At 50.2% G+C, this 115,343-nt stretch carries 95 protein-coding genes and 2 pseudogenes (2 of these 97 only partly in view); 45 read left to right on the forward strand and 52 right to left on the reverse strand.

The window, feature by feature from the left end:
* The 3 genes from AC286M_RS18555 to AC286M_RS18565 form a co-directional block, all read right to left on the reverse strand.
* On the reverse strand, positions 1-156 hold the beginning of the coding sequence (locus AC286M_RS18555) for a CPBP family glutamic-type intramembrane protease (protein WP_488205800.1). The gene continues 2,343 nt to the left of window position 1, outside the view; the window shows 156 of its 2,499 coding nt (coding positions 1-156); the start codon lies at positions 154-156; its stop codon lies beyond the left edge, outside the window.
* A gap of 209 nt (positions 157-365) precedes the next feature.
* On the reverse strand, positions 366-1,922 hold the full coding sequence (locus AC286M_RS18560; RefSeq protein ID WP_488205801.1) for a BamA/TamA family outer membrane protein: 1,557 nt from the start codon (positions 1,920-1,922) through the stop codon (positions 366-368).
* Positions 1,923-2,275: 353 nt separating this feature from the next.
* The gene (locus AC286M_RS18565; protein WP_488205802.1) at positions 2,276-3,568 is read right to left on the reverse strand and encodes a Glu/Leu/Phe/Val family dehydrogenase; all 1,293 of its coding nucleotides are present in this window, start codon (positions 3,566-3,568) and stop codon (positions 2,276-2,278) included.
* Positions 3,569-4,697: 1,129 nt separating this feature from the next.
* Between AC286M_RS18565 and AC286M_RS18570 the strand changes: the two genes are divergently transcribed.
* From AC286M_RS18570 to AC286M_RS18585, 4 genes are all read left to right on the forward strand, one after another.
* Positions 4,698-6,890: an AMP-dependent synthetase/ligase gene (locus AC286M_RS18570; protein ID WP_488205803.1), complete on the forward strand. Its 2,193-nt coding sequence runs from the start codon at positions 4,698-4,700 to the stop codon at positions 6,888-6,890.
* Positions 6,891-7,216: 326 nt separating this feature from the next.
* Positions 7,217-9,580: a 3-hydroxyacyl-CoA dehydrogenase/enoyl-CoA hydratase family protein gene (locus AC286M_RS18575; RefSeq protein ID WP_488205804.1), complete on the forward strand. Its 2,364-nt coding sequence runs from the start codon at positions 7,217-7,219 to the stop codon at positions 9,578-9,580.
* A gap of 14 nt (positions 9,581-9,594) precedes the next feature.
* A complete protein-coding gene (locus AC286M_RS18580) occupies positions 9,595-10,782 on the forward strand; it encodes a thiolase family protein (RefSeq protein ID WP_488205805.1) in 1,188 nt (395 codons plus the stop codon).
* Between the two features lie 151 nt (positions 10,783-10,933).
* Complete coding sequence (locus AC286M_RS18585) at positions 10,934-13,288, forward strand: acyl-CoA dehydrogenase (protein ID WP_488205806.1); 2,355 nt, start codon at positions 10,934-10,936, stop codon at positions 13,286-13,288.
* A gap of 139 nt (positions 13,289-13,427) precedes the next feature.
* Here the strand turns inward: AC286M_RS18585 and AC286M_RS18590 are convergent, their stop codons facing one another.
* On the reverse strand, positions 13,428-13,838 hold the full coding sequence (locus tag AC286M_RS18590; RefSeq protein ID WP_488205807.1) for a hypothetical protein: 411 nt from the start codon (positions 13,836-13,838) through the stop codon (positions 13,428-13,430).
* A gap of 174 nt (positions 13,839-14,012) precedes the next feature.
* Here AC286M_RS18590 and tnpA point away from each other — a divergent pair, with 174 nt between their 5' ends.
* Positions 14,013-14,456 (forward strand): IS200/IS605 family transposase, encoded by a 444-nt coding sequence (gene tnpA, locus AC286M_RS18595; protein ID WP_488202591.1) that lies wholly within the window; start codon positions 14,013-14,015, stop codon positions 14,454-14,456.
* 304 nt (positions 14,457-14,760) lie between these two features.
* Here the strand turns inward: tnpA and AC286M_RS18600 are convergent, their stop codons facing one another.
* From AC286M_RS18600 to AC286M_RS18610, 3 genes are all read right to left on the reverse strand, one after another.
* Positions 14,761-15,018 (reverse strand): hypothetical protein, encoded by a 258-nt coding sequence (locus tag AC286M_RS18600; RefSeq protein WP_488205808.1) that lies wholly within the window; start codon positions 15,016-15,018, stop codon positions 14,761-14,763.
* Positions 14,981-15,340: a DUF6972 family protein gene (locus AC286M_RS18605; RefSeq protein ID WP_488205809.1), complete on the reverse strand. Its 360-nt coding sequence runs from the start codon at positions 15,338-15,340 to the stop codon at positions 14,981-14,983. Before AC286M_RS18605 ends, AC286M_RS18600 begins: the two co-directional genes overlap by 38 nt.
* Before the next feature lie 222 nt (positions 15,341-15,562).
* Positions 15,563-16,933 carry an IS4 family transposase gene (locus AC286M_RS18610; RefSeq protein WP_488205810.1) on the reverse strand — a complete coding sequence of 457 codons (1,371 nt, stop codon included), beginning with the start codon at positions 16,931-16,933 and terminating at the stop codon, positions 15,563-15,565.
* Between the two features lie 12 nt (positions 16,934-16,945).
* On the opposite strand from AC286M_RS18610, the gene AC286M_RS18615 reads away from it, so the two are divergent.
* From AC286M_RS18615 to AC286M_RS18640, 6 genes and pseudogenes are all read left to right on the forward strand, one after another.
* Positions 16,946-17,437, forward strand: a complete 492-nt coding sequence (locus AC286M_RS18615) for a transposase family protein (RefSeq protein ID WP_488205811.1) — start codon at positions 16,946-16,948, stop codon at positions 17,435-17,437.
* A 4-nt stretch (positions 17,438-17,441) separates the two neighbouring features.
* Complete coding sequence (locus AC286M_RS18620; protein WP_488208851.1) at positions 17,442-17,969, forward strand: transposase; 528 nt, start codon at positions 17,442-17,444, stop codon at positions 17,967-17,969.
* 69 nt (positions 17,970-18,038) lie between these two features.
* A complete protein-coding gene (locus AC286M_RS18625) occupies positions 18,039-19,409 on the forward strand; it encodes an IS4 family transposase (protein WP_488202900.1) in 1,371 nt (456 codons plus the stop codon).
* Between the two features lie 38 nt (positions 19,410-19,447).
* Positions 19,448-19,621 (forward strand): annotated as a pseudogene (locus AC286M_RS18630) (transposase); the annotation flags it as partial.
* 504 nt (positions 19,622-20,125) lie between these two features.
* Positions 20,126-20,605 (forward strand): hypothetical protein, encoded by a 480-nt coding sequence (locus tag AC286M_RS18635; protein WP_488205812.1) that lies wholly within the window; start codon positions 20,126-20,128, stop codon positions 20,603-20,605.
* A 166-nt stretch (positions 20,606-20,771) separates the two neighbouring features.
* Positions 20,772-21,545, forward strand: a complete 774-nt coding sequence (locus tag AC286M_RS18640; RefSeq protein WP_488205813.1) for a hypothetical protein — start codon at positions 20,772-20,774, stop codon at positions 21,543-21,545.
* Here the strand turns inward: AC286M_RS18640 and AC286M_RS18645 are convergent.
* The 6 genes from AC286M_RS18645 to AC286M_RS18670 form a co-directional block, all read right to left on the reverse strand.
* The gene (locus AC286M_RS18645) at positions 21,487-21,861 is read right to left on the reverse strand and encodes a hypothetical protein (RefSeq protein ID WP_488205814.1); all 375 of its coding nucleotides are present in this window, start codon (positions 21,859-21,861) and stop codon (positions 21,487-21,489) included. The two genes, AC286M_RS18640 and AC286M_RS18645, sit on opposite strands and share 59 nt — an antisense overlap.
* Before the next feature lie 361 nt (positions 21,862-22,222).
* Positions 22,223-23,125 (reverse strand): alpha/beta hydrolase, encoded by a 903-nt coding sequence (locus AC286M_RS18650; protein ID WP_488205815.1) that lies wholly within the window; start codon positions 23,123-23,125, stop codon positions 22,223-22,225.
* 70 nt (positions 23,126-23,195) lie between these two features.
* A complete protein-coding gene (locus tag AC286M_RS18655) occupies positions 23,196-24,980 on the reverse strand; it encodes an alpha/beta hydrolase (RefSeq protein WP_488205816.1) in 1,785 nt (594 codons plus the stop codon).
* 193 nt (positions 24,981-25,173) lie between these two features.
* Entirely contained in the window at positions 25,174-25,605 is a 432-nt protein-coding gene (locus tag AC286M_RS18660) for an HNH endonuclease (protein ID WP_488205817.1), read from the reverse strand.
* A gap of 5 nt (positions 25,606-25,610) precedes the next feature.
* On the reverse strand, positions 25,611-26,045 hold the full coding sequence (locus AC286M_RS18665; protein ID WP_488205818.1) for a hypothetical protein: 435 nt from the start codon (positions 26,043-26,045) through the stop codon (positions 25,611-25,613).
* Positions 26,046-26,052: 7 nt separating this feature from the next.
* On the reverse strand, positions 26,053-26,292 hold the full coding sequence (locus AC286M_RS18670; RefSeq protein WP_488205819.1) for a ribbon-helix-helix domain-containing protein: 240 nt from the start codon (positions 26,290-26,292) through the stop codon (positions 26,053-26,055).
* A gap of 182 nt (positions 26,293-26,474) precedes the next feature.
* Between AC286M_RS18670 and AC286M_RS18675 the strand changes: the two genes are divergently transcribed.
* Complete coding sequence (locus AC286M_RS18675; RefSeq protein WP_488205820.1) at positions 26,475-27,077, forward strand: DUF2087 domain-containing protein; 603 nt, start codon at positions 26,475-26,477, stop codon at positions 27,075-27,077.
* A 50-nt stretch (positions 27,078-27,127) separates the two neighbouring features.
* On the opposite strand, the gene AC286M_RS18680 is transcribed toward AC286M_RS18675, so the two are convergent.
* From AC286M_RS18680 to AC286M_RS18695, 4 genes are all read right to left on the reverse strand, one after another.
* Entirely contained in the window at positions 27,128-27,775 is a 648-nt protein-coding gene (locus AC286M_RS18680; RefSeq protein WP_488205821.1) for a hypothetical protein, read from the reverse strand.
* A gap of 14 nt (positions 27,776-27,789) precedes the next feature.
* Entirely contained in the window at positions 27,790-28,260 is a 471-nt protein-coding gene (locus AC286M_RS18685) for an ExbD/TolR family protein (RefSeq protein WP_488205822.1), read from the reverse strand.
* Positions 28,247-28,894, reverse strand: coding sequence for a MotA/TolQ/ExbB proton channel family protein (locus AC286M_RS18690; RefSeq protein WP_488205823.1), 648 nt, complete (start codon positions 28,892-28,894; stop codon positions 28,247-28,249). The genes AC286M_RS18685 and AC286M_RS18690 overlap by 14 nt, the downstream gene beginning before the upstream one ends.
* A gap of 118 nt (positions 28,895-29,012) precedes the next feature.
* Positions 29,013-31,292 carry an AAA family ATPase gene (locus AC286M_RS18695; RefSeq protein WP_488205824.1) on the reverse strand — a complete coding sequence of 760 codons (2,280 nt, stop codon included), beginning with the start codon at positions 31,290-31,292 and terminating at the stop codon, positions 29,013-29,015.
* A gap of 115 nt (positions 31,293-31,407) precedes the next feature.
* On the opposite strand from AC286M_RS18695, the gene AC286M_RS18700 reads away from it, so the two are divergent.
* A complete protein-coding gene (locus AC286M_RS18700) occupies positions 31,408-31,539 on the forward strand; it encodes a hypothetical protein (protein WP_488205825.1) in 132 nt (43 codons plus the stop codon).
* Positions 31,540-31,545: 6 nt separating this feature from the next.
* On the opposite strand, the gene AC286M_RS18705 is transcribed toward AC286M_RS18700, so the two are convergent.
* On the reverse strand, positions 31,546-32,961 hold the full coding sequence (locus tag AC286M_RS18705; protein WP_488203605.1) for an IS4 family transposase: 1,416 nt from the start codon (positions 32,959-32,961) through the stop codon (positions 31,546-31,548).
* 26 nt (positions 32,962-32,987) lie between these two features.
* Between AC286M_RS18705 and AC286M_RS18710 the strand changes: the two genes are divergently transcribed.
* Complete coding sequence (locus tag AC286M_RS18710) at positions 32,988-35,201, forward strand: EAL domain-containing protein (protein ID WP_488205826.1); 2,214 nt, start codon at positions 32,988-32,990, stop codon at positions 35,199-35,201.
* A 140-nt stretch (positions 35,202-35,341) separates the two neighbouring features.
* On the opposite strand, the gene AC286M_RS18715 is transcribed toward AC286M_RS18710, so the two are convergent.
* From AC286M_RS18715 to AC286M_RS18760, 10 genes are all read right to left on the reverse strand, one after another.
* Entirely contained in the window at positions 35,342-38,740 is a 3,399-nt protein-coding gene (locus AC286M_RS18715; RefSeq protein WP_488205827.1) for an Ig-like domain-containing protein, read from the reverse strand.
* 637 nt (positions 38,741-39,377) lie between these two features.
* Positions 39,378-40,334, reverse strand: coding sequence for an alpha/beta hydrolase (locus AC286M_RS18720; protein ID WP_488205828.1), 957 nt, complete (start codon positions 40,332-40,334; stop codon positions 39,378-39,380).
* Between the two features lie 252 nt (positions 40,335-40,586).
* Complete coding sequence (locus AC286M_RS18725) at positions 40,587-41,588, reverse strand: lysylphosphatidylglycerol synthase transmembrane domain-containing protein (protein ID WP_488205829.1); 1,002 nt, start codon at positions 41,586-41,588, stop codon at positions 40,587-40,589.
* A gap of 109 nt (positions 41,589-41,697) precedes the next feature.
* Complete coding sequence (locus tag AC286M_RS18730) at positions 41,698-42,462, reverse strand: acyltransferase (protein ID WP_488205830.1); 765 nt, start codon at positions 42,460-42,462, stop codon at positions 41,698-41,700.
* Between the two features lie 179 nt (positions 42,463-42,641).
* Positions 42,642-43,628 carry an NAD-dependent epimerase/dehydratase family protein gene (locus AC286M_RS18735; RefSeq protein WP_488205831.1) on the reverse strand — a complete coding sequence of 329 codons (987 nt, stop codon included), beginning with the start codon at positions 43,626-43,628 and terminating at the stop codon, positions 42,642-42,644.
* 58 nt (positions 43,629-43,686) lie between these two features.
* Entirely contained in the window at positions 43,687-45,228 is a 1,542-nt protein-coding gene (locus tag AC286M_RS18740) for an FAD-dependent oxidoreductase (protein WP_488205832.1), read from the reverse strand.
* Positions 45,229-45,293: 65 nt separating this feature from the next.
* Positions 45,294-47,174, reverse strand: coding sequence for an asparagine synthase (glutamine-hydrolyzing) (gene asnB, locus AC286M_RS18745; RefSeq protein WP_488205833.1), 1,881 nt, complete (start codon positions 47,172-47,174; stop codon positions 45,294-45,296).
* A gap of 320 nt (positions 47,175-47,494) precedes the next feature.
* Entirely contained in the window at positions 47,495-48,154 is a 660-nt protein-coding gene (locus AC286M_RS18750; protein WP_488205834.1) for a glycosyltransferase, read from the reverse strand.
* Positions 48,155-48,245: 91 nt separating this feature from the next.
* Complete coding sequence (locus AC286M_RS18755; protein WP_488205835.1) at positions 48,246-48,842, reverse strand: glycosyltransferase; 597 nt, start codon at positions 48,840-48,842, stop codon at positions 48,246-48,248.
* Complete coding sequence (locus AC286M_RS18760) at positions 48,839-49,675, reverse strand: hypothetical protein (protein WP_488205836.1); 837 nt, start codon at positions 49,673-49,675, stop codon at positions 48,839-48,841. The genes AC286M_RS18755 and AC286M_RS18760 overlap by 4 nt, the downstream gene beginning before the upstream one ends.
* A gap of 477 nt (positions 49,676-50,152) precedes the next feature.
* Here AC286M_RS18760 and AC286M_RS18765 point away from each other — a divergent pair, with 477 nt between their 5' ends.
* A complete protein-coding gene (locus tag AC286M_RS18765) occupies positions 50,153-51,271 on the forward strand; it encodes a RuBisCO accumulation factor 1 (protein ID WP_488205837.1) in 1,119 nt (372 codons plus the stop codon).
* Positions 51,272-51,403: 132 nt separating this feature from the next.
* Here AC286M_RS18765 and AC286M_RS18770 read toward each other — a convergent pair whose 3' ends face one another.
* A complete protein-coding gene (locus AC286M_RS18770) occupies positions 51,404-52,441 on the reverse strand; it encodes a PRC and DUF2382 domain-containing protein (RefSeq protein WP_488205838.1) in 1,038 nt (345 codons plus the stop codon).
* 365 nt (positions 52,442-52,806) lie between these two features.
* Between AC286M_RS18770 and AC286M_RS18775 the strand changes: the two genes are divergently transcribed.
* Positions 52,807-53,481, forward strand: a complete 675-nt coding sequence (locus AC286M_RS18775) for a hypothetical protein (RefSeq protein ID WP_488205839.1) — start codon at positions 52,807-52,809, stop codon at positions 53,479-53,481.
* A gap of 442 nt (positions 53,482-53,923) precedes the next feature.
* Positions 53,924-54,874: a DUF2382 domain-containing protein gene (locus AC286M_RS18780; RefSeq protein WP_488205840.1), complete on the forward strand. Its 951-nt coding sequence runs from the start codon at positions 53,924-53,926 to the stop codon at positions 54,872-54,874.
* Positions 54,875-55,002: 128 nt separating this feature from the next.
* Here the strand turns inward: AC286M_RS18780 and AC286M_RS18785 are convergent, their stop codons facing one another.
* The gene (locus tag AC286M_RS18785; RefSeq protein WP_488205841.1) at positions 55,003-55,545 is read right to left on the reverse strand and encodes a GNAT family N-acetyltransferase; all 543 of its coding nucleotides are present in this window, start codon (positions 55,543-55,545) and stop codon (positions 55,003-55,005) included.
* A gap of 64 nt (positions 55,546-55,609) precedes the next feature.
* On the opposite strand from AC286M_RS18785, the gene obgE reads away from it, so the two are divergent.
* Positions 55,610-56,662, forward strand: coding sequence for a GTPase ObgE (gene obgE, locus AC286M_RS18790; RefSeq protein ID WP_488205842.1), 1,053 nt, complete (start codon positions 55,610-55,612; stop codon positions 56,660-56,662).
* A gap of 52 nt (positions 56,663-56,714) precedes the next feature.
* Here the strand turns inward: obgE and AC286M_RS18795 are convergent, their stop codons facing one another.
* Positions 56,715-58,427: a serine hydrolase gene (locus AC286M_RS18795; RefSeq protein ID WP_488205843.1), complete on the reverse strand. Its 1,713-nt coding sequence runs from the start codon at positions 58,425-58,427 to the stop codon at positions 56,715-56,717.
* A 730-nt stretch (positions 58,428-59,157) separates the two neighbouring features.
* On the opposite strand from AC286M_RS18795, the gene AC286M_RS18800 reads away from it, so the two are divergent.
* Positions 59,158-60,906 carry a ShlB/FhaC/HecB family hemolysin secretion/activation protein gene (locus AC286M_RS18800; protein WP_488205844.1) on the forward strand — a complete coding sequence of 583 codons (1,749 nt, stop codon included), beginning with the start codon at positions 59,158-59,160 and terminating at the stop codon, positions 60,904-60,906.
* Between the two features lie 524 nt (positions 60,907-61,430).
* On the opposite strand, the gene AC286M_RS18805 is transcribed toward AC286M_RS18800, so the two are convergent.
* Positions 61,431-62,012 (reverse strand): DUF421 domain-containing protein, encoded by a 582-nt coding sequence (locus AC286M_RS18805; RefSeq protein ID WP_488205845.1) that lies wholly within the window; start codon positions 62,010-62,012, stop codon positions 61,431-61,433.
* Between the two features lie 528 nt (positions 62,013-62,540).
* Between AC286M_RS18805 and AC286M_RS18810 the strand changes: the two genes are divergently transcribed.
* Positions 62,541-64,190 carry an alpha-amylase family glycosyl hydrolase gene (locus AC286M_RS18810; protein ID WP_488205846.1) on the forward strand — a complete coding sequence of 550 codons (1,650 nt, stop codon included), beginning with the start codon at positions 62,541-62,543 and terminating at the stop codon, positions 64,188-64,190.
* Between the two features lie 181 nt (positions 64,191-64,371).
* Here AC286M_RS18810 and AC286M_RS18815 read toward each other — a convergent pair whose 3' ends face one another.
* From AC286M_RS18815 to AC286M_RS18825, 3 genes are all read right to left on the reverse strand, one after another.
* Positions 64,372-64,572, reverse strand: a complete 201-nt coding sequence (locus AC286M_RS18815) for a hypothetical protein (protein ID WP_488205847.1) — start codon at positions 64,570-64,572, stop codon at positions 64,372-64,374.
* A gap of 33 nt (positions 64,573-64,605) precedes the next feature.
* Positions 64,606-65,889: a cation:proton antiporter domain-containing protein gene (locus tag AC286M_RS18820; protein WP_488205848.1), complete on the reverse strand. Its 1,284-nt coding sequence runs from the start codon at positions 65,887-65,889 to the stop codon at positions 64,606-64,608.
* A gap of 303 nt (positions 65,890-66,192) precedes the next feature.
* Positions 66,193-67,833: a DUF445 domain-containing protein gene (locus AC286M_RS18825; protein WP_488205849.1), complete on the reverse strand. Its 1,641-nt coding sequence runs from the start codon at positions 67,831-67,833 to the stop codon at positions 66,193-66,195.
* A gap of 634 nt (positions 67,834-68,467) precedes the next feature.
* On the opposite strand from AC286M_RS18825, the gene AC286M_RS18830 reads away from it, so the two are divergent.
* Positions 68,468-69,217: a sterol desaturase family protein gene (locus AC286M_RS18830; RefSeq protein WP_488205850.1), complete on the forward strand. Its 750-nt coding sequence runs from the start codon at positions 68,468-68,470 to the stop codon at positions 69,215-69,217.
* A 6-nt stretch (positions 69,218-69,223) separates the two neighbouring features.
* On the opposite strand, the gene uppS is transcribed toward AC286M_RS18830, so the two are convergent.
* Together uppS and AC286M_RS18840 are read right to left on the reverse strand one after the other, a co-directional pair.
* Complete coding sequence (gene uppS, locus AC286M_RS18835; RefSeq protein WP_488205851.1) at positions 69,224-69,970, reverse strand: undecaprenyl pyrophosphate synthase; 747 nt, start codon at positions 69,968-69,970, stop codon at positions 69,224-69,226.
* 304 nt (positions 69,971-70,274) lie between these two features.
* Positions 70,275-71,252, reverse strand: coding sequence for a ferritin-like domain-containing protein (locus tag AC286M_RS18840; protein ID WP_488205852.1), 978 nt, complete (start codon positions 71,250-71,252; stop codon positions 70,275-70,277).
* A gap of 294 nt (positions 71,253-71,546) precedes the next feature.
* Here AC286M_RS18840 and AC286M_RS18845 point away from each other — a divergent pair, with 294 nt between their 5' ends.
* Positions 71,547-74,075 carry a tetratricopeptide repeat protein gene (locus tag AC286M_RS18845; RefSeq protein ID WP_488205853.1) on the forward strand — a complete coding sequence of 843 codons (2,529 nt, stop codon included), beginning with the start codon at positions 71,547-71,549 and terminating at the stop codon, positions 74,073-74,075.
* Here AC286M_RS18845 and AC286M_RS18850 read toward each other — a convergent pair whose 3' ends face one another.
* Positions 74,076-74,945, reverse strand: a complete 870-nt coding sequence (locus tag AC286M_RS18850) for a hypothetical protein (protein ID WP_488205854.1) — start codon at positions 74,943-74,945, stop codon at positions 74,076-74,078.
* Between AC286M_RS18850 and AC286M_RS18855 the strand changes: the two genes are divergently transcribed.
* The 4 genes from AC286M_RS18855 to AC286M_RS18870 all read left to right on the forward strand — a co-directional run bounded on the left by AC286M_RS18855 (position 74,936) and on the right by AC286M_RS18870 (position 78,573).
* Complete coding sequence (locus AC286M_RS18855; RefSeq protein WP_488205855.1) at positions 74,936-75,400, forward strand: VOC family protein; 465 nt, start codon at positions 74,936-74,938, stop codon at positions 75,398-75,400. The two genes, AC286M_RS18850 and AC286M_RS18855, sit on opposite strands and share 10 nt — an antisense overlap.
* 84 nt (positions 75,401-75,484) lie before the next feature.
* On the forward strand, positions 75,485-76,306 hold the full coding sequence (gene egtC / locus AC286M_RS18860) for an ergothioneine biosynthesis protein EgtC (protein WP_488205856.1): 822 nt from the start codon (positions 75,485-75,487) through the stop codon (positions 76,304-76,306).
* A gap of 127 nt (positions 76,307-76,433) precedes the next feature.
* The gene (locus AC286M_RS18865; protein ID WP_488205857.1) at positions 76,434-77,669 is read left to right on the forward strand and encodes an SUMF1/EgtB/PvdO family nonheme iron enzyme; all 1,236 of its coding nucleotides are present in this window, start codon (positions 76,434-76,436) and stop codon (positions 77,667-77,669) included.
* Positions 77,670-77,799: 130 nt separating this feature from the next.
* Positions 77,800-78,573 carry a L,D-transpeptidase gene (locus tag AC286M_RS18870; protein WP_488205858.1) on the forward strand — a complete coding sequence of 258 codons (774 nt, stop codon included), beginning with the start codon at positions 77,800-77,802 and terminating at the stop codon, positions 78,571-78,573.
* 159 nt (positions 78,574-78,732) lie between these two features.
* On the opposite strand, the gene AC286M_RS18875 is transcribed toward AC286M_RS18870, so the two are convergent.
* Together AC286M_RS18875 and AC286M_RS18880 are read right to left on the reverse strand one after the other, a co-directional pair.
* A complete protein-coding gene (locus AC286M_RS18875; protein ID WP_488205859.1) occupies positions 78,733-79,707 on the reverse strand; it encodes a YihY/virulence factor BrkB family protein in 975 nt (324 codons plus the stop codon).
* Positions 79,708-79,813: 106 nt separating this feature from the next.
* Complete coding sequence (locus tag AC286M_RS18880) at positions 79,814-80,629, reverse strand: DUF1206 domain-containing protein (protein WP_488205860.1); 816 nt, start codon at positions 80,627-80,629, stop codon at positions 79,814-79,816.
* Between the two features lie 402 nt (positions 80,630-81,031).
* Here AC286M_RS18880 and cobA point away from each other — a divergent pair, with 402 nt between their 5' ends.
* Positions 81,032-82,627 (forward strand): uroporphyrinogen-III C-methyltransferase, encoded by a 1,596-nt coding sequence (cobA, locus tag AC286M_RS18885; protein ID WP_488205861.1) that lies wholly within the window; start codon positions 81,032-81,034, stop codon positions 82,625-82,627.
* A 109-nt stretch (positions 82,628-82,736) separates the two neighbouring features.
* Here cobA and AC286M_RS18890 read toward each other — a convergent pair whose 3' ends face one another.
* Both AC286M_RS18890 and AC286M_RS18895 read right to left on the reverse strand, forming a co-directional pair.
* Positions 82,737-85,268, reverse strand: coding sequence for a putative bifunctional diguanylate cyclase/phosphodiesterase (locus AC286M_RS18890; protein WP_488205862.1), 2,532 nt, complete (start codon positions 85,266-85,268; stop codon positions 82,737-82,739).
* 970 nt (positions 85,269-86,238) lie between these two features.
* On the reverse strand, positions 86,239-86,361 hold the full coding sequence (locus tag AC286M_RS18895; RefSeq protein WP_488205863.1) for a hypothetical protein: 123 nt from the start codon (positions 86,359-86,361) through the stop codon (positions 86,239-86,241).
* A 608-nt stretch (positions 86,362-86,969) separates the two neighbouring features.
* Here AC286M_RS18895 and AC286M_RS18900 point away from each other — a divergent pair.
* The 3 genes from AC286M_RS18900 to AC286M_RS18910 all read left to right on the forward strand — a co-directional run bounded on the left by AC286M_RS18900 (position 86,970) and on the right by AC286M_RS18910 (position 89,656).
* On the forward strand, positions 86,970-87,662 hold the full coding sequence (locus AC286M_RS18900) for a potassium channel family protein (protein ID WP_488205864.1): 693 nt from the start codon (positions 86,970-86,972) through the stop codon (positions 87,660-87,662).
* Between the two features lie 102 nt (positions 87,663-87,764).
* The gene (locus AC286M_RS18905; protein ID WP_488205865.1) at positions 87,765-88,991 is read left to right on the forward strand and encodes an anhydro-N-acetylmuramic acid kinase; all 1,227 of its coding nucleotides are present in this window, start codon (positions 87,765-87,767) and stop codon (positions 88,989-88,991) included.
* Positions 88,992-89,227: 236 nt separating this feature from the next.
* Positions 89,228-89,656, forward strand: a complete 429-nt coding sequence (locus AC286M_RS18910; RefSeq protein ID WP_488205866.1) for a hypothetical protein — start codon at positions 89,228-89,230, stop codon at positions 89,654-89,656.
* 240 nt (positions 89,657-89,896) lie between these two features.
* Here the strand turns inward: AC286M_RS18910 and AC286M_RS18915 are convergent, their stop codons facing one another.
* The gene (locus AC286M_RS18915; RefSeq protein ID WP_488205867.1) at positions 89,897-91,828 is read right to left on the reverse strand and encodes a S9 family peptidase; all 1,932 of its coding nucleotides are present in this window, start codon (positions 91,826-91,828) and stop codon (positions 89,897-89,899) included.
* 425 nt (positions 91,829-92,253) lie between these two features.
* Between AC286M_RS18915 and AC286M_RS18920 the strand changes: the two genes are divergently transcribed.
* The 9 genes and pseudogenes from AC286M_RS18920 to ileS all read left to right on the forward strand — a co-directional run bounded on the left by AC286M_RS18920 (position 92,254) and on the right by ileS (position 100,605).
* Positions 92,254-92,583 carry a hypothetical protein gene (locus AC286M_RS18920; RefSeq protein ID WP_488205868.1) on the forward strand — a complete coding sequence of 110 codons (330 nt, stop codon included), beginning with the start codon at positions 92,254-92,256 and terminating at the stop codon, positions 92,581-92,583.
* 424 nt (positions 92,584-93,007) lie between these two features.
* Positions 93,008-93,529: a hypothetical protein gene (locus tag AC286M_RS18925; RefSeq protein ID WP_488205869.1), complete on the forward strand. Its 522-nt coding sequence runs from the start codon at positions 93,008-93,010 to the stop codon at positions 93,527-93,529.
* Positions 93,530-93,562: 33 nt separating this feature from the next.
* A complete protein-coding gene (locus AC286M_RS18930; RefSeq protein ID WP_488202633.1) occupies positions 93,563-94,036 on the forward strand; it encodes a hypothetical protein in 474 nt (157 codons plus the stop codon).
* Positions 94,037-94,086: 50 nt separating this feature from the next.
* Positions 94,087-94,830 (forward strand): hypothetical protein, encoded by a 744-nt coding sequence (locus AC286M_RS18935; RefSeq protein WP_488202632.1) that lies wholly within the window; start codon positions 94,087-94,089, stop codon positions 94,828-94,830.
* Between the two features lie 405 nt (positions 94,831-95,235).
* Positions 95,236-96,338: pseudogene (locus tag AC286M_RS18940) on the forward strand (ISAs1 family transposase).
* Positions 96,339-96,380: 42 nt separating this feature from the next.
* Positions 96,381-96,911, forward strand: a complete 531-nt coding sequence (locus tag AC286M_RS18945; protein WP_488205870.1) for a DUF6036 family nucleotidyltransferase — start codon at positions 96,381-96,383, stop codon at positions 96,909-96,911.
* A gap of 18 nt (positions 96,912-96,929) precedes the next feature.
* On the forward strand, positions 96,930-97,208 hold the full coding sequence (locus AC286M_RS18950) for a hypothetical protein (RefSeq protein WP_488205871.1): 279 nt from the start codon (positions 96,930-96,932) through the stop codon (positions 97,206-97,208).
* A gap of 15 nt (positions 97,209-97,223) precedes the next feature.
* Complete coding sequence (locus tag AC286M_RS18955) at positions 97,224-97,580, forward strand: acyl-CoA thioesterase (protein ID WP_488205872.1); 357 nt, start codon at positions 97,224-97,226, stop codon at positions 97,578-97,580.
* Positions 97,581-97,731: 151 nt separating this feature from the next.
* The gene (gene ileS / locus AC286M_RS18960) at positions 97,732-100,605 is read left to right on the forward strand and encodes an isoleucine--tRNA ligase (protein ID WP_488205873.1); all 2,874 of its coding nucleotides are present in this window, start codon (positions 97,732-97,734) and stop codon (positions 100,603-100,605) included.
* Between the two features lie 64 nt (positions 100,606-100,669).
* Here the strand turns inward: ileS and AC286M_RS18965 are convergent, their stop codons facing one another.
* Positions 100,670-101,209 carry a Dps family protein gene (locus tag AC286M_RS18965; RefSeq protein ID WP_488205874.1) on the reverse strand — a complete coding sequence of 180 codons (540 nt, stop codon included), beginning with the start codon at positions 101,207-101,209 and terminating at the stop codon, positions 100,670-100,672.
* A gap of 315 nt (positions 101,210-101,524) precedes the next feature.
* Here AC286M_RS18965 and AC286M_RS18970 point away from each other — a divergent pair, with 315 nt between their 5' ends.
* Positions 101,525-103,018: a GTP-binding protein gene (locus AC286M_RS18970; RefSeq protein WP_488205875.1), complete on the forward strand. Its 1,494-nt coding sequence runs from the start codon at positions 101,525-101,527 to the stop codon at positions 103,016-103,018.
* Here AC286M_RS18970 and AC286M_RS18975 read toward each other — a convergent pair.
* On the reverse strand, positions 103,015-103,569 hold the full coding sequence (locus AC286M_RS18975) for a Uma2 family endonuclease (RefSeq protein ID WP_488205876.1): 555 nt from the start codon (positions 103,567-103,569) through the stop codon (positions 103,015-103,017). The two genes, AC286M_RS18970 and AC286M_RS18975, sit on opposite strands and share 4 nt — an antisense overlap.
* Before the next feature lie 131 nt (positions 103,570-103,700).
* Here AC286M_RS18975 and AC286M_RS18980 point away from each other — a divergent pair, with 131 nt between their 5' ends.
* Positions 103,701-104,330 (forward strand): SMI1/KNR4 family protein, encoded by a 630-nt coding sequence (locus AC286M_RS18980; protein WP_488205877.1) that lies wholly within the window; start codon positions 103,701-103,703, stop codon positions 104,328-104,330.
* 130 nt (positions 104,331-104,460) lie between these two features.
* On the opposite strand, the gene AC286M_RS18985 is transcribed toward AC286M_RS18980, so the two are convergent.
* Positions 104,461-105,012 (reverse strand): Uma2 family endonuclease, encoded by a 552-nt coding sequence (locus tag AC286M_RS18985; RefSeq protein ID WP_488205878.1) that lies wholly within the window; start codon positions 105,010-105,012, stop codon positions 104,461-104,463.
* Between the two features lie 274 nt (positions 105,013-105,286).
* Here AC286M_RS18985 and AC286M_RS18990 point away from each other — a divergent pair, with 274 nt between their 5' ends.
* Complete coding sequence (locus tag AC286M_RS18990; protein ID WP_488205879.1) at positions 105,287-106,258, forward strand: DUF6544 family protein; 972 nt, start codon at positions 105,287-105,289, stop codon at positions 106,256-106,258.
* Here AC286M_RS18990 and AC286M_RS18995 read toward each other — a convergent pair.
* Together AC286M_RS18995 and AC286M_RS19000 are read right to left on the reverse strand one after the other, a co-directional pair.
* Positions 106,170-107,606 (reverse strand): glycoside hydrolase 100 family protein, encoded by a 1,437-nt coding sequence (locus AC286M_RS18995; RefSeq protein WP_488205880.1) that lies wholly within the window; start codon positions 107,604-107,606, stop codon positions 106,170-106,172. The genes AC286M_RS18990 and AC286M_RS18995 overlap by 89 nt on opposite strands.
* A 690-nt stretch (positions 107,607-108,296) precedes the next feature.
* On the reverse strand, positions 108,297-108,725 hold the full coding sequence (locus tag AC286M_RS19000) for a DUF8632 family protein (protein ID WP_488205881.1): 429 nt from the start codon (positions 108,723-108,725) through the stop codon (positions 108,297-108,299).
* Positions 108,726-108,785: 60 nt separating this feature from the next.
* On the opposite strand from AC286M_RS19000, the gene AC286M_RS19005 reads away from it, so the two are divergent.
* Positions 108,786-109,133, forward strand: coding sequence for a DUF4870 domain-containing protein (locus AC286M_RS19005; protein ID WP_488205882.1), 348 nt, complete (start codon positions 108,786-108,788; stop codon positions 109,131-109,133).
* Positions 109,134-109,234: 101 nt separating this feature from the next.
* Here AC286M_RS19005 and AC286M_RS19010 read toward each other — a convergent pair whose 3' ends face one another.
* The 3 genes from AC286M_RS19010 to AC286M_RS19020 all read right to left on the reverse strand — a co-directional run bounded on the left by AC286M_RS19010 (position 109,235) and on the right by AC286M_RS19020 (position 111,834).
* Positions 109,235-109,906: a response regulator transcription factor gene (locus tag AC286M_RS19010; RefSeq protein ID WP_488205883.1), complete on the reverse strand. Its 672-nt coding sequence runs from the start codon at positions 109,904-109,906 to the stop codon at positions 109,235-109,237.
* Between the two features lie 342 nt (positions 109,907-110,248).
* The gene (locus AC286M_RS19015) at positions 110,249-111,472 is read right to left on the reverse strand and encodes a glucose-6-phosphate isomerase (protein WP_488208852.1); all 1,224 of its coding nucleotides are present in this window, start codon (positions 111,470-111,472) and stop codon (positions 110,249-110,251) included.
* The gene (locus tag AC286M_RS19020; RefSeq protein ID WP_488205884.1) at positions 111,355-111,834 is read right to left on the reverse strand and encodes a glucose-6-phosphate isomerase; all 480 of its coding nucleotides are present in this window, start codon (positions 111,832-111,834) and stop codon (positions 111,355-111,357) included. Before AC286M_RS19020 ends, AC286M_RS19015 begins: the two co-directional genes overlap by 118 nt.
* Before the next feature lie 435 nt (positions 111,835-112,269).
* On the opposite strand from AC286M_RS19020, the gene AC286M_RS19025 reads away from it, so the two are divergent.
* Both AC286M_RS19025 and AC286M_RS19030 read left to right on the forward strand, forming a co-directional pair.
* Positions 112,270-113,592, forward strand: coding sequence for a branched-chain amino acid ABC transporter permease (locus AC286M_RS19025; RefSeq protein ID WP_488205885.1), 1,323 nt, complete (start codon positions 112,270-112,272; stop codon positions 113,590-113,592).
* A gap of 236 nt (positions 113,593-113,828) precedes the next feature.
* Complete coding sequence (locus AC286M_RS19030; protein ID WP_488205886.1) at positions 113,829-114,638, forward strand: ABC transporter ATP-binding protein; 810 nt, start codon at positions 113,829-113,831, stop codon at positions 114,636-114,638.
* Between the two features lie 11 nt (positions 114,639-114,649).
* Here the strand turns inward: AC286M_RS19030 and AC286M_RS19035 are convergent, their stop codons facing one another.
* Positions 114,650-115,343, reverse strand: partial view of a questin oxidase family protein gene (locus tag AC286M_RS19035; protein ID WP_488205887.1) — the 3' portion only. 290 nt of this gene lie beyond the right edge of the window; 694 of the gene's 984 nt are visible here — the last part of the coding sequence; its start codon lies off the right edge, out of view — the gene reads right to left on this strand; the stop codon is at positions 114,650-114,652.

Genomic DNA, 115,343 nt, shown 5'->3' on the forward strand with positions numbered 1-115,343 from the left:
CTCCAGCGCGATCTCATATTTTGACACCTGTGCAGTCGGTGGATCAGACGGACGCGGCCAAAAGACAAGAATGAGGATTAGAGATGCGATCGCAACCAGCGCCAACACCCATTTGCGCCGCCACCTACGCCCCGCCCCATCGATCCTTTTACCCATCGATCCTCCTACCCATCGATCCTCCTACCCATCGATCCTCCTACCCTATCTACCCATCGACTACCTTATCTATTTACCCCTTACTCATACGAAGTCTGGTTAAAACCCAATTTAGTTGTTGTGAAAGCTTGGCCTAGCCAAGCTTTCACAACAACTAAATTGGGTTCTTATACACAGATTTGATGTCACTCCTCTCGCCCCACTTGCCTCTAAAACCTCTCCCCCAGCACAAAGTACACATTGGCATCCCCATCATCGCTGATCCCAAACTCTAGCCTGCCCACAATCTCAGCGAAACGCGCGCGCAGGCCGCCGCCAAAACCGAAACCATCACCGGGTTTGCCGCGCACAATTCCGGGTTGTCCAAATACATTATCCTGTGAATCCAGCGTCGTGCCGTAGTCCACAAACAGCAAGCCGCCTAGGTCAATATCTTTGTCAAAGATCAGTAGATCCGAAATCGGAAAGCGATACTCTGCCGTTGCCTGGAGATAGCTGCGTCCCGTGCCAACTTCGCCGCGACTGTAGCCTCGGACTGAGTTCGCTCCACCCAGGCTGAAGGATTCGTAAAACGGCGCATCGCCAAAGATATGACCACCCTGCACATTCAGCACCAGCACATCCGGATCATCTGTTAAGCTCAGCCCGTTCAGCGGCAGAAACTGGGTGGCGCTGCCGCTTAAACGAGTCATGGCGATCTCGGCATCGCCAATTGGAATCGACTGATCCACCCCGAAGCGGAGGCGGCTGCCTGTGGTTGGCTGATTGATATCGTTGCGGGTGTCGTACTGGCTGGCAAAGTTGACCGTCAGCAAATCGTCTTCGCCGCTGTCGCTGAGGGTGAGCGGATTACCCCGTTCGTCTACAGGTTCCAGTCCCGACGCAAAAATATCGTCCCGCACCGAAACATTTTGATAGTTCACCCCAATCGACGCATCGACCTGATTCACGGGGAAATAGCCCTGGATGCCGCCACCCGCGCGATGCACCCACGGCTCATTGTCACCCGGCAAATCAACCTCCGGATCGCCGCCTTCCAATGCAATCGACTGCGATCGCTGATTAAATCCATTGAAGCCCCAGCCCGTACGAGACGTTTCATCCAGTTGCAAATAACCAAAGTACAGCCCTAGCACCGTAGGGCCACCCCGGATTTCGGTTGCGATCCGTTCCCGATCGTTAAACACATACTGAGCGCCTACGGTAACATTCGTTTCGGCTCGCATATCGGAACTGGAACGGGTGACAGGAATGCGCGTTGGCCCCTGGGCTGCCGTGGGGTTGGGCACGCGCGTGCCGATATAAAACGATAAACCTTTGGGCTTGTAGCGAGGACTGGGCTGAGCGCTAGCAGGCTGCTGAGCAACAGGTGCGGGCGCGGCTTCAGTCCGTTCGGGGGGAAGAAAGTCGATGGCGCGGATGGTTTGGGGAGAAGTTGATGGTGAAGAAGTCGATGGTGCGGTTGGTGCGGCAGTGCTAGGTAAAGGGACAGGAGGAGGTGCGCCCCAGTTGGTATCCCAGGGGACAGTGTTGGTTGGAGGCAATGGGCTATCGGTAACGGTGGGAGGTGAGGGAAGCTCGATGGTTGCGTCTGGAGCTGTTTGCCCCCAGCTTGGTGGGGTGATGCTGAGGGTACTGGCGAAAAGTGCGATCGCAGTTGCAGTTGTAGTCGCAGTTGCAGTTGCGATCGCAGTTGCGATCGCAGTTGCAGTCGCAGTTGCAGTCGCAGTTGAACGTTGCCTATCTTGCCAGCCCAGTTGTTTCATCGCCTTTGCACCCTTCAACTCGTCATAATTCGCGTTTATGATACTGCCAAATGGAATAATTGCGATGACGCGGCGTTAAGAATTTCTGTTGCGTTGGTGGTAATCGAATCTGCCCTTAAAAATCTCTTGGGCTATAACAGTGGACAGAGCCATTTCTACCATCGGGACTCCCCCAACTTTGCATTGCAGATCCAGCCATTGAGTGCCGTATCTGCGATCGCTGATCGACACGTATCAAGAGTGATGAAAATATTACATGTGTCATTACAGCTAACGATTAGAAACAAGAGGATGATTGCCGACGTACTACATCGGCAATCATCCTCTTTAGAGTCTGAGAAGCAGATTAAAACCTAACTGATGCCGTTCATAAAGTAATCGCGGGTGCCTTTAGCATCTAGCGCTTCACCCAGCCGCCGCAGAGCCAGAATATAAGCAGCGGTTCGCATAGAGGTATTTAACTCTTGGGCAATATTCCAAATATTATTTGCCTCCGCCACCATCTTTTTCTCTAGGTGCTGATGCACTTCTTCGGCAGACCAGTAGAGGCCCGTCCGGTTCTGTACCCATTCCAGATAGCTGACCGTGACGCCGCCAGCATTGACCAGGATATCGGGAAACACCTGAATTCCCTTGGCCTGTAGCACATCATCTGCAGCGGAAACGGTAGGGCCGTTGGCAACCTCAAAGACGTACTTGGCCCGGATCTTGTCCATATTTTCAGTGGTGATCTGGTTCTCCAGTGCCGCCGGAATCAGGATGTCTACGTCCAGCTCCAGTAGCTCCTCGTTAGTGATCACCTGATGCTCCACGATGTTGCAGACGGTGCCTTTACAGTAAACGGCTTTGACACTGCGGCTGGACTGCTTGAACTGCCAAATGCTGGGAATGTCGAGTCCCTGCGGTCGGTAGATGCCGCCCTGGGAATCGCTCACCGCCACAATCTGATAGCCCGCCTCAAACAGTAGCCGAGCCAAATAGCCACCTGCATTGCCGAAGCCCTGAATCGCTACGGTCGTATCAGCAGGCCGACGGTTTAGTTTTTCCATCATGGTGCGAATGACAAAGAATGCACCCATTGCCGTCGCCGTTTCGCGGCCTTCGCTGCCGCCCATTGATAACGGTTTACCGGTAATCACCGCTGGCACTAGTTGCCGCTGGATAATGCTGTACTGATCCATCATCCAGCCCATAATCATCGGATTCGTGTAAACATCCGGTGCGGGGATATCGCGATCGGGACCAATGAAATCTGCGATCGCATCAATATATCCTCGGCTCAGCCGCTCTAGCTCAAACTGGGATAGCTCCTTGGGATTGACCGTGACGCCGCCCTTGCCGCCGCCGAAGGGAATATTGAGCACGGCACACTTGAACGTCATCCAAAAGGCGAGAGACTGCACCTCATCCATACTGACATCAGGATGGAAACGGATGCCACCTTTGGCTGGCCCACGGGTATCATCGTAGCGAACCCGATAGCCTTGAAACGTGCGTAGCGACCCATCATCCATCCGCACTGGAATCGAAACTCGCAAACTCGCCTTGGGATGCTTTAAGCGCTCAATCGTATCTTCAGAAATGCGGACATATTTTAAAGCGCGTTCTAGGCGTTGACTGGCATCAGATAAAAGCGAACTGCTCATAGGAATTTCCATCCTTTTTGATCACAGTTGATCAAATAGTTTGAATGTTTTTAGTTACTGAATTGAAGTTGAATTAGGCTTACATTAGGTTCAAATACTTAGTCAGTTGTCCGTTCTTATCAAGCCTCGAGTATAACGAATCAAACATCGAGAATTCCTGGACAAAATACTGATTCTCTACTGAGAATCGCTCAATTTTGGACTCATGCTGTGAACTGATGGGCAGAGAGTTGCGATCTCAAATGGGGATCACGAACCGGGGATCACTTACTATGGGGCAGTTAATTGGGGATCACTACCTTATTATCAAATGTTCACTGTGAACATTTTGGCGAAATGATTAACTTGTTGATGAATGTTTATATTTTGTAATCTGTGGCTGTTTTGTCGGGCTTATCGGTATCTCGAGGTGAAAGAATGCCGTTTTAGGATGTCACGAGTTCTGCTGATAACGATCAATAAATCTACCTAAAGTCAGAATTAACAATAGATGAATTACTGCTGATTTACAAAACTTATTTGCGGTACGTATCATTTGTGGGCAGTCAAAAAGTAGCGGGCTATACTGAAGATAAGCTAAACGCGCTGCAAGCTGTCTTTTTGCATTCTCTAAACAAATTTAGGCGTCGTAATTTTGCCCCCAGACTGGCTTTGATCGTCTAAATAATGTTTCACAGAAGCTTGATTTAAACTAAACGAAATCCTTATGGATTTTGTAATGGTTGTCCATTTATCTATTATTTATTCTCTGCATTACGTTTAGTGCATAGCTATTCGTTCGTCTATTAGTGCTTTGCAGTATAGAACGCTTGCAAAGCATTTTCGTTACTGCATGAATGCATATTGATAACTCATCTGAATCATCAGTATTTCGCTTCAGTCGGTAGCGTCAAAAGGATGCATCGCAACCAATACAGGTACTCAACAACTTCATACAAACTTATCTATCAATCCGCTCTTCTCCTTCTTGGCTGATTGAATCATATTCTCTATTTTCAAATCAAACTAACGGTATCTGTGTTCAAGTTTGTCAATTCAATCAAACATCGTTTAAACATGCTGCAAAGCATAGTTGGACATTTTTAGCCATCCATGAACATGAAAACGTCATTAGCGCTTCTTAACTGTAATGATTAGGGCATCTTCTCATCAAACATTACCCGATCCAGGTCAGCTCATTTCGGGCCGAACCCTGCCATCGCTACTGGATGAAGCTTGCGATCGCAATCCTAATTCGCAGGCACTGAATCAGTGGCAAAAACGCCGCTGGCAAGTGCTTTCGACCGAAGATTTTCGACAGATGGCTGAAACGGTGGCTGTGGGATTGCTGGATTTGGGGCTAGAGAAAGGCGATCGCGTGGCGCTAGTGATGCACAGTGATGTGTCCTTCTGCACGGTGGATATGGGCTGTTTGCTAGCGGGGCTAGTGGACGTGCCCATTGACCTGACGCAGACGATTGAAAACATTATCTACGTGCTGCAACATGCAGCCGTGAAGGCGCTGGTCATTTCCAATTTAGACTTGCTGCATCAGCTCTTGCCCTATCTGGGGCAGGCGGCAACGGTGCAGTGGGTGATTGTGGCGGAAACGGGGGAGAACTGGCGGCAGGTGAAGCGGGGGCTGCTCCAGGATGTCTCTCCCGTTGTTGAACTGGTTGAGCAGGCTGGTTCAGCCGCCCAATCACCCGATTTCACTTCAGTTCAGGGGGTAAGCACTCTGGCTGATGACTCGGCTAAAGCGGTGTCCTTGCCGCCGCCGGAAAGCTGCCTCCGGATTCCCCATCCGCTGATTCCAGGCCAAGGGTGTGAGGAGATTGAGTCCCAATCTGGCACTGACTGCTGGTTGTGGTCGCTGCCGCAGTGTGTGCAGTTGATGTCGCTGGCTGAAGTTCAGCAGCGGGGGCAGGCTCGCGGGTCAGCGGCGCGAATTGCGGAGTTAAAATCTGCGATCGCACCGTCTGACCTAGCGAGCATTATCTATATCGCCAGTGAAACCAAGCGTCCGAAGGGGGTGATGCTAACTCACGAAAATATTTCGGCTAATGTATTAGCGGCGTTTTCCAGCTTCCCCGACTTAGGGCGAGGCGATGCAGAAACCACGCTGCTGTTCCTGCCGCTAACCCACATTTTTGCGCGGGTCTTCTTCTACGGTCACGTAACCTACGGTCACAGCATTTATCTGTCTGACCCCAACCATTTGGTGAAGCACCTGCGTACCGTCTCGCCCACGGTGATGATTACGGTGCCGCGACTGATCGAGAAAATTCATGAGCGGCTGATTGACCGGGGACAAAAGCTGAAGCGTTCCGATCGCGCCATTTTCAACTGGGCCTTGGGCTTGGCGCAGCGGTTCGATGTCAGTCAGCCGCAACGGGGTTTGTATAAACTTCAGCTCCAGCTTGCCGACCGCCTCGTCTACGGCAAATGGCGGGAAGCGTTTGGGGGCAAACTGCGATCGCTAATTTGTGGCGGCGCAGCCATCCAAGCCGATCTGGTGAACCAGTTCACGGCTGCTGGCATTCCTGTTCTACAGGGCTACGGCCTAACTGAAACCAGCGGCGTGCTGTTCTACAACCGCGCTACGCATAACCGAGCAGGCACCGTTGGCGCACCGATTGCTGGAGTTGAAACTGCGATCGCAGATGATGGCGAAGTTCTAATTCGCTCGCCGTTTGTCATGCAGGGCTACTACCAGGATGAGGTCGGTACCCAGTCGGTACTGACTGACGAGGGCTGGTTCCACACGGGCGATCTGGGTGAGCTTAATCAGGATGGATTCTTGACAATTACGGGCGTGAAGAAGCCCTTATTCAAACTCTCAACGGGTAAGTATGTCTCACCGCTGCCGCTGGAACAGGAACTCATCCAGTCGCCGCTAATCCACCATGCCGTCACCGTGGGAGCTAACCAAAAAATCTGCGGTATGCTGATCTTCCCAAACCTTGACGCGCTCAGGGCTGGAGCAGATGAATGGGGCATTGACTGCACGCAGGTTAATTGGCTCAACCATCCGCGTTTGCTGGCAATCTATCAAGCCCTGATTGATCAGGCCAATTGTCACCTGCCCTACTGGTCAACTGTGCGCCGCTTCACGCTTGTCGAGGCGGAGCTATCCGTTGAAAACGGTGGATTACAGGCAGACGGCACGATCACTCGATCTTGGGTGACAGAGCAGTTTGCCGCTGTGATTCAGTCGCTCTATACTCCCAATCCGCTAGTCACCGATGCAGGGGATGCCGATGATGACTATGTATCAGCTACACCTTTTGCGACGCCTGCTGTTGCCTGCCCAACCTACGCTAAATCGCTTCTGCATCATTAGCGTTTGCCCTCACCCCAACCCCTCTCCCTCAGGGAGAGGGGAGCCGGAATTAGTTTGTCTATTCGACCAAACCTGTAGGTTGAGTTGAGCAGAGCGAAACCCAACAATACCCATTTCGCAATCTTGAACCAACTCCAAACTGCGATCGCACCTTTTATCCATCCACGAGGTTAACTTCAAGACCAATACTAATCCTTCACCCTAGCCCTCTCCCAGAGAAGAAAACAAGAAAAGAATGGTTCGACTCCCCTCTCCTGTGGGAGAGGGGCCGGGGGTGAGGGTTCCACCATCTATTCAGCATTCACTGCACTTCAGAGGAAACCGCTATGTATAAACCATTTCGCACCGCTGCTGTTTTAGGCGCTGGCGTAATGGGCGCACAGATTGCAGCTCATCTCGCAAACGCGGGACTGACCGTTCATCTGCTCGATCTGGCGTCTCTCACAGGCGACAAAAACGATCTGGTTGAAACCGCCTTCAAGAAAGCGACAAAACTCTCTCCACCGATTTTTTATACCGCAAAAGCAGCGCAGCGGGTCATTCTCGGTAACTACGATGAACACTTCGACCGCCTAGCCAATGTGGACTGGGTGATTGAAGCCGTGGTCGAGAATCTTTCCGTGAAGCAGCAGTTGATGGAGCGGATTGAGCGCACCGTCGGCAAAGAAACCGTCATTTCAACCAATACCAGCGGGCTATCGGTAAATGCGATCGCAGAAGGACGATCTAAATCCTTCCGCCAGCACTTCCTGGGAACGCACTTCTTTAACCCACCACGCTACCTGAAGCTGCTGGAGCTAATTCCCACGGTTGACACCAGTCCCAGCGTTCTCGGTCGCATGGAGTGGTTTGGCCGCCTGCATCTGGGTAAGGGCATTGTGTTCGCCAAGGATACGCCCAATTTCATTGCCAACCGGATCGGCGTCTTTGTCTCCATGCTGGGTATTAAAGCCTTTACCGACCAGGGCTACACGATTGAAGAAATTGACGAGATGACCGGGACGCTGGTGGGCCGACCGAAATCCGGCACGTTCCGCACGGCTGACTTAGTAGGACTCGACACGCTGATGTACGTCGCTGATAACCTCTATCCGGCCATTCCCGACGATGAGCAGCGGGAAACGTTCAAAGTGCCCGACCTGCTCCGCAAGCTGGTGGAAACAGGCACGCTGGGAGCCAAGACGCGCCAGGGCTTCTACAAAAAGGTTGACGGCGAAATTAAGTCCGTTAATCCCAAAACCTTTGAGTACGAATCCGCAAAGCCTCTGAAGCTGGGCGATATCGACAGCATCAAGAAGGTTAGTGATCTGAAAGAACGGCTACGGAAGCTATATCGAGATCGCAACCGGGGCGGCAACTTCTTCCGCGAGATGATCCTGGCCACGCTGGCCTACAGCGCCAACCGGATTCCCGAAATTGCCGATAGTCCCGCCGATGTTGACCGAGCCATCCGCTGGGGCTTTGGCTGGGAGCTTGGCCCGTTTGAGGTCTGGGACGCGATTGGCTTCGAAACAGTGCTGGTGGATTTAATCAAGCACGGCTACACCATCCCCGACTGGGTGAAGACGCTGGAACAGGCGAAAGCGGTTGGTTTCTACGCAGACGATCGGGTGTATGTGCCCAGCCGCGATCGCTATTTAGACTTGCCGCATCCCGCTGATGAAATTCATCTGGATGTGATCAAGCAGAAGTCCGAAAACGTGCTCTGGCAAAACGCTGAAGCCGTGTTGCTCGATCTCGGCGATGGTGTCGTTCTGTATGAGTTTCGTTCCAAAGCGAACACCCTCAGCAGCAAGGTAATTGAAGGTCTAGAGGAGGTGATGAATTGGCTAGAGGAACATGATGCCAAAGGCATGGTGCTGGGTAATGAAGGCAACAACTTCTGTGTGGGCATCAACCTGGCGGAAGTCGGCAAGATGGCCCAGATGGAAAACCTCAATCCCTTCAACCGCAATCACAGCGGCATCGCCAAGCTGCTCGACAAGATGCAGCAGCTCGTGCAGCGGATGTATTACTTCCACAAGCCGATCGTAGCGGCGGTTCACGGTCGGGCGCTGGGTGGCGGTTGCGAGATTGCGATGGCCTGCCCTCATGTGGTGGCTGATCCGGAAACCTACATTGGTCTAGTTGAACTGGGCGTTGGACTGATCCCGGCAGGCGGTGGCCTAATGCGGCTGGCTCGCTGGGCAGCAAATCAGGCATTGACTGACGAAGCCAGCGATATTCTGCCCTACCTAAAGCATGTATTCACCACTGTCGGCATGGCCAAAGTCGCCAACAGCGCCTATGAAGCAATGGAGCTAGGCTTCTTGCCCGCCGATACTAAGGTGATTATGAACAGCGATCGCAGACTTTACGCTGCGAAACAGGAAGTGCTCTGCCTCCACAACCTGGGTTATCAAGCACCCGTCGTAGAGCCGATTCCGGTACTGGGCAAACCCGCACAGGCAATCCTGAAGCACATGGCCTATGTGATGCGCGAAGGCCACTACATTAGCGAGTTTGATCAATCCTTGGCTGAACGGCTGGCCTATGTCTTGACGGGTGGCGACTTGACTGCACCCGCTAAGGTTGATGATGCCTATCTGCTGGGCCTAGAGCGCGATAACTTCCTGCCGCTAATTGACGAACCCAAGACCAAAGAGCGCATTCTCCACATGCTCAAAACCAAGAAACCGCTGAGGAACTGATGAGGAACCGAACCATGAGAGATGCATACATTATCAGCAGTGTCCGCACAGCGGTTGGCAAAGCCCCTCGTGGCATGCTCCGCCATATGCAGCCCGATGATATGGGCGCAGTTGCCGTCAAAGGTGCTCTTGCTGCTGTGTCCGACACAGGCTTTGTCTCTGACCAAATTGACGACGTGATTATGGGCTGCGCCATGCCCGAAGCCGAGCAGGGCTTTAACCTAGGCCGATTAGTGAGCTTACGGGCTGGTTTACCGGATTCCGTGGCAGGCTGCACCGTCAACCGCCTCTGCTCCTCAGGCTTGCAAACGATTGCGATGGCAACCCAAGCCATCGCCTGGGGCCAGTCCGATGTGATCATCGCAGGCGGTACCGAGTCCATGAGCCTGATCCCAATGGGTGGACACCAGTTTTCTCCCAGTCCCGGCTTGCTAGCTGATGCCCCGGAAGCCTACATCACAATGGGTTTGACCGCCGAAAACGTGGCAACTAAGTTCAACGTTTCCCGCGCCGATCAGGATGCCTTTGCATTGCGATCGCACCAGCGGGCATTGGCCACCATCCAAGCGGGACGCTTCAAAGACGAGATTGTCCCAATCACTATCCGGGAAACGCAGCGGGTCAACGGCAAGCTGGAAACGATCGAAACCAGCTTTGATACCGACGAAGGGCCACGTGCTGATACTAACCTGGAAGCCTTGGCCAAGCTGAAGCCTGTCTTCCGGGCTGACGGCACGGTAACGGCAGGTAACTCTTCTCAAATGTCCGACGGAGCTGCCGCCACGCTCATCGTCAGCGAAGACGTAATGAAGCAGTACGACCTCAAACCGATGGCGCGCCTGATTGGCTTTGCCGTCTCCGGCGTGGCTCCAGAAATCATGGGCATTGGCCCCGTAGCTGCTATTCCTAAAGTCCTGAAGCAAGTCGATCTCAGCCTCAGTGATATCGGCCTAATCGAACTGAATGAAGCCTTTGCCGCACAGTCCCTCGCCGTCATTCGTGAACTGGGTCTCAATGAAGAGATTCTGAACGTGAACGGAGGTGCGATCGCACTTGGCCATCCCCTCGGCTGCTCTGGTGCCAAGCTCACGGCTACGCTGCTACACGAGATGAAGCGACGCGGCACCCGCTACGGCATGGTCACGATGTGCGTCGGCGGCGGCATCGGCGCGGCTGGCATATTTGAAAACTTGATGATTTAACTGCCCTCACCCTAGCCCTCTCCCACAGGAGAGGGAACAAGAATTAGCAACCTCTCCGAACCTATCCAGTAGCCCTAGCTCGGCTCCCCTCTCCCACGGGGAGAGGGGTTGGGGGTGAGGGCAACCCCGCAGATAACCTGTAGGTACAACCATGTTCGCCTTACTCATTACCCTCCTCATCACCATCAGCGCGCTCACCAGCATCCTGCTCATCCCCTGGCTGCGCCGTAACCTGATCACCCGCTGGCTGGTCAAAGCTATCACCGCTATGCGCCTGCTGCCCAAGATTTCAGACACCGAGCGGGCAGCCATTGAAGCCGGAAATGCTTGGGTCGAGCAGGAATTTTTTACAGGTAGACCTGACTTCGACCGATTGCGATCGCAGTCTTACCCGACCGTCCCACCTGACGTGCAGGCATTCCTCGACAACCAGGTGGAAAAGGTTTGTCAGATGGCAACCGACTGGGAAATCTACCAGCGCAAAGACCTGCCGCCGGAGGTCTGGGACTACCTGAGACAAGAGCGCTTCTTTGGCATGATGATTCCCCAGGAGTATGGTGGACTGGGCTTTTCCAACCTGGCCTACAGCGCCGTGATGGTAAAGCTAGCCTCCCGCTCGTTTACCCACGTGGCCACCGTCGGCGTCACCAACTCCCTTGGTCCCGCTAAGCTGCTGCTGCGCTACGGCACCGAGGAACAGAAGCGCCATTACTTACCGAGACTGGCCAGTGGCGAAGATATCCCCTGCTTTGCGCTGACTGAGCCGAATGCGGGCTCGGATGCCGCCAGTCTCACCTCCCACGGTGAAGTCTTCAAAGGCGATGACGGCCAGCTCTATATGCGGCTGAACTGGAAGAAGCGCTATATTACACTGGGTGCGATCGCAACTCTCCTGGGCCTTGCCTTTCGACTGCGTGATCCCGAAAACCTGCTGGGCAAGGGAACGGATATCGGCATTACCTGCGCCTTAATTCCCACCCACACCCCAGGCGTGATCATCAATCAGCGTCACGACCCGATGGGTGTACCGTTCTACAATTCACCCACTGAAGGCCACGATGTGGTGCTACCAATTGACCACATTATCGGTGGCGTGGAGCAAGCAGGCGAAGGCTGGAAGATGCTGATGCAGTCCCTCGCTGCCGGACGCGGGATTAGCTTCCCGGCCAGCGGTACAGGCGTTGCCAAGTTGGTTGCCAGAGTCACAGGTGCTCACAGCGTCATCCGGCAACAGTTCGGCCTCTCCATCGGTCGCTTTGGTGGCGTCGAGGAACCCCTGGCCCGGATTGCTGGCCTCACCTATATGATTGATGCCACCCGTCTCTATACCTGCGGTGCCGTTGATCAGGGCGAACAACCCGCCGTCGTATCTGCGATCGCAAAATATAACTCAACAGAACTTGCGCGGCAGGTGGTCATCGATGGAATGGACGTGATGGGCGGTTCCGGCATCTGTCGGGGGCCACGTAACCTGCTGGCTAACATCTACACGGCGATGCCAATTGCGATCACGGTGGAAGGGGCGAATATCCTCACCCGCACGCTGATGATCTTTGGTCAGGGTGCCATCCGCTGCCATCCCTATGTGTATCAAGAAATTCAAGCACTCAGCAGTAACGACATCGCAGCGTTCGATAAAGCCTTCTGGGCACATCTCGGCTCATTCTTCAGCAACGGCTTCCGGGCCAAGTTCTTAACCCTAACCCACGCCCGCTTTGCCAAATCTCCAGTCTCCGGTGAAACGGCGATTTACTACCGCAAGCTGGCCTGGTTATCGGCGCTATTTGCCTTCCTGACTGACCTGACGCTATTTAGCTACGGCGGCAATCTGAAGCGCGAAGAAAAACTCACGGGTCGCTTTGCCGATGTGCTGTCCTGGATGTACTTAGCAACCGCCACCCTACGCCGCTTTGAGGCCGAAGGCTCGCACAAATCAGACTTGCCGCTGGTTCACTGGAGTCTCCAGTATGCTTTTGCTCAAATTCAAGATGCCATTGAAGGTATTCTTGATAATCTGCATGTTCCCGCTCTAACTCCGCTACTGCGCGGTATTGCCTTGCCCTGGTTGCGTCTGAATCCAATTGGCAAACCTCCCAGTGATGAGCTAGGACATCAGGTTGCTCAGCTACTTCAACGGCAATCGGACAGCCGCGATCGCATTACCTCCGGCATCCACGTCCCCACCGATCCAACTCAAGCTCTGGGCCGCATCGAACAGGCATTTGCCGCCGCCCACGAAGCGGATCAAATCCTCCAAAGGATCAAAGCCGCCAGTCGCACTGGCCAGTTACCCAAAGGTCGTCCCGATCAACTGCTGGATCTGGCTCTTGATAAAGAGTTGATCAGCGAAGCAGAGGCGGAACTGGTACGCGAAGCTGAGCAACTGCGGAACGAGGCCATCCAAGTAGACGCCTTTAGTTTCGAGGAGTATCAACGAGGCGGGTATGTCGTGAATGGCAAGGTAAAAGTATCACAGCCCAATCTCACCCAGACCGTTAAACCCTAAATTCTCCAACCTGCGATTCTCTTCGAGACAGCAAAGCTGAACGCACTTCTTACCGTCTAGTAGCAGTACTTGATGGGAGAAGTGCGATCGCGCTAATTAAGTGAATCTTCTGAATTGTTTGACTGTGATCAACGATAATTCAAAAGCTGAAGTTCATACCAACGAAATAACCCAATCCTAAACTCAAACCGACAGCAGTATACAGTAGTAATCCTAGTTGAAACCTATTTAAAACACTTGATAGTTCAAGCATAGTTCCACTTAAAACTGTCCATAAACAAATAACTGTAAGCCACCCTACAAAGAAGTTAAATCCAACGAAACTTGCTGCAAGTGTTGAAAATAAGGTTAGCCCACTACCGATCCAAAACAAACTTGTCCTCAACCGACTCAACCAAGTTACTTGGTCTTGAAGTGGCAAAACAAGACAGCCAATTAAGATCGCAATTCCAATTACCTCTACAACTCCAAACCATGAAGGGGCCAGCCAGTAGCCTGATACTGTTCCACAAAGCAGGACGAACAGCAAATTCCGAATGCTGAAATTCATAATAATTGTCTCAATCCTTATTTTGAGAATGTTGGTGATCAAATGTTCTTTTCAGGAATCTTGTACCAATCAAGATTGACGAAGCTATGGCAAAGATCTCAATAAGATGGGTAAGAACCATTGTTGAATCTCTTGGGGTCCATTCCCCGCCGCTCTGCGGCGTAAGATCTAAGAATGAGTGAGTACATCCACAAGAGTCATAACGTAACAGTTTTGCTATACCACTTAGTGTTTCCAGCAAAGTATCGACGGGTTGTGTTTGATGAGCAAGTAGATGCGGTTCTGCGAGAGGTCTGCCTCGAAATCGAGAAACGCTACGAGGTGAAGTTTGTCGAAATTGGAGTGGACAAAGACCATGTCCATTTTCTAGTGCAGTCCGTGCCGACCTATAGTGTGACCAAACTGGTAACGATGCTGAAAAGTTTAACTGCACGAGAAGTCTTCAAACGATGCCCTCAAGTGAAGCAGAAACTTTGGGGAGGCGAGTTTTGGAGTGATGGATATTTTGCGAGTACAGTAGGCCGCCACGGGGATGAAGGAATGATCGCCAAATATGTTCAAGCCCAAGGCAAAGATTACCTCAAATTGCATCGGGATAATCAACTTGCTCTTTTTTGATTCTGATACCCCGTCCGCTTGCGGCGGGGTATTTCATTTGCACGAATCATATACAAAATCGCTATGAGCTTGCAAAAATGCCCCTACACGGCACGTCAATTCATCATTCATACATAATCGCCTTGATCGATTACCTATAGCATTCCCACCAAACAGCTAAAGCAGTCAGCATGAACTTAGATCGCTGTTCCAAGGCATTGCCTTCATTGAGAAGGAGAGTAGTTATTTAATCAATGTCGTTTTCTCAACAGAGAAAAAGCGAATGCGCGATCGTAGCCATCAGAAAACGCGATCTACCAGCAAATCAAAAAACTTCTTCTGCTAAAAGCTGGCCTTGAACGCGCTCGTATTCATCCTCAAGCAACCATTCTCTTGCGGCTTCATAGTCTGAGTGGGCAATCACCAATTTGTAGTTGGCACCAGGATTAAAGATGCGACAAGATCCATCCTGATCGCCAACCAGCATCAAGATTTTGGGCGGAAAGAGAACTGGATCAACCCAGAGTTCCAAGAACTTCCATGTTTTAGCTTGTTCGGCGAGGGCCAGTTCGTGGGATAGCATGATATTCACCTGTGGCTTTTATAATTTTGATCTCACCGTAAAAAAGAGGTGTTCGGCTACCATCTATTCTAATGATGTAACCGATCGCTTCGGGGAAGTAGAGCCCATATCGCTCATAATCGTCGTCTTCGTCATCTACTCCCGTCTGCTCCCCCATCTCGATGATGGCTCTTGTTACTCGTTCTAAAGTTTCAACATCATTAAACACATGTGCTCTGCCTTCTTTTCGCAACAGCCGTTGAACTTGAGAAGTACCAGATAAATGGCGGTAAATGAGACTGAGGCGAGGATCTGGAATGATGTCTCGATTAATTCCGCTCATGAATTACGTGATGTACATGACGTTCGAACTGTTACTTTATTCGAGGTCGCTAACATGCTGCTAATAAAACAGCGTGAATAAAAAATGGTTCTTCCGGGTTTAAGGTGAATTTCGTATACTAGGCGACAACCAGTAGACTGTTGCTGCAATGGACTTCCACCTAGATAAGCTCTTAAATTTACCAAACTTGACTGTAGAGGAATGGCACTGACATAAGCTGTATCAAGCTAGCAACCTGGCTTTCAAGACGGAGCGAGGTTCCTGCATTCTTGGGAACGGTTTGGGACGGCGCTTTACAACTCGGGGTTCTGAACGGTTGGGTCGAAACGGAATCACCAACTCTCGCACCACGTTTAACAAGGCCTGGTAGCCTCGCCGTCGTTCGGATGGAGCTAGATGCAGCAACTCAGGCCGGAAGTGATTGAACTGTTGCCGAGCACCTTGTAGAGAGACTCGCAACACCCCGACCTCGCCGTCGGCTGTCGCCTCCCACATCAGGGTGCGAAGCAGATTGTAGGCCAACAGATGCACCCAAATACTTTTGCTCACCATGATGGGTGTTTTGGCAGCAATCATCTCCATGGCTAAGGTGGTTTTGAGATGCCGGAGATTAACTTCGGCGGCCTGCCAGCGGAGCTGATAGAGTTCGGCAAGTTTAGCTTTGGGATAGCGGTTGGGATCGAGTAGCGTCGTTACCACCACAAAGTTGGTCGGGCGAAACCCAGGAACCTGAATGAAGAGATACACTTCCCGCACCTCAATGGATGCCGCCAGAGCCTCGAACTCCTGCGGCTTGAGGGCTTGAGGGCATTGCTTCGGGCGCTGCCAGCGGACGATGTGATCGCCAATGCCCAGTTTTTTGCCCCGTCTGAAATCGCAGCGGCGCTGATGATGCTTGCGAAAGACAGCATCGGCTCCCATCCGGGCGACCCAGGCCAAATCTACATAGGTGCCATAGGCTGAATCGGCCACCACCACATCCTCGGGGCGCAGTTTCTGATAGAGTTGGCGGGCTAGACGCCATTCACTCACCCGCAACGGAGCCATCGCCACGGCCATAACCGCTCCCGTGGTGACACAAAACCACACTTGGAGTTTGAGAATCGGAAAGCCGCAGCCCTCTTTCTGATTGCTGTGTTGAGGATACTCGGCTTGGTTGGCCTGCGTGTCACTCATCAAGACCGTCGTCGCATCAAAGGCTTTAACCGGACGGCCACACCAGCGTTGCTCTGGGGAGACTTGGCGCTGCAACGCCCTCACCACCCGCTCGAACAGGGGCGGAAATATCGACTCGGGAAGGCGTTTTCGTGCTTTACTATAGCCCCCGGTATCGGCTGAGGGCACCTCCAATCCCGACACGCTCATCCAGGTCACCACTCGCTTGACTGCATGGCTGAGACTGCTGTCGGCATCCAGCACTTGGGAGAGCCAACTCCACAGGACGACCATGGGAGTGTAGAGGACTTGTCGATATCGGATTCCCTGCTCGCTCAGCACAGTTTCAATCTCTGCTTCCGGCAGCATCTCAGCAAAGGGTAGACCGATGCTGCTCTGATAGTTGGCCTTGAGAACGTCCGCACGATTCGGCATCATAGAGGCAAGGTTATGGGCTTCAACGGTTTGATTCTGACAAATCAGGCGCTTGAAGCCTTTTTTGCTCTCTTATGTCAGTGCCATTCGACTGTAGAGAGTTGCGTTCAAGAAGGCAGAGAAGCCTTTCTAAAGCTACGTTGTTTGAATGAATTTGCCGCGTGTCCTCACTGCCAAGCTAGCAGCGATGAACTCAATCAAAATCGCTCCGTTTTGATACGTGATTTACCCATTTCGGGTCAAGCGGTTTACTTGCGGGTTCCGCGTCGCCAATTTTACTGTCGGGCATGCCAAAGATATTTTACCGAACGATTAGACTGTGTTGATTGGCAACGGCGTTATACACAACGCTATGAAACCATGATTTATGACCGAGTAAACGCCATGAGCATTGAACAAGTGAGTCGAGAAGAAGAATTAAGTTGGGACCAAGTACAGGGAATTTTTCAGCATAAGTTTACCCAAGAGAAAAAAAGACTGGGGAGCCGTAAAGCGAGTCAGCATTGATGAGATTAGTAAGCGAAAAGGGCATCGAGATTTTGCTACTGTTGTTTGCGATATTGATCGCAGGAAGTTGCTCGAAGTCATTGACAGTCATCAGCAGGACACGATCATTGACGTGCTTCAGCAGCAACCGATTGAGGTACGAGAACAAGTCACAGAAGTAAGCGTCGATATGTGGGGTGGGTTTCCCAAAGTTGTCCAGGCTGTCTTTCCAAATGCGATATTAGTTTTTGACCGTTTTCACGTCATACAATTGGTCAATCAAGAATTGAATAAAATTCGCAGACAGACCCGAATGACAGTAAAAGGTAGTCAGTTTCTTTTGCTTAAGAACAATGAAGATTTAAGCGGTGAAGAGCACGTTAAGCTAGCGCACATTTTGAAGCATTCAAGCCGATTGAGAAAAGCCTACCAACTCAAGGAAGATTTAAGGACTATTTTTGAAACAAACCATACTCCTGAAGAAGGCAAACGGAACATTTTAATTTGGCTCAAGAAGGCCAGGGCAGTCTATGGTGGAATGGCACTGACATAAGAGAGCAAAAAAGGCTTCAAGCGCCTGATTTGTCAGAATCAAACCGTTGAAGCCCATAACCTTGCCTCTATGATGCCGAATCGTGCGGACGTTCTCAAGGCCAACTATCAGAGCAGCATCGGTCTACCCTTTGCTGAGATGCTGCCGGAAGCAGAGATTGAAACTGTGCTGAGCGAGCAGGGAATCCGATATCGACAAGTCCTCTACACTCCCATGGTCGTCCTGTGGAGTTGGCTCTCCCAAGTGCTGGATGCCGACAGCAGTCTCAGCCATGCAGTCAAGCGAGTGGTGACCTGGATGAGCGTGTCGGGATTGGAGGTGCCCTCAGCCGATACCGGGGGCTATAGTAAAGCACGAAAACGCCTTCCCGAGTCGATATTTCCGCCCCTGTTCGAGCGGGTGGTGAGGGCGTTGCAGCGCCAAGTCTCCCCAGAGCAACGCTGGTGTGGCCGTCCGGTTAAAGCCTTTGATGCGACGACGGTCTTGATGAGTGACACGCAGGCCAACCAAGCCGAGTATCCTCAACACAGCAATCAGAAAGAGGGCTGCGGCTTTCCGATTCTCAAACTCCAAGTGTGGTTTTGTGTCACCACGGGAGCGGTTATGGCCGTGGCGATGGCTCCGTTGCGGGTGAGTGAATGGCGTCTAGCCCGCCAACTCTATCAGAAACTGCGCCCCGAGGATGTGGTGGTGGCCGATTCAGCCTATGGCACCTATGTAGATTTGGCCTGGGTCGCCCGGATGGGAGCCGATGCTGTCTTTCGCAAGCATCATCAGCGCCGCTGCGATTTCAGACGGGGCAAAAAACTGGGCATTGGCGATCACATCGTCCGCTGGCAGCGCCCGAAGCAATGCCCTCAAGCCCTCAAGCCGCAGGAGTTCGAGGCTCTGGCGGCATCCATTGAGGTGCGGGAAGTGTATCTCTTCATTCAGGTTCCTGGGTTTCGCCCGACCAACTTTGTGGTGGTAACGACGCTACTCGATCCCAACCGCTATCCCAAAGCTAAACTTGCCGAACTCTATCAGCTCCGCTGGCAGGCCGCCGAAGTTAATCTCCGGCATCTCAAAACCACCTTAGCCATGGAGATGATTGCTGCCAAAACACCCACCATGGTGAGCAAAAGTATTTGGGTGCATCTGTTGGCCTACAATCTGCTTCGCACCCTGATGTGGGAGGCGACAGCCGACGGCGAGGTCGGGGTGTTGCGAGTCTCTCTACAAGGTGCTCGGCAACAGTTCAATCACTTCCGGCCTGAGTTGCTGCATCTAGCTCCATCCGAACGACGGCGAGGCTACCAGGCCTTGTTAAACGTGGTGCGAGAGTTGGTGATTCCGTTTCGACCCAACCGTTCAGAACCCCGAGTTGTAAAGCGCCGTCCCAAACCGTTCCCAAGAATGCAGGAACCTCGCTCCGTCTTGAAAGCCAGGTTGCTAGCTTGATACAGCTTATGTCAGTGCCATTCGTCTATGGTGATGTCATACAAACGATACAGAATCATCTAGATGGTATTTGCAATTACTTTAAGACCCGGACAACGAGTGGCGTTATGGAAGGTATCAACAACAAGCTCAAACTCATAAAGCGAAGAGCTTATGGCTTCACAAACTTTGAGAACTTTCGCGCTCGTCTATTAGCTTGCTTTCCTGATTAGAAAAACTTATCACTATAATGTCAGAAGAGCCTAAAAAATAGATTTTTTACTCACGCTGCAATCAAGGCTGGGTTTTACAAAAGTCAGGATAAGTTTCTCGCTACCTTTGAAACAGCACGGACAAGTTTTGCATTAGGGAAAACAGCTTCTGCGACCATGAGTGCAACTGGAGCATGTTTGCAAGCAGCTTTGTAGGCTTTCTTTACGTGCTTAGTTTTTAGTTTAACTCCCATATTTTGATCTCCATAGTGTTACTAGATACAAAAATCCTTTTCTATGTTGCGCATCTATCAGTACTGGTATCAACTAATATCTAATAAAGAATACTAACACTTCATCAATGCATCCCTATTTGTAAATAAATAAAAAGAAGATCGCAGTTCCTATCCTATCTACAACTCTAATGCTGAAAACCTTCCTTCAATAGAGTTCCACATATAATTTACTGATGACAATTTGTATATCAGATCGGTTGCTGTTCGCCCGTTGAAGGATCAAACCAGGATGACTGAGTATTTTACCTGCCCAGTTTGTGGGACAGATGTGCCGCTCAAGGCCCGTGCCTGTCCGGAGTGTGGCTCTGATAAAGAAACGGGCTGGTCTGAAGCAGCACAGTATGCCCATCTTTTGCCCGATCGCCGTGAAGAAGGCTATGCCGAACAACCAGCGTGGCGGACTTACATAATTCCGATCGCAGCTCTGGTTTGTCTGAGCGGCTTTTTGATGGCTGCTGGGTTGTTCTGGGCTGCAATCCTAGTGCCACTCGCCGTCGCGGCAGTTCGCCTCGTTATGTGGTTTATGAGTCGATTGGGCAATACCAACCGTGGGTTAGAACGCCAAGCCTATCAACAGCTCGTGCGTCGAGCAGCGGGTGATCACTCAATGGCTGATCGGTTAATTGAATTCGAACGAAAACGCACCCCTGAAGCAACGCGCCTGCAGCTTATTCAAAGCGCAATTTTTCGCTGGGATCGCGATCGCTAACTTGAGTCTGAGTTAATGGAGATGCGATCGCACGTCTTGGAACCCGACTCTACTATTTTTATTTTTCTCTAGTTTTGTGGCTGCAGATTCAACTTTGGGCACTCTCTAGGCAGCAAGAGCGTTAGGTGGATGATGTACTTGCCTGTTTCGCTTGAGGTCTTGACCGATGCCCCAACGACTTGGTTTCTCCCAATGGTTCACCGCAGCGTTGGTGGGTAGTGCCCTGAGCTTGAATGGCTGTGGTAGCACTCCGCCAGCCGCTGATACGGCTCCCTCGGAACTGACCACATCTGGAGTCTCTGCGGTTGAACCTAACAGCTCAGCATCTGCCCCTCCAACAGATAAGAATAGCCCTGAACCCGATGCTACTCAACCTGTTTTAGATCCCTCTAGTGCTCCTGCAGAAGCATCATCTGTAAATGATGAACTCACTCTTGGTGCTGGGGAATCTCGGTTACTGACTCCGGCAGAATTGGGTTGGGTTGAGCGCAATCTGCCTGTACAAGGGCGATCTATCAACATCGATCAGAGTTTTTGGGTGAATTTGCGCGATTTCGGAGAAGTCGCATTCGTTGTTACCTCTGCTGTGGATGATCCTAGCAGTAGCGTCAACGACTTAGCCATTTACCTCATGTCACCTGAGGGAGAGCTGATTGAGCAGCTACCCGCCAATCCTGATGCTACCTGGATTTTGTGGGAAACTCAGGCCGTGTCGTTCCATCTGCTTAACGGTTTTGACTATGTCATTGTCATTGCGGATTACATTACCGGGGCAGGCCCAACCGGAAGCATGCCCTTTCCAGTGACGACGGTCTATAACAATGAGGGCGGCTACTTCACCGTCGATGCTGCCGCGAGCCGTAGCTTGACCGATCGCGGCGTTAGCACCGTTGCTGATGCCAATACCATTTTGCAAAATGAGCTGGGGTATATTCCTTAATCTGCTCCTCAGTCAGTTTTGCCTTAAAGAAATTCACCCCACCAATAGCTGGATCAGCGACTCGAATGACATCACCCGCGTTAACTGAAAGGAAAGGAGGGAAGGTTTCTTGGATTTCTTCTGGTGTGGAAGAACCATGCCGGAGCAAAACACCCCACGGGTCTGCGGCTGAAGGAATACTCAAGTCTGTTCTACCCGCCAAGAAAATTGCATCGCTGCCGTCAATCGTCAAGTTAAAGACAGCAGCTTTTGCAGAACTCGCTAGTAGCAAAGGAACAGTGAATGCAGTCGCAAAAAATAACGTTCTCCTAAACATAAATCAAAACCTCTTAAGCCTGAATGGGCAAAGCTATAACGGATAGCACCCTGAATTCGTGAATCCTGGACTAGCAACAGTGACTAACCGAAAGACCTTAACAATATAGGTGTCTGAGGCTTCTATATCATTACCCTTGGAGGTACTAACCGATGGTGATGTGGCAATACAATTAGAGTTAAGTTGGAGCTGTTTAGAGGCCCCCTTTTTGCCGTTATAGTCTACATCTACGGGGAAATACGTAATCGTTGAAAAACGCAATATAGCATTTGCCGAATTGTCTCTAGGTTTAGTACAAGTTGCGATCGCGCTTTCTCCGACTCATCAAAAACTGCGATCGCACTCTATTAATCAACCACCGTCAAGCCTCGACCTGTGAATGCTCCGGTAGCTTACACACCATGCGCTTGCCCTCCACATGCTGACTTAGCCAAGTGGCAATATCCCCTGCTACCTCTGCCGCACAGAGATCATTGTGTAAATCGTGGTATCCCCCCTCATAGAGGCGATACTGCTTATCATCCATCTGCAACTGGTCAAACAAATAGCGGCTGCCTGGTGCCAGCGTCACCGCATCTGCGCTGCCCTGTAGCACCAACGTCGGCAGTTGAAGCTCCGACAGATGCGCCCGAATCCACTCCGTCGTCCGAATAAACTCCGTGGCCAGTCGCGCCGTTCCCTTCGTGTGGCGCAACTTATCCGCCGCATAGGCTTCCAAAATTGCCGGATCGCGGGAGGCAGATTCCCGGCAAATACCCGTATTGAGCGTAAACCGAGGATAAATTCTGGAAAAGAACCGCCCAATCAGCAGCTTTAGCGATCGCACACACACTGGCCCAATCGCTGGAGCCATCAAAATCATTCCTGCTGGCGGCAGCACCCCATCCGCACAGTTGGTTTTACGGTGCATCACATAGTCCAGCACAATTACCCCACCCAGGCTGTGCCCCATGATAAAGCAAGGTCGATTAGGCAGTTGCTTACGCATCAATAGCCAGCACTGGTGCAAATCCTGGCGATGCTGCTGCCACGACTGAATATGACCTCGCTGTCCTGATGAACGACCATGTCCCCGCAGGTCATACTCATAGACCATAATCCCCTGCGGCAACAGTGCCTGAATCACATTTTCAAACCAACCGCAGCGAGCCCCTAATCCATGTACAATTAGGAGTCCAGCCCTCACTTCGCCATCTGGATGCCACTGTTGGTAATACAGTTCGAGTCCGTCAGCGGTTTTGAATCGTCCTTCGGTGCGTCTCATGCTGGGTTCTCCGTGGATGAGTCGAGGTTGGATGGATAGTAGGGTGGATGGGTGGAGGAGGGGGGAGTGGTTAATAGTGAAGCACGTGAATCAGTTGATGGTGAGGGGGAGGGGGAGAGGATGCCGTTGAGGTTGTGGGGGGTGTAATGGAATTTGTATTAGAGTCAATCAGTTCAGAGACGAGGTTGAGATCCAACTGCTCTAGCTGGTGATCGAGCTGGGGTTTGGAGGCTTGGCTGAGCAGCCAGAAGTCGTAGGGGGACTGGCTGAGGTAGTTGGCGTAGCTGGAGCTGAGGTAGGGTGCGATCGCGCTTTCTTGTTTAATATGTACGCCAAAGAACGCAATGCTGAGCGCCTTCACATAGGACTCAAAGGGCAGGGGAACATCGGCTGCACCACGATTTTGATTGGGGCTAGGCGAAACATTGATCTGCAGATCCAATAGGCGAACTAGACGTTGGGCATCACGCAGATGAGATTTGCCCTGCATTAATGCTAAATAAGCATCTGAGTTTTGCAACCAGTGGAACATACGAATTTGCTCAAACGCGAGAGGAGCAGCCGGATCATGGCTTCCTGCTACCAGCATGGCCGGAATTTGCACGTTTGACATCCCCATTGGGCCAAAAACTTCACTGCCCACCGAATCAAGCGAAAGAATCGCCCGAATGCGTGGATCGAGCAAGTGGTATCGCTGGCGCGGCAAACCAAGGGCTTGGCACTGGAGCAATAGCGAAATATTTGGGTCGCAAATCGTTGCGCCACAGGCACTTTCCAGCGTTTCAAAATGAATCTCGGCTCCCGCTAGGGCAAATGCGGTATACGCACCAAACGAGTAGCCCATAATCCCCACGGCATCAAGCTGTAGGCGGTTGTCATAAATTTCTGCATTGCGGTGCTCTAGTTCATCCAGCGTATCCTGGATATCCAGCGGTCGATTAATAAACTCTGTCCACTTGAACAGTTCAGCCGTTTCACCCTGAAGCATCTGCCGCACATAGCTAATATCACTGCCGGGGTGCTGCGGTGCGACTACAACGTAACCGTGAGAGGCCATGTGTCGGCCATACAGCTCCATATCATCGGGACTAGAGGCTAGACCGTGGGACTGCACAATTACGTACATTTTCTCCGGCCAGGGCTGCGGTTCGTAGCAGGTAACGGAGAGCGATCGCAACTCTTCGCTATCATCCACCTGATGCCGCTGTGTCCCATCGAGCATAAACCGAAATCGCTTGACGGTAAAATCCCCCCGCTGCTGCAAATCGGGCAGCTCAGCAAAGTTAACGGCAGAGGCGACCTGCTGCTCTTGAGCCGCTAGTTCACGAACCGTTGCAATGGTGCGATCGGTTTCTTGCAGCATCAGCTCCACCCGTTTCGCGGTGAACAAGAGCTGGTCGGTGTTGAACTGAATCGTGTCTGGGAAACGCCGCAAAAAGCTGAGCAGTGACAAACCTTCTGGATCAGCCGCCATTTGAATCAGCATTTCCTTCAGCGCATGGCGTTTGTCAGGATGATTGTCGTGATGATCCGGTAAATGGAAGAAGTGCTCAAACCAGCCCACTAGCATGTCTCCCACGGAGGTCTGGAAAAAATGCTGGAGCTGCGTGGGATTGAGTTCAAGGCGCGATCGCAAAATTCGCCGACACTTCACCTGATGAGATTTATGGCTGTCACCCAAGTACACTTCACAGGTTTTATTGGCGACGTAGGGCAGCGCTTGGGCATCGAAAAAATTCTTGACCCGCCGAAAGAACTGAATCAGAAACGCTCTAAAGTTGCGTTCGGCAGATGAGCTGGATGGTGTAGCGGGCGGCTCCGGCACAGCAGGAGACGAAGATTCAGGAGGGATCATATAGACAGTCCAAAAAACGAACAACATGGCTGCTGTCCGCTCTTCTCCTGTTTCTATGATGGTCGATCGACGCTAGAACTGGGGGATTTAGTAACGATTAGCAATCTCTAATGAGGGCTAACTGGGGATGAAACGCTAAATGAGAACGAAATGTCGATGAAAGTGTGATGGTTGATGGAAGTAGGCCAACTTATCATTGCGAGATACTAGGAAGGTTTGGATAAAGTCCCTGTAAAGCCAAAGCTTGACGGAGTTGCGACCGATTGGCATCATTCATCTTGAGCAAAAACACGGTGGTTCTTCCAGCCGGAGTCACACCTATGATGAATCCGCAATCATGCTTGAAATGCTCTGACCAAATTTCAATACGAGGATTGAAAAGAGGCGTAATATCACCAGTTATCGGATCGATGCTAGCTATGTCAGAGCCTTTGTGGCGGTTACAAGGTAGACAAGCTAAGACGAGGTTTTCGGCAGTGGTTTGGCCGCCATGCTTAAGTGCGATCGCATGATCAATTTCATGACTGTAAATTGAAAACGTCTGATGGATTAGACAGTATTCACAAGTTCCTGATGCTCGCTGAAAAACCAGTTGGCGAAGTGATGCCGGAATGTAATCAGTCACAGTAATCAGCTTTGAGAATTTGTGTTGAAGGCAGTATATGCTCGGATTTTAAGAAAACCCATCAACGTGTCCAACTGCTCATAAAGATCGAGTTCTGCCCGTTCTGCGGTAGTCAAGACCGCCTCACGGCTTTTCTTCAATAAGATTTGCAGGCGCTCCTGTGAAGCTTGAGAGACTTTGAAATTAATGATTTGCTCGGAGGTCGGACGGCTAACGAGAAAATCTAAAATTTCTTGATAGGTGCCTGAAGAATTGATCAAACTTGGAGAGTTAGTTTGAGTGGAATCGGGTTGTGCAAGTAAGGCTGTAGCAATCAATCGGGTAAACAGGTCAGAAAACTGGCTTTGAAAAGGAGCCAGTTGCTGGGCCAGATCATCAGGAATATCGATGGTGATTTGTGCCATAGCTAAAGAAATACCTTTATGCGTTTGGTCATACATCCGACGATTAGACCTGCTCAACTAGCTGAGCGCGTTTTTGCTCCCACCAATCATCTGTTGCTTCAACCGCATCTCCACTGTCTAGTCCGTCTAGCAGCAGTGATTCGATGCGTTCCTGCTGAGCAATTCGCGCCTGCTCTTGCAAAATAAGCTGATAGACATACTCATTGGCTGAGTGAAATCCTGCTGCTTTTGCTTGCTCTTCAACAAATGCTTGAATCGGCTCTGGCAAAGAAATGTTCAGCATTGGTTCGATCTCGTCGGATGGCATTATCTCTTAGGATAGCTAGAAACGTAGGAATAGAAGTAGCCGGGTAAAACTTGGTCTTAGCACTGCGGGTTGTCCACTCTGTTTTTTCGTGACTCGACATTGCTGGTTAATTTAGATTAGCATCTAATTAGATGAATATCTATATAGGATGAACAGCTATGTTAGCCGTGACACAGCCGCAGGTTGAAACTTTACTTTCATTTTTCAAGGCTTTAGCGAATGAGAGCCGCTTGAAGCTCATTGGTTTACTCGCGCAGCGAGAGCATAGCGTTGAAGAGCTTGCTGCTTTACTGAATCTCAAGGAGCCAACCGTCTCCCATCATCTCGCAAAGCTGAAACAGCTTGAGCTGGTGCAGATGCGGCAAGACAAAAACATCCACTTCTACAAGTTGGATCAACAGGCGCTGGAAACCATGACGAAAGCCTTGTTTACGCCTGAGCAGATTGTGGAATTGACAACCGATATTGACACTGACGCTTGGGAGGCAAAGATTTTACGCAGCTATTTTGTTGATGGTCGTCTGCAAGAGCTGCCAGCCAGCCGTAAGAAGCGTTGGGTGGTGCTGAAGTGGTTAGTGAATCAGTTTGATGAAGACAGGCAGTATGCAGAAAAGGAAGTCAATGCTGTGCTGAAGCCGTTTCATGCTGATGTTGCAACGCTGCGGCGGGAGTTCATTGGCTACAACATGATGCAGAGAGCCCAGGGCAACTATTGGCGAATTCCTGCGGCAGAATGGCGCACCGAGGCGGATCAAAATTAATAACGCTCATATTTAGCAAAGTGGTGTTTGCGATCGCACATCACATCGCTTCATGATCGTTCTAAACCCAAACGCGCCAGTTTGATCAGTTTGTATGTTACCTGTGCCCAAAGACCTGCGATCGCAGGAACAACGGTGTACAAGAATAGGGGTTGATTGGGAAAAAGAAAGCCAATAAAGAAGGCTCGACCCAATAGCCATTCGCAGTAGATGAGGCTGTTTTGAAATAGAAAGCCAAGGAAACTCATTACCGATAAAAGGTAGATCAAGGGTGGCCATTGATTGCGTAACGAGGTGAACACCCACCAGTTGAGTTGATAGATCCACTCACCGATTTTTGAGAATGCCAACGGCAGCAGCAGTATGTAGATGATTGTCCCCACAACTTGACTGATCAAGGTGCTCAGTTCAGCGCAGCCAGCGGCTTGATCGGCATCGGATGAAGCATTCTGGCGTTCTGCACTGATCCGTGTATTGCGTTGAGCAATGGCTCGATTGATCCACCACTGTAATCCGCCTGCAATAAGGATTGCGCTCATCGCGCCGATCACCGCCAGCTTTGAGGGATCAGCAACAGATGCGGCAACGCTGAAATCAGCAACGCCTAGGATCAGAAAAGAAAAGACCAGGAGGGCGAGATAAATTAGAACCTGAATTAAAACAAATGTCTTGAAAAAGACACCGACAAGTTCATTCACGGTTTATCTATTGTTTACTCTACTGCGTCAGTCTCGGCTTCATTGGTTGTATCTGTATTGGGTTCTGACAGTGCGGGTTCAGGAGCGGGTCGCTGGGTGGCAATGCCCATTTGGACACCTTCAATTTGGCGAATCTGATCCATGATGGCGACGACGCGCCCGTGGGGGACGGCTTCGTCGGCGTTGATCACAACCAGCTTATTGCTTTGATCGGTTAGCAAGGCCACAATACTGGGCTGAAGAGCTTCGAATTCGACCGGATTACGGTTAAGTGCGATCGCACCATTGGCGGCAATGGTCACGGTCACGGGGGTATTCTGCTGCATCTCAGCAGTGGCGGCCTGTGGCAGGTTAACAGGTAAGCCTTCTGAGCGGGTGAGGAACAGCGTAGACACGATAAAAAACGTCAAAATCGCGAAGATGACATCAATCATCGGCACGATATTGAGCTGGGGGGGAATGTCTGGTTCTTCAGGAAGACGCATAGGGATGACCTCGACGAGCAGTTTCATACCAGCGGCGATACATCAACTCTAGCTGACCGCCATATTCTTGAATCAGGGCAATTTGGCGCTTGTAGAGACTACGAAAGGCATTAGCAAAGAGGAGGGTGAAGATGGCGACGACTAGCCCTGCCGCCGTAGAAATCAGCGCTTCGCTGATGCCGCCCGTCACCTCCGCCGTATTGCTGCCGCCAACATCGCCAATATTAATGGACGCAAATGAGGTAATCAAACCCAGAATTGTCCCCAGCAGGCCGAGCAGGGGAGCCACACTGATAATCGTTTCAAACCCGACTGTAAATCGTTTCAGCCGGGGCAGCTCGGCCTGGGTCGCGCTTTCCAGTGCTAAGCGAAAATCATCGGGTGTGGCCTGCTTGAGGCTGAGCGCATCTAAGAAAATCCGGGCAATGGGCAAATCAATATTTTGCTTCAGCAGGGCTTTAACTGCGCCTGGATCGCGGCGATAGGCCATCAGCACGTTGTGGACAACTTTCTGCTGACGACGGGTAATTCGCTGCCAGAACAGCAAGCGTTCTACAACTAGCAAAATGGCAATGATAAACAGGATGAGCAGCGGAATCATCACGACTCCGCCTGCAATAAAGAACTCAATCATGGGCTGATCATAGCTTGAAGGACGTGAGGAGTGAGGAGTGAAAGGGCTGTAAAGGCTGTAAAAGGCTGTAAAGGAAGCTGGTGATTAGTCTTCCGTCTCAGCGCTCAGCACTCAGTCCTCATTTTTCACTCTCAAAACTATGACTCCTCGCTTGGACGATCGCGATCGCGCTGTCCCAGGATAAAACCTGTTGGCTTAAATGACGCATAAAAATGGTTTTAGTCTCCTGTATTTCGTCCGATGTTAGCTGCTGGGAGAGGTGATCGGCATAGGAAGCGGTGGCGGCATCCGGGGAGTTAGATTTAGGGGAAATGCGGAACCAGCGGTCGATCAGAGCGGGTGTAATGCGTAAGTCGGCCTGGATTTGCTCGACTTCAATGGTGGGCTGTAAACCTGCGGTTGTGAAGGCTTGACTCAGTTGTTCCACGTCCCAGCTTAGACTCGGTTGTGACGTGGACTGTTTGGCGTCATAAATACTGTCTTCGGCGGCAACTAAACGCTGATACAGGTTTGCCGGGAACCAGTCTGGTTGCAGCCAACGGTAGAGACGCTGCGATCGCAACGGGATGGTTTCGGCCAGGATGATTTGACCATTATCGGTTAGCAAATCTGCGATCGCACTTAGCAGTTTCGACCAATGTTCAGGATTACCGCCATTAGTCGCCAGCGCGTTGCGCCCGATAACGCAGTCAAACCGGACTTCTGCAATCGGGGAGTTGGGCTGTGTGATCTGATCCAGATCCGGACAGCTAAACGTGATGGGTCGCTGGAGTGACGGTAAGTTTTCGGCCAGTTCCCTGAGCGTTTTCGCTTCTGCGTCAGTTATCGTACGCGCGTAAACCCCGCCTTCGGGGACTTGGCGCAGGGCTTCCCAGGTGAGCAATCCGGTTCCGGCATTGAGATCGAGGACGATATGGTGACGTTGAAGATGGGCGAGGGTAAATATGCGATCGCGGACTTGGCCGAGCCGCTGACCGAGTTGACCAATCGTGCGCTGTAGCCAGCGGTCTTGGCTCTTATTCGGGGGCGAAAAGGTGAGATTTTCAACGGGGGAGGTGCCAATGTCGTCGAGTAGCGCCGCTAGCTGCTCCTCGCGGCGACGGGCGACTTGGCGACGGATTTGGTCTTCGGCTCCCTGATTGGAGGGCTGATAAAACACCTGTCCCTGGAGATTGCCCGGTAGATACTGCTGCGCCACCCAGTGATCGCGGTAGGCATGGGGATAGCGATAGCCTGCACCGTGACCCAGCGTGTTGCGATCGCGGGTGGCATCCTTTAAATGATTGGGCACATCGTCGGCCTGCTCCTGCTCCACTAGCTTCAGCGCATCGAAAAAGCCCAGGACGCTGTTGGATTTCGGCGCATTGGCGAGATACAGTGCCGCGTGAGCCAGGGCATAGTGACCTTCCGGCAGTCCCACTCGGTCAAACGTGGCGGCACAGGACTGAACAACGACGATGGCTTGAGAATCCGCGAGGCCGATATCCTCACTGGCCATCACTAACATGCGCCGGAATAAATAATGGGGATTTTCGCCGCTGTAGATCATCCGGGCCAGCCAGTACAGCGCCGCATCAGGGTCGGAACCGCGCAGGCTCTTGATAAAAGCGCTGATTGTATCGAAATGAGCATCGCCTTCTTTGTCATAGAGTACGGCCCGCTGCTGGATCGATTCTTCGGCCACCAAGAGGGAAATTTGGATGATGCCGTTGGAATCGGGCGGAGTCGTCTCGACTGCAAGTTCCAGCGCATTCAGTAACGCCCGCGCGTCACCGTTGGCGACGTTAATCAAATGCTTCAAGGCGGTGGGGTCAATCTCAACTGACTGCTGACCGTAGCCGCGTTCCTGATCCTGGAGCGTTTGCTGCACAATCTGGCGCAAGTCTTCTGCCGACAGCGGCTTGAGCTGAAACACTCGTGAGCGGCTGACTAGGGCTTTGTTCACTTCGAAATAGGGATTTTCCGTCGTCGCCCCAATCAGAATCACCGTGCCGTTTTCCACCCAGGGCAACAGCGCATCCTGCTGCGCTTTGTTGAACCGATGCACTTCGTCGATAAACAGCAACGTTCGCTGGCCAAACTGACCGCGCCGATCCTGCGCCCGTGCGATCGCATCTCGAATTGCCTGTACTCCAGCCAAAACCGCATTGATGGCAATAAAGTCCGCTTGGGTGCGATTGGCAATTACCCGCGCCAGTGTGGTTTTACCCGTGCCCGGTGGGCCATAGAAAATCAGCGACGAGAGCTGATCGGCCTCAATTGCCCGTCGCAGCAGTCGCCCCGGTGCCAAAATGTGGCCCTGCCCAACATATTCTTGCAGCGTCCGTGGACGCATCCGCGCCGCCAGTGGCGCTTCGGCTTCGATTTGTTGCTGACGGTGATGATCAAATAGGTTCATGTCGCTTCAAGCAGACTGCACAAACGGCATTCTGCATCACTGTGAGAAATCTGCCCGATATGGGCTTTCTAAATAGTAAGACTGTCTCCCTAAGTCCGAATAGTTTGAGCAAGGTATGAACGCACCAAAGTTGAATGTCGCCACTCTCAACGCCGCTCTCACCGAGCTGGAAACCTTGCTTCAGCAAGACCTGTCCATGCCCCAGTTTATGGAACAGGTTGTCTATAGTAGAATGGCACTGACATAAGCTGTATCAAGCTAGCAACCTGGCTTTCAAGACGGAGCGAGGTTCCTGCATTCTTGGGAACGGTTTGGGACGGCGCTTTACAACTCGGGGTTCTGAACGGTTGGGTCGAAACGGAATCACCAACTCTCGCACCACGTTTAACAAGGCCTGGTAGCCTCGCCGTCGTTCGGATGGAGCTAGATGCAGCAACTCAGGCCGGAAGTGATTGAACTGTTGCCGAGCACCTTGTAGAGAGACTCGCAACACCCCGACCTCGCCGTCGGCTGTCGCCTCCCACATCAGGGTGCGAAGCAGATTGTAGGCCAACAGATGCACCCAAATACTTTTGCTCACCATGGTGGGTGTTTTGGCAGCAATCATCTCCATGGCTAAGGTGGTTTTGAGATGCCGGAGATTAACTTCGGCGGCCTGCCAGCGGAGCTGATAGAGTTCGGCAAGTTTAGCTTTGGGATAGCGGTTGGGATCGAGTAGCGTCGTTACCACCACAAAGTTGGTCGGGCGAAACCCAGGAACCTGAATGAAGAGATACACTTCCCGCACCTCAATGGATGCCGCCAGAGCCTCGAACTCCTGCGGCTTGAGGGCTTGAGGGCATTGCTTCGGGCGCTGCCAGCGGACGATGTGATCGCCAATGCCCAGTTTTTTGCCCCGTCTGAAATCGCAGCGGCGCTGATGATGCTTGCGAAAGACAGCATCGGCTCCCATCCGGGCGACCCAGGCCAAATCTACATAGGTGCCATAGGCTGAATCGGCCACCACCACATCCTCGGGGCGCAGTTTCTGATAGAGTTGGCGGGCTAGACGCCATTCACTCACCCGCAACGGAGCCATCGCCACGGCCATAACCGCTCCCGTGGTGACACAAAACCACACTTGGAGTTTGAGAATCGGAAAGCCGCAGCCCTCTTTCTGATTGCTGTGTTGAGGATACTCGGCTTGGTTGGCCTGCGTGTCACTCATCAAGACCGTCGTCGCATCAAAGGCTTTAACCGGACGGCCACACCAGCGTTGCTCTGGGGAGACTTGGCGCTGCAACGCCCTCACCACCCGCTCGAACAGGGGCGGAAATATCGACTCGGGAAGGCGTTTTCGTGCTTTACTATAGCCCCCGGTATCGGCTGAGGGCACCTCCAATCCCGACACGCTCATCCAGGTCACCACTCGCTTGACTGCATGGCTGAGACTGCTGTCGGCATCCAGCACTTGGGAGAGCCAACTCCACAGGACGACCATGGGAGTGTAGAGGACTTGTCGATATCGGATTCCCTGCTCGCTCAGCACAGTTTCAATCTCTGCTTCCGGCAGCATCTCAGCAAAGGGTAGACCGATGCTGCTCTGATAGTTGGCCTTGAGAACGTCCGCACGATTCGGCATCATAGAGGCAAGGTTATGGGCTTCAACGGTTTGATTCTGACAAATCAGGCGCTTGAAGCCTTTTTTGCTCTCTTATGTCAGTGCCATTCGTCTATAGTATTTCAAATGCGATCGCAGTTCAGCGGGTTGGCATTTGGCAATATTTGCCGCATCAACAGTCGCTCCACCTACAAGCCGGAGTCGGCTGGTCGCAGTTATCAACACTGCCTCAAATAGAGGTTGCCCCCGGTTCCTACGGTGACTATTTGTTGCGGATGACCCAGCCTCTCATGATTGAGGACTGGGGCCAGGAGACCCGTTTTTCACTGCCGGAAAGCTTTGAATCAGCCAATTCGACTCACTCGTTTAGCAGCATTAGCATTCCACTGCGGCGGCAGTCTTCCCTTTACGGCATCCTGGAAATTCAAACTCTGCGATCGCACCGACCTCTCAACTTTGGTGAAGGTCTCATTTTTCTGCGGGCTATCGGTCAAATCATTGTCCTTGCCCTAGAACGGCAGCAGGTGCGGGAGATGACGCAGCAGGTCGCTCAGGCCGAGGTTGTTCAGGCAAAACTGCGGCAGCAGGTGAATGAACTACAGGCGATTGAGTCCGTCCTGCGGGAAAGTGAAGAACGCTACGCTCTCGCCGTTAATGGCTCCCATGATGGCGTCTGGGACTGGAACTTACGCACCAATGCAGTTTATTTTTCAGCCGCGTGGAAATCCACGCTCGGTTACGCTGATCATGAGTTAGACAACAAGCTTTCCGAGTGGATGAGCCGCGTGCATCCTGAGGACATCAAAAAGCTGTATCAGGCGGTTGATCACCATGCTCAAGGTTTGACGCCACAGTTCCGCAGCGAGTATCGGCTACTGCATCGAGATGGTTCCTATCGCTGGATGCAAAGTCGAGGATTAGCCCTCCGGGATCCCCACGGAGAAGCGCGCCGAATTGCTGGTTTCCAAACCGATATTACGATTAGCAAAACCACCAACGATCAGCTCCGCTATCTTGCTCTGCACGATCAGCTAACTGGATTAGCCAATCGCTCCCTGTTTATGGATCGGCTTGAACATGCGATGCGAATGGTGCAGCGCTATGAAGATATGGCGTTTGCGGTCATTTTCCTCGATCTAGACCGCTTCAAGCTGATCAACGACAGTATGGGGCATTTGGTGGGCGACCAGCTACTGATTACGGTGGCAGAACGCCTAAAAAAAGGTTTGCGCAATAGCGATACTTGTGCGCGGCTCGGGGGAGATGAATTTGTGGCGCTGCTCGAATTCGTCCAGTCTGACCAGAGCGCCATCACCATTGTGCAGCGAATTCAAGACGAACTCAGCCGCCCAATTCATTTAGAAAACCGCGAAGTCTATGTCAACGCCAGTATTGGGATTGTCATGAGTTCGGTGGACTACACGCAGCCCGAGGAATTTTTGCGAGATGCCGATACAGCCATGTATCATGCCAAAGCATCTGGTAAAGGGCAGTATGCGTTTTTTACTCAGGCTATGCGAGAATCTGCGATCGCAGCGCTTAGCATGGAGTCCGATTTGCGTCAGGCGCTGAATCGCCAAGAATTTAAGCTATATTATCAGCCCATTGTGTCCCTACGCAGCCGTCGCATCATTGGGTTTGAGGCACTGATTCGCTGGCAGCACCCCGAAAAAGGCATTGTCATGCCCGCCGAATTTATCAAGATCGCTGAAGAAACGGGGCTGATTGTCCCCATTAGTTGGTGGTCACTGGAACAAGCCTGTCAACAAATTCGCCAGTGGCAGCAGCAATACTACAGTGATTCCCCACTGTCTATCAGCATTAATATTTCGCGTCGCCAGTTTGCCCAAGATAATCTGATTAACCAAATTCAAGCCATTCTGGCAGAAACAGGATTGGAGCCAAGCTGTCTGACTTTAGAAATTACTGAGAGCGCCATCATGGAAAATGTTGAACATGCTTCAGCACAAATGGGTCAGCTCAAAGCATTAGGTGTTCAACTATGTATGGATGATTTTGGCACGGGCTATTCATCCTTGAGCCACCTGCATTTGTTTCCAATTGATATCCTCAAAATTGATTCATCCTTTATTCAACAGGCCGACAGCGACTTTTCTAAACTTGAAATCATCCGGACTGTCGCTTCCCTCGCATGGAATCTTGGTATTGAAGTTGTAGCCGAAGGCGTTGAAAATAATAAGCAGGTCACTCAGCTTAAGCTCCTCAAGTGTGAACTTGCCCAGGGATATCTATTTTCTAGACCAATGGATGCCGAGTCTGCTGCCCAGTTTTTAGACGACCTTTTGTAAAGGTATTATCTAGCCACTGGATGCGGCGACCCGATAATACCTTTACAAACACTTGCAACCACCAACTCCTCAGGCTTCTCGCCTCACCGCGTTAAAAGGCTGAGAATAATCTGTAGCCGCAAAGCCGCAATGGTCTGAGACTACACGATTTGAAACTGATTGACCGATAGAGAAGCAGGTCGATTGCTCAGATAAGCAAGCCCAACAGCGCTTTGCCCACCAACACCATCGACATCAAAACTCAATAGGCCATTGCTGGTGTTGTACAGGAAATTAGCGTTGTTCCCCACCGCAGTCGGGTTTGAACCAACGACCAATGCACCCGTACTGGAGGCTGTGTTGCTGGCCAAACTCATCCCAGTCGTTAGACCACCACCGAAAGCAGAGGCCAAAATTTGGAAGAAATCGTTTGCGCCAAAGTCGGTGATCGCATCTATACCTTGATTCGGATTGGTATAAGCAAACGTATCGCTGCCGCCGCCCCCGGTCAAGATGTCATCGCCACCATTTCCTTGCAGGATATTGTTGCCACCATTGCCAATTAGGGTATCGCTATACCGACTACCGACGAGGTTTGTCACATTGGTTGCGATCGCATCTTTGCCAATCAATGAGTCATACCAAGTATTGCCCATCTTGTCATAGCCTGCCGCCGTTGGGTGCAGGGCATCGTTGGCCAGCATGTCATCCCAGGTTAAGCTGCCGCCTGCTTCAACTAGCTTAATTCTCTTGCCTTCTGCAATCTTTTTCGGAACTAGCTCCCGAATCAGTCGGTTATATTCTTCAACGGTTTGCGAAGATGCAACCGATCCGCGATCGCGATCCGATGGAATCGGCGTAATGGTTGAAACTAAGAGATACGTCTCCGGCGATTGAGCGGTAATTTTGTTGATCAGAGATTCTAAACTCTTGATCATGCCCGATGGATTATGGCCACCCGCATCATTCGTCCCAATCATCAACAGAACCGCATCCGGCTGATACGCACTCATCAACCCGCCATCAACCAGACTGCTAATGTAGCTAATCTTTTCCCCAGGATGTCCCTCATGATCGACATCTAAAAGGCTGGCTGGGGCATTGGTGTTTTTCTGCGAACCTACGAAGTTCACAGTTTGTGCATTGCCAACTAAGCCATCCTCCTCAAATCGTTCCCACATCTGGACTCGATAAGCTCCAGGATAGGGACTGTTGCGATGGACACCCGCTGTAATGGAGTCTCCTAGCGCCATGATCTTAGGCGTCGCTAAATTGCCATACACAGGCTTCAACACCGTCCGAGTGTTGAGATTCGCGATAATGCCTTGAACAGCATTCGCATAGTTGGCGGTTCCTGGATTAGTCGGCAACGGTGCGACCGTCACGGTTACGGTTGCCGTGTCCTGTCCACCCTGACTATCCTGAATCGTATAGGTGAATGTATCCGTACCGCTAAAATCTCCAGCGGGCGTATAGTTCACCGTACCGTTGGCATTAACTACAACGCTGCCACCCTGTGCAGACGTAGATTGCACCCCAGTTATACTCAGTGGATTGCCATCGGGGTCAGTGTCATTGCCTAAGACGTTAATGGACACTGCCGTATTGGCATCGGTATTCGCTGTGTCATTGACCGCATCGGGTGGACGATTGGTTGGTGTCGAAATAGGGTCAAACTGGACATAGTCAATCCGAGCAACTTCACCACTGTTGAGCGTACCGATGATCTGAACTTGCGCTCCTTCATTGATGGTGATGTTGGGAATCTCGATGAAACGTCGGTTCTGCGCTGTGGCGCGAGTGCCGCCTGCACTCTTGTCCATTGCTACGACAGCAACCTGCTGTCCATTTACCAGCAGTTTCAGGGTTGAGATGCCATCACTCTCATCGTGAACAACCAGTGTCACTTTATAAACGCCAGAACCGTTGTCGAATGAGGTGATCGTCGCACTTCCTTCAGTGGCATTGTTATTCAGCCGAATCATCTTGCCGCCAGAGGCAAAGGTTTGGCTTTCCACCTCATAGCCGTTGGCCAGCACCATGTTCTCGGCTTCGACTTTGAGTGAAGTTGCAGGTTTACCGCTACTGGGAGGAGGCGCAACATTCACAGTAATCGTTGCCGTGTCCTGTCCACCCTGACCATCTTGAATGGTGTAGGTAAATGTATCTGTTCCACTGAAATTAGCTGCAGGCGTGTACTGTAGGGTTCCGTTTGAATTCACAACAACGCTGCCGCCCTGGGCAGACGTAGATTGCACCCCAGTGATACTGAGAGGATTGCCATCCGGATCAGTGTCATTGCCCAGCACATTAATGAACACTGCCGTGTTGGCATCGGTATTAGCCGTGTCATTGACCGCATCCGGTGGACGATTGGTTGGTGTCGAAATAGGGTCAAACTGGACGTAGTCAATCCGAGCAACTTCACCACTGTTGAGCGTGCCGATGATCTGAACTTGCGCTCCTTCGTTGAGGGTGATGTTGGGAATCTCGATGAAGCGTCGGTTTTGCGCTGTGGCGCGAGTGCCGCCTGCACTCTGATCCATTGCCACCACAGCAACCTGCTGTCCATCTACTACCAGCTTCAGGGTTGAGATCCCATCACTCTCATCGTGAACAACCAGTGTCACTTTATAAACGCCAGAACCATTGTCAAATGAGGCGATCGTCGCGCTTCCTTCAGTGGCATTGTTATTCAGCCGAATCATCTTGCCACCGGATGCAAAGCTCTGGCTTTCTACTTCATAGCCGTTGGCCAGCACCATGTTCTCGGCTTCGACTTTGAGGGAAGTTACAGGTCTACCTCCACTGGGAGGAGGTGTTACAGGCGGTGCAACATTGACAGTAACCGTTGCTGTATCCTGTCCACCTTGACCATCCTGGATGGTGTAAGTAAACGTATCCGTCCCACTGAAGTTAGCCGCAGGCGTGTACTGTAAGGTTCCGTTTGAATTCACAACAACGCTGCCGCCTTGAGCAGAAGTTGGCTGCACAGAGGTAATGCTTAGCGGATTGCCATCGGGGTCAATATCGTTGCCCAAGACGTCAATAGATACGGCAGTATTCGCAGTTGTGCTGGCCGTGTCGTTGACCGCATCGGGGGATTGGTTGGCGGGCGGAGTCGTTCCACCTCCACCAGTCGCTTGCACGAGCGAAAATTCTAGGTAATCAACGCGAGCCTGTTCCCCTGCATCCAGTGTTCCTACAAGTTGAATTTGAGAAGTTGGCGTTAAGTTAACACCTTGAAACGTAATTTGTCTTAAGTTGCGGGCCTCAGCGCGGGTTCCACCAGCGCTTTGGTTGAGGATTGTTGTACCAACTAGCTGCCCATCAACATAGAGAGATAACTGCGAGGCACCATCCGACTCATCATAAGCACCGATGGTGATGTTATACGTTCCGGCAGGGGCATCACCCAGTGCAGCAAACGTAGTGGTGGCAGTTCCTGAGCCTGCACTATTTAGCTCAATATAGGCACCACCCGAAGCAAAGCTTTTAGATGCGGTTACATATCCCGCTAAATTCAAACTTTCTGCTTCAATGCGACGGATTAGATCCATTTCGTCTTCGTTTCCTTTTTATCAAATAATGGAGGCTAAATGGTTGATGCAATCCCTCAAACTGCTCATGTGTAATTCCCATTGAGAAACCCGCGCATTCTGCGCGGGCTTTTCAGTATCTAGGTTGTTTTTCTTATGAGCTAGTGATTTTCAAAAACAGCAGGCACAGTTTGGGAGGCTTACCACAGTTTTTGATGATTTATCAGTAAAAATAAAAGTAAGAAAAGATGCGATCGCATCTGCTTCTTCTTTATTTCTAGTTAGCTATTTTTACGGATTATTTGTCATCAGTGAAGGTTGTTATTCACACTAGCTTCACAAGCATACTTAGTTTTCTAGAAGCGAATTAAGCCAACGCAACAGAAGCGGCTAGCTGACCGCTAGCCGCTTCTGTTGTGCTTGAAAATTAATGAATTTGGCTCAGTTCTGTTAGAAAATAAATGTTTTTGTGGCGCGGCTTTGCCGCGCCACAAAAACGTCTTAATCTCTGTGGGTCTAATTCCCCGTGGCTTGCCACGTTAGTGGTAGCGCGGGAGTGCGTCCCGAAGGGCAAATTCCGTAATGCCCCGTCCGCTTGCGGCGGGGATAGGAATTTGAGCGCCCCGCGAGATTTACTCAATATGGCTATCGCTGTAATTCAAGAAATCAGCCACTGATGTATACGAGTGACAAAGTTAGAAACCATTTCTTTGTCGTAGCAGGGAATGCCGAATATAAAGCCGCTGCCTAAATAATGATCCGTCTGTGGTGCTGTCCAGTACTGGATTTGGTTGGAAGACGTCCGATAAATATCGCGCAGAAACTGTAAGTCAGCCGCCGGTTCATTTTCGGCATCAACCAAGAAAATGGGCTTTTGGGTACTTTGTGAAAAGGTATCAACGTAGTTTTCAATATTGAGCGGCTCTAGTACCTGTTGCCACAGTTCAAAGCTGATCGGATGGTTCAGTTGCATATCAGCTTGCCATCGCATCAGTAGCTTCTTTTTCTCCCGTGCTTCAGGATTTAAAAATCGCTCTGATAGCCGACGTGGTGGCCCAAACGAAATCGTTTTTTGAATACGCGGATCGCGAGCTTGTGCTGCCAGCGCAACTGCACCACCCCAGGAATGACCAAATACATAGAGATTTTCGCTATGTTCAGGATAATTGGCTTTCAAATAGTCAACTGCCGATACAACATCCTGAGCAAAGTCAAAGTTCTGAACACCATATTCCTGCGGATCTTGTGATTGTCCGTAGCCCCGCATGTCAAAGACAAACACGGCATAACCCAAAGCACGCATTTCTTGAGCTAGAGCCCTCATCAGCGTTAGCTTTCGACCAAAAACTGATGAACCGTGTAGCAAAACAATCGTAGAAGCCGTTGGATTCTCACGAGGTAAATAAACATCACCCACTAACTGTAGGTCATCTGCATAGAACCGAACTGTTTTGGTAGGCTGAGGAGATGCAATTCGCAGATTTAGAATTCGCTTTAGTTCTAAATGATGATAGCGATGATAGAAATGGCTAATTAATTGATATAACCACTTCCAATATCGATGTTGATCGCTAAATGATTCGTAGAATCTAGCTTTACCTTGACTAACTAGCATTTGAATTCAAATTCAACTTGGTGGATCGAGTCTTGGTGGTGCAGAAAACTCCTGGAACCCTTATGTGTCAAGGATTCTCATTGAGACAGTGATTTTCGAGTCTTTCAGGAAATTGAACGAGGATAGTAGGTTTCAGCCACTGTTTTGGCTATCTAAGCTGTCCACTGTGAGACTCAAAAAAGTTTTCTGCACCACTAAGGGATCGAGTTTATGAATCAGTCAATACAAAACTCTAAAAATAAATCACTAGAATTAAGCCTGGGGATTTTCCTCTTTTAATGCAGACTGACTTTGCATTTTAGAGATATTTTCTCTGCGTAGTGCATAGACTAAACCACCTATCAAACCTTGAATTAGCAGAATAGCATAGAGCAACAGCGAATAGGCCAATGCTTCTGTTTTTGCTACTGCAAAGACAGCGAAGAAAGTTATAAAGAGTTGCTCACGAACCCCAATACCGTTGATGGAAATCGGCAATGTAATAATGAGAGTGATGATAGGAATGGTAATAAAGTAGCTATAAAATGGAACGTCCAAATTGAGAGCTACAGCTACAATATAGTGGTAAATGACAACATTGATCTGAAGCAAAAATGATAGCCATAAGGCATTGAATAAGACTCGCTTTTGTTGTTGAAAGACTTCAAATGCGGTCGCAATTTTACCCAGCGTTGTACTAAGTTTCTGCACGGGTTTCCACTGAATTTGACTGACCAAGTTTGAGAGAGTGCGTGGAGTAACGAAGATTAGCCAGCATAGAACAAGCATCCCAATCAGCCCTAGAAACACGCCTAATCCAGTGAGTGGTATGTTGGCCGTGAGCGGACTAGGAATCAAGAGCATCACGAGCACAATAAACATCAGTGCCAGAACACCTTGAAAGCGATCGACAAAAATAACGGTTAAAGCCGTTGCTCGATTGGCTCCAGCTCTCCAGGAATCGTAGACGCGAATTACATCACCGCCAATACTGGAAGGCAAAATGTTGTTGAAGAAAAAACCAACCCAGTAAGAGCTGATCAAAAACGGAATGCTGGCATCCGCGCCTTGTGCTCGTAACAGAAGACGCCATCGAATTGCGCTAATGTAATATCCAAAGAGCTTGAATAGGAAGGCAAACAGCAGGACAAAGACATTTGCAGAACCAATAATTGCAAGTGTTTCTGTCAGATCAACACCCTGGAGAATCCAGACCATCAGGGCGATAGAAATGGCAAATTTAAGTCCGGTCTGAAGTGCTTTTTTTCTGTTCACGGATGCAGTTCCAGTGATGAGAGGTCGATGAGAAGTGGTGAGTTGTTAAGGGTTGATAGTTAATAGTTAATAGTTAATCGTTGGAGGTTGACCAATAGACGGCCTGTGACTAAGGTTCGCGGATTTTGATGACTTTGGCGGGAACGCCAGCTGCGATCGCATAATCCGGTAAATCTTTGGTTACAACTGCACCTGCACCGACAATTGCGCCTTTACCAACTCGAACGCCGTCTAGCACAGTTGCTCCAGCTCCAATCCAAGCGCCATCACCAATTACAACCGGGCCTTTGGTGTAAACACCTTGCTCCATCATCGGAATATCGAGCCGATCGGTTACGTAGCGTCCGCCGCCGATATAGCAGTTCCCAGCGATCAGAGCAGATTCACCAATTTCAATGCCGCCGCCGGATGACAGAATTGTGTTGCAGCCAATGTCGGTTTTGCGGCCAATGGAGACGGGGCCAGTTTTACCCTGAATCACACAGTTGCGGGAAATAATCACATCGGCTCCAATCTTGATTCCCTGCTCGCCTGCACCGCTGGCATCTAACAGGCTGTAGTCGTCAATTGCAACGCGCTCACCCAAGCTGATTTTACCGGGATGCCGAATTGCCAGCCCCTTGCCGAAAATGACACCTCGGCCCGCCTGCTTAAACAGTTTGGGATACGTCATCTTCCGCAGCAGATAGCCCGGTGCGCCGCTGAGGTCGCCAAACAAAAACTGGAGCAGTTCATAGCGAATCAAGGCCATCAGGCTGCTATCGCCAAGCGCTTTAGCCTGATAGCGACCCAGAAGCGAAGAGCTGGATTGGCTGAGCTGCTGACTCAGAGGAGTCTTTGTAATTAGAATCCGTTCGTCTTTGGATGCAACCATAGTGCGCGTTCTTAAAATCTAGCGATGAAATTTAGCGAGGCCGATCAAGTAGCCTGATAGCTGAGTAATTAGCTGTAAGCACTTAATCCCAAACCCACCTTAAGTTGAAACTCGGAGAACCTCCATGCAATGACGGTGGACTCTCCGAGAATTTACACACAAGTTGGATTTTATAAAGCTTAGGCAAGCCAGCCTTCTTTCTCGTACCATTCGCCTGTAATCCGAATTCCCTTCTCTAAGGGAACTTGGGGTTCATAGCCCAACAGCTTCTTGGCTTTAGAAATATCGAAGGCGCGGTCTTTCAAGAAAAAGTCAACCCGGCGGCGATAGATCGGCGGATCAATATTCAGCGGCTTGCAGATGATTTCGCAGAGGAGTCCGGCAAACCAAACTGGCCAAACCGGAATCTTGAAGTTGGAGACGGGTTTGTTGAAGACATCAGAAATCATCTTCACCATTTCGCTCAGCGGCACGTACTCGTTGCCACCAATCGTAAAGATTTCGCCAATCGCTTCATCTTTTTCGCCAGCCAATGCAATGCCCCGCGCCAAATCTTCCACAAAGGTCATGTGGTACAGCACCTTGCCGCTGCCGATCATGCGGAATTTGCCTTGATAAATGTACTTGAACAGCTTCAGAAAGCGGGTATCGCCAGGGCCATAGATGCCAACTGGACGGACGACTGTACCCGCCATGTTTTCCCGCTTAAAGAAGTCGAGCGCATACAGTTCGCCTTCCAGCTTCGACTGCTGATAGTAGTCACCCGGCTTGTAGGGAGCCTCTTCGGTCGCAGGTGGCTTTGAAATTTCGCCCTGTACACCAACAGTGCTGCAATGGACAAACCGCTTCACGTTGGCAATTTTGGCGGCTTCTAAAACCTTTTTGGTGCCATTCAAATTTACGTCCCAGAACGTCTGAACCGGAACGTTTTCAGCCCGGTAGAGAGCCGCAATGTGGTAAACCACGTCGATACCGGACATAACGCTCTCATCCAGCGGCGCAGAATCAGCCAAATCGGCATAGGCATACTCAACGGGCAGCCCTTCCAGCGCGCTCAAATTGGAGCCTTTCCGCACTAACACTCGGACTTGATGCCCTTTTTCCAGCAGATGCTTGGTCAGATAGCTGCCGGTAAAGCCATTTGCTCCAGTTACGAGAGCTTTCATGAATCGTTCCTCCCTGAGATTAAGAGTTGATGGATGTATATGGATAGGCGCGACTAAGTCAAGTTTCAATCGCTACTTTCGCGGGCTGAGGATTAACGGCATCGAAATATGCTTGTAGTCTGCCCAGTTCCGCTTGAGTGCGGGCAAAATCCCAGCCAAAGAGTTCGCAAAGACGGGGCGCGACCTGCAATGCTCGCTCTGGATTGTCGCCGATGCTCGTGCGCCTCAGCACCAAATCGTCTAAATGCACAACCGCCTCGTCCTGAATGATTTGCCACATTTCGGTCAGCCACTCGGTGTCGCCTGCCTCCGGCATCCAGTCGTAGCTAAAATCGCCGCGCTTTTGAATCACCTCGGCAGGAACCTTTTGTTTGGCAGTGGCCTGGAGTTTGCGATCGCAATTCGGAAAAACGACCCTTAACGTCTTTTCCGCCACCAAGCGCGCCGTTGTGAACTTCACACCCGATACGCTGTAAAGTCCCTTAACCTTGCCTTGCTTGCCGTGATCCAGAATCACTTCCCGCTTAGCAAGCTTCTCGGTGCCTTCTTCCGCAGCGGGCAGCAGGCCGGAGAAAATCCGCACAACTTCTTGCGATGACAGGTTGAGTCCTGGAATCGCCATATTCAGATCATCAATGCAAGCCTGAAGCTGCTCGTCGGTGGGCATGGGCTTCGACTGTACCGGATCGAGCCAAGGATCATGTACCGTTCCCAGCAGGAACCGCCCCTTCCAAGGCCTCAGGAAATAGGTGCGGGCATTGGGTTTCTTCGGTGCGATCGCAAGGGCATGATCTGCGATCGCAGGTCGATCAAACAGAGCATTCCAGGCAATCGAGCTGCGGAAAAGGTCAGGCACGTCTTGATCAAACTGAGCTGCCAGCTCGCGACACCAGGGGCCAGCGGCATTGATTACGACATTGGAGCTGTATTCGTAAACGATACCGCTGACCTGATCCTGACCGACAACACCAACCACTTTACCCTGTGCTGTCTTCAGTTCCTTGGCTTCAACATAGTTGAGTACCGTTGCGCCTAGCTGTGTCGCCCACTGCAGCATGCTGATCACGACCCGCTGAGAATCGGGCATACCGCCGTCATACCAAACCGCGCCGCCCTGCAATCCCTCGGTATCAACTTGGCCAAACCTGTCCTGCACTTGCTGGCTGGTGATGACTTGGCCATTGGGTAACTGGCGCTCTGGCTTAACGCCTTGATTACGAGTGGTGCTGAGCAGGTCATTGAGGGTCAGCGCTACTTTCAAGATTGGCGGCTTGCGCGCCCCATCCCCATACAGCGGCATCAGGCAGGACAGCGTTTCAGTCAGTGCCGGAAACGTGCGGAGGAACCAATGACGCTCACCCACGGACTCAAAGAAGCGAGGCAAATCCAGCGTTTGCAGATAGCGCAGGCCGCCATGCAAAATCCGTAAGCTGTTGTAGCTCGTTTCACCACCAAAATCACCGCGCTCCAGCAGCAAAGGCCGCAAACCGCTCATTGCTGCTGTCAGCGACAGCATGGCACCGTAGATCCCGCCCCCAATAATAATCAGGTCGTGGGTTTGAGTCGCCGCTGCCGCCGGGTCTCGAATAATCTTCGACATAGTTCTCAAACGTAATAAAAATAATGCAGGGTGCTAGCACCGATGCCAGTCCCCTGCAGCGTGAATTAAGAATCCAACCAGTGCCGCCGCCAGCTTTGGAACACAATCAGCGACCAGAGCAGATGGCTATGATTGGCCGTACCAGCCAAGTGTTCTTGCTTGAGGCGTTCAATGGTTTCAGGCTGAAAAACGCCCTGATCGCGAATCATTTTTGGATCGAGGTAGTCTTCCATAATGGGTCGGAACTGGGTGCCCAACCAGTGCTTGATGGGAATGCTGAACCCTTCTTTCGGACGGTAAACGCAGCTTTCCGGAATGTGGCGCGCTGCTACCCGCTTTTGCAGTACCTTGGTTTGACCGTCAGCCACCTTCAACCGCGACGGAATCTGGAAGGCCATTTCCACCACGTTTTTATCCAGGTAGGGAACCCGCGCCTCCAGCGAAACCGCCATCGACATCCGATCCACTTTGACTAGAATGTTGTCGCTCAGGTAGCTCTTGAGGTCAACGTACAGACTGCGATTGAGGGGCTGCCGCTCACCCGCTTGTTCAAACAGCTTGAGGATGTGATCTGCGGCGGGAGTGACTAATTCTTTTTGAGCGCCCGTGGTGAAGAGTTCCTGGCGTACTGTATCGCCCGCAAACATGCGCCAGCGAGCGTGGGAGAGATCTTCGGGATGCTCCATTCCCTCAATGAAGCGCTTGGCTTTATTGATTAATCCTTTTTTGGCAGGCTGAGGCCGCAGCGAGTTAATGACATTCTTGATCACGCCATTGCGGAGCACGGCTGGAATCCGCTGATACTGCCGAGCCTTATCGTCGGCCAGATAGGTTTCGTAGCCACCGAATAGCTCGTCACCGCCGTCACCGCTGAGCGAAACCGTCACGTGCTGCCGTGCCAGTTTCGACACGAGGTAGGTCGGGAAGATGGAGAAGTCGCCAATGGGGTCGTCCATGTAGTGCATCAGATGCTCAAACATGTCGGCCACGTGGGGCTTAATCACTTCCGTCGTGTGGTCGGTGCCGAGGTGATCGGCAACTTGCTGCGACCAAGCCAGTTCGTTATAGGTGGGGTCATCGAAGCCAATGCTGAAGGTTTTGGCGTCGCCCATGTAGGCCACCATCAGCGAGGAATCGACTCCACCGGAGAGAAATGCGCCTAGGGGTACGTCGCTGACCAGTTGCATTTCCACCGCTTTACGCAGTTGCTCTTCCAGGCGATCTTCCCATTCGGCATCGCTGAGGTTAGAGCCTTCTTCATCAAACTGGGGAATATCCCAGAACGCATAGGGTTCGCAGCGGGGATTGCCCAGGTCGATTTCCATCATCGCGCCCGGTTCCAGCTTGCGGATTTCTTTAAATAAGGTGGCGGTGCCGGGGACATATTCCCAAGCAAAGAACTCACCTAGCGCATCCAAATCTAGCGTTTTACTAACGAGGCCGCTTTCGAGGATGGACTTGATTTCGGAACCCCAAACTAAATACTGAGAATTAAACGCATAGTAGAAGGGCTTGATGCCAATGTGATCGCGCACCAGGATCAGCTTCTTCTTCACAGTGTCATGAACTGCGATCGCAAACATGCCGTTCAAATACTTAGGAAAATCCAGGCCAAACTCTTCATAGGCATGGACGATCACTTCCGTATCGGTATGAGTTCTAAAGGTGTGACCGCAGGCTTCCAGTTTTTCCCGAAGTTCTTGGAAGTTGTAGATTTCACCGTTGAAAACGGTCAAGATGGTGCGGTCTTCATTAAAAATGGGCTGACGACCACCGCCTAGGTCAATAATTGACAGTCGGCGCATACCCATTGCCACACCGTCCTGCACGTGAGTACCCAAATCGTCTGGGCCTCGGTGGGTTAGCGTGTTACAGACGGCCTGAAGCTGTTCCAAGGTTGGAGGCGTCGAGCCATTTAAAGCCGCAATCCCTGCAATTCCGCACATAGTTTCTCAGTGCTCCAACTAGATGAGTACACAATCCGGTAGTGGTAGTTAGGTAATGATTTTTTGTTATGTGGGCAGCGCCCACATAACAAAAAATCATTACCTTTTGAGAACTACCCACAATCCAATTCAAGACAGATGGGGTCGGTTAAAGCGTCGTGAACCAGTGCAAATTGCTGACTGTGATGAACCACGAATTGCGATCGCACCCTCGAAAACTGCCTAAAGCAAAGCCAGCATGGCGATAACCTGGGCTTTGTAGCCTTTCAACATACGCGAATGCTGGCTTGATCTGTCATGATGCGTCTAGTTACCAAGTTTTACTTGTAAAGCATGCCCATCATGTTCTTTGGTTCAACATGGGGTGAACGATCTTCAAATAGATCGAGATATTGAAACAAACGCTTCATCTTGTCTGTATAAACGCGACGAGAGTAGCGATTTTCATAAAGCGCCTGTGCATTTTCCGCCCGTCGTTTTGCCTCTTCTGGATTGGTCAAAGCTGAGATGATGCCACGTGCCATGTCTTCAGCGGTGGGCTCAACCAGGAAGGCGACCTCATCATTCAACACCTGAGTGTGTGAGTAGATGTTGGTAGCAACAATAGGAATACCCCGTGCCAGCTGCTCATACACTTTTAGCGGGGTGTTGGTGCCGCTGATGCGCGAGGAGATTTGCACATCGGCATGATCAGCGTAATGCTTGGCAACGGTTTGGAATACACGGCCCGTGAAGTGGCAGTGCTGGCCAATTTCACAGCGGTCTGCAAGCCGCTTGTATTCATCAACCTGCTCAGGTGTGCCACCGACGATCAGCAAAAATGCTGTTGGATCCTGCTCCAGAACATGTTTAAAGGCGCGAACTAGAATATGAATGCCCTGATAAGGTTCTAGAGTTCCGGCATAAACAACCAGATTTTTATCAGCAACTCGGGTAAGAATATCTTGTTCTTCAGTGTGAAGCTGTTGAGCGATAACCATAGCTTAATCTTCTTGTTTTGAAGTGATCAAAAAGGTGAATGTAAACCAGTTATTCCACCAGTTTCGAGGGGGCTAAATCCAAATTACGGGACTAGTTGGCTGGAGTTTTGCGGATCTGAACATCATCAAAGATGGAGTTCTCAATTAAACAAACCTTGCTTTCGTCATCAACAATGCTGAGCGCGTAGTTGTAGAGGCTTGGGCAAATGGTGATGGTGGCATCCGCTGCCCGAAGACACCAGTCTTCTAACCGCTTAAAGAGATTGATCAATGTCTTAGAAGTGGTGAACTTGAAGTTGGTGAGCTGTTCCGGCAGGCTGGAGTGCATATCGTAAATCAGCTTAAAACCGAAAATGGGTTTCAGGATGGGGCAAATGAAGATCGCTTCTTCGTGAGCGTGAACCAGATCGTACTTATTGCGAATCAGCAGACCAATCGTCCACAGCACAATGAAGACATCCAGAAACAGCTTTAGCTTAGAAGGCCCAATTTTGACGCTGCCCAGAAACGGAAAGTGAGGAATCCGAATCATCCGGACGCCAGGAATTTCGATATCGTCTCCCTCACCGTAGGTTAGGAGATCCACTTCGGCTCCAAGTTCGGCGGTGATCAGCGTTCGATAGTAGACACTGAAAGGAGTGCCACGGGGAGAGAAAAAGGGTTGGGGTGCTATGACGAGTGCTTTCATGCGCTTCTCCTTTGTCGCTTGGTAATCTGCATCGCAATCTGATTTCGAACGAACCGAACTGGGGATTCTAAAGACCCGTAGGTCTTTAAAGAGGTGGGGGAATTCATTACCGCCTGCTTGAGACTAGCGGCTGGCATTTGAGCGTCGATGGCAACCTGCATCATGAAGCCATACTTACCCGGACGATTTGTTTCAGAGGTGAAGGGCAGTGGATCGGTTCCAGGTAGGACACAAAGCCCTTTTTTCTCAACGGTTTCAAAATAGGGAGGGCGTTTCCAAAATAGGGGCCGACCGCTGTTATCGCCGAGGAAGATAGTTGGCTGTTCGGCTTCCAGTAGCTCGGTTAGAACGGTGCCGCGATGCCCAATCCACTTGCCGAATCCCCAAGGGATGACAGGTAGTCCACCCGCTTGATGAACCGCATCTACAACGTTGTCAATGGGCTGACCATCCTCGAACAGTTCAGCGGTGCCCAGTGCCAAGACTTCTAAGTTCTCAGCCGTTACAATCTGCCGACCAGCAATAATGCAAAGTTCTGCTCCCGCGTTGGTGTAGGCGTAGAGCGATTCCGCTTCGCCAGTGGCGCGGAACTGCCACTTTTGGGTTAGCGCCTCTGTGGATTTACCCGCAGCGAGCTGGGAGAGTTTCTGGAAATAGCGATCGCGGATCGTCTCGGTCAAGAATAAAACACCCAAAAATGGGAGCTGATTATCCTGACGAGCCGCAATTTGGCTGAAGTTTTGATAAGAGGCATCCAGGAACTGATCGAGATTGAAGCAGTCGTAGATGTGTACGTGAGCGTCAGCAACTATGAGTTTTGACTCTGATGACAACGTGCTTGGGTTTAATGAATCCGTCTGTGGCATTCCGTCCCGTTCCACTGGCTAACCGTTTAAGACAATACGCCGAGGGATACAACCTGATTTAGATTAGGTGCGATCGCAGTTTGTACGGATGACTCGTACAAGGTTATTGCGGATCGTCAACCTCCCCATCGATGCACTTAACAGTTTTGCTGAAGAAATTGGTTGAATGCTAGGTTCCTCTACGTGTATTTACTCAACCTTTATAAAAGACAGGAGCTGAATGAAGTTCAGATAGGCCACGGCTTACAGCGTTTTCATTTAGATGGTTTGTTGAGGTTCTGTGAAGTTGGCCGTCATCTCCGTTCGCTACGGAACATGTGGCTACAGAATGGCTGGGGTTGGGCAGTATGGTCAGACTAAGTTTTCGAACAACTTCCGTGCCAAGTCGGGCACTTTCCCTCAAAATAAAGAATTGGACACTGCCCGATTGAACCAACCACTGCTATGGCTGATCAACAATCCAATACACCGAATCCAGAGAATCCTCAAAGCCCTTCTCAAGCACCTAATGAGTCGAATATTGATGTCGATGAGCTAGTTTTGTTGTTGCGGCGAAAACAAGGCCAGTGGGTCGATTGGGGCCAAGCTTGTCAATCATTGCAAAAAGCAGGCTATTCACCTCAACGCATCTTTGAAGAAACGGGTTTTGAACCTGTTCAGCAAAATCAGGTGATTGTTGGTGCGCAAGTCTTCCAGTCGCTTGTGGCAGCGGGTGTTGCCGATCAAACGCGATCGCATTTTGGGCAAAAAGGCAGCGACATTTTGTACGAGCTGAGAATTTTGTCCCAGACCGATCGGGCTAAAGCGGCGGAGCTAATTGTTAACCGAGGACTAGAGTTTGACGATGCTCACGAATTAGCCAAAGCGATGAAAGACTATTCCTGGCGCACTGATTTGCCAGAGGGCTTTGGCGACAACGCTGGTGATGCTTTTGCCTACTGGTATTGGCGTCTGGCCCGTCAATCAGAAGACCTGCAAGCGCGATCGCGGTTAATTGCTCAAGCATTGCGGTTTGTTCACAGTGAGCGGGCGCGTCAAGAAATTGAGAAATTGCTGCTGGACTTTGCGCCTGTGGCCAGTAAGCCAAAGGAAGCACCTCGCCTGCCCGTTTACCGCTTAGAGGAGATGGAGGAACTACCGCGTATCGTCCCGGTTGCCGGTGAATGGCCGATTAGCGTAGATGACTACAAAGCGGTACCCCTAGCGGATGAGGACGGAGAATTTCGAGTCGTTAAATTTTCCGGTAGTGGAGCTTGGGTGCCTTTACCGGGTTGGCAAGTTGTCCTGAATGCTGAAGATCCAGTTGCCCTATTGGCTCAAAGCGATCAGATGCCGACTGAACTGCCTGGCAAAACAGAGTCAATTTTACTCTTGATTGATCGAGCCCAGCGCCAGTGGCAGGCCGATAGCTACTTTGTGGTGGATGCAGACAATCAATTGCAGTTGCAGTGGTTTAGTGAAGCTCCACAAGTTGCCCTGTTAGGCCGTTTAGTACTGCTGCTTCGTCCGCAGAAAGTGCTGGATGAAGAATATACGACGGAACTGTGGCAGCTTGACGAGTAGGTAACGGTGATCGCACTCGTATCCAAATCTCGGCATTATCGGCATTAAAGTCTAGGAAAACGTTTAAACAGACGTTGACCGCTACGTGCGTAGCGGTCAACGTCTGTTTTTGAACGTTTGTTTTGAACGTCCCTAAATTCGATGAGAACGGTTGGTCGCATCTGGAGCTTCATGGGATTGGACATCAAGCTTTTCGCGTCGTAGCGTTTCACGAGCGGGGGCTTCATGGGGTTGAACGTCAAGTTCTTCGCGTCGTAGCGTTTCACGAGCGGTCACTACATCCGTTGCAACTTCCTTACGGATATTGACTTCCTGATACACAACAGGTTCTTTCCGAAGATTTGCCTGTTCCCCATAAACATCCATGTGTACGGATTCGCCGTTTTGGATGTTGCCATTGGGGGTATTAACGCGGGTTACACCACCCACTGATTCAATCTCAATAATGATTTTTTCTTTGCGCAGCGGTAGATTGGTTTCAGTCTGAGTGGTTTCAACCCGTTTAGAAATTGTTACCTCACCCGCCTTCTGCTGATATTTATCCGCCACTAAGCGCTCTTCGTAAAGCTGTACTCGGTGATGATTGGGATCATTAGCGGCATGGAGATCCGGCTCTTGATTGTAACCATTCGACTTAGCGGGCATCGTAGATTCAGTGTGAGGCTGGATATCCGGCTGAATAACAGTAGACTGATGAGTTGGTCTTGCCATTGACTGTAACGGAATATATCCCTTTAGCCCGGCTTCTTCTACAGGCACTGACAGCTCAACTGGCACGGAGTCCTCAACACTTGTCATGTTATTGACCCAGTGAGTCTGTCCCTTGCCATTGGACTGAGCCGCATCGTTTGGATGGGCTACCATTTCGTCTTTATACTCAGGCAGGTCATGAACCTGGCTCTTGGTCAAGTCAGTAATGTAACTGCGATTGCGGTTTGGCTGGTCTACACAGCAACCAATGGGCAGTAGAACGTTTTTGCTAAATACCCACGGGCCGGTACTGACTACGAGATAACGGATTTGGTTTGCTTCATCAACTAAAACATTGCGAATGCTGCCAACTTTCTCATGTTGCGCATGAGTGTACACTGCAGACCCTTTCACATCATGCCCGCCAAAAAAGCGGTCTTTATAGTCTGGATATCGATCGGTAATTTTGAAGAGCGCCATAGTCGTGAGGTGTTAAGTGAGGTTAATTATTGCGTCTCATAATTCTCAATTTTTTACACCTCTATTTCATCGCTCAATGGAAATAACTTATAGTTTTGAAACGTCTATCATGTAGAGCATTTAGGTATTCCTTTGGATACTCTTTGATAACTAAAAAAATCAGCAGCTTCCGCCGAAGGGTAGAGTCCTATTTTGTATCAAACTCATAAGGTTGAGGAAATATTTAGACTTCTCTGATTTCACGTTGCTGTGTTCACAGCAATGTTTACATGTGTTCACATTATCGTTGCGCTACGTGAACGGTAAGTCTAAGACTTTGACTCAAGTTTGACCTATTTGATCTAATTTCAGAGGGAACCGGAAGAATGGCCTACACAGAACGATCGAACGAACGACCCAATCAGCCCTATGACCCTAATGCGCCCTATACAAATGCGCCCTATGATGCCGCTCGCATGACTGCGGGAAATCCCATTGTTGAATACCATGATCGGGTTCGTTGGGGCCCCATCGTGGCAGGAATTTTTGTTGCGATCGCAGCTCAGCTTTTACTGAGTGCGCTTGGCGCGTCGATTGGTTTGACCATTGGTTCCGACAGCACGAATCCTGGTGCAGTTGGTTTAGGCGTTGGCATCTGGTCAATTATCAGCTTATTTATTGCGCTCTTCCTAGGGAGCTGGTTGATGGCTAGTACCTGTGGCCCGATGAACAAAAAAACGGCTATGTTAAACGGCACAATTTTATGGGCCACGACGATCGCAGTTAGCCTTTGGTTATTAGCTAGCGGTATTTCGGGTACCTTTGGCATCATTGCTTCAAATGCAGGCGAGGTCTTTAACCAAGTTCAGGAACCAGGTGGTGTTTCTCCAACCAATCCGGGTGCCGCTATTCCTAATGTTAGTCCCCAGGAAGCACAGCAGTATTCAGCGAATGCAGCCAAAGCAGCATGGTCTTTTCTGTTGGGCTCTCTGTTGGGATTAGTTGCCGCGCTAATTGGTGCGACCGTTGGCGCACGTAAGCCTCGAACCTACAACACGTAAGCAGTTTCTGGAATCAATGATTTCAAATTGTTTTTGAACTGTTGATTAATCGATTAACTCAAATATAAATTCAAAAGCCAGGAAGATCTTCCTGGCTTTTGAATTTATGGAAATCTATAGGCTTCTATAAATTGCTAGTGGCTGAAAGCTAACCGTCAATTTCCTGTAATCAAATAAATGCTGAAAGCTAACCGCCAATTTTCTGTAGCTAAATAAATACAGCGCGAGACGAATGTGTTTAAGTAATAAACCAAAAGGTGAGGATCTTCTACTAATTTGTAGTCAAAAGCATTAGTTAAATACCCTGTTAGAGGAGATGATCTGTACCCTCTATAAGAGAGTCTATTGGTGGTAATTCTATCAACAGAATCATGAGTTAAATCCATAACATTTCTAATATGAAGGTAATCACACGCTGTTGACACAACAAGAGGTTCAATACATGGCTCTTATTAAATTTAAAGACGCTTATCCAAATTATCGCGAAACGTTTAAAAATAGCGGCAATCGCGAAGCAGCTCATTTCGATGAGTACAGTGTCTACTCTGGCAACGACAAAGTAGGTTCTGTTAAAGATGCATTGTTCGAGCAAAACACGGGTAATATCCGGTATTTAGTCGTTGACACTGGTTTTTGGATTTTTGGTAAAGATATCCTGCTTCCTGTCGGACTAGCGCACTTCGATTACGATCAGCGGCGCGTCCATGTTGATGGTCTGACTAAGCAGCAGGTTGAGAACTTACCTGAGTACAGAGAAGATATGACCGTCGATCGCGACTACGAAGATCGCGTACGCAGCAGCTACCGCGATATGGGTGTAACCCGTAGCGGTCGGTACACAGGTCGGGAATATAACGCTGATACGTCTGCATCTTATCCTGGCAGTGCTGCCCTATACGGTGCTAAGCAGTACAAGTCTGGACAGTCCAATGCAACTGCTAACGCTGCTGCCAGTGCCAATAGTTATGACTACAATAGCGAACCAGGCCTGTACGGTATGGATCGCGAATCCCATGAACCGATTCGGTTGTATCAAGAACGCTTGGTTGCTGATAAGGATCGCTTCAAGGCTGGTTCCGTAACGGTTGGCAAACGAGTCAAGTCAGATACTCAAGAAGTATCTGTTCCGGTTGAAAATGAGCGCGTTGTCATTGAGCGCCATCAGCCTACTTCTACAACTGCAACCAACCGCAACCCCGACTTCAAAGAGGGCGAGGTAGCTCATATGGATGTTTATGCTGAGAAAGCTGATGTCCGTAAAGAAGCGTTTGTCCGCGAAGAAGTTGATGTCCGTAAGGAAGTTGATCGGGATACCGTCAGTGGACGTGAGAAAGTTCGTCGTGAAGAGTTGGATATCGATACCAACGACAATCCTGACGTTGTCCAGCGGTAATTAACTGGTCTTCTCTCAATCCCTTCTTTGCGCTAAAACGTAAAGAAGGACGAAAAGTGCGTCGCCGCTCGTAGAGCGGTGGCGCACTTTTCTATTTGACGAGTTCATCCACTACAAACTTTTAGGTTTTAGATTGCGAACCACTCGTCGGCTAAAATTGCCCAGCGCTCATGGTCACGCCACTCACCGTTGATGCATAGGTATTTAGGGGACATCCCTTCCAGGCGAAAGCCACAGTGTTTGACCAGGCGAACTGAAGATTGATTAGCAGGCTGAATGTTGGCTTCTAGCCGATGGAGCTTGAGGATGGAAAAAGTATACTGTAGCGCTAGCTGTAGCCCTGCCGTCATGTAACCCCGTCCGGCAAAGTCAGCATGGGCATAGTAGCCCAAAAAGGCATTCTGAAAAGCACCGCGAATGATTTCATTTAAATTGATCACACCTGCGATCGCACCTGAACGATTCTCACAGACCAGCAAAGATTCGTGGCGTTTAGACTCGCTGCGCTGAATATACTCAACAAATGCTTGCTGCGTACTCGGTGGATAGGCCCACGGACGGTGGAGCGTTCGACTAGAGCGTACCATCTGAATAAATTCGGCTTCATCCTCAATCGCAGGATGCCGCAAAAAGACTTCAGGCCCAACGAGTAAAGCAGATTCGCTAATCATAGGAAATGACCGTCTATCATAGGATGGGTAGCTACACGCTTAAGCGTACAGGGTTGGACGCGCTATGCAGTTCATTGATCAGGCGGAAATTGAAGTTAAAGCAGGCAAAGGCGGAGATGGCATTGTAGCCTTTCGGCGCGAGAAGTATGTGCCTGCGGGTGGGCCATCGGGTGGTAACGGTGGCAAAGGTGGCTCTGTGATCCTCAAGGCCGTCACCAATTTGCAGACCCTACTTGACTTTCGCTACGCGCGCCAGTTCAAAGCCGAGAATGGGCAGCGCGGCGGCCCGAAAAATATGACAGGCGCTTCAGGGCATGATCTAATCATCGAAGTGCCCTGTGGCACTGTTGTTTATGATGGCGAGACTGAGGAAATCCTAGGGGATTTGACCCAGGCGGATCAGACCCTTTGCGTCGCGGCAGGCGGCAAAGGCGGCTTGGGCAATCGCCACTTCCTCAGTAATCGCAATCGTGCGCCGGAACATGCGCTGCCGGGACTAGACGGTGAAGAGAAATACCTGCGGCTGGAGTTAAAGCTACTAGCTGAGGTTGGCATCATTGGCTTACCGAACGCAGGGAAATCGACCTTGATTTCAGCGCTGTCAGCAGCACGGCCTAAAATTGCTGATTATCCGTTTACCACCCTGGTGCCCAACTTGGGCGTCGTACGTAAACCCACCGGGGACGGCACGGTTTTTGCTGACATTCCCGGTTTGATTGAAGGCGCACATGCAGGTCAGGGCCTCGGTCACGATTTTCTGCGCCATATTGAACGCACTCGCCTTTTGCTGCATTTAATTGATGCAACCAGTGCTGATGCGATCGCAGATTACCAAACAATTCAGCAAGAACTGAGCGCTTACGGTCGTGGTTTAACCAATCGGCCTCAGATTTTGGCGCTGAATAAAATGGATGCCGTATCGCCCGATATGGATATTGCCAGTGTCGTCGCTGAGCTGGAGTCTCTTTCGGGACAACGGGTGTTTCAAATTTCAGCCGTTACGCAGCACAATCTGGATCATCTGCTGCAAACGGTTTGGGACAGCCTGGATCAGCTAGATCAGCAGGCACAGTACGAGCCGCCGCTTGGCGAGGCGACGCATCCACTAGAGGTTTAGCGAAACCAACTAAAACGAATTGTCCGGCTGCCTGTCAGCCGGACAATTCGTTTTAGTTGGTTGGCGTTTCCGATGCCGCAGTGGTCGGCATAGGCTGCTGGTTGAACTGATTGAAGGTCGCTTGGGAAACTAGGCGAATCATTTCTACTGCTCGACCGTCGTTGAACGGGCGCTGCACCATAACCGCGATCGCATATCGCTGGCCGTTAGGGAGATCAACAATACCCGCGTCGCCTAACATGGCACCGATATCGCCTGTCTTGTGGGCAATTAGCGCATTTTCATCGCCTAGTCCCTGGGGCAGCAGATCCGCCGCGTAGGTGCGCTGCATGATCGTGAACATCCGATCTCGAGATCTCAGACTTAGCAGTTCACCCTGATTGATCATGCTCATCAGGCTGACCAGGTCTTCTGGGCTGGTGGTATTTGTCCCCTCCAAATCGGGCAGCGGCGCGTTAATTACCGTATCTTCTAGTCCCCAGCTCTTAAAGCGCTGGTTTAGCTTGGCGGCTCCGCCCATCCGCTCAATCAGCATATTGGTGGCCGTATTGTCGCTATTGACAATCATCCAGGATGCCGTTTCCAGCGCTGAATAGACCGTGCCGACCGGTTCATCCTGCATACTGCCAGAGCCAGTGGCGACCTGGGCTGCGTCAATCGTTAGCGGTTCATTGAGGCTAATATTGCCCTGATCCACCTCTTGTAAAAACGCGACCAAAACCGGAATTTTAATCATGCTGGCGGCTGAGATGGGCATACCGCCTTCAAAGTTGAGGTAGGTGCGATTTTCTAAGTCATAGACAAATGCAGACAGCTCTAGTCCCGGCATCTGAGCTTCTATCTGTGCCAGTTGATTTTTGAGACTGGCGAGTTCACTGCCCAGCGGTAGTGCGATCGCAGCTGGAGTTGGTGCACCTCCCGTAGTTGCGATCGCTTCCGTCGTACTTTTCTGAATGGATCGCTCCGGATTGGCCTCGACCTGGAGTTCAGGATTCCAAATCGACAGTGTCGTTCCAGCAATACCGGCAATGCCCACGCCTAGGATGGCTAGCCGCAGTCCATAGAGCAGCGGCGACGGCAGTTTGGTAATTCGCCGGATTGCCTTTGACGGACGCCGAGGTTGAACCGCTACAGGCGACGGGCCGATATCCCGCCGAGACGCATCCCGCCGAGTTGCCCGCCGATTGGTTCTGCGCCGGGATGCGGCATCTGAGTTGGCGGCGCGGCGTGGATCCTGCTGTCTACGGGACAAATAGGGGTCTGTTAGCGAGGTTCCTCCAGAGAAGCTTCTGGCGGCTGATGAGACAGGAGCTGAATAGCTCGATTGTCCGGTATACGTTCTGGTTGAATAGGAATTTGCGTGGGGTGAGCGGCTAAATGACCCCGATTGAGATGCCGCAGACGGATACAAAGGCTGGTGGGCAGTCCGCTGGGACATCTGGCGAGAAGTATCTGCGGCTTGAGCCTGTAAGGGGGAGCGACGCGATCGCGCAGAACGCCGTCGTCCCCGCAAATAGGTAATTGGATTCAGCGGATGAGAGGGGTTGGCTCGAGGATTGGCAGGAGAGGAGGGCCGAAACTGGGATGTCGGAGCGTAGGACGTGCGAGAGTCTGTCAGACGAGTTTGAGACTGTTCTGAACGAGACTGCGCCGCATGGGATTGCGCCATGCGTGACTGTGCCGCTGCGGAAAAGTCAATTACAGACGGAGAAGAACTCTCTTGAGAATGAGGAGACGTCGGGGGCCAATCGCCAGTTCTCGACATCGGAAACCTCCAAAGTAATGAAACGAAACGTAGAACAACCGGGTGCGCCCCACTACTTATACCGAATCCGTTCGTAAAAACCAACTTTAGCTTTTGCAAAACGCTCGCGCCACAAGCGTTTCGTCAAAACTGTGCTGAGATTTCTCGATCGGATAGGCATTTGGATGGGACCTGCTGATTCAGCATTCTAAGGGTATTTCTAGATTTTGGATGCGTCTAACGTTATAAAAAGTCAATTCATCCTCTCATAACGGTTCTCATAATGCACAAAGAATGCACAAAATGAATGTGCAAAATCCTCTTTCTGCCGTCTTTCTACCATCTTTTACAGTTTGATTTGGGTGTTTGAGGCTGTAGTGTGCATTTTGCGTAAATCTCTATGACGATTCCTTAAAAAGCTGAGCTGAAACTGGCCTGATCCCACCGGATGCCCCGGCATTTACTCGTATATTGTGGGGAGGAAATTATCAAGACGGTGTGCCTGCCGCAATCAAGCTGGCATGCTATTAGCTCGGACGTGAAACATCGAGGCAACTACGAGGCAACTGTTATGTGGGGAGTCAAGCTTAGATATCAATCGCCAGCGATCGCTGATGGCGCTGAGGGAGCTGATGGCGCTGAGGGAGCTAATCCGCGATCGCACGCTAGATTGCGAAGGTCTGCATCAAGGCATTCATCTCAAACCCTGCAACTCCGGACTTTCTGGTTGCTGTCACCATTCGTCTCATCCTTGGTTGCATCTGTTGGGCTAGTTGCGATCGCAGACAGTAATGCGATTGCCTCTGATCTATCGTTTACTCCGTCTACTCCGTCCTCGGCACTTCGCCTCGATCTGGCTCAAAATCCCAATCCCAACGACGACCGCTTTCTCCAGCCCATTCCAGATGCGGATGACATTCCGCCGCTGCCGGATGAAGAGGAAACTGAAACCGAAACTGAAATTGAAACTGAGCCAGCAACTCCTGCACCAGATAGCCCTGCCACTAGTCTTGAAGTCACGCGCATTGACGTTGTGGGCAGCACAATTTTTGATCAAGAAGACTTTGAACCCATCATTGCTCCCTTGGAAGGCCGCCAGGCGACGGTCGCAGAACTACAGGCCGCTGCCGATCAAATTACTCAGCTCTATCTCGATCAGGGATATATCACCTCGCGCGCCATTTTGGTGGAGCAGGAAGTCACGGATGGCGTGGTGCAAATTCAGGTGGTTGAAGGCTCGATTAGCGACATCCAAATCGAAGGAAATGAGCGCGTACGGGACTTTTATATCCGCGATCGCATTCAGCTCGGGGCTAGAACGCCCTTGCGGACAGATCGCTTAGAAGATCAGCTCCGTCTGCTGCGCCTTAACCCACTCTTCGAGAATATTGAGGCCAGCCTTCGAGCGGGTGATCAAGTTGGCGAAAGCATCCTGATTGTGCGGGTTGAAGAAGCCAATCCCTGGATCGTTGAGGCCGGAATTGATAACTACTCTCCACCATCGGTTGGTTCCGAGCGGATCGGGATTGATGTAGGACACCGCAATGTGTTCGGTATTGGTGACACGCTGATTGGCTCTTGGGATCGGACAACGACTGGAGAATCCGTTGTGTATGACCTCAGCTATCGCGTGCCGTTAAATGCGAAGGACGGTACGCTCCAGCTCCGGGCACAGTTGGATGAGAATGAAATTCCGATTAATGCTGCACTCAGCGTTGAAGGTGAATCAGAACTGTATGAAATCAGCTTCCGGCAACCGCTGGTACGCAATCCCCGCGAGGAGTTCGCTCTGTCCTTGGGCTTTAGCTACCGGGATGGACAAACATTTCTGGGCGATCGGCCTTTTGGGTTTGGCTTTGGCCCCGATCCTGATACCGGGATTAGTCGCACCAGCGTGTTTCGCTTTGGTCAGGACTATATCCGCCGTGATAGTCAAGGTGCCTGGGTGGGCCGCTCCTTATTTAGCATTGGCACAGGGCTATTTGACGCCACGATTAACGATGATCCCATCCCCGACAGCCGATTCATTAGCTGGTTGGGGCAGGCGCAGCGGGTACAGCGCCTCAGTGATGACCATCTGCTGATCGCACAGCTTGATCTACAGCTTACACCTGATTCGCTGCTCAGTTCAGAACAGTTTGTGATTGGGGGCGGCCAATCGCTGAGGGGCTATCGGCAAAACGCGCGGGCGGGAGACAATGGCTTCCGGTTTTCTGTGGAAGACCGGATTACCCTGGCTCGAAATGAAGCCGGATTAGCAACATTTCAATTGGCTCCCTTTTTTGATGTGGGGGCAGTCTGGAACGATAGCGAAAACCCCAATAATGTTGGCCGACCGGATGAGGAGTTTCTAGCTGGAATTGGTCTAGGTTTGCTGTGGGAACCACTACCAAATCTCAATGTGCGGCTGGACTATGGCCTGCCGCTGATTGATACCGACGATCGCGGCGACAATGCACAAGACGAGGGATTCTACTTTAGCGTTCGCTATGGCCTCTAATATCGATTAGATAAGACTTTATTGGAAATTGTTTTGTAGCGCGGCGGAGCCGCGCTACAAAACAATTTCCAATCCCAAAAACTTTATTTTCAATAAAGTCTGTAATATTGGGTTGACAGACAGCCCGTATGGCTCGAACTGTATGGCTCAAAATTGACACCTTAGCAAGTTCCAATAGGTTATAGGGGTTCTAGATAAGAACGAGAGAGGAGAGTGCCTCATCATGAGGCACTCTCCTCTCTCGTTTTCTCACTTTATAACTGGAATCACTATAAAAACAGGATAAAGGCGAGAGCGGCTAATTAATGTGACCAGCGAATAATGTAATCGTTTGGTGATTGTCCAGTATCCCTGTTGCCAGCTCACAACTGCGGCGATGGCGACAACCATAGCTAGAACCGTAGTCACGAGCGGCAGACAAAGCAGTGCGATCGCAATGTTAGGTACCCCATAGGCCAGCTTCCAAAAAATAACTTGTCCTCAGTAGCCCAGGAAAGGCTATAAAGGCTTTAAAGGATGAAACATCACAATAGTCCTCTTTGGTTGACTTTAGGAATGCTACCCAGCACAGAGAGGTCGGCTCGTTCTCCATCCGTTGCTTTTTTGACGACAGCAATCGTTCCGGCTGATTCCAGTACAATGGCTTCCACTGCATCTAAAGAGCCAATTTTGTTTTTCCGTACAACTGCTAGCAGTTGTTGCTCTGTGATCCGGTGCTTTTGCATAACCCTGTGCAAAAAATGTCCCCGGAAGTACAGCAGCGAGGGATTTGCGGTGACTAGATCTTTGAATCTGGCTGATCGAACGGTGAGCCAAGAAACTAAACGTTGTAATAAAAGGAGGGTCAAAAATGCGGTAATGCTTTCAAGTAGCGATACACCTTTAGCGGTCATTAATCGTCCAAGAGTTGAACCAATTGCAATCGTAATCACAAAATCAAACGCATTTAACTGAGTTAGTGTGCGTTTGCCCAAGACTCGTAACAAAGTGACTAAGCTGAGATAAGCTAGCGTTCCGACGACAACGATTCGGACAAGTGGTTCAAGTCCTCCATAAAAGAAAACAGTATTGTCCATGATTGATCCTAAATAAAACCCAAATAGCACTCAAATAAAACTGGTAAATTGAATTGATACATCAAATCAAATTAAACCAAATTGCTTCCAATCTATGATGAAATATAAATTGAAATCTAAGCTGCGCTGCACTACCGTGAGGCCACCTAATTACCTCTTCAGGTTCGTGCGAGCTATTAAGACTATTTAAATACCAACACCACTTCATCTAGTGGGTTCGTTATGCATAAGTGCCTCCAAACTAAGAGAATTCTCCTTTACTGTTTTCTACCTGAAGGTAGATTGCACATACAGCTCCATTAAATAGCTGGTGAACTAAATTGATTATGAACAGGCCGATCCGCCGGATCGGCCTGTTCATAATCAATTTAAGATTGCTGTATTAGGGATTGATTGTGCCTAGGGTAAATTGCTGGGGTGGTGTCAGCTCAGCCCACAATCATCTAATTGACATTGACTAATCCTTCTTGAGGAGGGTGTAGAAAAGCGCATTCAAAATCACATTGGGATAGACAAGAATCCTAAAATTTATAGCACGATAAAATCAAAGGAAGACTCATGGCTAGCTCAGTTGAGTTTAAGCTGTTTGCCCCCTATAGTCAGGGAGTAAAGCTCCAAGGTTCTTTTTCGGATGGAAAAGAAATTGATTTAGAAAAAGGAAAAGACGGCTATTACCGCACCGAGATTGATCTAGAAGATGGGCGCTACACCTACAAATTCCGAGTTCAGTCTAAGAGTTATTTTTTAGACCCTGATGAATGGGTCGAGGTGATTGATCCGAAAGCGACGAATATAGACGAAGAAAAGCAGATGGCCGTGATCCAGATTAAAGACGGTCAACCGTTTATTGATGATTATGTTTGGCAGCATGACGATCAGGCGCTACCGAACAATGATGAATTAGTAATTTATGAGATCTTAGTCAAAGATTTCTCGGGTGGAGAAGACGATCCCTATCCACGTGGCAAGTTTAAGCATGTTGTCGAAAAGCTGGATTATCTCTCTGATTTGGGTATTAACGCCATTGAACTCATGCCCATTCAAGAGTTTCCTGGCGATGAAGGCTGGGGGTACAATCCTCGTCATTATTTTGCGGTGGAATCCTCTTATGGATCGACGGCTGACCTGAAGAACTTGATTGATGAATGCCATGCCCGTGGCATTCGCGTCATGCTCGATATTATTCTCAATCACTCTGATTACGAAGCACCCCTGACCCAAATTGACTACAACTATTGGTATTTGAAAGATCCCAAAGATCCGGATTTCAACTGGGGGCCAGAGTTTGATTATGATCACTACGATGAAAATCTTGATTTATGTCCCGCTCAAGAGTTTGTCAAAGAAATTGTGCGGTTTTGGATTGCGGAATATCACATTGATGGTTTCCGATACGATGCCGTTAAGCAAATGGGGCACTTTGACTTTCTGCGCCAGCTCACGGATGAAGCCTCTAAGCTGGCTCATCCCAAGCCGTTTTTTAACATCGGCGAATTAATTCCTGAAGTTCCTGATGCTACCAATCTAGAGGGGCCGCTGGATGCCTGCTGGCGAGACGGGTTCCAGCACCAAATTGCTCCGATGCTCTGGGGCGAGGATGGTGATATTGAAACGCTGAAAGAGCTGATTGATGCTAAGCGTTCAGGCTATATGGGTGCTGTGAATGTGATCAATTATCTGAGTAACCATGATCATGATCATTTAATGGTGCAGTTGGCGAATCATAATGTGTTCGATGACGCTGCTTTTAAGCGGGCCAGACTGGGAGCCGCGATCATGATGACGGCAATGGGTATTCCCTTAATCTGGATGGGAGAGGAGTTTGGTGCGTATAAGCCTAAAACGTTAGATTCGGTCAAGATTGACTGGACACTGTTGGGTAACGATCGCAATCGCAACTTATGGGAAACGTATCGCGGTCTGATCAACCTGCGGAAAAGTAGCCATGCCCTCCGCACCAATAATGTGGAATTCTTTTATGAAAACTCTGACGATAAGGTAATTGCCTTTGTTCGCTGGAATGATGAAGGCTCACGGATTGTCGTTGTGCTTAACTTTTCGGATCAGTATCGAGCAGACTACGAAATTCCCAACTTTCCCCACAACGGCACCTGGCACGAGTGGATCAACGACTATGATGTTGAAGTCAACGATGGCCTTTGGGTCACGGATCTGCCGGAATACGAAGCGAAAGTACTAGTAGCTTAAGAGCGTAATATCCAATCTGGTTGAAAACCCGTAATTTATTTTTTATGAAACGTTTGCGGAGCAAACGTTTCATAAAAAATAAATTGGGTTCTTGTACACTCACATCTTGCACCTTGCACTAAAACCCCGAAGAGGTTGTTTTGCCGCCGCATCGCGGCGGCAAAACAACCTCTTCGGGGTTTTAGTGCAAGGTGCAAGATGTGAGATACACAGACTTGATATTACGCTGCTGTTTGGTGGCAATGAGCTGCTTCTGGACTGACTTCATGGTTTCATCGTCGGGATCGTGAAAATAGGGTTCTTGCGATAAGTCGTAGGTATTGAGAGCATAGGCTTCAAGTGCGATCGCATCTTCGACAATTGGACGCAAGTGCGATCGCACTTGCTCTTTATCCTTTGGATTCGCGCTGAGCTATTATTCCTGGCCATCCTCTTCGAGTAGCCCATGTTTTCTGGCATACCGAGCATAGAAACGAGTTAAAGGTGTAGCGCTTAAACTATGAGCCACAATTGAGGCGCAAACCATGAATGAGACGATACCCCAAACCTCTTCTAAACCAGTCCGGCGTAGACAAAGCCCAGCATAGAAAATCGCTGCGACGCCAATTGGCCCAAACCATCCGACAAATGCAGCTTCTTGAATTTTTTTAAGAGGTGGAATTTGACGATAGAGCAAGAGCAACGCTGGTAAACGGCGTAGCAACAGCACGGCAACGATCAGCAGCAAACTTTGCCAACCGAAGGCGAGCCATAGATTCCAGGGCAGCATTAGACCCAACAGCACAAAAATCGGTAGGGTAAAGAAGCGGTTGATTGCTTCCTGCACATTATCTTCTTCTGAACGCTGGTTACCTCCAATCACATTGCCAAAGGCCAGTCCGGCCACAAATACGGCCAATACACCATCGGTGCCTAACAGTTTGGCGGCTCCTAAGACCGTGATGGAAAGAGCAAGGCTAAAGCCAATGAATGATGTATTTTCAATGGTTTTATTTTGTTCGGCCCACTTTAAGAAATGACCAGCGGCAAAACCTGCAATGAATCCAAACAGGACGGAACCTCCTACTTCTGCAATCACTACTGTCGTTAACCAGTGGGGCAAAACGCTGCTCAAGGTCGCGGATTCTGCGCTTTCAGCAGCTCTACTCACAATCAGGATGCACAGCAGGACAAAAGGATAGGCCAACCCGTCATTGCTGCCTGACTCGGTTGAAATAAGATGGCGCATGCGGGCGGGAAGGTCATCCTTTGCCACTCCTCCCGTCACAATTGAGGTCGAAACGACCGGGTCTGTCGGAGTGATTGCGGCACCAATCATCATCGATTCCCAAAACGGAAACCCCATAATCAGGTAGACCAGTAGACCACTGGCTATCCACATCAGCGGCATAACTAAACCCAGAAGTACAGCTAAAGCCTTCCAGTGTTGGCGACCATAGTGTTGAGGCAGACGGAGTGCGATACCCATCAGCCCAATGGCCATTGTTAAACGGGCAGCCTGTTCTAGAATATGTTCTCTCGATAGCCCCCACTGCATCGGATCGATCCAGTTGAGGAGCAGTGGCCCTAGCAAGATTCCGAGTGCCAATGCCGTCAATGGATCAGACGTCCACCAGTTACGGCGGAAGTAGTCAGAGACCAGACCAAGTATAAGAACAATGCCGCCGATCGCTGTGAGTGCAATGTTAAATTGGGTCACGGTTCTTCACTGAAAGCTGCTGCAAATTCTGCCTCAGGATATAAGCCTCAGCGATTTCTTACCTCTGCCATAAGGATCTACATCAAGCCTATGTGTCATTACACCTAAACCAAATCCAGGTTGAAAAGTGGAGTTTCCCGCAGGGAAACTCCACTTTCAACCCTGCTGGGGTTTAATACCTAATTTCCTAGCGCCTAAAACCTATTCTGAGTACTGCCAGGCGGCAACACTGGCTGCTTTTGCCTCACTTGCGATCACAATGCCAGAAGTGACCACAGCTTTCCGTACCCTAACTGGGGAATCCTAGTCCATCTCGCTTTTGGACTGAGAAAAATCCAAGACATCGGGAATCTGCTCGGGGTCTTTAAATGGTTTTGAATCCTGAGTTTGAGCGCTAGCCGCTGGATTGATCGGCGAGTCAGTTGGAGGCAGAGTGTTCGCTTTCTGCAGGACTTGGTTGATTTGCTCGACCTCATCCAGTGTTTGTTCTGGATTGTCGATACTGCTTTTTTCGACGTAGTTAATTTTCAGTTCTTCCAGCAGGTCAATTAACAGCGTTTCAAGTTCTTTCTGCGTTTGTTTTTCCTGAAGCTGCTGCTTCAACGCTTGCCGAAAGTCTTGGCTGAGCTGCTCCATCAGCATGCGGCCTTCCTGGTCAGAATAAGCATTTTTCAGGACATCATAGGTGCCTTGGGCCAGATACTCGGCTAGCTGCTCAATGGTTTCGTTGGGCAAATTGCCTATGCCAGGAAACTGCTGCACCGCGCCGTAAAAGTCTGACTGGGTAATGACTTCCGTTAAACTGTGGTGCAACAAGGCTTCCAAGTCCGGTTGAACTTCTGGCAAAACTCGGTAAATTGACAGTTGAATCAGCCGATCGGTAATGGCGTCGATTTTATTAATATTGCTGACCTGCCGATATTGACTGGGTTCAAACAAGAATCGTGCCGCATCTCCTTGTTCAATAGAAGTCTGCGCCTGGTTAACGAGTCGCACCATGAGAAACTTGCTCACCCGATCGGCAACGTAGGAGACGGGTTCGTGGGTCACTTGAGCCAGCACCCGCTCCATATTGAAGAGTCTGGACTGATGGAGCCGTACTGAAACGGGTAAGACCCGCAGCCAGCGCCAATACGGCAGGAAGAAAATCAGGTCATACCAGCGGCGTAAAATAGCATCACCCCAGCTCACTTGAGGCTGACGATAGCTGCTGATTAGAGTGCGTCCTAGTAGATCAACGGCAAACAGCGCCATGAACCAGAGATCAATCTGCCAAAACCGATCAGCGAATCGTCCCGTTTCGTCCAACATTCGCAGATAGTTGTGCTCCAGCATGGGGCGAATGGCGCGATCAAAGTAAGTCAGTTCGCTTTGCCAACCTGCTCGATTCAGATAGTCCCAACTCCAGAATTTCAGCAGTGCTTGCTTCGCTGAGATTTCACCTACGTGGGACTGGATGCGCTGTTTGAGCTTAGCGTACGCACCAAACTGATTGGCTCCAAAAAAGGGATTTTCTTCTACTAACTCGATGCTTTGGGCCTGCAGATTACTAAGAATGGGCGCAATCTCCGCTGGTTGAGGCGCAAGTTGTAGAGATTGCATGTTTCCCACTTCATGATTTGGATTAACCGTTTCAACTAGCTGATCAACAGTCGCCAAATAAAGCTGTGTATCCGGATGCAGTTCGATGCCCTTGATGGGATCGTAGGCATCTACGACTGCGGGTGTGTACTCAAAATAAAGCGATCGCAGCGGAATATAGCTGATATTGAACAGCACCAAAACGAGCTGAATGACAGCAATAAGCGCGACAAGCTTGCTCCAAACTTGGCCAATGCGCTGCCACACGGTAGGTTGACTGGCAGAATGAGACGTACTGCGGTAAGTAGGAGTTGAAGAAGTCGAAGACTGCATGCGATCGCGAATGGACAACCAGATGAGCAAGGTGCTCAAAAACTAGCTGCGATTCTATCGCTGCCGTTCCAAGAATACACGTATCTTAGGACTGAACTTGGCGACGGTTTGCTATCTGGAAACCTCTCACTGTTGATCTGCTTGTGTTAAAAACCTTCTCTCGCGCGATTGACGCATTTTCCCAGTGTCCCAACTAATGTATAGGCAGATTCTGACGTGAAATGACAAGGCTAGATTCAAACAATGATGAAATATCGCACAACGATTGGCTGGTCACTGCTAACCTCTGGAATGGTGACGCTCCTACTCAAAATTCTGCCCGGTGATTCATTATGGTGGGGAATTTTATTCTTAATCCTTGGTAGTGCTGTGCTTTTTGTACGCAAAAGCGATCAAGTCCCCAATCCTTAATATAGGATATGAGCGAAAGGCTAACAGTTGATATACATTCGTATAGGTAGCCCATTTGCCACTGTGACTGCACACCTTCGCGATCAGGCTGGATCGGCCTGTATTCTGACATCTCGCACCGAAACCTGAAGAAATTGTTTTGTCGTCAGTTCTGGCGGCAAAACAGTTTTCCCAGGTTCTTGAGTTTGCAATTTAGTATATGAGTTTCTAGTTTTTAGTTTCTATTACGCTGTTGTTGTTGGATTTTACTTGATTGATTATTCATCGCGTTGGATATTATTGGCTTGTTTTTCTAGCATTCATTCTAGGTCGCTATTTCCTCGTCGCTGGCGGGGCATTTTGGTTGTTTTATGTTTCTGACAAAATGCCTTTGCTCAAACGTATCGCCGTACCAAAACCAAAGTGGAAACTCATTCGCCAAGATATTAGCTTATCCGTAACATCTGCTTTTCTATTTGCGCTTTTATCGGCTCTAATTATGAGCATTTATAACGCTGGTGGCACTCGTATCTATAGCTCCATTGATACCTACGGCTGGTGGTACATGGGGTTCAGTTTTTGTGCCGTTTTAATTTTACAGGACACTTATTTTTATTTTACTCATCGGCTGCTGCATCATCCTCGCCTATTCAAATGGATGCACTATGGGCATCATCGTTCCCGCGTACCAACTCCTTGGACATCATTTGCGTTTGAACCCAGTGAGGCAATGATTCACGGCATCTTTTTTGTCAGTTTGGTGTTTTTCATCCCGCTCCATTTTGCGACTCTGATTGCGGCATTTGTCACAATGACGATCTGGGCAATGATCACTCATTTAGGCTTTGAATTGGTTCCACCCCACTTTTCAGTAGCTGGATTACAAAAAGGACTGATTGGCCCAGTGCATCACGCTATTCATCACCGTCGGTATCAAACGCATTTTGGGTTGTATTTCACCTTTTGGGATTGCGTACTGGGCACAACCGATCCCGCATACATTGAAAAATATGTGAACAAATAGCGCCAGTTATTGAACTTTGCCAAATCTGCGATCGCGGTTTTGAAATGCTGTCAGTGCCTTTTGAAATTCGCTGCGATCAAAGTCAGGCCAGAGGGCATCGGTCACATAAATTTCGGCGTAGGCCATTTGCCATAGGAGAAAGTTGCTCAAGCGCATTTCGCCACTGGTGCGAATCAGCAAGTCGGGATCGGGCAAATTGGCGGTATAAAGCTGCTGAGCGAATAGGTCATCATTAATTGCGCTGGGATCAAGCTGGCCTTGCTGTACCTGAGTTGCGATATCGCGGCAGGCTTTGATGATTTCGGCCCGTCCGCCGTAGTTCATCGCAACCGTAAACTGTACGGCGTTGTTGTTGGCAGTAGCCAACATCGCTCGCTGAGCTTCCACCTGAAGCTGTTCCGGCAGGCTGGAGATATCACCCGCAAACGAAATGCGAACGCCTTCCTCATTCATCTCCTGGAGTTCTTTCCGCAGCAGCCGTTCGAACAGCCCCATTAGAAAACTGACTTCTTCCAGCGGTCGCCGCCAGTTTTCGGTCGAAAATGCATACACCGTCAAGGCTGGGATGCCCCAGTCCTTGCAGCAGCGCAGCAAATCCTTCAGTGTGTTAGCTCCCTGGCGATGCCCAGCGATGCGGGGCAGTCCTCGCTGCTGCGCCCAGCGACCATTGCCGTCCATAATCACCGCGACGTGCTGCGGCAACCGCTGGCGATCAAGTTCGGCGGGCAGTTTAACTAAGAGCTTGGCAGTCATCGGTGATTCTCCCGAAAGCAACGAAAAAAACAGGTTTGTGAAACCATTTGGCGGTAGCGCTTCTATTAAAGGTGCCCATTTTGCCCCGCTTAAGCGCAAGACCGAAATGCAGGATTTTGGCAAAACTTTAAGTTCTGTGTCTGGATTTTACGGTTGGTGTTAAGGGGGAGGGCTGGTAGGAGAGTAGATGGGTAGGAGAGTAGATGGGTAGGAGAGTAGATGGGTGGATGGGTTGTTGCGAAAAGTGCATGATCGTAAGGTTCATTCGCGCAGCAATGCACCACGCCGGGAGGACTGTAAAGATCTAGCTGTCGCCAAACAGCGATCGCAACTCCTCCACCCGCATTGCCCTCTGCCATTGGCGTACCCGATTCAGCACCCAAATGAATGTCAGCGCTAGCTCTAGCTTGTGTTGTAGCTTCCAGTCGTGCCAGTGAAGAGTTCCCATCATCCGCTGGACGGTGCGATAAAGTTTCAGCAGGGACAGCGTTTTTTGCTGGCCGTAGCGGGTATCGACGATGCGATTGCCGAGGAGACGCCAGCAGCGCTGCCAGAACGATTCGGGGTAGAGCCAGAGGCCGAATCCCCAGAATTTGGTCATGTGGTTGACTTCGTCGATTAGGATTTCGGTCAGGAGCTGATGTGTTGCGCCCGTGGTGTGCGCCATCAGCCACAGGTAAAGGCAGACGGCACTGTATTCCGTGGCGATGCGATGTAGACCGTGACCATAGAGATCATCGGCAGGATGCTCGGATGGCTCATAGGATTTGGGTTGGCGGAGATTGGCTACGATTTTTTCGCCTTTAAGCTGATAGTAAAGTTTGGCCAGGGCTGGGCTATGCTGCCGCTCTTCTCTTTCCCACAGTCCTAGTTCTATTAAGTCGCCTTGCTCGTTGACTGTACCGCCTACAAAGCGGGCCATTTTGGGATGTAGCGGTTCTAGATACTGCCGACTGGTTTGGGTATAGCCGCGAATCGGCGCTTCGGTGTCCATCGCGCCCACGATGACGTTGAGGAACAGATCCAGGTCAATGCCAATTACCTGACTGGGATGAATCTCATCCCAGCGAGTTGGTTGCCAAGGGCGCGGTTGAGGGTCGGCAAACTGTCGCGGTAGATCGGCCAAGCGATCGCATAAAACATCAAGGCTGACGTAGTGGTCAATGTGCGATCGCAGTTTGGCGCAGGTCTGTCGAAACGAAGTTGGTTGCTCGGCTTGCTTTTCAGTTTGGTCAGAGTCTTGAACAGGAACTTGAATAGAATTAATCGATAGAAAATTCATCAATACTGCACTCCTTATAAAAAGGGGCATGGTGTGCCATGCCCGGTGCATTCAGGTGTTTTCGTTCATCCCCAACTTACGCAATTCGGCTCGTGGTGTCAGTCGGTTTGGGTCGGAGGGTTGCCGTTTTCTAAACGTTGGCAGAACGTCGGAAAAGGTCGGATTCAGCCGCTAACGTCGGGACAAGTTAGTGATCATGAGTTAAACTTGGTGCAATTTAGGTTAGGTATCCGAATTTGCGAGCGTTGACCCTGTAGTTCTCTGAAGCCAACATCCACAGTCGTTTTTCATGGGATGGATACTGATTCTGCACTAGCGCTGGTTGATGCTCTGGTGTTTGAAAGCACTGGAGAGCACCTCAACGATTTGAAAGCTGCCATTTTCCAGCGGGTATGGCAGGGGCAGAAGTATTTAGATATTGCCGCAGACTGTGGCTACACCGAAGGCCACGTCAAGGATATCGGCTCCATCCTGTGGCGACAGCTCTCTGAGGCGTTGGGTGAGAAGGTCACAAAACGCAACTGCCGCTCGGTCTTAAAACGCTACAAATCAGCCCTCAAGCAGCGGCTGGGTCAAGCGAAACGAGTTACGTCTCAGGCCATCCTGCCGATTACTTCGGGCGCTAAATCTTCACTGATACTGTTACCAATTGCCTCAACGGCTTCAGCAGATATTGTGAAAAGTACCGTTAATCGAGGTTTTGTGGGGCGGGAAACTGCGATCGCAGATCTCCGTCAGCTGGTCAGCCAGGGAGCTAAACTGATTGTCATTCAAGGTGAAGGTGGTCTAGGCAAGACAACGTTAGCGCAGCAGTTTTTACAGGCACAGTCGTTTGACCGAGTGCTGGAAGTACTGATGGCCAAGGAAACTGACGGTATCACCTCTGCTCATCGGGTGGTGGAAGAATGGCTGCGACAGGATTTTGATGAAGAACCAGGACAGGAGTTTGGCGTTACCCTCAGTCGGCTCAAGCGCCAGCTTCAGCAGCAGCGAGTCGGCATCCTAATTGATAACCTCGAACCGGCACTGGATGCTAATGGCTGCTTTGTACCGCAGCATCGCGGCTACGCTGAACTGCTGAGGATTCTGGCCGATCCGCAAGTGCAGGCGGTGACGTTGATTACCAGTCGCGATCGCATTTGTGAATCGGGCGTTGATCTACATCACTATCGTTTGCCGGGACTGGATTTGAGCGCTTGGCAACAGTATTTTCAATACCCTTCAGTACCTTCCGGTGAAGCAGGAAGCGTTCTTGCCGCTATGCACGAAGCTTATGCGGGAAATGCGAAGGCAATGGGTGTGCTGTATGGCTTGATTCAAGAGGATTTTGCAGGTGACATTGCGGCTTACTGGCAGGAGTATCAGGGCAGTCCGTTAGCCCATACGACGTTGCAGAACTTGGTATCTAGCCAAATTGAGCGGCTCCTGTTTCTTGATCCAGCGGCTTATCAGCTCCTCTGTCGGCTAGGCTGCTACCGCTATCAAGAAACGCCGACTGTGCCTACGGCTGGGTTGAAGGCATTAATGTGGGATGTCGATTTGCAGCAACAGCCGCGAGTGATTCAATCCTTACGCAATCGCTCGTTGATTGAGTGCTACAAAGGCCAATACTGGCTGCATCCGGCGATTCGCGCAGCAGCAGTTACGCAATTACGTGACGGTGCTGATTACGAAGCAGCCCATCGTCAATCCGCCACATTTTGGAGCCAATCGGTGCAGCGCATTCAGTCGGTACCGGATGCGCTGCAAGCACTGGAAGCCTATTACCATCATGTTGCGATTCAGGATTTTGAAGCAGCAGCAACCGTCTTACTCCGCAGTCGCTTGAATCAGTGGCAGCAGTTCTTGCCGCTGGGCAGTACCCTTTATCGCATGGGCTTTCTGCATCCCGTGGTGGATGCCATTGAGCAGGTTTTACCCCATTTGCAAGCGACGCCGAATCAGGCAGAACTCTGCAATATTCTAGGCGATTTGTACTGGATTACAGGCCGCATTACCGCAGCGATTCAGCAACAGCAACATGCGATCGCAACGGCTAAAACCTGTCTGCAAGATGCCGCCAATGATCATCAGATTTACTACTTAACGATGATAGCTGTGGACTCGCAGCTCAGTATTGGTCTATATTGCGTCGATCGATGGGACTTGGCAACTGCGCAGCAGTATTTTCAAGCGGTGATCGAGCAGGCAACTTGTACACCTCATCATCCCTGGGCTGAAAAAGCATCGGTTTGCCTTGCCCTGGTTTATGCATATCAACAGCAGTTTGAGCGGGCGAAACCATTAGCTGATGAAGTTTATAGCCGAATTGCTAGCAACCCAATAACAGACTACAGTGGGCGCTTTGCCTACTTCATCCAGATGCTGGCCCAGGTTTACAGTTATTTAGGCAAATATAACCAGGCTCAAGAACTGTACGACAGCGCGATCGCAGCCGCCACTGAAAGTCACTATCTCCAGGTCAGAGGCCAAGCTCTGAATGGATTAGCGGTGCTGCATCGTCTTCAGAGAAATTGCGATCGCGCCTTAGCCCATCATGCCGAGGCGGTTGAAATCTTGGAACTGATCGATGCTAAGTGTGATTTGGCAAATGCGCTGTTTCAACAAGGGATTACCTATCAGGCACAGGCAAATCCCTCACAAGCACAGCAGAATTTTGCCCGTGCCATCCAGCTTTTCCGCGCAATTGATGCCCCGAATCAAGTGCAGCGGGTGCAGAATCAGTTCAGTTGTCATACCAGTTCCCTAAACTGCGGCGGCGAGTTAAGCCTCCTGCCCCTTTGCCCCCTTGCCCCAACGCTCACAGCATTTGAGCTGACATGATTAAAACTGCGGTTCTGGCGGCGGTTGCTCAACTGGAGTTTGAAAAATCGGCGGCATAGTTTCCGGTTCTGCTTGCTTGGTTGTAACTCGCACCGAAAGGGCATGATTCCATAGCGCCAAAAACTGCTTGAGATGATAGGGCAGCGGTTTCTTGCAGGTTGTGGGATCAAAATTTTCCAAATCGTAGAGATGCAGTCGTTCCAGAACGGCAACTGTTTTCGGCTCCAGCAGATTCGCCTTGTAGTCGCCATTGGGACTGATATCCGAAAAACAGTAGAGCTGATAGTAGTTGTCGCCGCTCAGATCGCGGGTTTGGATTAGCACATATACATCGGCAGGGCGCACGGGAAAGCCAACGTCTAGCGCCACCTGCTTTTGGGCCGAGAGGCAGGGCACCCGCGCGGTGCTGCGCACGCCGTAGTAACCCACCGGATCGGCCTGTAGCGGATACTTGCGGTGGCGGGGCTGCACGTGGAGCCGCATAAATGTTGCGATGTCCAAACGCTCTTCCACATAGGCCGCTAAACCGCTGATGTGCATATCGTAGGCGGGCACGTTGCCGACGTTGTAGAGAAAAAGCTGTACCTGCTGATTCGTCTCGTCCCACTGCAAATCACAGTAAAGATGGGGCACCGTAGAGAGCCGGAGCTGTCGCGCCATGAGGTCTCGGTGGTGGATAACATCCTGCTGATTCTTTTGCAGCAGTTGATAAACGAGCCACACTAAACCGCCAATGACGACGATTAGGACGAGGTTACAAATTAACAGCAGCGTTTCCATTGGATGGATTTGGTTAGTGAATTTGGATAGAGTAAAGCTATCTGCAACTGACTCATAACCGCTCAAACCGGAATTCAGCCATGCAATCATCAACTTCTACAACGTCTATCGGTGGTTTACAGACTGGCAAACTCCGAGGCGTTCATCATATCGCGCTCAATGTGAAAAATCTTGCCGCCTCTCGGCAGTTTTATGGCGAAGTGTTGGGATTGCATGAGTTGACGGGTGATGAGGTGCCGTCTACCTTGCGATCGCAAGTTGAAGCGGGCCAAATCGCCAATTTTGCCTTGCCGGACGGCACGGTGCTGGACTTATTCTACGAACCAGATCTATCGCCACCCAATCCCGATCCGAAGCAGCAGTTTACCCGCGCCAATCATCTGGCGTTTGATATTGATCCTGCCGATTTCGATGCGGCGGTTGAGGTACTGCACCAGCATCAGGTGTTGATTGACCACGGCCCCACGACTCGCCCCACGGGACGCGGCATTTATTTTTACGATCCAGATGGGTTCCTGGTGGAAATTCGCTGTGATCCGGCTTGATTGTTTGCTAATCCACTGCCAAATTTGGCGATTTGCGGCAAGGTAGAAAAAGCTTTATACCGCAATATTCTCCCCAAAAACTCTATGTGTCGGCTTTTAGGCTACATTGGCCCCCCCATTCAACTGGACTCACTCCTGTCTGAACCCAGTCACTCCCTGATCGTGCAAAGCTATCAGCCACGAGAAATGCAAACCGCTATTCTCAATGCCGATGGCTTTGGTATTGGCTGGTATCATCCGCAGCGACAAACCGCGCCGTTTACCTATCGGCAGACAGTGCCGATTTGGAACGACACTAATTTGCCCCACCTCAGCCGCTATATCGAATCGAGCCGCATCCTAGCCTATGTGCGTAGCGCCACGCCGGGACTGGCGGTGGATTTGAGCAACTGTCAGCCGTTCCAGCACGAACAGCTTCTGTTCATCCACAACGGTTTCATTGAAAACTTTCGCCAAACCGTGTATCGACCAATCCGCGATCGCTTATCGGACACTGCCTATCACGCCATTCATGGCTTGACCGACTCCGAGCATTTATTTGGCTTATTTGTCGATGCGATTTCAACTCAGCCCAATCTTTCCCTCGCTGCTGCCCTGTGCCAAACCTTAACCACAGCCGCTCAGCTAGCTCAAAAGTACAACGTTCGCGCCGCGTTAAATCTAATGGTCAGCGATGGCGAACAAATTGTTGCCTCCCGCTTTGACACCAGCGGCAGCGATCCCAGCCTCTACTACCTTCGCGACGATCCCCAGTTTCCCAATGCCATCCTGATTGCCTCCGAACCCCTATCAGAAGGCCAATGGACACCCTGTCCAAAATCTAGCATTCTAAGCGTTGGTGCCGATTTAGACATAACCTACGATGACCTCTCCGATCTCCAACTCCAGCCCTCAACCCTTTCCTAACCGCCCCTCCTCCAATCTCACCCCCCGCACTCCTCACTCTTCCTCCCCCACTCTCCCACTCATCTCCCCTCCCACTCATCTCCCCCCGCACTCCTCACTCCTCACCCGAGAAACCCTCCGCACCGCCATGATTCAGTGTCGAAAAGCAACTCTGGCTTTATTCGACAACATGAGCCGCGACGCGTTCTGCTGCCACGCTCATCCCGACTTCAGCCCCGTCGGTTGGCATCTCGGCCACATCGCCTACACCGAATCGCTCTGGATTCTTCAGCACCTCGCCAAGCGTCCTCCCATTTACACCGAATATCATCGCCTGTTTGCTCAAGATGGTTTACCTAAAAACGAACGGGTTAATCTACCGTTGCTCGATCAGGTGAAAGCTTACTTAGAAGATGTGCGATCGCAAGTTTTCCAATACCTAGAAATAGCACCACTAGAGGAACAATCCCGACTCTGGTACTGGCTCTTGCAGCACGAATGCCAGCATGTGGAGACGATGGCGATAGTGTTGGCGATGCAGGAAAGAGGCGAGGGGAGGGAAGTATCAGGAGCAGAAGAACGTGCACGTTCTGCTCCTGATACTTCCCTCTCTGCTGATGCAATGGTGTATGTTCCTGCTGGCGAGTTCACGATGGGGAACGAAAGTGCGATCGCAGCTATCGACAACGAGCGTCCGGTGCAGCGGGTATGGCTGGAAGATTACTGGATTGATCGCTATCCGGTGACTTGTGGGCAGTATCGGCAATTTATGGAGACGGGTGGCTATGATGATCCGCGATGGTGGAGTGAAGCTGGCTGGCAGTGGCGGCAACGGGCGCAGGTGACGCAGCCGCTTTATTGGACGGGTGAGCCAGGAGAGGATCTGCATCCGGTATATGGCGTGAGTGCTTACGAGGCGGAAGCCTATGCGCGATTTGTCGGGAAGCGGTTGCCGACGGAGGTGGAGTGGGAAAAAGCCGCGAGCTGGAATCCGGAAACTCAGCAGGCTCAAATTTATCCTTGGGGGACAGAGTTGCTCACTGGCTCGCCGTCAGACGCCGAATTTTGCAACCATTGTCATCACGTTGGCTGGACAACGCCCGTCACGGCTTATCCGTTGAACCGAAGCCCATTGGGCTGTTGCGACATGTTGGGCAACGTTTGGGAGTGGACAAGTACTCTATTTGACAGCTATGCCGGATTTGAGCCTTATCCCTATGCGGGCTATTCCAGCGCTTATTTTGATCGAGAACACTGGGTGCTGCGGGGCGGCAGTTGGGCGACGCGGCCTTGGGCACTCCGCAACAGTTTTCGGAATTGGTACTATCCGCACATGCAGCAGATGTTTGCGGGTTTTCGATGCGTTCAGGTGGGTACTATCTAAAATAGATATCGGAACATAATCGACTCATTTTGAATCACCGTATAGCAAGCTGTTCGAACAGCCTTTGAACTGGTGCATACTATATCGTTGTTCATTCACCGCCTAGATACCTGACAGATACCTGACACAAATGGACAAACCTCTGATTCAGCCGATTTTTAATCAAGCTTCCCGCTGGTCAACCGCGACATTGGTACTGTTGCTGACTAGCGTAGCTGGAACTGCCCAAGCTCAGCCTGCTCCTGCGTCGTTGCCCACATCTGTAACTCCTTCATCGGCAATACCAGCTGAATCAGAAGCTGCTGATCAGGCCGATCCATCTGAGAATGCATCAACTTTATCTTCATCTCCTGACCCGCTGGATCAACCATCTACACTGCCGCTATCGACTCTGCTGGCACCAGCGGAGGTGGAGCTGCCAAGTGATGAGCAGTCAACTTTACAAGCTGTTTTTGGTGAGCGGTTTCCTGATCTGCCGACGCTTGATCATCTGGATCAGCTACCTGATCCCATTGCCAAAATTGAACTGGTGATTCGGTTGCGCGATCGCAAAGTGTATGTGTACGAACGCGATCAGGTCAAAACCAGTTTTCCGATTGCGATCGGTCGTTCGGGTTGGGAAACGCCAACGGGAGAATATGAAATTCTGCAAATGATCAAAGACCCGTCCTGGCAGAATCCCTTTAACGGTACGGTGATTCCGGCTGGCCCCGACAATCCGCTGGGAACCCGCTGGATCGGCTTTTGGACGGATGGGCAAAACTACATCGGCTTCCACGGCACGCCCAATGAGAACAGCGTCGGCACAGCGGCGTCTCACGGCTGCATTCGTATGTATAACCGCGATGTGGTGCAGCTATTTGAAATGGTAGAAGTTGGCACAGTTGTGCGAGTTGAACCGTAAGCGATCTTTAATCCATTAGACTTTATCGGAAATTGTTTTGTAGCGCGGCGGAGCCGCGCTACAAAACAATTTCCAACTCTAAAAACTTTATTTCCAATAAAGTCTATTTAAGGCAGACAGTTCCGCTTGAGCGGGACTGTCTGCCCTAAATGATGTTGCTTATCCATATTTGCGTTTGCGCTCTTGTTCAGATAGGCGACCTGAGCGGCGATTGTCTTGCGATTCGGCGGCTTGATCGGCCTGCTCCATCGGCGATAACGTGCGAGTGGCGTACTCATCCGGCTCAATCTGTGAACCATAGCGACGGGCATAGACCTGCGTAAATTCCGCTCCGAAAAATAGAATTTGAGCCGAGTAATATACCCAGGCCAAAATCACAATCAGCGAACCTGCTGCGCCATAAGTGGAACTAAAGCTGCTGTTACCGAGGTAGAGGCCAATTAAAAATTTACCAATGGTGAATAGCAGCGCTGTGATAAATGCGCCAATTAAAACATCATTCCAGCGGACTCGGGCATCGGGTAGGTACTTGTAAATCAGGGCAAACAAGCCAGTGATCACAGCCAGAGATAGTGCTAGATTGACAATTTGCCACAGCCAACTGAAATCGGCAACCCAGCCTGTCATGAAGGTAGTCAGGGCGGAAATGGCAGTGCTCAGCACCAAAGACACAAGCAGCAAAAATCCAATCACCAAGATCATGCCAAAGGCCAGCACGCGCTTTTGAACGATGAGCTTGATGCCCTGATCAGGTTTAGGCGTGACGTTCCAAATGTCGTTGAGGGCGTCCTGGAGCTGAGTAAAAACCCCTGACGCACCAAACAGCAGGATAACAAGGCTGATCAGGGAGGCGATGAGACCTGAATTGGAGGAGGGCCGATTGGCATTGTCGATGGCGGTTTCAATAAATTCTGCCCCATCTTGACCAATCAGTCCCTGCAACTGTCCGACCACCTCACCCCGTGCCGCTTCCTGACCGAAAATGGCACCTGCGATCGCAATCGCTAAAATCAATAGCGGCGCAAGTGAAAAAGCCGTGTAGTAAGACAATGCTGCCGCTAGTCGAGAGGCTTTATCCTGCTGCCATTCGGTGAATGTTTCTTTTAATAATTGCCAAATTTGTTTGCCTGACACGTCCGTTTTGTCTCCTCTGCTGCTATTTATCCACAGTCCGTTTAAAGCTCGATAATTTTTGTGAAAGCGTTGCTCAGCAACGCTTTCACAAAAAATCATTTTGGTACTACATGGCAATCCGGCGATAGCGGGCACGAGCCTCTAAATAGATGCCGTAAGCAATGAAACCCAGCGCGACTAGACCGAGCAGCCAAGGCCCATAGGGCTGTTGTTCGAGCGTGCGTAGCGCGCCACCCAAACCTCTTGCTTCATTGGGATTGGCTCGAATCGCAGCCTGGATAAAGAATCCACCAATAATCAAAAACGTCACACCTCTGGCTCCGTGTCCTAAGCGACCGAGCCGAGTTGACCAGGTGCGCTCAGTTTGGCTCATTTCGTGCCACTTGAAATATTTGCGAAACTTGGCCGAAAACATTTGATAGAAGTGATAAAACGCGATCGCAATAATGATCGCTCCCACCGTACCGACCAGCCACTGACCGAACGGTTGCGACATCAAGCGCGCCGTCCAGTCCTGCGCAGATGAATCACCGGAAGAACCAGAGGAGTTGCCTAGAACGATTTGAATCGCGGCGAAAGCCAATGCACCATAGATAACTGCGCTGATGAAATAGGCAAATCGCTTGAGCAATCCTTCTGCATCCGTGCCGTTGCGATCCGGATCTTTGAAGGTCTGCACCAGTCGCCAAACAACATAACCAATCAGGCCAAGTGCAATGAGCGACAATAAAAATTTGCCGAATGGCTGAGAAATAACAGTGCCAAATGCTCCCTGTTGATCAGTGGCTTGGCCTCCTGCTCCAAACGCAGCTTGCAGCGCCAAGATTCCCACCAGTGCATACACAATTCCTTTAGCTGCAATGCCGAGACGCGATAAAACCTCCACCCATTTAGCTGTTTCTCGACCTGTTTGCCGTTGCATGTCCACTACCTCAGTTTTGTAGATCAGTTTTGTAGAAACGAAATCTGTAAATTTTGCGTCGATGCCTCTAGGGATACTAGATTGACCGGGTTTGATTCATCGCTCACACGACGCGCTAAAGGAGACATTGGGGTCAGCTAAATTGAGGAAATTTATTCACTCTCGTCTCTGTCTTGAGATAGGGACTGCGATTAGCCAAAATGCTCAAGTTCTTTGAACGAGGGCGTTTTGGCTGTTTTGCTGAGCTGTTTGCCAGTGCGAATTGAGCTGGATAAGTTGACCAGATGTTGCAATATGTAAATATCGATCAGCGTTACAATTCACCCTCGTTCCACTTGTTATGCCGATTTGCAGCCGTCTGCCGTTTAAAATTTGGTAGTTCTCAAAAGGTGATGACTTAGGATGATGAACTGGGCAGACAGTGGAACAACTCGCCAAGGTAAGGTGTATTTGGTGGGGGCAGGGCCAGGTGCGATCGCATATTTAACCGTGCGGGCACAGGAGTTGCTGTCGCAGGCGGAGGTGCTAGTTTACGATGCGTTGATTGATCCGGCGCTGATGTCCCTCATCCCCGCAGACTGCCAAACCTTTGAGGTTGGTAAACGAGGCGGCAAACCCAGTACGCCTCAGGCGGATATCAACCGCCTCCTGGTGGAGCAGTGCTTGGCTGGCAAGCAGGTTGTACGGCTCAAAAGCGGCGATCCGTTTATCTATGGGCGCTGCGCTGAGGAAATTCAAGCCCTGCAGCAAATGAATTGTCGGTTTGAAGCGGTGCCGGGAATTTCTTCGGCTCTAGCTGCACCGCTATTGATGGGCATTCCCTTGACCGATCCGGTAGTCAGCCGCAGCTTTGCAGTGGTTACTGGTCATGATCCAGATTCGCTTGACTGGTCAGCTTTAGCTCGGATCGAAACGCTGGTGGTGCTGATGGGAACTCGTAATTTATCTGACATTGCTGAGCGACTCCAGCGACATGGTAAGCTCGCTTCTACACCTGTAGCCGTCATCCGCTGGGCGGCCCATCCCCAACAGCAAGTTTGGATTAGCGAACTGGGTCACGTCGCATGGGATACCCAAAACATTCGCCTTTCGCCCAGCGTCATTGTGATTGGTGAAGTTGTCCGTCTGCATTCCATGTTGAAATCGTCCGAACCACCGCTTATGCCCACGCCATCGACACAAACTCACCCGCTGCCGCTGAAAAACTGCACTGTCCTTGTTACCCGCTCTGCCGGACAGTCCAGCCAGTTTAACGATCTGCTGGTGGCGCAGGGAGCCAAAACGGTAGATATGCCCGCGCTAGAGATTACGCCTCCCTCAAGCTGGGCTGAACTCGATCGTGCGATCGCAGAAATTGATACCTTTGACTGGCTCATTCTCACCTCCAGCAACGGCGTTAATTACTTCTTTCAGCGTTTGCTAGAGCAAGGGTTAGATGCGCGCTCGCTGGCCAGCTTACGCATTGCTGTTGTGGGTAAGAAAACGGCCAAGGTACTAGCGGAAAAAGGGCTCCAGCCCGACTTCATTCCGCCCAACTTCGTCGCCGATTCAATGGTGGAAGCCTTCCCCGTTGAAGGCTTAAAAGGCGCGCGCCTTCTGTTCCCCCGTGTCGAAACCGGCGGGCGCGAACTGCTGGTGCAGGAATTTTGCGATCGCGGTGCGGAAGTTGTGGAAGTGCCTGCCTACGAATCTGGCTGTCCTCACCAAATCGATGCAAATGCGCTCCAAGCTCTAAAATCTGGCCAAGTTGACGTGATCACCTTCGCCAGTTCTAAAACGGTCAAAAACTTCTGCCAGCTAATTGAAGCAACTCCAGGATTATCGATCTGCGATCGCTGGTTCCAGTCCGTCTGCATCGCTTCCATTGGTCCCCAAACCTCCCAAGCCTGCACTGAACTCCTAGGCCGCGTCGATATTGAGGCCCAAGAATATACCCTGGACGGCCTAACTCAAGCCATCATCTCCTGGGTTGCCAGCCACCAACCCTTTTCCCCTTAAAATTTCTCCTCTACCTCCCCCCTTCCCTTTACAGCTAGCTCTACAGCCCTTTATCGCCCTTATCCCAATCTCCATCCTCTATCACTTCTCACTCCTCCCTCCTCAACCCCTACTCCCTACCCTTCATCCATCGCGACTCATGCAAAAACTTCGTCGCCTGAACTGCATCCAGCGGTCGTGCAAAGAAATAGCCCTGTCCATACTGACACTGATGCTGTTGCAGTAATTTGACCTGCTCCAGTGTCTCCACACCTTCTGCCACGACGTTGATATTGAGTGAGTGCCCCAAATCTAAAATTGTGTTGACAATCGCATAGTCTTCTCGATTGGATTCCATGTGCCCAACAAATGATTTGTCAATTTTGAGCGTATCAAAAGGCAATCGATGCAGATAGCTCAATGATGAGTATCCAGTACCGAAATCATCAATACCAAGTTGGATTCCCAATTCTCGAAACTGCATCATGAGCTGAATTGATTGGTGAATATCTTCCATCACCATACTTTCAGTGATTTCGAGACGAATATCCTGCCCTTGCAGATTGAGACTCTCCAGTGTTTCTCGAATCATCTGGATCAAATTGGGCTGGCTGAACTGACAGCTTGATAAGTTGATGCTCATAACCAACCGTTGATCTGGAAAAGCGGCTTTCCAATGCTGTAGCTGTTGGCAGGCAGTCCGAAATACCCATTCTCCTAATAAGAGAATTAGCCCGGTTTCTTCGGCAATTGGGATAAATTTAGTGGGTGAAATAAATGAACCATTAGCCTGTTGCCAGCGAACCAGGGCTTCAAATCCGGCAATCGTATTCGACTTTAAACAAACAATAGGTTGATAAGCCAAATGAAACTGTTCTTGCTCAATTGCCGTTAACAAATCGCTTTCCAACTGCAGTCGATGCACATTCTCCGTCAGCATGCTAGTTGAGAAAAAGGTATGCTTAGCTTGGGATGAAGCCTTACTTTGATACATCGCCAAGTGTGCGTTGCGGATTAAGTTGTCAGGATCATAAGATTGCTGCCCCTGAGCAATTGAAACGCCTAAATGAGGAGTGAGCAAAAGCCGATGCTTATCTAACGTCATGGGTTTAGATAAGGTGTCTTGCAGTTGTTCAAGTGTGCTTTGCACAGCGGCTTGAGTATTTTGCTTAAATAAAATGGCGAATTCGCTATCGCCAATTCGAGCGACCTGCGTGTTAAACGGTAAATCCTGCTTCAGTTGTTCCGTAACAAAGGTCAGTACTCGATCGCCAGCTCGATAGCCCAAGCTTTTGTTAATTAAGTTAATCCGTTCAATTTCTAAAAAGGCAATGATGACGGATGGTGTACCCGGATTATTTTGCTGTTGCTGGAGTGCTTTATGAACTAGGTTGACGAATAGATCCCGTTTGGGTAGTTGGGTCAATTCATCATAAGCGCTTTGGTATAGTAAGCGCTGTCCCGTATTCAGACCTACCGCCATCAAAATCCCTAAGATGAGTTCAGCGGTTGGCACCCAAATTAGACCTAGCAGTAGCGAATAGCTCACTCCTAGAATGGCTGCAATTAAAAGAATACTGGCAAATAGTAAAAATACAGGACGGCGAATGCGCCAGGTAATGATGCCTGCTAAAATTGCCCAAATAAATAACCATCCGGGTTCTAACCAAACTGGTAGAAACCAATAAACTGTGCGTGATGAATTATTGACGATATCTAAAAGGTGGCTAATTATTTGTGCATGAACAACAACTCCCGGCATGACAAAGTCATCGACTAGAACCGCGCTATAGGGCGTATAAAACTCATCTTTGGATGACGCATCAGTACCACCAATTAAGACAATCTTGTCTCTTACTAGAGCCGGATCGAACGATTGAGTCAAGACTTCGTCTAGAGAAAGCTGAGGGGCCGGACTAATGCGATCGCGATAGCGCAGTAGCATTTGATACCCACCATCATCAATATTTTGATACCCGCCATCACCAGCCCTGAGAATGGGAATCTCAACATTCTGAATGTGTAGTGAATCCTTATCGGGCCTGAACTCAGTTTCATCAATATTTAAGTAGCTTAAAACAGCTCGTAGTGCAAATGAATAAAAGGCTGGTTCAGTCGGTTCTTCTACATTGACGAACAGTAAGCTACGGCGGACGATGCTATCTGGATCAATGAGTAGGTCGCTAAAGCCGATTCGCTGCCGAGGGACTAAATCTGATTTTTGTGACAGGAGAAAATCGCCGTTTTCATCTATTTTACTGATGGCGATCAAATTATCTTCCTTCAGTTGGGCCGTCAACTTTTCTGATTGAGCTTGAGTGCGGAATAGATCTAAGCCAATAATTCGCGGCTCATGCTGCTGCAAGTTTTCAAGCAAGTCGGCTAGTGTTTCTTCCGGTAGCGGCCAACCATAGGCCGCAACATCTTCGTCCGTTATGCCAACCACTAATAGGCGTGGATCATCCTCTTGATCTTGAATCAGACGAATGCCTTGATCAAATAGAAAAAGCTCTAGTGGTTCTGTTAGCCGGAATGTTTGACAAACCGTTAGAATTGTTGTGGTAATTAATCCAGATAACAAAATAGAACGGCCACGAAACTCAATCGTGGGTTTTATCCATGAGGGGACTCGTTCAATCCAAGATGGTCTGAAAACGGGCATATTTCGCAGCAGATGACACAACAGTACGCTTATCGAGTTCAACCGTGGTGCTCTATGTTTGATTTGTTATCGATTTCATGGTTGATCCTAGATCTACTGTTGGAACATATTTTAGTTTTTTAGAGAATAAACCTTTCATAGAAACCATTTGAATGTTTTGATCTGGGTCTTGCATGAATCGCTGTAGATAATTTGCTTGAATAAAAGCTGTTTAGAGATCTTTGTGAGTCAGTCAGTAGCTTATTAACGATTGCTGCCTGATCTGTTGTTGAGATTCAGGTAGCAACGAGCTATGAATCAAAAGGTATTTAATTAAGCTCAAGACGTAAGACCAAGAAGTGATCTTAGATTGATGAAAGCTCAGGCTGTGCAAATCGAGATTGAACTGGATTAAGCTGTACTTAGTCTTGATTTACAACAAATTTATGAGTAAATCCGGATACTTCTAAAATTCGATTGTGTGGGTATAGCCTCAAGCATAGCTTTTAGGTAAATTCCACAGGAACGCATCTAAACACTAAACTGGATAGCCTGGTAGACGTGTAAACGGTTTCACCACCTTAGCAAGGGTTAAGTCTTTAGTATATGGAGGCACACCATACATCCAGCAATTCCGGGTATGTACTCACATCTTGCACCTGGCCAATTCAAAATCCAGGCAGATCCTTCTAATGCTGTTAGGCGATGACAAAATAGCCTGTCTGCATTTGTGCAGAAGTCGGTAAAAGTAGCAAAAGAGGCATTTTGCTGCCACATGTGGCAGCAAAATGCCTCTTCTAGGTTGAGGTAGAGGTGATCTACTGTCGCAAAGCGGCGGTAAATTACCCTTCTAGTTTTTGTCTGGCAAAGCGCAAGATGGGAATGGTATGAACCTGGTTCACACCACAATCAATCGTTGCCTTTTGAGAAACCTTTTGAGAACAACCTGCAGGTGTAAAATCCAGCAAGTTAGTCAATGGGTTAGACAAGTCTATGCAATTTCAGACGGAGGCTTAATCAACTGGGTTCCACCATCTTGACGCCGACCGGGAAAACGATTGCGATCGGAATCATTACTTTGAAGTGTACCCGTATTGATTAAAGTAGAAGCCACTAAAATGGCAGTACAGCTTATCCCCAATACAATTGCTTGGCTCGGAGATGTGACCAGTTGAACCAAAAAAACTTTTAGAGAAGACATAATATTGTTAAAAATGAAACGTTCAGTCTTGTGGCAAGATTGGGGGCGTTTCAATCGTGAAAGTTGGGCGGCTCGTTTACTTAGATGCGTCGGTACAACGAGTAAACTCGGGACTTCTATAAGTGCATTGTTCACAGGAGATGTGACTAAGACTGCCAAATTCGGGGTTAATTTACCTAAACTTTGAATCTAGATAAAGTAATGTTTGATTTGTTGAAAATCAGTATTTTCTCGGATTCCTAAACACTTGTTTCATACGTGGTGATGTTTCGTACAGCCCTGTTTTGTAGGGTGCTGCATCCTAGATCTCTGAGCGTTAGTCTTTGTACATCAGTCTTCGTTGCTATTCACATTCCGCACATCTTTCCCTTGCGTCTGTTGAGCCGCCGATCTGGAGCTTGGCGGTTGGCATAACAAAACTCTCTGAATGGTAGAGGCTGGGTTGCAGTTGGACGTACACTATATTGGACAGACCTGATTACGTTAAACTGCTGAGTTGGTATAGCCTAAAGGATTGGCTTGTGAATCTTGCTTCTTTGAGTTTCTTCAAAAATCTGCGTGGGAATCGGCAATTTGCCGTGATTGGCTTAGGTCGTTTTGGCCGAGCAGTCTGTATGACGCTGCATCAGCTCGGATATGAGGTGCTGGGGATTGACTCCGATGAGCGCCGTGTTGCCCAGATTTTGACCGAGCAGTACGTTTCCCATGCTGTTCAGTTAGATTCAACCCAACCGGCTGCCCTCAAAGAAGCGGGCATTTTAGATTTTGATACGGTAATTATTGCCATTGGAAACTATGTTCAGGAAAGCATCATCACGACGCTGAATGTGAAGGAAGCAGGCGTTCCTTACGTTGTGGCCAAAGCCTCCTCTGATATTCACGGCAAACTGTTGCAGCGGGTTGGTGCCGATCAGGTGGTTTTTCCAGAGCATGAAATGGGTTGCGAGCTGGCGCGATCGCTAACTCGACCAGGACTCCTGGATCGGTTTGAACTCGATCCGGATCACTCCATTGTGGAAGTGATTGTACCGGATGAGTTTGACGATAAAACGATTGTGGATCTGGATTTGCGTCGTCGCTTTGGTTTGACGCTGATGGCGATTAATCAAGATGACCGATTTGAGATTAATCCCAGTCCAGTAACTCGGTTAAAAAAGGGAGCAATTATGGTGGTTATCGGCTCTAATAAGGGTATTGATCGTCTGCCTGTGTAGGGTTGAAGGTGCAGTAGCAATCATCGGTACATCAATTTCGATACGTTTCGGTACGTTTCAAACGTTCAATCATGACCTGATCACGATTACCCAGTGAAATTTATGGCGGAGCATAAGCAGCGTATTGTCGGTCTCATCAGCGGTACCTCGGTAGACGGGATTGATGCCGCGTTGGTCGATATCTCAGGCACAGGTTTTAATCTACAGGTTGAGCTAATTGCGGCTAAAACCGTTGCCTACGAACCGGAACTGAGGCAGCAGATTCTGTCGGTTTGCGAGGGTGCGTCTCTTTCCATGCCAGATTTGGCTGCGCTGGATTGCGCGATCGCAACTGCATTTGCCAATGCTGCCCAACAGGTACAGCGCCATCAGGCTCCGGCGACGTTAATTGCCTCCCACGGTCAGACCGTCTATCATCAGCCTCCTGTGTTGTCCACTCGTGGCGAATTGCAGCAACTGGGATACAGTCTGCAGCTGGGCAGTGGGGCTGCGATCGCATATCAAACTGGAATTACGACGATTAACAACTTCCGGGCGGCTGATCTGGCTGCTGGTGGTCAGGGTGCGCCGCTGGTGCCGCCGATTGATGTCGCCCTGTTCAGCCATCCCACTCAGCATCGCTGCATTCAAAACGTGGGCGGCATTGGTAACTTGACCTATATTCCCGCTTGGGATAGAACTCGGTCTCAAACTGTGCCAAACATTCTGGGTTGGGACACTGGCCCCGGTAATGCTCTGATTGACATGGCGGTGCAGCATTTTTCTGATGGCGCTCAGCAGTTTGACCAAGATGGAGCGTGGGGTGCTTCTGGGCTCCCTTGTACTGAGCTGGTTGACCGATGGTTGCAGCAGCCCTACTTCCAACAAATCCCACCCAAGTCTACTGGACGTGAACTGTTTAGCCGCGCTTATCTAGATCGCTGTTTGGCCGATTGTCAGATGTATCAGCTCAGTCCGGCAGACTGCATTGCGACGCTAACCGAGTTGACAGCGGCCTCAATCGCTGCCAGCTATCGTCAGTTTCTGCCCCGACTGCCGGATCAAGTGCTACTCTGCGGCGGTGGCAGCCGCAACCGCTATCTGATCAGCCGTCTCCAGCATCATCTCAACAGTGCTCAGGTGATGACGACGGACGACGTGGGCATTAGCTCAGACTTCAAAGAAGCGATCGCATTTGCGGTGTTGGGCTTTTGGCGAAATACGCAGTTTCCAGGCAATTTACCGACTGTTACAGGTGCCCAGCAGGCGGTGTTGCTAGGTGACATCCATCAACCGCCGAATGTGCAGCCGCCCTATCAGCGATCGGTGGCGGATTTATGGGCAAGCTAATGGGCAAGCTAAAGTGATAGGGGTGATGATGAGCTGAATGCTGGCGGGTGGAGGAACGTGGCATGGGTAGTTGCGAGCTGAGCGTTACAGAGTTAAGAATGCGATCGCAAATTCAGCTTAGCTAGTATCATCTATAGCGATAAGTACAGCAATCAGTACGGTAATTAATACGAAATTGAAACGATTCAGGGTAACTATACAGACGTGGTAGCGGGTTAGTGATTCATAGTTTTTTGATGGAACCAGGTCGATGGACGCTAGAGGGTAACTGGATGGAACGTGATGCCATGCCAGTTACTGTCAAAGGGCGGACTTTGATTGCCTGGAGCCGTGATGACTGGTTCACAATGGTAACGAAGCTGATCTTTCCGGACGCTGAGATGGAGACAATTTCTCAGCAGTATCGGGGACGCTTAGACAGCGATGAGCGTCAGTATACGTTTGTGCTACAACATAGCCTGCTCGGTCGAGTCGAAGGTGAAGGCTGGATTGCTCCGGAATCGATTATTCAACGATATTGGGTACTTGGTGACAAGCAGCGCCGTACGGGGTTTGAAACGCTGCATCGGATTGATGAGAATCAGTATTACCTCTCCAGCGGCATCATGGCGGGTCACTATCTGACCAGCGCTATGGAGGCCACGCTATCGAGGCAAGTGGAATAATGATCAGGCCTAGAGAGGCTAGGCATCGCTAAGCACATGATGAGAGATTTGTAGGGTGGACACCGCCCACCACTGTCTCACGGTCTGATTTTGAAGGTTAGGGTGGGTGATGCCAGTCTTTTGGTTATAGCTGTAGCCAGCTCAGTTAGAACCAGGACGTTGTTGTGGCGCGGCATCGCCGCGCCACAACAACGTCTGAACCGATATGACCATCGCCATAAATAGTTAATCCAAAAATGGCTAGTCCAAGTTCATAATTTTCACGGGCTCAATTGTGTCTGCAGGTTCGAAGCCGAATACGCGGGCATAAAAGTAAAACTCTGCATCCAAGGCCCGTTTAATATTCTCGGCCTTGCGGAAACCGTGCTGCTCACCTTCAAACAGCACGTATGCCACAGGAATCCCTTTTTGCTTCAGCGCATTCACCATCAGCTCAGCCTGATTAGGCGGCACAATCTTATCTTCGTCACCCTGGAAGAAGATCACGGGGCAGGAGAGCTGATCGACAAAATTAATTGGCGATCGCAGTTGATAAATCTCCTTGGCTGCCGGATAAGCACCGACCAAGCCATCTAAGTAGCGGGACTCAAACTTATGCGTCTCCTCAGCCAGCGCCACCATGTCGCTAACGCCGTAGTAGCTGGCACCCGCCTTAAACACATCGCGAAACGTCAATGCGCCCAGCGTCGTGTAGCCACCTGCGCTACCGCCATCAATCGCTAATCGATCCCCGTCGGCCAATCCCTCGGCAACCAGATATTTGGCTCCATTACAGCAGTCGTCAATATCGACCACGCCCCACTGGCCTTTCAGTCGCTCTCGGTAAGCGCGTCCATACCCTGTACTGCCACCATAGTTGACATCCAGGACTGCAAACCCTCGACTTGTCCAGTATTGAATGCTGAGGTTAAACGCGGTAGATGTGGCTGCGGTCGGCCCGCCGTGGCTTTTCACCAGCAAGGGAGGGCGTTCACTGTCGGGTGCCTGATAGTCTTGATTAGTCGGTGGATAGTAAATGCCATACGCCTTTAAATCATCACTGGTAGGAAACTGAATCACTTTGGGTTCAGACAAATAGCCCGGATCGACCTCGACTGTATTGGAGCGGCGCAGTTCTTCGGTTTTGCTAGTTGCGTGGTCGAGCATCACCAGCGCACTGGGCTGTGTGGGCGAACCCCCAATGAAGGCTGCTTGATCTGCATTGACCTGAATGCCACCAAACAGCTCATAGGGAAGCTGTAACTGGGACATGGAACCAGTTGCCAGATCGAGACGACTAAAATGCTGGACGCCATCGAGCAGATAAAGGCAGAGGAGGCTGTTGGCTGATGCAAATCCGTAGTTCGTCATGCCAAACACCCATTGCGGCGAACCAAACTCGGCATCGATGGGATACAGCGATGTAATTTCCCCAGCTTGCCAGCGGTAAAGATTCCACCAGCCACTGCGATCGCTAATAAAATGCAGTACTCCGCTAGGTGACCATTCCGGCTGGAAAACCGATTCGACGAGACCCCCCGCCACTTTGCGGCTCATATCCAGCGAACCATCCGGCTGCACACTCGCAACCCAGAGTTCTGTACCATCCCAGGGCATATTGGGATGATTCCAGCTCAGCCAGGCTAACTGCGAGCCATCTGGACTGAGCCGGGGTGATGAATAAAAGTCACTGCCCGAAACCAACACGGTGCCGCCTGCTTCATCCCCATTTTGATCGACTGCCACGATAGTATTGACGGCTTCGCGCTCGCTGGTACTGTGGTCTTCCCTCACACAGATTAAGCGCTGATGACGGTTATCAACAACCGCATCAGCGTAGCGAAAGGCTCCTTCCGGCGTAATCGGCTGCGGGTCTTGACCAATAACTCGGCGATAGAGCCGCTGATCGGCAAAGTTGGAGAAGTAAACCACGCCATCATGGACGGTATAGGCACCGCCGCCATATTCATGTACTCGTGTCCGCACGTTGAAGGGGGCGGGGGTGACATCTGCGATCGCACCATCGGGTGTCCGACGAACCACGACTGAGCGGCCACCTTCTTGGGGGCGCAGTTCATTCCAGTAAATATCGTCACCGTCCAGCCGAATCTCGCCCAGGCGAATGCTGCTGGCGACAATCAAGTCAGCGGTAATCGGCGATTTCCAAGTTCCATAGGGGGCAGTCTGAGTCATGATGCATCTCACGGTTTCATCCACTCACATTTTGCCGCATATACCTCCGTTGGAGTCTCGTCTTTTCGGTAGGTACTGGAAAATTTAAGGCTGTGGAATGTTATCTAGCATTTTTGACGGATAACACCCCGGATCTCCAGAGTTAACCATCACATTTGACTGATAACACCCGGAAACCGGGGAGTTAGATGGCAAACTTGCTGTTTAATTCCTGAAAAAGTAGGTGTTATCCTGCGGATCTGACGTATAACTACGGAATGTAGGGGTGTTATCCATCAGATCTGACGTTGAATATATAGTTGTACCGCAAGGTAATTGGAGACGGTAGCTCATCTAAGCTATCTGCTAGAATTCAAAATCTTCAGAATGAATCTACTTGTTGATAGTCTTTGGTTCTAATTCGGTAATTAAGCATGAAGTTGTACGTGCAATATGGGGATGAAGCATCTAATCAATGGCAAAAAGTTTGTGAACTAGATCTACAACCTGGTGTTGGATTGCATCCACAAGCGATGGCAAAGCCTGAAGATTTGCTTGGTCTAAATCCTAAATCCGTTGTACTACCGAACGGAGAATGCTTAGAGATTAGTGCTTCTTATTCTTCAGGAAACCGAGGTATGAGTATTAACGTAATGAGTGACAGCAAAACCCTAGTCCATGTAGGTGGTTTCAAGTATAGTGAGACAAGTTACGATCCGAGTGTGATTTTTCTAACACCGAAAGGATTGCATCTATCCTTGATGATGGGTCAGTAATCAATTGCAGGGACAAAATTAAAAAGAATTGAAATTGATCGATGAATTACAGTACAACAATCCCGTTGCACACCGACCGTATAATGTTGGTTGGTTGAATTCGAGAAGTTTCTGGCGGCGGGTGAACGGGGACGTTAAACAAGTCAGTTTTTATTGAATTATAGTGAAAGTGTGATCGCAGTTAATCCTAATAGTCATCAAACCAATTTTTGGTTGCGATCGCACTTCCTAATTAATTGCTTTTATAAGCTATGAAAAAATGCGATCGCATTTGTTGACTTCGCACGTCCCCCTTTTCCTTCTGCAAACCTATAAAAATCAGACTGCGATTGCACCATCGGATGGCCGACGAACCATTACTAAACGGTCACTTTCTTATGGGTCAGCTTGTTATAAAATTTGGAATGAGTTAGGTATTGCTATCATGGGAGCCGTACTAGAAGTTTATTTGGAATTTCAAACAGAAATTGGAGACTGGATTGCAACTCCGGTAGGTAAAGATGGGTGCCCAGAATCTGTTGGATATGCGAACAAGTACCGAGAACTATTCGCTTTTTTGGGGTTTGGTAATGCTTATCAATATGACTTTAGAAATTTTGCACCAGAGTTTCGTGGGCTGCCTAATGATTTATCACCACAGATGCGTTTTTATTTAGATCAATGTGGAGACAATATTTCTTGTTGCACATGGCTTACGCTAGCTGAGCTTCAAGAAATGGCGCACGAATTTCAAATTTGCTCTGGATATGTTCCATCCGAACTTGCTCCTTTATTTGGTGATGGGCTGCAACCTTACCCATCCCAAATAATGCGTAATGGTGTACTCAGCCCAAAAACTAAGCCCACAATTACAAAACATCACGGTTACTACAAAGTTAAAGTGACTTGGGTTGAGCCGTTCAGGGAAATGTTTGGTTCTAGTTCCACCCAAGTTTGTGTTGAGTAGAATTGAGGCAGAGAGTTCAGCAGGCCAAAGCCGATGGCTCAGCAACGACGCAAGCGTGGCACAGCAGGCGATAAAACGATTTGTCTGCCCATTGCAGACGACCTTGACTACGAGGTCTTAGTAGAAGACCGGGAAGCCTTTCGCCAGTATCTCAACGAGCAGATCGCATCCCACCCGGAACTGTTTCCCGACGGGATTGAGGCAGGCTATCGCTTTCACGGATGGGTCGAGTCCTCTCGTCAACAGCTCAAGACCCGGCGGATTTTGCTGCCGAGTACCGGAGAGGCTTATCAACTGCGTCCCGATTTGGTGATGCCGTACATGAGCGAGACGGCGGAGATGGCCGACAAAGCGCTCTATTTAAGAAAGCATGGCCTGTCGTATGAGGGGATTGCCTATGTGCTGGGCCGTTCTGAGATGCACTGGTATCGGCTCTGTCAGTCGTTCGGTCGAGCCTCGATTGTGGGCAGTACCCTCAAAAGGGAAACGGCGCTCCCCCCCATCTAGTTGCCGATGAGAAGCATTGTGATTGGCACGGGCAGCGAGTCTATCTGGCAGTGACAGCGGCGCAAGGGTGCGTCCTGGGAGCCAGTCTCAGTGCCAATGCGGGTCAGGATGGATTAACCGCAGCCTATGGGGTATTCCAGCAGGAAGCTGCCCATCATGTTCCCGACTATGCGCCCGAGACGGTGACGACTGATGGTTGGGAGGCCACCCGAGCCGCTTGGGAGGAGCTATTCCCTGGCCTGGTCTGGATTCTGTGCTTCCTGCATGAGGTGATTAAAATTCGCGATGGGTGCCGCTCTAAACCAGTCCTGGGTCAGCAACTAGCCGACAAGCTTTGGCATCTGTATCGGGGCCAGAGCAAACGTCACTTTGCTCAACGGTTGCGTCGGTTGCTGGAGTGGGTGAACACCCACGCGTTGCCCCAGGCCATTGACGCTCGCTTGCGACGCCTCAACGACAAATCTCACGTCTTCCAACGCGCCTTTGACTTCCCTGACGCCTATCGCACCAGCAATCAGGTTGACCGTCCGATGAACTATCTTGACCGCATCTTGTATGCCATGCAAGATTTTCATGGATTCTGGGACTCGGCGGAACAGTCGGTGCGCTCGATGGCCTTACTCTGGAACTTCCATCCCTTTTGTCGCAAGACTCGCAAAGCAATGGGCGGGTGCTTATGCCCCTTTGAGCAACTCAACGGCTTCCGCTATCACGACAACTGGGTTCGCAATTGGCTGATTGCCTCATCGTTGAATGGCAGAAGACCATTGCTCAGGAACGCTGACACAAAATAAGTTGGAACTAGGTTTGGTTCTTTCTTTGGAGATTTAATATCTAAAATGGAGCATCTAGGTTCTGCTGAGCGAGTACGAGCCATTTTTGAATTTACCTTTTGAAAATTAAACTGGCTGACTGGCTGACTACATTGCAACGGTAGTGGAATATAATCGATTCAAAAACCCAAGGTTATTATCGCTATCGAACTCTACTGTTAATTAATCAGCCATTTACCGAGTTTAAATGAAATTTAACTATTTCTAAAGTAATCAAATTACTTTTTAGCTGTGATCGCACTTAATATAGGGGTTGCTACTGACGACATAAATCATTAATAAAGCAGTGTAAAAGTGACAGGGCTATTTCATTCTAAACAAGTAGCCTAATATGGGATCGAAGCTGACGCTCATCTACAGGTTCAGATGACTCAACTTGCGATTGTAGAAGCCTTTGTCGACTTACCCGATACCCGCCGTCGAGCCGGACAACGACATAGCCAAGCCTTATGTTTAGCCCTATTCACCTTGGCCGTTGCGGCAGGGAATCGGGGATTTCTGGCGATCGGGGATTGGCTCAAGGCGTATCACGATGAATTAGTGGCGTTGTTTTCGCCTCCTCAAGACCGTTTACCCTCCTACAGCACCATTCGACGAACGCTCTTGCGGGTGGATTATCACGAGTATGCCGCCTGTTTATCTCGGTTTTTCGGCGTTCATCCTCAGCCTGGAGAAACGATTGCGACTGATGGCAAAGTTGTGCGGGGGTCTTATGAAGCGCTCAGCGATGACCCACAGGTCGAGTCGCATCCAGCAATTCTGCTGGTCAGCGCTTACATTGTGGAACGAGGACTCATCCTGGAGCCCTATGAGGTGGAGTCCAAAACCAATGAAATCACAGCCTTGCCCATCTTCATTGAACAATTGGCGCTCAATGGAGTGGTGTTTGCCTTTGATGCGATCAGTACTCAAAAAAAACGGCTGAGGTGATTCTCAGCAGTGGCAACCATTATCTGGGGGCACTCAAAGGCAACCAATCTGGGCTGCTCCAGGCCGTAACGACTCATTTTCAGGCGCAGCAAACCGTCCAACAGCTCAACAAAGGGCATGGTCGCATTGAAAAACGAACGATCAGCATGAGTCACATCCTGGATAACATGCCCGAGTTTCCGGGATTGCAGACGCTGATTCGAGTTCAATCCGAGCGCCAGGTGCATCGAGCCGACATCGTTGAGGTGTCTCACGACACCCGTTACTACGTGGCTTCCTTTTGTGAGAGTGTCCAAGCCTTTGCTCAACGCATCCGAGGCTATTGGGGCGTAGAAAACAAGGTGCATTATGTCCGAGATGTGACTCAAGGGGAAGATGCCTCCCGCATTCGAACCCCTCCTCTGGTGCAAAATTGGGCACTGGCCCGTAATTTTGCGCTGAACTTATATCGCAATCATGGCTTTGAGAATATGGCTCAAGCTCAACGCCGGGCTGGATTTGGACTTAGCACTCTCAAGTCTCTATTTAGAATGCAATAGCCCTGGTAAAAGTGACTTAAACTTTATATATGTGTTCAAAACATGCGTTCAACTGTTGACCCTCAAAAAATAGAACAGCTAATGAATTTGTTGGGCAAGGAAGCTCGCGGTTCAGGCTGTGTTTATTTTACAGGTGGTGCCAGCGCTTTATTAATCGGGTGGCGTGATTCTACTGTTGATATTGATATTCGCTTAGATCCCGAACCGCCCGGTATTTTTCAAGCAATTGCTAAGCTTAAGCAAGAATTAAACATCAACATTGAACTTGCTTCTCCTCAAGATTTTTTACCACCTCTTCCAGGATGGCGTAGTAGGAGCGTGTTTATTGGGAAACGAGGTCAAATTTCGTTCTACCACTATGACTTTACCGCTCAGGCTCTTGCTAAATTATCAAGAGGCTATGATCGTGATCTCCATGATGTTCAGTCTATGTATGAACAAAAGCTATTTACTTTGGAAGAGTTACGTGATTGTTTTGAAGCTATTGAACCTGAATTAATCCGATTTCCTTCTCTTAATCCTAATGTCATTAGGAGTAGAATCGAGGACTTTGTAAGATATTCTGAGAAATAATATAGAGGATGCCAAGAAATGAAACTTAATGAGCTGCCAGGAGCAGAGCTAATATTATCTGGACTGCGCGATCTCCAGAATGGTGAGTTTAATACAGTAGAAGCTTTACTAGTTGCGATCGCATCAACGCGCTTAAAAGCAGCAGGCTTAGATGTTCCTAAAAATCAATTGGCATCAGAACCAGAACTAACCTTATATACCTATCTTGAAAACGAGCGAGACGATGCCTATTCTTACTACAATGCTTTACTAGATAGCCTCAACAGTTTCTGTAATGCTCTTGAACTTAACCTTTAAAGAGCATCCTTTTCTATGGAGCACTACAAACTCGTTCGTCCAGAACACCTCAACCACTACGGCAATTTATTTGGCGGCAAGTTGCTCCAGTGGATTGACGAACTCGCTTATATTACGGCCAACCTAGAATTTCCCGGCAACCAGTTTGTCACCATCGCGCTAGACAACGTGAAATTCCGGCAAGGCGTCAGCAACGGCGAGATTCTAAAATTTTCGATTATCTGCGATCGCATCGGCACTACGTCCGTGAAATACAACGTCAAAGCCTTTGGTATTCGAGAACATACTCAGGCTGAGGCCATCCTCTTCGAAACCAACATCACCTTCGTCAATATTGACAGCGACGGCAAAAAACAGACGATTAACCGCTAAAGCTGGGAAAAGAGGGTGGCAAAGGTGCTGATGTGCGATCGCATCCTCATCTCGCTTGAACTCGGATCGACTTCTAGCTGATAATGTGCGAATGCTTGAGTAACGCATTAGTATTGAAGTCTGTAGTCATTTTCTTGTGAATCTTTGGGCTGTGACAGATACCGTAAGCTATAAAGACACCGTCAATCTCCCCCAAACTGATTTCAGCATGCGGGCCAACGCCGTCGTGCGCGAACCCGAGATTCAGCAATTTTGGATTGACGAGCAAATTTACCAAAAACTGTCTCAAAATAATCCCGGTGAGCCGTTCATTCTGCACGATGGCCCACCCTATGCCAATGGCGCGCTCCACATTGGTCACGCCATGAATAAGATTCTCAAGGACACGATTAATAAATATCAACTTTTGAAAGGGCGCAAGGTGCGCTACGTGCCCGGTTGGGACTGCCACGGCTTACCGATTGAGCTGAAAGTTCTGCAAAACCTGGATGCCGATGCCCGCAAAGATTTAACACCGATTAAGCTGCGCAAAAAAGCCCAAAAGTTTGCCCTCAAAACTGTTGACCAACAGCGCGAGGGCTTCAAGCGCTACGGCGTGTGGGGTGACTGGGATCATCCCTATCTAACGCTGAAACCGGAATATGAAGCGGCTCAGATTGATGTCTTCGGCAAAATGGTGCTGAAGGGCCATATTTATCGTGGCCTCAAGCCCGTCCACTGGAGTCCCAGCTCACAAACGGCTCTGGCAGAAGCGGAGTTGGAATATCCAGAAGGTCACACCTCTCCCAGTATCTACGTCGGGTTCCCAATGACGGGACTGGGTGAAGGCGCGCAGTCGCTGTCTGAGTATTTACCAGATCTAAAAGTCGCGATCTGGACGACGACGCCTTGGACAATTCCAGCCAACCTGGCGGTGAGCGTTAACCCGGAATTGACCTATGCAGTGGTTGAAACGGGTCTACCAAATGCCAAGTATTTAATTGTTGCGGCGGATCTAGTGAAGCGTTTGTCTGCTTTATTCGAGACGGAACTAACGGTTAAAGCAAAGCTACCTGGTCAAGCACTGGAGCATTCCACCTACCGTCACCCCCTGTTTGATCGGGAAAGCTCCATCGTTGTCGGTGGCGACTATGTGACCACAGAATCCGGTACCGGATTGGTTCATACCGCTCCCGGTCATGGTCAGGATGACTATCTGGTCGGTCAGCGCTATGGGTTGCCAATTTACTCACCAGTAGACGCTAACGGTAACTACACTGACGAAGTCGGTGAGTTTGCCGGGCTGAACGTGCTGGGTGATGCGAATCCGAAGGTGATTGAAGCGCTCGATCAAGCAGGCGCATTGCTGAAGCAAGAACCCTATGTGCATAAGTATCCCTACGACTGGCGGACGAAGAAGCCGACTATTTTCCGGGCGACAGAGCAGTGGTTTGCTTCAGTTGAAGGGTTCCGCGAAGAAGCGCTGAAGGCAATTCAAGAGGTGCGGTGGATTCCAGCTCAGGGCGAAAACCGGATCACCGCGATGGTGGCCGATCGCTCCGACTGGTGTATCTCCCGCCAGCGCAGTTGGGGCGTGCCGATTCCCGTCTTTTATGACGAGGAAACCAATGAGCCGCTGCTCAATGAAGAGACGATTGAGCATGTCCGCCAGATCATCGCCGAGAAGGGTTCTGATGCCTGGTGGGAGATGTCCGTGGAAGAGTTGCTGCCTGAGTCCTACCGCAACAACGGCCACACTTACCGCAAGGGTATGGATACGATGGACGTGTGGTTTGACTCCGGTTCCTCCTGGGCGGCAGTCGCGGGACAGCGGGAAGAACTGCACTACCCCGTGGACATGTACCTGGAAGGTTCTGACCAGCACCGGGGCTGGTTCCAGTCCAGCTTGCTGACGAGCGTCGCGGCAACGGGTCATGCGCCCTACAAAACGGTACTAACTCATGGCTTTGTCCTGGATGAGCAGGGCCGCAAGATGAGTAAGTCCGTCGGCAACGTGGTCGATCCGGCGATTGTGATTGAAGGCGGCAAGAACCAAAAGCAGGAGCCGCCCTATGGAGCCGACGTGCTTCGGCTGTGGGTGTCGTCTGTGGACTATTCTTCCGACGTGCCGCTGGGTAAGAACATCCTCAAGCAGATGGCGGATGTCTACCGCAAGATCCGCAACACGGCGCGATTCCTGCTGGGCAACCTGCATGATTTTGATCCAGCGCAACATGCGGTGGCCTACGATCAGCTTCCGGCTTTAGATCAATACATGCTGCATCGCATCACCGAGGTGTTCGACGAAGTGACCGATGCGTTTGAAAGCTATCAGTTCTTCCGCTTCTTCCAGACGGTGCAAAACTTCTGCGTCGTTGACCTGTCAAACTTCTATCTCGACATTGCCAAAGATCGGCTCTACATCAGCTCGCTCGACTCATCCCGTCGCCGCAGTTGTCAGACCGTACTTGCGATCGCAATTGAAAATCTTGCCCGTGCGATAGCACCTGTTTTGTCTCACATGGCTGAGGACATCTGGCAGCACATCCCCTACGCCACGGTTTGCAAGTCGGTGTTTGAATCCGGCTGGGTGAAGCTGAACGACAACTGGCGTAAGCCGGAACTGGCCAAAGACTGGCAAGCCTTCCGCACAATTCGCCAAGAGGTGAATAAGGTACTGGAACAGGCCCGCAGCGATAAGGAAATCGGCTCGTCCCTGGAAGCGAAACTGCTGCTGTATGTCGCTGACACTGACCTGCGGCAAAAGCTAGCGGCGATGAATCCCGACGATAGCCTCAACGACGGCGATCGAGTAGATGAGCTGCGCTATCTGTTCCTGACCTCGCAGGTGGAGCTACTGGATCAACCGGATGCCCTCGAAGGGTTGAAGTACAGCGCTCAAGCCGATGACCTTGGGATTGGAGTGGTCAATGCTGACGGCGAAAAGTGCGATCGCTGTTGGAACTATTCAACCTATGTCGGCAAGTCTGAAGCGCATCCGACGATCTGCGAACGCTGCGAACAGGCTCTAGAAGGTCAGTTTTAAGCCCGTAAAAACAGCGTGGCCACCGCAATGCGGTGGCCACGCTGTTTAGGATTATGAAATCAAATTACGCTTTTACTGGGGGACGTACTTCAGATTCAGGGCGCTTACCGCTCGATTCAATCGGTGTTCCCTCGATGAAGGAACGCAGCATCCAAGCGATTTCTTCCTCTTCTTCAGTGATTTGAGACAAGAAGTCTGCGGTGACGCTGTCATCGTACTTGTCTTCGCACTGAGGAATAAATTCACGCAGATTACGAATCACTTGCTCGTGGTCAGTTACGAGACGGCTGACCATTTCAGTCGCATCTGGCAGATCGCCAGGATGCTCTTTGATAGAAGCATACTTCAGAAAAGATTCTGCCGTACCGATTGGATAACCGCCCAATGCACGAACCCGCTCTGCTACTGCGTCAATTGTAGTGGCGAGGTGCTCGTATTGTTCCTCTAGCATTTCGTGGAGTGTGCGGAACTGAGGGCCAACGACATCCCAGTGGTACTTTTTCGTTTTGATAATCAGAAGATAGGCGTCTGCCAAGACTCGATTGAGAATGTCAACGATGCCCTGACGCTGTTGATCACTTAGTCCAATATTTATGGATCGCATAGATTAACCAGTTTTTGATAGCTACATTCCCATTACAGCGATTTTGCGGCTTAATTAAATCGTTCAATTGACACAAAGTGAGTCGAGCAGAGATCCGCTGTACGCCATAGACGGTAAGTGATACATGTCTATAATTTGGTAGACTGCATGTTCGGTGAATCTGCTAATGAGATGGTAGATGGGTAAGGGAGTAGGGGAGGAAGGGAGCGGGGAGTGGAGGAATCCGCACTCGGTTTTCTAGACGGTTAACGATAACGGAAAAAGTATGACGCAGTAGAGTGGAAGCAGAGTAGACCGTATTGTCAGTGTTAGCCAATGTCAGAGTCAGATCCGGACTTACTTCCATCAGATGGGTCGAGGTTGCGATCGCAATCCAATTCCCAATCCACTCCCCAATCCGATTCAGTATCCGATTCAACAACACCCGATTCACAACCTTATAGCTTTCGCGATCTCCAGGCCCAGCTCAACTACGAGCAGGCGCAGGCGGCACTACAGGATCTAGTCGAACGGCTGGATTTGTCGCCCCGTGAACGCACGGGCGTTGAAGCTGAAATTGACTATTTACGCCGCTTACTGGACAAGCTGGAACAGTCCGTGGTGCACATTGCCGTCTTTGGCATGGTGGGGCGTGGCAAGTCGTCCCTGCTCAATGCGCTGATTGGCCAAATCGTGTTTGAAACTGGGCCGATTCATGGCGTGACGCAGACGATTCAAACGGCGGACTGGCAAATCGATCAGGATACAGAACTGGTTCGCGTTTCCCTCCCTGGCATCGGTTCATCGCGAATTGAGTTTATTGATACTCCTGGCATTGACGAGGTGAATGGCGAGCAGCGCGAAGCGCTGGCACATAAAGTTGCCCAGCAGGCTGACCTGATCCTGTTTGTGATTGCAGGCGACATGACTAATGTGGAATTTGAGGCATTGTCTCGCCTGCGGCAGGCCAGTAAGCCGCTGATTCTCGTCTTCAATAAGGTCGATCAGTATCCCGAAGCTGACCGCATCGCCATTTACGAAACGATTCGCGATCAGCGGGTGAAAGAACTGCTGTCCCCCGACGAAATTGTCATGGCATCCGCTTCGCCGCTGATCAATCGCCTCGTTCGCCGCCCCGACGGGAGCCAAACCGTGCAGCGCGATCGCGGACAGCCGCAAATCGATCAGCTCAAGCTGAAAATTCTAGAAATCTTGCACCAAGACGGTAAATCACTGGTTGCGCTCAACACCATGCTGTACGCAGGTGACGTGAATGAACAACTGGTACAGCGCAAAATGACTATCCGCGATCGCAGTGCGGACGAAGCAATCTGGCAGGCCACAATGGCCAAAGCCGCTATCGTGGCGCTCAATCCCATCACTGCCGTCGATATGCTCAGCGGTGCTGCGATTGACGTGGCGCTGATTGTTACCTTATCTCGCCTGTACGGATTGGCGATGACGCAAAAAGGCGCACTGGATTTACTCAAAAAGATTGCCCTCAGCATGGGCGGCATCGGCGCTAGCGAAATGCTGCTGACGTTAGGGCTCGGATCTCTGAAAAGCTTACTGGGATTGTCAACAGTCGCCACAGGCGGACTTGCGATCGCGCCTTATATGTCAGTGGCCGTCGCCCAAGCCGGAGTCGCGGGTGTAGCGACCTACGGCATTGGCCAAATCGTCAAGGTCTACCTAGCAAACGGCGCATCCTGGGGGCCAGATGGCCCGAAAACGGTAGTCAGCCACATTCTGACTTCCCTGGATGAAAAGTCGATTTTGAGCCGCATTCGGTCTGAGTTAAAAGCCAAAATTGAACCGAAACGAAGCTAAAAGGTTAACCAGTCAAACACCTGCTCAACCGTTAACTCCAGCTTAAGTTCTGGCAAAACAGGCAGCGCCGTCCGTCCTCGCAGTAGCCGCACCCGTTGATCCGACCATACGATGAGAACCGTTTCCTCTGCTGGATCAAGCAGCCAGCCCAATTCTGTTCCGTATTCTGAGCAGTGCAGCAGTTTGCTTAGCACCTTTGTTTGACTTTGATCAGGAGACAGAATTTCAATTGACCAGTCAGGCTGTAGCTCAAACCGATTTGCAATACGTCCAGTCTCAGTTCGAGGGATTCGCGGCCAACGAAAAACCACCACGTCGGGCACAATTGAATCTCCCCCAAACGTACAGCGCAATTCTGGAAAGGCATAAGCAATCTGCTGGGGCTGAGCCGCTTGATTAATCACTTCACAGAGTTTGCCCTGTAACAGGCTGTGTTCTCCTTGCGGCATCGGTTTTTGTAGGATCTCCCCATTAACAAATTCAGACGCAGGTTTGGTTTCTGGCAAGGCTAGAAACTCCATTAGCGATCGCCCTTGCGAGGAAACGCTCATAATATATCTGCTCCTGATTCTGGCAATTCTCCAGCCGCTAAAATCTGCGTGACCGTTAGCGTTGATTCTGGGAACGTACACAAGCATCTTTTAGCATAGAAGTATAAAAAATTCATAAAGGGTTAGCGGGTATGGTCGATATCAATTCTCTACCTTCCATAGCAGACATTATGGAAGAAATACTAACTTATACAGCTTCTGTCGATCCTGATCTGAGAGCGTCTTTACGTGATGGCCTCTCATATAATCAGATTGAAGAAAAGTCTCGTAATTTTGGCTTAGAAATTCCCAGAGAAGTCAAAGATTTGTATGCTTGGCACGATGGTATGCATGCGGAAAACAGAGAGGCTCATCGACTTCTCTATTATCACTATTTTCTTCCTCTCGATGAAGCATTGGAATTAAGTGAATATTTTGAAGAGGTTGAATTCTTTGAGGATAGTGAATACCTATTAGGAAACAAGGCTTTGCCGCTTTTTGAATATGAATGTGAATATTATGCTGCTCGCTGTAGTTCAGAAAAGCAAGATACAGCTCCAATACATTTTGTATATGAAGGCGAAACGGTCGTCTACGATAGTCTGACCACGATGCTGATGTCTATTTTAGAGTGCTATAGAACAGGAGCTTATGTACCAAAATTGACTGTGGATGGAACTGTTACTGAAGACAAGCAGCTTGTCTCACAAATTAAACTTAAGTGGAATCCAGTAAGAAGTAGCAGGTGTAATCGATTGAATCGTCCGTATAGTCATCCATGAGGGTTTTCTAGCAAAGGCGCGATCGCACTGAGTTCCTTTTGAACAATTATGGTGTCATCGTTTCACCTTAAAACTGACCAGTCAGTAGAGGTTGAACTGCGATCGCAATTATTTAGCTACGCCAGTTTAGCTATGCCAGTACGTCTGTGACTGAAATCGCAATATCTGGAAACGCTAATGGAGAAAGCATTCCTTGCGTATGAGCATTTTGAGACTGATAGCTACCATTGTGCGGTTCGCGGAAGACGATCAGTTCCATTTTGCGGAGGTTAACGACCCAATATTCTGGAATATTTGCCGCAGCGTAAACATTGGCTTTTGGCTCTAAATCCTTATTCAAACTGGAATCTGCAAACTCAATCAGCAAAAAAACATTTTGAGGGTAGGGATGATGCTGAAGGTATTCCCGACCCAACGGCTGCACGACAGCAATATCGGGTTCTGGTTCCGACTGGATTTTAGGAATCGTAATCGGATTGCCCTGCCGAATCGCAACGCGATCGCCAAGCAACCGTTCCAAATATTTCGCGGTGGTGTGGCTATAGTAAGCGTGAGGTTCCCCTTCTGGCGGCATCTCCACAATTTCTCCATTCAGCAGCTCAACCTGCCGCCCTTCCAGAATGCCCGCTTCAATCATTCGATGGTAATCATCCAATGTCCATTTTGCTGTGGTTACGGTCATAGCGGTTCCTCATTGAACCTGGCAGTTGTCTTCATTTTGCCACTACCTGAACTGAATGCCATTTTTGATGAGTTGAGCATGATAATGGGAATTAGGGCAGGGGAGCAGCAGGGCGAGGGAGCTTCAGGTGTAGCGTATATTGTGTGGCGTAATGTGTAGCGCAATTGAGATCGACGCGATCGCATCTCGTTAGAATATGAAAGTAAGGATAAATACTTAGGCGACACTTCAACTTAGAGCCTGTGATGATTGCAAGTATGACGAGGTGAGAATCATGTCTCCCTTCATTTGGTTACCGTTGCTGATTGGCGGATCGGGATTGGGTGTCTTAGTTGCCAAGCGCAGCCTTGATCAGCAGAACGTGCAGCAAACCTGGCAGTCGCTCCGGATACCGCCGCTGCCGGAGCGATTTAGCGAGCAGCAAATTCAAGACCTACCCGAACCTGTTCAGCGCTATTTCCGACATGCGATCGCACCTGGCACTCTTCTAGCCAGAGCGATTGAACTAGAAATGCACGGCCAGTTTCGTTTACAGGCTGATGCACCGTGGATGGCAATGGCAGCGCAGCAAATTCTGACCCCGTGGCAGGGTTTAGTCTGGCAGGCCAGTGTGAAAAATGGACTGATTCGCTTTTCCGGAGCGGACATCTGTGATGTGCTGCAGCAATCTGGGCGAATACAGTTTTTCCTGTGGGGACTCGTTCCAGTCGCACAGGCCAGTAGTGCCGATACGCTGCGTTCAGCACTGGGACGCTTAGCGCTAGAGTCGGTGTGGCTGCCCACCGCGTTGCTGCCTCAGTTTGGCGTGCAATGGCAAGCGATTGACGATTCAACCATCCAAGCCAGTTGGATGCTGCTGGATGAGCCAATTACAATCACCCTTCAAATTGATGCTCAAGGTCGAGTGCAACAGGCCCACATGCTGCGCTGGAGCGACCAAAAACGCGATGATCTCAACACCAGCGAAACTATCAGGCCTCAACCCTCAACTCCTAATGCCCAACCGACTCCTTCACGAACCGCCAACTCCAAATTCGATTACGTTCCCTTCTGCATGCGAGCTAGCGAAGAATCCACCATCGAAGGATTAACGATTCCCACCCAGCTAGCCGTGTCTTACTATCCCCATACACCCCAAGAGTTTGAGTTTTTCCGGGCTACGGTTGTTGCATCGGCTGATCCGCTTCCGCCCCAGCCGACATCAGCGGCGTCAGCGGCTCGCCTACGTCAAACGTCATCAGTTTGAGATGATCCGGATTGATCGTGAGTTCTCTCGCCAGCAGATAGCCAGCGATGCTCCAGATTTGGTTCTTGCGCGATTCCTTACCGATCAGCCGACCGTCCGGGCCATCGTAATATTCTGGCCACTGATCTTCTAACAAACGGCGTTCGGCAATTGCGATCGCATGATAAGCCAGTTCGCCCCGCTTCATTTTCAGCGCCGCTGCCGTCAGCAGCCACAGCAGCATCGGCCAGTTGCCGCCATTGTGATACGACCAAGGCCGATTCTTCGGGTCAGCCCCGGTCACAATTCGCCATTCCAAATCCACCATCGCCGGATAGCACAGCTTCATCGGCATGTGACCGACCAAATCATCCCAGCGCAGCTCAATCAAATTCAAAATTCGATGGCACTGCCGCTGATCTGCCAGCGACGACATAATGGCCAGCAAATTCCCGATGGCAAAAAAACGCGTATCTAACTGAGACGGGCCAAGATTTCCGGCCAAATATCCACCTGCGTCTGGAATCCACTTCGCCAGGTGATAAAACGGAATCGAATCGGGATAAATATTGAACTCATTCAGCGCTTCTTCACCGTACTCTTCCACATGAAAACGGTAAATAATATTCAGCCGCTCCGGGTCGAGCCAGTAGTGATCGTGCAGTTCCCGCACCAGGGGATCAATTCGGCTCTTCACCGCCAGAATCAGTGGCTCATTTTGCTCATCATCCGGCACCAGCAGTTCCAAACTGGCTCGTAAAGCCGCGTGAAATAGCGACTGAATATCCAGCGGATGACCGTATGTCCCCATCCGGCGGTCGATCATGCTAGCTCCGTCCGGCACCAGCAGCATCGGATAGGTGTCGAACCGAGTGCCCAGACAGAGCTGGAGAATCAGCCGAATACACTCCTGCACATCCCGCTGCCGCACAAAATCCAGATCGCCAGTTGCGATCGCATAGGCCCGCAGCAGAAAAATCCACCATAATCCCGAATCTGCCGGAGCCACCCGTCCAATCGCGTGATCGCCAAAGTCGGCCACTAGATACTCATGATTATCGCTGGCCTGAATCTTGAAGCTAGCGGGCATCAGCCCTCGACTGGGTCGAGTGCAGTCAAGCTGGAGCGTTTTGGGCTGGAGGCGCAGCGTTTCTTCTAAAAAATTGCGGACAATTTGCGATCGCCCTTTCACCAAAAAGACCAGCGCAGGAGCCACAAAGTCTCGCACAAAACACTGGTCATAGTTCAGTGCTAATGCCTCTGAATCAAGCGCCGCAACCGTGCCAACCGGCTGCCCTTGATAATGCATAATTGACTGTTCAAGAATATTCCAAGCCTGTTCTTCCAGGATTAATGACCGTTCGCTCAATGCTCCAACCTCATTGTGTTTGTCGTAGCGGGGTTTATCGTAGCGGGAAAAAGTATATGCCGTATGACGTTTACCAACACGTTTAAGTTTTCAACACTTGTTTGGGTATAGGAGGACTTCCCATTTCAATAAGCTGTCTAGTAACAAAATGATTGATACGAACAAAAACTAAAGAATGCCAAGACCGCTGATACTGTTGTTTGCTAATTGGTATTGAGGTACTCCCATTTTGCACCTTGAAAATTGAAAATCCAAAGAGGTTATTTGGCTGCCACATCGCGACAACAAAATCGATCTTCTGGATGTTGGCCTAGGATATGAGGGTAAGTCCATTTAGCAAGTGCTGTGCATTGCAGGGCAGCTTGCCGTCATACTGTCGCTTTCGGCACAATTACCGCCACCCATAAGATGCAACCGTTAATTTATTATTGCTCGGTTCACTGTGTTGAGAATAAACCTTTCTCTGCGAATTTGCTGTAACTTTGCACAATTACAGTTCAAGAGGAATTAGCTTCATTGAACGAAAAATTATTTTTGATCGAATAGTTGCTGTTGTATAAAATTAATCAACAATTTTGTAATATTTTCAAATAAATCAAGTTGAGGTTGAACGTGTAGGAGTTCGATCTACAAAACTTAGCTTTTGATATTAATGAGATTGTGTGGGGAAGAAGTCACATTAATTCAAAATTATTCCAACAAGAACAATTGCCGAGCTTCGACTTCTACTGCATGAGGAGGATGAGCGTGGTCTGATGTACCTTCTGTGACTCGTTTGGTGTACCACCAGTTACGGACTTCTGCCGACAAAGGCTGCGTGTATACCGTCATCACGACGCATTCGGCAGTTTCCGCTTGGCCGATAATCTCGACGCTGTAGGATGGATGGCGACGCGTTGCCATATCCACCACAAAGCGTCGGCCAATGCGCCGCCAGCTCGGTTCTTTGCCTCGCCACTGCAATCGACAGCAGGGCCAGGGGAGTTGTTCGCGGTCAAACAATCGGCAGCAGGGACCAATCACCCGATAGGTAAAGTGGCAACCTGGGCTCTGAAACAGATGGCCGGTTGACCAGGGGTGGGAAGCCGAACTCGATGTAGAACTTGGTGCAGTTATCATCAGAACTATAAGGCAACGGCGATAGGCTTATGCCTGTGATTTTAAGAAGGATAGGCGCTAATGGAAAACATTAATTACGATATTGACAAGCGTAAAATACTCTCTGCCGTAAGTCACGGCTCCATCTTCTTCAGCCAGTTATTGCTTTCTGCCGGAGTCCCCGTTGCGGTCATGCTCCTCTCAGATGATCCAGTGGTAAAGGAAAACTCCCGCGAAGCCCTTAACTTTCACCTGAATGTTTGGGTCTACAGCATCATTTTTGGCATCTTGACCTGGGTTTTGATTGGTTGGCCATTATTGGGAATCTTGTTCATCGCGCAGCTGATTCTGCCAATTCTAGCGATTGTCAAGAGTATCACGGAACCCAATAGCGTTTACAAGTACCCCTTCATTTTCCGCGTACTGTAGGCGATTCGGAGAGAATTAGCTGATTTTTAGCTAATTCTTTTTTGAAAAATAACGCCGTTGTCGCCGCATTGCGGCGACAACGGCGTTATTTGATGCTTAATTTAGGTCACCAGATGGTGATCAATGGCATAACGGACAAGTTCAGCTCGATTACTGGTCTCGGTTTTGCGAAGCAGGCTACTGACGTATTTTTCGACGGTGCGGGGACTTAAATGTAAGCCATCGCCAATTTGGGCATTGGATAATCCATCTGAAAGTAGCGCCAGGACTTCCTGTTCTCGCGAGGTGAGATCCAACTGAGCCGCTTCTTCATCTGCGATCGCAGCTAATTCTTGAGAACTTGCCATCAGGGCTTGCTGATCGGAGAGCGGCATTTGGCTGATCCAAGCCGCTTGGATCAGTTGCGATCGCTCTAACAAGTTACGGACGACTGCACCTAATTCGTCTAAATCAAACGGTTTGGGCAGGTAGGCATCACAGCCAATTTGGTAAGCGCGAATCCGTTCCTCCGTGTTGGTACGTGCCGTGAGAAAGATAACAGGCAGTAGGCGGAAAAACGGTTTTTGTCGAACTTGCCGCACGAGTTCGTAGCCATCCATGTGCGGCATCGTGATGTCCGTAATCATTAGGTGCGGCTGATGTTCCGTTACCATACCCAGTGCTTCCCGACCATCCTGAGCGCTGATAACGAGGTATCCGGACAGCTCAAGATAGTCGGTGATCGCGATTCGGGTTCCCAAATCGTCATCTGCGACAAGAATGGTTAAGGGCATACAGTGTAGGCTAGCCTCTGAACATTTTGAACCCCATTTATGCTGGTCATACTGGGCTGTTGCGACCGAGTACCAGCGTTCAACAAGGGTTTAATTGAGATTGTTACATGATTGATTCTGTAACGCTCTCTATCATTTAGCTTAAAGAACGCAATCCAGCAATGGGAAATAACTTCAATCAAATTAACGATGGACAGCCCTTTACAAGATCCTGACGGTTGACGAGATAGACAGAGCCCAGACGACAAATCATTCACTAAGTGCTACCACTGAATGATGAAGGTTTCGGCATATAGAGTACCCAAGTTGGTTGGCGATCCAACACAATGCCCATCACTTGATTTACGCCAGACTAACCTGAAGTGAACTGGGATCACCCGGATTGCCATCAAGCGTCACGCCCCGCTCATTGGCTGCTAAGTGGCGGATCGTCAAATACACCGATTCAACCTGATCGGTAGCATTCGCTTTGGCCGCAAGTGTGGCCAGAGGCAGAGGTTCCTTTGACTGCCGCAGAACTGTCATGATCTGTCGCTGAAGGTCGAGCACCGATGCCGCCGCTTTTTTACCCGCTTCAACTCCGGGTTGGTGATAAGCATTGACATTGACCAGGAAGCCGTATAGACCGACAGCTCGTTCATAGAGGGCAATTAGCGCGCCAATTTGCCGCTCATTTACTTCGGGAATGGTGATGGTAATCGAATCACGAGCATTCTCGTAGAGCGCCCGCCGTGTTCCCTGTAGCAGGCCCGAAAGGTAGTCGCCGCTGGTGACACCGTCTTCAACTTCAATGGATTTACCGTTGCGATCGCGCAATACTTCGATAAAGGTCAGGAAGAAATTGGGCACCCCTTCCCGCAACTGCTGCACGTAGGCGTGCTGGTCGGTACTGCCCTTATTGCCGTAGACCGCGATGCCTTGATGCACGGTGTTGCCATCTAGATCTTTTTCTTTACCGAGGGATTCCATCACCAACTGCTGCAAATAGCGGCTCAGCAGGATCAAATTATCTTTGTAGGGCAGCAGCACCATGTCTTTCTCGCCTTTGCCGCCCGTGGCGTAGTACCAGGACAGCGCCAGCAGCGCAGCTGGATTGCGCTTCAGGTCATGCACGCGGGTTAGGGCATCCATTTGCTTTGCCCCTGCCAGCATGGCCCGGATGTCGATGCCCTGCAAAGCCGCAGGTAAGAGTCCGACCGCCGACAGTTCCGACGTGCGGCCTCCTACCCAATCGTGCATCGGGAACGTAGCTAGCCAGCCTTGAGATTTGGCAATTTGCTCTAGCTTGCTGCCGATGCCAGTAGTTGCGATCGCATGACGGGCAAAGTCTAAACCCGCTCGCTGGTAGGCTGCCTGCACTTCCAACATGCCGTTGCGGGTTTCTGGCGTACCGCCCGATTTGGAAATCGTGATCACCAGCGTTTTCGACAGCCGATCTTTGATGGACTCTAGCGTCTGGTCAATGCCAGCCGGATCGGTGTTGTCAATGAAGTGGATCTGCATCGGTGCATTCTGTGGCCCCAATGCCTGAGCGACAAACTGAGGGCCAAGGGCCGAACCACCAATCCCAATCGATAGAATATCCGTGAATTTGCCGCCTTGGGGGGGGAAATGACGCCGCTGTGGATCTTCTGGACAAAGCTCTCGATTCGCTCCAGGGTGTCAACGATGTCGTGCTTTAGCTCGTCATTAGGTGCTAGATCGGCATCGCGCAGCCAATAGTGGCCCACCATCCGGTCTTCATCTGGATTTGCGATCGCACCTGCTTCCAAAGCATCCATATCCTTGAACGCTTGTGCCAACTTTGGACTCAGTTGTTGTACAAAATCATCATCAAACCGCATGCGGCTGATATCGACATAGAGATTCAGGGTCTCGTCGTAGTAGAGCCAGTCTTGATAGCGTTGCCAGAGCGTCGCAGCATCCATAAAACGGTGATCCTAGGAAAACGTTCGTTCAAAATCGTATCGGATTTTTCCTTCAAATCCGACAAAAAATGCCAAAATCCACTGTTGGATTGGATTGACTTACACCTTGCACCTTGCCCATTAAGAACCCAGATTTTCTGGTCGCCGCGCGATCTCAGAATGCCCTTTGGTTTTTCCAGTGCAAAATGTGACTTTGACTAAAGTTTAGAGAATAGTGTCCCAGACTTTCCTCGAACCATAGGGGAATTTAAGAATCGGAAGAGTAATGAGAGATACGAGGGACGCCGCACAATAGGATAGAATCGCCTCATTGCGCGTCCAGCGTCCAGCCACAGGTGAGGGGAATCTCGGCAAGATTGTCTTCAACCTAACTGGATACCTGCGAGTTTGGACAAATATCCTGTTGTCTCATTCCATTGTTCATGGCCATTGCTCATGGAAGGCTATATTGTCTCACTGATTATCTTTACGGCTACCTTTGCCCTGTTTGCGCTGGGACTAAACCTCCAGTGGGGCTTTACCGGGCTGATTAACTTTGGCCATGTGGCGTTTATGACCGTTGGTGCTTATGCCACAGCGCTTTTGAGCCTCAACGGCGTGCCAATCGTGATTGCGATCGCAGTTGGCGTTATCCTGGCTGCCCTGCTCGGTTTACTGATCGGCATTTCCACCCTGCGGCTGCGAGAAGACTATTTGGCGATTGTCACCATCGGCGTGGCCGAAATCATTCGCCTCGTCGTCCTCAACGAAGAAGAAATTACCCGTGGCCCGTTTGGGGTGCAGCGCTACCCCATTCCGCTAGAAGGCATTGAGCCAAGCTGGTTCGTCCGCGTCATCATGATTGGGCTATTAACCATTGTCGTCGGACTGGGCCTCTGGAACCTGTGGCGCTGGATCGGTAAGCGGCTGCGGCAAACACCGACAGCTGCGATCGCACAAAGCGGCATTGCAGTTTTAGTCTATTTAGCCACGCTGGGACTATTGCTGTATGGTGTCTCTCGCGGCGTTCAGGCCATGCTAGAAGGTGCAGATAGTACCTTACAAACTCAGCTTGCCTTACTGCTCCTGCTGGTCGGCGTTGCTGTCGTTGGCGGCATTTACGCCTGGATTGCCGCCCAGCTACCCAAGCGTGTCCCAGCCTGGAACACGGGTTTATCACTGATTAGCATTTTGGCGATCTCCGGCTTTGGCCTCTGGGTCTACAGCTTGGCCGCTTCTGCGCTGTATAACTACACGCGCAATCCGGTTAAAACGGGACTCATGCTGATCTCTGTATTGCTGGTCGCGCTGGTATTCTGGCGGCTAGAGTGGTTAGTGAAATCGCCTTGGGGACGGGTACTCAAATCGATTCGCGAAGACGAGGAAGTCGCTAAAGCGCTGGGTAAGAACGTGTTTTGGTACAAACTCCAGTCGCTGATGCTGGGCGGCATTATTGCAGGACTCGCGGGTTCCCTCTACGCTTGGCAGCTGACAACGATTTATCCCGATAATTTCCAGCCGCTGACCACCTTTAACGCCTGGATTATCGTTGTCCTGGGTGGAGCAGGCAGCAATCCAGGTACGTTGCTGGGTGCGACGATCTTCTGGGCCTATGATACGCTGACGCGGTTTTATATCGGTGACCTGATTCCTCCCAGTGCCGCTGACATCCTAGGAGCCTATCGCGTGATGATCATCGGTCTGATCCTGATGGTGCTGATGATTTTGCGACCGCAGGGTATCTTGGGCAATAAGGACGAGCTATCGCTGAATCGATAAATTGTTACTAAGTAGTTGAGCATAATTAAATATAAAATCTACAAACCCTGCGCCGCCCGCGCAGCGGGCGGCGCAGGGTTTGAAATCTGTTTTTTAATTATGTCTAATTACTTACAGAAAATGTGTAGATAGGGTAGACGTTACGTAGGGGCGAATGGCCATTCGCCTATACAGAGATTTCTAACCGATTAGACCAACCCAACCAATCAAGGGAATTTTCGACAAAATACTGGACAATGGCAGACACCCATACCCAACCTTCCAATTCTCAGCCCGATATTCAATCTGCGCCGCTGCTGCTTCAGGCCACCAATTTGAGCAAAAGCTTTGGCGGCATTCGCGCCGTCGATCAGGCCACAATTGAAGTACCCCAAGGCAGCATTACGGGCTTGATTGGGCCAAATGGGGCGGGCAAAACGACGCTGTTTAATCTGCTGTCCAACTTTATTCAGCCGGATTCGGGTACGGTGCTCTTTGACGGTAGGCAAATTCAAAACCTGCAGTCCCATCAAATTGCCCAAAAGGGCATGGTACGCACCTTCCAAGTGGCGCGGGTGCTGTCGCGTATGTCGGTGCTGGAAAACATGCTGCTGGCGGCGCAACACCAGGCAGGCGAGCATTTCTGGACAGCCATGTTCCAGCCCAACAAAATTTTGGCCGAAGAGCGCCAACTGCGCGATCGCGCCCAAGAAATTCTAGAATCTGTCGGTCTAGCTCACATGGCCCAAAACTATGCAGGCGCACTCTCTGGCGGGCAGCGCAAGCTGCTGGAAATTGCGCGGGCGCTGATGGTGCAGCCCAAGCTGATTTTGCTGGATGAACCCGCCGCCGGAGTCAACCCCACCCTAATTAAGCAAATTTGCGAACACATTGTTGAGTGGAATCGTCAGGGCCTAACGTTCTTAGTGATCGAGCACAATATGGATGTGATCATGTCATTGTGCGATCGCGTTTGGGTGCTGGCAGAAGGTCGCAACCTAGCCGATGGCACACCAACCGAAATTCAAAATAACCAAGAAGTACTGGAAGCGTATCTGGGCCAGTAGAATTCTCACAATTATCGATGGTTAACTTGATGAGCGGCTCGCAGATATTGGGCCGCGTGAGATTGCTCGAACTCGCGCCAGCAGGTATACGTCAGCTTAATTTGATGATCATTTCGAGATGCGATCGCATTGGTAAAACAGGATGACCAGTCTTGCTGATGTGTCGGAGCATCCTGATTATCCGGATTGAGAAGCAACCCTGTACTGAGATAGGCAACCAAGATTGCCTGCCAGTGATATCGCAGCGCCAATTCTGGATTGGATTGGTACGGCAAAATGACCCGAAATGCGTGTGTACTCGTTACGGCATGGAGCAGCGTAAAATCACCCGTTTGCAGATAAGCGGCAATACAAAGCTGCCGGATATCGTCTAAACATAGCTGTTCAGGCTGATAAATCGCTGATTGGAAGGTGCTGAGTTCTTTAATTTCATTCATCCGGTCAACAATAATGCCCGGCTGAAATTGATGCTCGGCTCCAATTGGCCCCAGACGAACCGCAATATCGATAATGGATTCGCTGGTCGTTTGCCCCACAGAACCCAGAGGCTGAAACTCAGCAGCCCAATAAGCCAGCGCAATGGCAATTTCGGAATCAAGATCGGCCTCAACCGCATATGCCAGTCGAATTAGCGCATGAAAAGCAGAAGCCGCAACCCCCGGCATTAAAAGCGGCAACCATTCCTGTAAAACCGCTGATTTGCCT

This window comes from Thainema salinarum CENA647 (genome assembly GCF_057732415.1).

What these genes read in the sequence shown, in the direction of transcription:
- AC286M_RS18640 (WP_488205813.1), top strand. Translation starts at nt 20,772, where the DNA reads ATGCCCCAACGACTTGGTTTCTCCCAATGGTTCACCGCAGCGTTGGTG.
- AC286M_RS18730 (WP_488205830.1), bottom strand. Translation starts at nt 42,462, where the DNA reads ATGGTTGCATCCAAAGACGAACGGATTCTAATTACAAAGACTCCTCTG.
- AC286M_RS18600 (WP_488205808.1), bottom strand. Translation starts at nt 15,018, where the DNA reads ATGCTATCCCACGAACTGGCCCTCGCCGAACAAGCTAAAACATGGAAG.
- AC286M_RS19030 (WP_488205886.1), top strand. Translation starts at nt 113,829, where the DNA reads ATGGCAGACACCCATACCCAACCTTCCAATTCTCAGCCCGATATTCAA.
- AC286M_RS18690 (WP_488205823.1), bottom strand. Translation starts at nt 28,894, where the DNA reads ATGATTGAGTTCTTTATTGCAGGCGGAGTCGTGATGATTCCGCTGCTC.
- AC286M_RS18915 (WP_488205867.1), bottom strand. Translation starts at nt 91,828, where the DNA reads ATGACTCAGACTGCCCCCTATGGAACTTGGAAATCGCCGATTACCGCT.
- AC286M_RS18740 (WP_488205832.1), bottom strand. Translation starts at nt 45,228, where the DNA reads ATGTCGAAGATTATTCGAGACCCGGCGGCAGCGGCGACTCAAACCCAC.
- AC286M_RS18655 (WP_488205816.1), bottom strand. Translation starts at nt 24,980, where the DNA reads ATGATCCCTCCTGAATCTTCGTCTCCTGCTGTGCCGGAGCCGCCCGCT.
- AC286M_RS19005 (WP_488205882.1), top strand. Translation starts at nt 108,786, where the DNA reads ATGGAAAACATTAATTACGATATTGACAAGCGTAAAATACTCTCTGCC.
- AC286M_RS18980 (WP_488205877.1), top strand. Translation starts at nt 103,701, where the DNA reads ATGGTCGATATCAATTCTCTACCTTCCATAGCAGACATTATGGAAGAA.
- AC286M_RS18635 (WP_488205812.1), top strand. Translation starts at nt 20,126, where the DNA reads ATGACTGAGTATTTTACCTGCCCAGTTTGTGGGACAGATGTGCCGCTC.
- AC286M_RS18670 (WP_488205819.1), bottom strand. Translation starts at nt 26,292, where the DNA reads ATGCTGAACATTTCTTTGCCAGAGCCGATTCAAGCATTTGTTGAAGAG.
- AC286M_RS18575 (WP_488205804.1), top strand. Translation starts at nt 7,217, where the DNA reads ATGTATAAACCATTTCGCACCGCTGCTGTTTTAGGCGCTGGCGTAATG.
- AC286M_RS18685 (WP_488205822.1), bottom strand. Translation starts at nt 28,260, where the DNA reads ATGCGTCTTCCTGAAGAACCAGACATTCCCCCCCAGCTCAATATCGTG.
- AC286M_RS18565 (WP_488205802.1), bottom strand. Translation starts at nt 3,568, where the DNA reads ATGAGCAGTTCGCTTTTATCTGATGCCAGTCAACGCCTAGAACGCGCT.
- AC286M_RS18795 (WP_488205843.1), bottom strand. Translation starts at nt 58,427, where the DNA reads ATGTCGAGAACTGGCGATTGGCCCCCGACGTCTCCTCATTCTCAAGAG.
- AC286M_RS18715 (WP_488205827.1), bottom strand. Translation starts at nt 38,740, where the DNA reads ATGGATCTAATCCGTCGCATTGAAGCAGAAAGTTTGAATTTAGCGGGA.
- AC286M_RS18560 (WP_488205801.1), bottom strand. Translation starts at nt 1,922, where the DNA reads ATGAAACAACTGGGCTGGCAAGATAGGCAACGTTCAACTGCGACTGCA.
- AC286M_RS18870 (WP_488205858.1), top strand. Translation starts at nt 77,800, where the DNA reads ATGGACAAACCTCTGATTCAGCCGATTTTTAATCAAGCTTCCCGCTGG.
- AC286M_RS18580 (WP_488205805.1), top strand. Translation starts at nt 9,595, where the DNA reads ATGAGAGATGCATACATTATCAGCAGTGTCCGCACAGCGGTTGGCAAA.
- AC286M_RS18845 (WP_488205853.1), top strand. Translation starts at nt 71,547, where the DNA reads ATGGATACTGATTCTGCACTAGCGCTGGTTGATGCTCTGGTGTTTGAA.
- AC286M_RS18765 (WP_488205837.1), top strand. Translation starts at nt 50,153, where the DNA reads ATGGCTGATCAACAATCCAATACACCGAATCCAGAGAATCCTCAAAGC.
- AC286M_RS18590 (WP_488205807.1), bottom strand. Translation starts at nt 13,838, where the DNA reads ATGAATTTCAGCATTCGGAATTTGCTGTTCGTCCTGCTTTGTGGAACA.
- AC286M_RS18840 (WP_488205852.1), bottom strand. Translation starts at nt 71,252, where the DNA reads ATGAATTTTCTATCGATTAATTCTATTCAAGTTCCTGTTCAAGACTCT.
- AC286M_RS18645 (WP_488205814.1), bottom strand. Translation starts at nt 21,861, where the DNA reads ATGTTTAGGAGAACGTTATTTTTTGCGACTGCATTCACTGTTCCTTTG.
- AC286M_RS18720 (WP_488205828.1), bottom strand. Translation starts at nt 40,334, where the DNA reads ATGCTAGTTAGTCAAGGTAAAGCTAGATTCTACGAATCATTTAGCGAT.
- AC286M_RS18755 (WP_488205835.1), bottom strand. Translation starts at nt 48,842, where the DNA reads ATGAAAGCACTCGTCATAGCACCCCAACCCTTTTTCTCTCCCCGTGGC.
- AC286M_RS18990 (WP_488205879.1), top strand. Translation starts at nt 105,287, where the DNA reads ATGTCTCCCTTCATTTGGTTACCGTTGCTGATTGGCGGATCGGGATTG.
- AC286M_RS18750 (WP_488205834.1), bottom strand. Translation starts at nt 48,154, where the DNA reads ATGGTTATCGCTCAACAGCTTCACACTGAAGAACAAGATATTCTTACC.
- AC286M_RS18905 (WP_488205865.1), top strand. Translation starts at nt 87,765, where the DNA reads ATGGCGGAGCATAAGCAGCGTATTGTCGGTCTCATCAGCGGTACCTCG.
- AC286M_RS18770 (WP_488205838.1), bottom strand. Translation starts at nt 52,441, where the DNA reads ATGGCGCTCTTCAAAATTACCGATCGATATCCAGACTATAAAGACCGC.
- AC286M_RS19000 (WP_488205881.1), bottom strand. Translation starts at nt 108,725, where the DNA reads ATGATAACTGCACCAAGTTCTACATCGAGTTCGGCTTCCCACCCCTGG.
- cobA (WP_488205861.1), top strand. Translation starts at nt 81,032, where the DNA reads ATGATGAACTGGGCAGACAGTGGAACAACTCGCCAAGGTAAGGTGTAT.
- AC286M_RS18650 (WP_488205815.1), bottom strand. Translation starts at nt 23,125, where the DNA reads ATGAGACGCACCGAAGGACGATTCAAAACCGCTGACGGACTCGAACTG.
- AC286M_RS18975 (WP_488205876.1), bottom strand. Translation starts at nt 103,569, where the DNA reads ATGAGCGTTTCCTCGCAAGGGCGATCGCTAATGGAGTTTCTAGCCTTG.
- AC286M_RS18950 (WP_488205871.1), top strand. Translation starts at nt 96,930, where the DNA reads ATGAAACTTAATGAGCTGCCAGGAGCAGAGCTAATATTATCTGGACTG.
- egtC (WP_488205856.1), top strand. Translation starts at nt 75,485, where the DNA reads ATGTGTCGGCTTTTAGGCTACATTGGCCCCCCCATTCAACTGGACTCA.
- AC286M_RS18785 (WP_488205841.1), bottom strand. Translation starts at nt 55,545, where the DNA reads ATGATTAGCGAATCTGCTTTACTCGTTGGGCCTGAAGTCTTTTTGCGG.
- AC286M_RS18700 (WP_488205825.1), top strand. Translation starts at nt 31,408, where the DNA reads ATGAACGCACCAAAGTTGAATGTCGCCACTCTCAACGCCGCTCTCACC.
- AC286M_RS18965 (WP_488205874.1), bottom strand. Translation starts at nt 101,209, where the DNA reads ATGCGATCCATAAATATTGGACTAAGTGATCAACAGCGTCAGGGCATC.
- uppS (WP_488205851.1), bottom strand. Translation starts at nt 69,970, where the DNA reads ATGACTGCCAAGCTCTTAGTTAAACTGCCCGCCGAACTTGATCGCCAG.
- AC286M_RS18850 (WP_488205854.1), bottom strand. Translation starts at nt 74,945, where the DNA reads ATGATTGCATGGCTGAATTCCGGTTTGAGCGGTTATGAGTCAGTTGCA.
- AC286M_RS18890 (WP_488205862.1), bottom strand. Translation starts at nt 85,268, where the DNA reads ATGCCCGTTTTCAGACCATCTTGGATTGAACGAGTCCCCTCATGGATA.
- tnpA (WP_488202591.1), top strand. Translation starts at nt 14,013, where the DNA reads ATGAGTGAGTACATCCACAAGAGTCATAACGTAACAGTTTTGCTATAC.
- asnB (WP_488205833.1), bottom strand. Translation starts at nt 47,174, where the DNA reads ATGTGCGGAATTGCAGGGATTGCGGCTTTAAATGGCTCGACGCCTCCA.
- AC286M_RS18910 (WP_488205866.1), top strand. Translation starts at nt 89,228, where the DNA reads ATGGAACCAGGTCGATGGACGCTAGAGGGTAACTGGATGGAACGTGAT.
- AC286M_RS18775 (WP_488205839.1), top strand. Translation starts at nt 52,807, where the DNA reads ATGGCCTACACAGAACGATCGAACGAACGACCCAATCAGCCCTATGAC.
- AC286M_RS18855 (WP_488205855.1), top strand. Translation starts at nt 74,936, where the DNA reads ATGCAATCATCAACTTCTACAACGTCTATCGGTGGTTTACAGACTGGC.
- AC286M_RS18695 (WP_488205824.1), bottom strand. Translation starts at nt 31,292, where the DNA reads ATGAACCTATTTGATCATCACCGTCAGCAACAAATCGAAGCCGAAGCG.
- AC286M_RS18710 (WP_488205826.1), top strand. Translation starts at nt 32,988, where the DNA reads ATGTCAGTGCCATTCGTCTATAGTATTTCAAATGCGATCGCAGTTCAG.
- AC286M_RS18735 (WP_488205831.1), bottom strand. Translation starts at nt 43,628, where the DNA reads ATGAAAGCTCTCGTAACTGGAGCAAATGGCTTTACCGGCAGCTATCTG.
- AC286M_RS18865 (WP_488205857.1), top strand. Translation starts at nt 76,434, where the DNA reads ATGATTCAGTGTCGAAAAGCAACTCTGGCTTTATTCGACAACATGAGC.
- AC286M_RS18665 (WP_488205818.1), bottom strand. Translation starts at nt 26,045, where the DNA reads ATGTATGACCAAACGCATAAAGGTATTTCTTTAGCTATGGCACAAATC.
- AC286M_RS18780 (WP_488205840.1), top strand. Translation starts at nt 53,924, where the DNA reads ATGGCTCTTATTAAATTTAAAGACGCTTATCCAAATTATCGCGAAACG.
- AC286M_RS19025 (WP_488205885.1), top strand. Translation starts at nt 112,270, where the DNA reads ATGGAAGGCTATATTGTCTCACTGATTATCTTTACGGCTACCTTTGCC.
- AC286M_RS18985 (WP_488205878.1), bottom strand. Translation starts at nt 105,012, where the DNA reads ATGACCGTAACCACAGCAAAATGGACATTGGATGATTACCATCGAATG.
- AC286M_RS18930 (WP_488202633.1), top strand. Translation starts at nt 93,563, where the DNA reads ATGGCTCAGCAACGACGCAAGCGTGGCACAGCAGGCGATAAAACGATT.
- AC286M_RS18955 (WP_488205872.1), top strand. Translation starts at nt 97,224, where the DNA reads ATGGAGCACTACAAACTCGTTCGTCCAGAACACCTCAACCACTACGGC.
- AC286M_RS18605 (WP_488205809.1), bottom strand. Translation starts at nt 15,340, where the DNA reads ATGAGCGGAATTAATCGAGACATCATTCCAGATCCTCGCCTCAGTCTC.
- AC286M_RS18610 (WP_488205810.1), bottom strand. Translation starts at nt 16,933, where the DNA reads ATGATGCCGAATCGTGCGGACGTTCTCAAGGCCAACTATCAGAGCAGC.
- AC286M_RS18675 (WP_488205820.1), top strand. Translation starts at nt 26,475, where the DNA reads ATGTTAGCCGTGACACAGCCGCAGGTTGAAACTTTACTTTCATTTTTC.
- AC286M_RS18570 (WP_488205803.1), top strand. Translation starts at nt 4,698, where the DNA reads ATGATTAGGGCATCTTCTCATCAAACATTACCCGATCCAGGTCAGCTC.
- AC286M_RS19010 (WP_488205883.1), bottom strand. Translation starts at nt 109,906, where the DNA reads ATGCCCTTAACCATTCTTGTCGCAGATGACGATTTGGGAACCCGAATC.
- AC286M_RS18585 (WP_488205806.1), top strand. Translation starts at nt 10,934, where the DNA reads ATGTTCGCCTTACTCATTACCCTCCTCATCACCATCAGCGCGCTCACC.
- AC286M_RS18615 (WP_488205811.1), top strand. Translation starts at nt 16,946, where the DNA reads ATGGGCTTCAACGGTTTGATTCTGACAAATCAGGCGCTTGAAGCCTTT.
- AC286M_RS19020 (WP_488205884.1), bottom strand. Translation starts at nt 111,834, where the DNA reads ATGGATGCTGCGACGCTCTGGCAACGCTATCAAGACTGGCTCTACTAC.
- AC286M_RS18625 (WP_488202900.1), top strand. Translation starts at nt 18,039, where the DNA reads ATGATGCCGAATCGTGCGGACGTTCTCAAGGCCAACTATCAGAGCAGC.
- AC286M_RS18880 (WP_488205860.1), bottom strand. Translation starts at nt 80,629, where the DNA reads ATGCAACGGCAAACAGGTCGAGAAACAGCTAAATGGGTGGAGGTTTTA.
- AC286M_RS18970 (WP_488205875.1), top strand. Translation starts at nt 101,525, where the DNA reads ATGTCAGAGTCAGATCCGGACTTACTTCCATCAGATGGGTCGAGGTTG.
- AC286M_RS18810 (WP_488205846.1), top strand. Translation starts at nt 62,541, where the DNA reads ATGGCTAGCTCAGTTGAGTTTAAGCTGTTTGCCCCCTATAGTCAGGGA.
- AC286M_RS18925 (WP_488205869.1), top strand. Translation starts at nt 93,008, where the DNA reads ATGGGAGCCGTACTAGAAGTTTATTTGGAATTTCAAACAGAAATTGGA.
- obgE (WP_488205842.1), top strand. Translation starts at nt 55,610, where the DNA reads ATGCAGTTCATTGATCAGGCGGAAATTGAAGTTAAAGCAGGCAAAGGC.
- AC286M_RS18945 (WP_488205870.1), top strand. Translation starts at nt 96,381, where the DNA reads ATGCGTTCAACTGTTGACCCTCAAAAAATAGAACAGCTAATGAATTTG.